This is a genomic window from Mesorhizobium sp. B2-3-15 (assembly GCF_006442875.1).
Classification (GTDB): domain Bacteria; phylum Pseudomonadota; class Alphaproteobacteria; order Rhizobiales; family Rhizobiaceae; genus Mesorhizobium; species Mesorhizobium australicum.
The window spans coordinates 165,789-250,278 of the sequence record NZ_VFVO01000012.1 but is presented as its reverse complement, the minus strand read 5'-3'; the positions used below and the strand labels follow the sequence as shown (position 1 = coordinate 250,278).

The window sequence follows — 84,490 nt, the reverse complement described above, 5'->3', positions numbered from 1 at the left end:
CCCGCAAAGTCCCCACAAACCAGCCCCGTCAAATCTCCGGCAACCAGTCCGGGATCGACCATCGGCTTGGCCATGTTTCTCTCCTGCTCCAAATCGTCGACGATGATGCGGTCGAAGCGGGGCATGGTCTCTCGCAGCCAGGGCAGGGCCTGGTCGGTCATCACGGTGAAGCTTCCCGGCTTCAGCCAGTTGGCGTCGAGGAAGGGCGCGGGTTTGGGCACCAGGGTCACCGTCGTCACCACCATGTCGGCGCCTTCGATCGCGGCCCTTGCCGTGTCGCAGGGGATTGCTTGCAGTCCGCGCGATTGCGCCATTTGGCACAGCGCGTCGCGGTTGGCGGTGCCGCGGCCGAAGGCGCGGATTTCGCGCAAGGGGAAGAGGTCGGCGAAGGCTTCGAGGTGGCCGCGCGCTTGCACCCCGCAGCCGATGAAGGCCAGGGATGACGCATCGCCGCGCGCCATGCGCCTGGCGGCGACGGCGCTCAAGGCGGCCGTGCGTTTTTCCGTCACCCAATTGCCGTCGACCAGGGCAAGCGGCAGGCCGGTCTCGGCGTCGAGCAGCGTGATCAGCGAGTTGAGCGTCGGCAGTCCGCGCCCGGCGTTGCGCGGATTGACGACCAGCGATTTCGTCGCCAGCACCGGCGGCGTGGAGGCGACGCCCAGCGTCGCCATGATGTAGCGGTCGTCGCCCGGCAGCACGACCGCCTTCGGCGCGCACCAGACCTCGCCGCGCCGCTGGCCGACGATCTGGCGTTCGATCTCGTCGACCATGTCGGCGGTGGAGATCGCCAGGCGGTCGAGCAGCTGGGATGACAGATAGGGCAGGGTTTCGGCGGTGTTCATCTTGTCATTTTCCAAGGGGACGACCAGACTACACGATGTGCGCGGGGCCGAAAGCCTCGCGGCGCCGGCGGCGTGCCGGCATGCCTGGTAGGCGGGAACCGCGTCCAGCCGGTGCCGGTCGTCCCGGCGGGTGGAGCGGCAGTCGGTGACCTTGCTTAAGACCGCGCTCTCGGGCTGAATGGCGGGAGGAGGAGGGCATCGAGATGAGCCAAGACAGTCCACGGCCACTTGCCGAGATCGCCAGCTATCACGCGCATGTCTATTTCGACGGGCCGGCCGAGCGGCAGCATGCCGAATGGCTGCGGCAGCACATCGCGGAACGTTTCCGCGTGCGCCTGGGCAATTGGCACGACAGACAGGTCGGGCCGCATGACAAGGCCATGTACCAGGTCTCCTTCGCGACCGGGATCTTCGGCGCGCTGGTTCCATGGCTGATGCTGAACCATGGCGGGCTGAGCATCCTCGTCCACCCGAACACGAGCAATCCCAAGCGCGACCATCTGGTCGATCCCATCTGGATCGGCCGGCCGCTGGCGGTGCATGGCGACGTGCTTCCGGACGACCATGAGGCGGAAGAGGCGCTGGAACCCAACACCGAGCCGTCCCTGCCGGCGTAGACCGGCGTCGGTTCCACGCCGCGCGGGCATTGCGTGATGGCGTCCGGTGCGCTTCTATCCCTGCCGCGCCATGGGGAGTCATCATTTGTCTGGCAGAAACCAAACGTCCACCGGTCACGAAGCGAGCGAGGCCGGCTGGCTCGATCTTCATTTCGAATCGTCGCGGCCCGAATACGAGGCGGCCTTGCTCGACGCCGGCATCCGCCCGGGCTGGCGCGTGCTCGATGCCGGTTGCGGCAGCGGCGGCTTCCTGCCGCTCATCGCGAGCGCCGTCGGCTCCTCCGGCTTCATCGCCGCGCTCGACCTCGCGCCCGAAAACATCGGCCGGGTGGAGGCGCTCGCGGGCACGCTGCCCGAGCCGCCTGAAATTGCCACGCGTGTCGGCAGCATCCTGTCGCTGCCCTTCGCCGACGCATCGTTCGATTGCGTCTGGTCCGGCAATGTCATGCAGTATCTGACGCCGGCCGAGTTCGAGCTTGCCGTCGGCGAGGCCAGGCGCGTGCTGAAGCCGGGCGGCATCCTGGCGGTCAAGGATTTCGATTCGACCATCCTGCAGATCCTGCCCATGGACCGGGCCCTGCTGGCGCGCTTCATGGCCGCCAGGCTGCAGGGGTTTCGCGACCGGGGCGTGCTCGGCACCGATTGCGGTTCGACGCTTCCGGCGCGCCTGCGGCAGGCGGGCCTGGAGGTCGTCAGCCGCAAGGGCTGGCTGGTCGAGCGCTGGGCGCCGGCGCCTCGCTTCACGCGCGACTATGTTCGCGACCTGCTGGCCTATTTTGCCAGCGTCGCGCCGGGCTACGCCCTGCCTGACGCCGACCAGGCCTATTGGCGTGAGCTGAAGCAGCGGCCGGATCGCCTGCTCGACGATCCCGATTTCTGCTACCGCGAGTTCTTCGTCATGGCGGTCTGCCGGACCTAGCGCTCGGCCGCGACGACCGATGCCCCCGGCGGCTGCGCGAGGCCGGGGCATACCCGCTTCCGAGATCCAGGCCAAGCCAAGCCGCATTCGCCAGTCATCCAGTCGAATGGCCGGCTTTCGATCGAATTTCTTTGCAACCCGTTAATGCGGCCATGCGTCAATAAGCATCTGCTAATTATCCGGTGGCGTGGGGTACGCAATGACCAAGAATCTTGGCAATGGACGCTATGTGCCGCCCAAGGACACAAGCGTCTCCTTGTTCGGCAAGGTCGCGCCGGCGCTGTTTCCGCTCGTCGCGGCGGCGCTGGGCTACGTGATCGGGCGGCAATTCCTCGGCCTGTAGGCGCAATTCCAGGAATAGCGCGTAGCGCCCCCTCGGGGGAATCGCGTCCTCCGGCAAGGCCGACAGGCATCAAGCCCCGGTCTCGGCTGCCGCCTCCTCGGCGGTAGCTTCTGTTCGGCGGACGCGGTCGCTGGCCAGAAGCACGACCGGGCAGGCGGCGGCGGCCAGCACCGCGCTCGCCGTGTCGCCGAAGAACAGCTCGTCGCCTGGCCGCTGCGTGACGCCCATCACCACCATGGCGGCGCCCTTGGCTGCTTCCCTGGCGATCGCCCTGTCGGGCGTGGCGCGCGTCCTGATCGCTGTGTCGACGGCGACGCCATAACGGTCGGCGAGATCGGCGACGTCCTTGAGCACGGCCTCCTCGCGGCGGTGCGAAACCGAGCTCGGCCGGCTGCCCTTGCGCGCCTGCGAGACATAAAGGACTTTCACGCGCGCCCGGTGCGGCCGCGCCAAGGCGAGCGCGAAATCGGCCGCGCGCCGCGCCACCTCGGTGCCGTTGACGGGAACCAGGATGGTCGCGCCGGCGCGCAGCATCGGCATCTTGCCATCTGCCTTGGCGCCATTCAGCACCAGGCAGAGCGGGCCGTCGAAGCCGCTGGTGATGGCGTTCAGCGTGCCGCTGAAGGTGCCTTCGGCCAGCGCGTTGTCCAGCCCGACCAGCAGCAGGCCGTAGCCCTTGCGGGCTTCCGCGGCGATCGTCTCGGTGGTGGCTTCAAGCTCGGTGCGGGCCGTCAGGTGGACCTTGTCGACGGGCGTATCCTCGGCCTTCCTGACAGCCTTGGCGCTTCTGGCCGCACCCCTCTTGACCTGCTTGGAGGCCCGCTCGGGACCTTTGTCGCGGGCAGGGCCGGGCAGTTTGCCATCCTCGAGGTGGAGCAGCGTGGTCGGCATGCCGCTGCCGCCGCCGACGAGACCGGCGAGGTAGGCGGTGAACTTGCCGACCGGGCTGTCGTCGACGAGCAGCAGCAGCCGCTCCAGCTTGGAGACGAAGCCGCGCTCGTCGAGCAGTTCGCGGTCGACGCGCTGCTTTTCGGTGTCGCCGACCGGCAGCCGGCCGAGCGCCCAGCGCAGCATTGGCGGCATGGCCAGCGTGGTGATGACGGCCATGGTGACGATCATGGTGAACAGATTGTGGGAGAGGATGTTCATCGACAGGCCGATCGAAGCGACGATGACCTCGGTCGAGCCGCGCGCGTTCATGGCGCTGCCGACGGCGGTGGACTCCTTCAGCGACATGCCGGCCAGCCGGCCGCCGAGGAAAGCGCCCGAGAACTTGCCGATGCTGGCGATCGCCACCAGCGCCAGCGTCAGCAGCGCCAGCGTCGGATCGGCAAGCACGGTAAGGTCCGCCGACAGGCCGGCCATGCCGAAGAACACCGGCATGAACAGCGCCGTGATGACGCCGCGCAACTGGCCCTCGATGTGGTCCGACAGGATCGGCGATTCCCCGACCAGTATGCCCGCGACGAAGGCGCCGAGCACGGTGTGGACGCCGATCAGGTTGGTGATCAGCGCCATCACGCCCATGATGATGAGGATAACGGTGATGACGGCGTATTCGCTGCGGAAGGAATCGTTGCTCCAGCGGATCAGGGTGAATACCAGGCGGCGGCCGATGGTGAAGGAGAACACCATGAACAGCGCCACTTCGGCGACCGTCAGGACCAGTGGCAGCACCTGCAGGCTGCCATTGGTGGCGATGCCGAACGTGACGGCGATGATCAGCCAGCCGATCGTGTCCTCGATGATTGCCGAGGAGACGATGACCTGGCCGAGATTGCGGCGCATGAAGTTCATTTCGCGCACCACCATGGCGACGATCTTGACCGAGGAGATCGACAGCGCCGTGCCGAGGAACAGCCCGGCGACGATGCGCTCGCTCGGCTCGGGCAGAAGCGAATCCGGCAGGACCTGCGCCAGCGCGAAACCGCAGGCAAAGGGCAGGACGACGCCGGTGATCGAGATCGAAAAACAGGCCGCACCCACCCGCCGCACCAGCCGCAAATCCGTCTCCATGCCGGTGAGCAGCAGGAGCAGCAGGATGCCGAGCTGCGAGACGGCATCGATCATGCTTTTCTGCGCCGGATCGGTGGAGAAGATCAGATGCTGGGCGCCGGGCCAGAGCCAGCCGAACAGCGACGGCCCGAGCAGGATGCCGCCGATCAGCTGGCCCATGATCGCCGGCTGGCCATAGCGCTGGAAGATCTCACCCAAGCCACGCCCGACCAGAAGCAGAAGCACGATCTCGGCGACGAACAGCCCTTCGGCCGAGCCGCCCATGCCCGAGGCGTGGCCGGCCGGCTGCGCGGCCAGCGCCTGGCTTGCCGGGGCGAGGGCGACGATGGCCAGCGAAAGGGCGGCCGCGGTGCCGTGCGACCTTGTTGCCAGTGGGTGGATCATGGGTCCCTTCAAGACGCCGCCGCGGACTGACCATCACAACGCGCGGCCGGGGTTTGCGTTGCAGCCATCCATCACGAGGTATCGAACTCAGACGTGGACGTCGCCGAAGGAGAGTTCGCCGTCGTCGCCCGGTGTCAGGAAGGCGGCTGCCAGCAGGACGGCATAGAGGAGGGCAACCACGGCGACGATGACTACGCCCGGAATGGGACCGAGCGCCGCGGCGCCGACAGCTTCGCGCATCGTGCCGACAAAGCCGACCGGCACGGCTTGGTCAATCAGGCTCGGGGTCGACAGTTTGAGGATCCAGGCGAGCAGCAGGATCAGCATCATGTGCAGGTAGTTGCGGCGCAAGCGGCGCGCCAGCGCCACGCGCTGCGAGACCAGGAATTTTGGCGTGCGCAGGCTCTCGCCGAGGATCAGCAGCCAGTCGGAGGCAAAGTCGGGCTGCGGCGAGAAGATCTGCGCGAAATAATGGCGCTCGAACTGGCGCACGCGGGCGCGATAGACATCGAAGAAGCGGTAGCGGCGCGCCTCGATCCACAACAAGAGCAGCACCAGCAGCATGGCGAACAGCAGCACGCCGTGATGGGCACTGGCCGTCGACAGCGACACCGACAGCATCGCCGCGACAACGGTGATCGCCCAATTGCTGGTGCGGTCGAGGCGGTCGCGCCAGCCCGCCATGCGGGCGATCTCGGCGCGATGGAAATGGGACATCACGGTGACCAGCTCGCCAGGCGAAAGCGGCCTGCCGACGGGCGTTGCCGGCGCATCGTTCATGACTTCCTCCCCGCCGACAACGCTTATGAGGCAATGTCGTTCCGGCCAGCGGTCATTCGGGCCCGCCGGTCCAGTCGGCCAGCAGGGCAGCGAGACCAAAGGCGGCGCCGATGGCGCAGAGACAGGGCCAGCCGCCCAGGGTCCAGCCGATGCCGGCCAGCAAGGAGCCGATGGCGCCGCCGATGAAGAAGATGCCGACGAACAGGCCGTTGAGGCGGCCGCGCGCCTCGGGACGCAGCAGGTTGATGGCGCGGCGGCCGAGCGTCTGGTCGCCGGTGACGCCGATGTCGAGCAGCACGGCGCTGACGCCCATCAGCGCGAGCGGTGTCCATGACGCGCCGGACTGAAAGGAGCCGGCCCAGGCCGCGAGCACCAGCGCGCCGATCAGCACGAGATGGCAGAAGATCGTCGCCGCCCGCGTCCAGCCACGGTCGCCGGCGCGACCGAACAGCGGCGTAACCACGGCACCGCCGGCGCCGACGAGCGCGAAAAGCGCGATGCCGCGCTGCCCGAGGCCGAAAGGCGGCTGCGCCAGGCGCAGGGCCACCGCCGTCCAGAACAGACTGAACGCCGCCATCACCAACGCCGCGGTCAAGGCGCGGCGCCGCAGCACCGGCTCTTGGCGCAGCAGATGGAACAGTGAAGCAATCAGCGCGCCATAGGACGATTTCACCTCCGGCCGCCGTCTCGGCAGGGTGAAGGCGAGCACGATGGCGAGCAGCGTCAGGGCGGCGGCGCTGAGGCCATAGAAGGCGCGCCAGCCCCAGGCATCGGCGACGAGGCTGGCCAGCGGCCGCGCGAGCAGGATGCCGATCATCAGTCCGCTCATCACATCGCCGATGACGCGGCCGGCCTCGCCCGGCGGCGCCATCGAGGCGGCGATTGGCACCAGTATCTGGATCGCCGAACAGGCGGCGCCGAGCACGAACAGGACGATCAGCAGCGAGGCGATGGTGGGCGCCAGCGCGGCGATGCCGGCCGCAAGAGCCGCCGCGCCCAGCATGCGCAGGATCAGGGTGCGGTTTTCGCCGAGATCGGCCATCGGCACCAAGAAGAACAGGCCGGCGGCATAGCCGAGCAGCGTCGCCATGGCGACCAGACCGACGCTCGCTGTGCCGGCGCCGAGCGACGGGCCGATCAGGCCGACCAGTATCTGCGGCGCGAACAGATTGGTGACGATAATGCCGGTAGAGGCTGCAAAAAGCAGCGTCTGCGGGCCGGTGATGGTTCGAGCCGGCAGCCGTCCGGCCGATTGACCATCATTGGTATCGAGCATGAAATCCTCAATGAAGTTGCATATCTCGTGAGGACTTTATGCCGAAGTTTTATCATGCTACAATTCAATCAAATCGATAATGATTATGCGAGATGCGCATGAATATCCATGATCTCGAAGCTTTCGTCGCCGTGGTGGAAACTGGCTCGATCGTCGGCGCCTCGGCCAGGCTCAATCTCACCCAGCCGGGCGTCACGCGCCGCATCCAGAACCTCGAGGTTGGGCTGGCGACAGCATTGCTCGACCGCCAGTCGAAGCCGCTGAAGCCGACCGCCTCGGGACGGGAAGCTTATGAGCATGGCCGGCGCGTGCTGCGTTCGCTGGAGGACCTGAAGGCAGGCGTGTCGCCGCAAGGCGAGGTCAGGGGCGAATTCCGCCTGGGCATCATGCCCTATCTCTCGGATGCGGCGCTGGCACTGCCGCTCGATGGCCTGCGCGCCGCCTTCCCGCAATTGACGCTGCGCATCACCTCGGGCTGGTCGCCAAGGCTGGTCGAGCAGGTGGCGCGCAGCGAGGTCGACGCGGTGGCGGTGTGCCTCGCCGAAGGCCTGGCGCCGCCGGACGAACTGGTCTGCGACGATCTCGGCGTACAATCGGTGCTGCTGGTCGCGTCTCCCGGCCTTGGCGTGCCGAAGCAGGCGAAGCTTGCCGATCTATCGCGCTTTGCCTGGGTGATGAACGAAAACGGCTGCGGTTTTCGCGCCTTCATCCGTCAGAGCTTCGAGGCCGCGAGGCTGCCGTTCCAGGTCGGCGTCGAAGCGCTCAGCGTCGATCTCAGAATGTCGCTGGTGGCGCGCGGCCATGGCATCGGCATCGTCACGCCGGGCGCCTTCGCCGACAGTCGCTGGCGCGATGCCGTCGAGGTGATCGACTGCCCCGACTTCAAGCCGCAAGTGCGCGTCTGGCTGCTGCACCGCCCGCCTGCCGGGCGGCTGGGGCGCCCGATCGCGCTGTTCCGCGATGCGCTGATCAACGGGCTCAAGCTGCCGATGCCGCTGGTGTCATAGGCGTCAGGGACGCCGAACGCCGCCCGAATTTATCGAATCCGATCAAGCTGCTGCACGGGATGGCTCAGGTGCGGATTCCAGGTTTCGAACGGTTCTGGCTCTTGAGAATCCCCGAACCTTCAGCAACATGGCCGCCATGGCCGAGGCACGACAATGAGCAAGCCGATTTCCGCCGCACCGCGCAAATCACCGCCACGCAAGGCGCCGATGGCGCTGACCGAGGCGCTGGTGGCGCGCACCTTGCGCGCGGTTGAGGATGCCGGGCCGGTGCCGGGCATGATCCCGATGACCGATGACGACTATGCGCGGTTTCGCGACGAGATCCTGGCCTCGGCACCAACCGGACCGCTGAAACTGTTCGCCTATGGCTCATTGTTGTGGAAGCCGGCGGGCGAGGTGAGGGGCGGCGAGCGGGCGGTGGCGCGGGGCTGGCACCGGTCGTTCTGCTTCACGGTGCAGCGCTTTCGCGGCACGCTCGAGCAGCCCGGCCTGATGATGGCGCTCGACCGTGGCGGCCAGTGCCAGGGCATGGTGTTCGAGATCGCCGAACCGGTTGCCGCCAATCTGGAAGCGCTGCTGCGCCGCGAAATGACCATCCTGCCCGCCGTCAACGTGCCGCGCTGGCTGCGGGTCAGCACCGAAAGCGGGCCTTGCCTGGCGCTCGGCTTCGTCGTCGATCCCGCCAACCCGCGCTATGCCGGCAAACTGGACAAGCCCGCGGTCGCCGCGACGCTGGCCAACGCCGTCGGCCATTGGGGCTCGGGCGCGCAATATCTGTTCGAGACCATCCGCCATCTCGACGCCTGCGGCATACGCGACCGCAATCTGTGGCAATTGCAGGAACTGGTGGCGCGCGAGATCGGTCGCAGCCACGTCGCCGTCTAGCACCACCGTATTCAGGACGCTGCAATCTTTCGCTTGACGAACATATATCCGTGTGGTTATACGTTAACCAATAGCCAACGGGTTATCGATTAGAGATGCCAGACGCTCATGACACGCTCTTCAGGACGCTCGCCGACCCGACACGGCGGGCGATCTTCGAGCGGCTGTGCCGCCAGGGAGAGCAGACGGTCGGGGCGCTGACCAGCCAGTCCGGCGTCTCGCAGCCGGCGGTGTCGAAGCATCTCGGCGTGCTGAAGCAGGCCGGGCTGGTGCGCGACCGCCATCAAGGCCGCCAGACGCATTACAGCGCCCAGCTTGCCGCGCTGGCGCCGCTGATGGACTGGACACGCCATATGGCGGGGTTCTGGGAAAGCCGGTTCGACGACCTCGAGGATTTGCTCAAAAGGATGGACCAGTGAACGATAGTGCACAGCAAACCCGCACTGTCGTCGTCGAGCGGGAGATCTCCCATCCGCCCGAAAAACTCTGGCGCGCGCTGACGCAACCGCATCTCATCGAGGAGTGGCTGATGAAGAACGATTTCAAACCCGCCGTCGGCCATCGCTTCAACATCAGCGCCGACTGGGGCGGCGTGCTGGACTGCGAGGTGCTTGCCGTGGAGCCGCACAAGAGGTTGTCCTACAGCTGGAACCTCGCGCATCAGGACCCAGCGTTCGGTCTCAGGAGCGTGGTGACTTTCACGCTCACCCCGACGCCAACGGGAACCCATTTGCGCATGGAGCAGGCCGGTTTCCGGCCCGACCAGAAGCGGGCCTATGGCGGCGCCAAGGTGGGTTGGCCGCAATTCCTGGAAAAGCTGGAAGAGCTTCTGGCGCGGACGGACTGAGGCCTCGAACTGAAAGCCACACAGAAATATCAGAGGGCGGGTTCTCCGCCGGCAAAACCATGGAGAAAAAGCGATGAAGATCAAACTGACCAGCATCTATGTCGACGATCAGGAAAAGGCGCTTGCCTTCTACACCGGCGTGCTGGGCTTCACCAAAAAAGCCGATTTCAGCAATGGGCCGTTCCGTTGGCTGACGGTCGTCTCGGCCGAAGAGCCCGACGGCACCGAATTGCAGCTGGCGCTGAACGACAACCCGGCGGCAAAGGCCTACCAGCAGGCGATCTTCAAGCAGGGCCAGCCGGCGCTGATGCTCTTCACCGACGACATCAAGGGCGACCATGAGCGCATCAAGGCGAAGGGCGGTGCCTTTGCCATGGCGCCTACCGACGTGACCGGCTCGACCATCGCCAAGTTGGAGGATGGCTGCGGCAATCTCATCCAGATCACCGAACTGGCGCGCTGGTAGGGCGCCGGGTTTCAACGCATAGCACAAGAGGAGGCAGAATTGGACTGGAGCAAATGGATGCGGCAAGCGCATCGCTGGCTGTCGATCATTTTCACGATCACCGTCATCGCCAACTTCGTCACCATGGCGTTTGGGCAGCCGCCCGCCTGGGTGGTCTATTCGCCACTGCCGCCGCTCTTCCTTATGCTGTTCAGCGGCCTCTATATGTTCGTGCTGCCCTATGTCGCGAAAGGACGCAGCGCACAGCGGGCCAATGGATAGGAGGAAAGCGCATGGCCAAGGCGACCCCGGCCAAGGCTGAGCCGAAGCTGCTTTCCGGCGGCAACCCGCAGATCGCCAAGGGTTATGGCGACGCTCCGGTGCAGGCCTATATCGCGGCAATGCCGGGCTGGAAGCGCGAGATGGGCGGGCGGCTCGACGCGCTCATCGAGCGCGCCGTGCCCGGCGTAAACAAGGCGGTGAAATGGAACTCGCCTTTCTACGGCGTCGAGGGCGAGGGCTGGTTCCTCAGCTTCCATTGCTTCACCAGATACATCAAGGTGGCCTTCTTTCGCGGCATGTCGCTGGATCCGGTGCCGCCGGGCGAATCCAAAAGTCGGGACACGCGCTACCTCGACATTCATGAGGACGACGCGTTCGACGAAGCGCAGTTCAGCGCTTGGGTGAACCAGGCGAGCCTCTTGCCTGGCGAGCGCATGTAAGCGCTCTATTTTCAATTCGAAGGAGAACCACAATGACGACCACCCAGGACAGCAGATCTCCCTCCGAGCTGATCGACGGCAGGATCAAGGAATTGGGCGACTGGCGCGGCGAGATGCTGGGGCGGCTGCGCGCGCTGATCCATCAAGCCGATCCCGACGTGGTCGAGACGTGGAAATGGCGCGGCGTGCCGGTGTGGGAGGATGCCGGCATGATCTGCACCGGCGAGACCTACAAGGCCGTCGTCAAGCTGACCTTCGCCAAGGGTGCCGCGCTGCCCGATCCCTCGCGCCTGTTCAATTCCAGCCTCGAAGGCAACACACGGCGCGCCATCGATTTCCAGAAAGGCGAGGAGGTCGACGAGGAGGCCTTCAAGGCGCTGGTACGCGCGGCGGTGGCTTTGAACAAATCCAAGTCCCGAAAGTAATCGTTCATTGCGCATAGAGGTCACGGTCGGCGCTGCCCCTCACTGTCCTGCCGGACATCTCTCCCCGTAAACGGGGCGAGAGGGCTACCGCGAGGCCGACGCTCTTTCCGCAACGCCGGCGATTGGCGAAATCGGCGAGAACGGCGTCCCTCGCCCCGTTTACGGGGATGATGCCGGCAGGCAGGCGAGGGGCAGCGCCGACGGCAGATGATTGCCAACGGCTTCAACACGGCGGCCCGCGGACGCTGCCAGCTTCACCGCAAGACAGCCGCGTTTACGATCTGGAAGCTTGATGGTGCTAGACATCGCGGGATGATGGCTGGCCAGCCGGGCCGGCCGGTTTGGATTCGCCGCCATGAACAGCAGCCCGATGCGCATGCCGTGGGTGGACACGGCCAAAGGTCTCTCGATCATCCTCGTGGTCATGATGTACTCGGCCTACAACACCGGCGAGTATACGGGCGGCGTCGGCTTTCTCCACTATGTCATCGGCTTCGCGACGCCGTTCCGGATGCCCGAATTCTTCCTGATCTCGGGGCTGTTCCTGTCGCAGGTGATCGACCGGCCGTGGCTGCGCTATATCGACCGGCGCGTCGTCCATTACCTCTATTTCTACGTGCTGTGGGCGATCATCTCGATCGGGCTGAAGATCGGCATCTTCAGCCGGGATCCCGCCGGCATGCTGCACGACCTGGCAATGGCCGTCGTCCAGCCCTATGGCGTCCTGTGGTTCATCTACATGCTGGCGGTGTTCGGTCTTGCCGCGAAACTGCTGCGGCAGCTTGCCGTGCCCGCCTGGATCGTCATCCCGATCGCCGCCGGCCTGCAGATGTGGGCGCCGCATCCCGACAGCTACGCGGTCGAACAATTCGCCGCCTATTTCGTCTTTTTCTACGTTGGCTTCGTCATGGCGCCGCTGGTGTTCCGGCTCGTCGAATGGACGCAAGCCCGCCCGGCGCTGACCGTCTCCGGGCTCGTCCTGTGGGCTGTCGTCAATGGCCTGCTGGTCTATTCGCCGGGTTATGCCATGCAGCCGGTCGGCATGCAGATGGGCTTGGCGGCATGGCCGCCGCTGCATCTCGTCCTGGCCGTCGCCGGTGCCGTGGCGCTTTGCGTGCTTGGCGGTTTCCTGTCGAAATTTCCCGCCATGGAATGGCTGCGCTGGCTGGGCGAACATTCCCTGGTCGTCTATGTCGCCTTCACCATTCCGATGTCGCTGTTCCGCGGCGCCGCACTGGCAAGCGGCCTGCTGACCGACACGGGCTTGCTCAGCCTGGCGGTGCTGCTGGTCTCGATCATCAGTCCCATCGTGCTCTACTTCATCGTGCAGCGCATCGGCTTCGGCATGTTCCTGTTCGAGCGGCCGGCCTGGGCGCATATTGACGGCAGCGCCGCGAAAGCAGCGCCGAAAAAGCCGCTGACCGCCGCCGCCCAGTCAAGCCGGACATAACCGGCCGCCCCACGGCGTTGCCGCCGGTATCAACCATCCCGCAGCCAGACCAGCATCTCGCCGGGCTCGCGGTTGTCCCAGGCGAAATAGGGGATGGCGGTCAGGCGCGTCTCGACCCTGGCCGGCGGATCGGCGCGATAAAGGCCGTCCTGCCAGCCATCCCCGGCATCGGCTTGTGCCGTGGCTGAAAGCGTCACCACACCGCCGAGCAGATCCGGTTCGTCATGCGCCTCGATGCCGGCCGTGCGCGGCAGGGTCAGGCGATGCAGGCGATTGTCATTGTCGGTCGCCTCGACGCAGTAGATCAGCGGCCCGCGCGACAGTGCGACGCGGCCGGCATCCTGCCTCACCTCGGGATTGGCATAGAGCCGCTCGATCGGCATTTCGAGATCGAGCCGGACACGGTCGCCCTTCTGCCACCTGCGCCGGATCGCGGCGTAGCCGTCACTGGTCAAATCCTCGAGGTCGACCGTCTCGCCATTGACGGCCAGGCCGGCGTTGCCGCTCCAGGCCGGCACACGCAGGTGCAGCGTGAACTCTACCGGCGCCTGCGGCTCAACGGTAATCTCGACGGCACCATCCCAGGGATAGCGGCTCGCCTGCGTCAGTGTGACCGGTGTGTCTGCAATGTCGAAGCGGGCGGTGGAGTCGCCATAGAGATGAACCGCCAGCGCGTCGTCCGCCAGGCTGTAGAAATAGCTGCCGATCGAGGCGACCATGCGCCCGATATTGGGCGGGCAGCAAGGGCAGCGGTGCCATTTCCAGCGGTTATGCTTGCCCCGGCTTTCCAGCGGATTCTCGTAGAAGAACAGCGAGCCGTCGAGCGACAGGCCGGAAATGGAACCATTGTAGAGCGCGCGCTCCATCATGTCGGCGTAGCGCGCGTTCGGCCCCATGCCGAGCATGCGGCTCGCCCAGAACACCAGCCCGACCGATGCACAGGTCTCGGCATAGGCGGTTTCGTTGGGCAGGTCGTAGTCGCTGGTGAAGCCCTCATTGTGCGCCGACGGGCCGAGCCCGCCGGTGATGTAGAGGTTCTTGGTGGTGAGGTCGTCCCACAGCCGGTCGAGCGCCACCCGCAACGTGTCGTCGCCATATTCGGTCGCGATGTCGGCCATCCCCGAATAAAGGTACATGGCCCGCACCGCGTGGCCGACGACCTTGTCCTGCTCGCGCACCGGTATGTGCGACTGGCTGTATTCGTAGGTCTTGAAATGATAGGCCTTCGGGTCGGCGCCACGGGCGCGCGCCTCCTCGTCGAAATAGTGCGGCTGCTGCCCGCGCTGGTCGATGAAGTATTTGGCCAATTCCATGTACTTTTGTTCGCCCGTCACCCGCGCCAGCTTGACCAGCGCCAGCTCGATCTCCTCATGGCCGCAATAGCCCTTTTTCTTGCCGGGCTCGGGCCCCAGCACCGAAGCGATGTGGTCGGCATAGCGGCACATGATCTCGAGCAGCTTGCGCTTGCCCGTCGCCTGGTAGTAGGCGACCGCGCCCTCGATGAGGTGGCCGGCGCAATAAAGCTCATGGCAGTCGCGCAGATTGGTCCAGCGCTTGCCCGGCTGGATGCGCTGGTACCAGCTGGAGAGATAGCCGTCCTCCTGCTGCAGCCTGCCATACATGTCGATGACGGCGTCGATCTTCTTCTCCAGTTCGGGATTCTTACGCCGGTAGAGCGAATAGGCCGCGGTCTCGATCGTCTTGCCGAGATCGGAATCCCAGAACATCTGCGTGGTCACCGTCGAGCCGGTGAAGCCGGCGGAGGCCGCCTCGTCGGGCGAGGGCGAGTGGAACGGAATGACGACGCCTGGCGAGGGCTGGTCCGGATCGATCTGCTCCAGCATGCGCGCCGCCACGCAGCGGTCGTAAAGGATGTCGGCGGTGCGCGTGGCAACCGCCTCGGCGCGGTCGCCCCAGAAGCCGCGCACGTCGACCTGCGGCACCGGCAGCGGGCGGAAGGCGAGCTTCGGCTTGCCCGTCTCCTGCGATTTATTTGGGGTGGCGTGCCGGGGGGATGGCGATGCGGTCATGAACTCACTCCATTCGATCTGACGTCTATCTCTTTGTTGGAGCATGATCTTTCCGAAAACCGGTTCCCACTTTTCGGGATCATGCTCTATTTGACGGCCCCGGCCATCAGGCCGCGGATGTAGAAGCGCTGCAAAGCCAGGAACAGGATCAGGCACGGCACCATCATCACGGTGACGCCCGCCTGCACCGCGCCCCAGTCGATGGCGCCGAAGCGGCCGGACTGAAGTGCGGTCATCATCACCGGCAGCGTGAACTTGGACTGGTCGGTCATCAGCACCAGGGCAGCAAGGAATTCGTTCCAGGCGCCGAGGAAGGCAAACAGCGCGATGGTGACGACACCAGGCCAGACCAGCGGCAGCATGACCTTTATGAGCATGGTGGCGTTGCCGGCGCCGTCCATGCGCGCGGCCTCCTCGATCTCGCGCGGCACCGCGTCGAAGGCGTTGCGCATCATGAAGATCGAGAACGGCAGCTGCAGCGTCACATAGACGCCGACCAGGCCGGTCAACGTGTTGTGCAGGCCAAGCTTGGTCAGCACCAGGAAGATCGGCGTCAGGATCGACTGGAACGGGATCATGATCGTCGACAGTATGAGGACGAAGAACAAGTCCTTGAACGGGAACCGAAACCGCGAAAAACCGTAGCCGGCGAGCACGCTGACGATGACCGACAGCATGACCGTCATCACCGAGACATAGATGCTGTTCTGCGCCGAGGCCCACAGGCCGTCGCCGAAACTGTTCAGCGTTTGATAGTTCTCCAGCGAGAAGCCCGTCGTCGGCCAGGGCGGCAGCGGCGGCAGGCGCGCCTCCTGCGCCGGCTTGAAGGCCGACAGCACCGTCCACACGATCGGCGCCACGAACAGCACCGAGGCGACGATGCCGGTGGAATGCCTGGCCAAGCGCGCGGCAAGCTTGCCTGTGCCCGATATCGCCTGCGCCATCAGTCGAGCCCCTCGGGTTTGCGCAGCAACCAGAGCTGGACGAGGCTGAGCGCCACCAGGATGACCAGCAGCACCATCGAGAGTGCCGCGCCATAGCCGAGCTTGAACGAGACGAAGGACTGGTTGAAGATCCAGTACACCGCCGTCAGCGTCTGGTTGCGCGGGCCGCCGCGCAGGATGATGTAGAACTGGTCGAAGGCAAGGATGGAGCCCGCGACCGATAGGATCAGCACCAGCGCCAGGGTGCGGCGCATCAGCGGCAAGGTGATCGCCCGGAACCTGGCGAACGGCCCGGCGCCGTCGATGACGGCGGCCTCCTGCAGATCCTGCGGGATCGACTGCAGGCCGGTCATCAGGATGATCATGGTGAAGCCAGCGACCTTCCACACCACCATGGCGATGATCGACCAGAAGGCCGGTTGGAAGGTGGCGAGCAGGTTGAACTTCTTGTCGATCAGGCCGAGATCGTAGGCGGCGGGGCTGAACAGGCCGGAATCGACGTTGAGCAGCCACGACCACAAAAGGCTCGCCGAGGCAAAGCCGACCACCGCCGGCATGAAGAACATGGTGCGGTAGAGGTTGGTGAACGGGCGCGGCCGCTCGATGAAGATCGCCAGCGGAAAGGCGACGGCGAAGATCGCGATGGTGACGATCAGCGTGTAGTAACCGGTGAATCTCAGCGCGTTCCAGAACCTGGTGTCGCGCAGGATTGCCCAGTAATTGCCGAGGCCGATGAAGGAGTGCTCGCCCATCAAGGGCCAGTTGTGCAGCGACATCCAGGCCGTCATGCCGAGCGGAATGACGAAGAACAGCATGACCAGCGCCACGGCCGGCGCGACATAGAGCAGGCCAATCCATTGCCGGCGCCCGGCGCCGACGCGTTTGCGGACGCGGGGTGGGGCGGTGGTTGCGGTGATGGTGGTCATGGCTGTTTCCCTGGCGCTGCGTCCCCTCCTCCTCAAGGGGAGGGTCCGGCCGAAGGCCGGGGGTGGGGTCCTCCGCCAAGCGCGCCGACATCAAGGAACGTCGAGCACTGCCGAGACGACCCCACCCGGACCTGCGGTCCGACCTCCCCTCAAGGGGGAGGTGGAGGCGGCGCTACTTCTGCGGCGCCTGGTCGATGATCGACTGCATGGTCTCCTGGGCGTTTGCTATGGCGCCATCGACGTCGTCGCCGAAGAACACCTCGTTGATCATCTGCGTCCATGGGCCGTTGGCGGAGTTGATCAGGTCGTTGAACACCACCGAATACGGCGTCTTGCCCTTGGCCATCGCCTCGGCGGCAATCTGGTAGCGCGGGTCGAGCTCCTTCAGCGCGTCCTTGGCGATGTCGCCGCGCACCGGCAGGCTGCCGTATTTGGCCAGGATCGTCTGGCCTTCGAGCGAATAGGCGAAGTCCAGGAACTCCTTCACCACGGCGAGTTTCTTGGTGCCCTTGGTGACGACGAAATTGTCGCCGCCGGCAAAGGACGACCAGTTGCCATCCTTGCCCGGCAGGAAGGTGATGCCGTAGTCGACATCAGGATATTGCGTGTTGAGCGCGCCGATGGCGAAGGCGCCGGAGGGCGAGATGCCGATATTGCCGGCGGCGAAGGCGGCAAAGAAATTGGCGCCGGTGTCGGTCTGCGCGCCCGCCGGCACCAAATCCTTCTTGACCATCGAGCGGTAGAGATCGATGGCGCCGCGCAATTGCGGGCTGTCCAGCGTCGCCTTGGAGCCGTCCTCCGACAGGATGTCGCCGCCCGAGGCCCAGATCAGCGGCGTGAAGGTGAATATGTTGCAGCCACCGCAATTGCCGGAGAAGTAGAAGCCCTTGATGTTGCCGCCAAGCGCGTTGACCTTCTCGGCGTCGGCTTCGATCTCGGCCCAGTTGGCCGGGCCCTTTTCAGGGTCGAGGCCTGCCTGCTTGAACAGCTTCTTGTTCCAGATCAGCACCGAGGCGTCGGCCGAGAAGGGCAGGCCGTAAATGCGGTCCTTGTAGGTGCCGGTCTTCACATGCGCGGGCGACAGGCTGGCGAAATAGGGAAGCGATTTCGCCCAGTCGGTGATGTCCTCCAACTGGCCGGCGGCTGCGAAGGAGGGCGTGTAGATCAGGTCGAGCGACAGCGCGTCGGGCGCCGTGCCGCCGGCCGCGGCCGCGCCATATTTCGGGATGATCTCGGCATTGGGGATAATGTCGAGCTTGACCTGGTCCTTGTTCGCCTTGTTGAAGGCGTCGACGATCCTCGGCATGAAGTTCGAGCCGTCGGCGCGTACCCAGATGTTGGCGGTTTCGGCGGCGGCAAATTGCAGGCCGCAACCCAGAACGGCAGCCGTCAACGTCAATTTGGTCAGGGCCAATTTGGTCGGGGCCAGTTTGGCAATCAAAGTCCTCATGTTCTCCTCCTCCTCATTTAGCCGCGATGCGCGGCTTGCCGCCGATCGCGGCGCTTCGTTTCTCAGCCGTCTTTTCAGCCGTCGGGCAGGCGGCCGCAGGACTGCCGCACCACCAGCCGGCACGGCAGTTTTCTGATGCCCGGCGCGGCGGGCTTGCCGCCGACCAGGGAAAGCAGGGTCAGCCCGGCCTCGCGGCCGAGCGCTGTCAGGTTCATGTCGACCGAGGTCAGCGGCGGGCGGGTCGCCTCGGCCACGATCTCCCAATTGTCGAAGCCGATGACGCCGACATCGCCGGGAACGCTCAAGCCACGCTCGCGCAGAGCATCGATGACGCCGCGCGCGATCTGATCGTTGCCGCAGAAGACGGCGTCCGGCTTTTCTCCCCCGCCATCGAAAAGGATCGTCACCGCCTCATGCCCCCAGGCTTCCGACCAGGCGCCGAGCAGGGGTTCGATGACGGACAGGCCGTTCTCGATCAGCGCGGCGCGATAGGCCTGCGCCCGTTCATGCACCACGGCAAAACTGGCCGGGCCGGTGACATGGGCGATGCGCTTGCGGCCGAGCCGGCAGAAATGGTCGACGGCCAGCCGCGCCCCGCCGGCATCGTCGGAAACGAAGGCGACGGCGTCGGGATCGGGCTGAGTGAAGGCGTAGATCACGGGGATGCGCAAATTGGCGAGATCGATCGGCAGATGGCGGTCGATGCGCTTGCCGGTGGCGATGATGCCGTCGACGCGCTTGTCGAGCATGGCCTCGACATGGAGCTGGCCGAGACGGGGGTCCTCCTCGACATTGCACAGGAATACCGAGACGCCGGCATCGACCAGCGCATCCGAAATGCCCGACATCAGCGGCAGCGAGAAACGGCCATAGGTGTCGTTGGTGAGCAGGCCGACAGTAAAGGAGCGGCGCCTCAGCAGGCTCTGCGCCAGGCTGTTGGGCCGGAAGCCCAGGTTGCGCGCCGTCTCGCGAATGCGCTCGCGGGTCTCGGCGGTCATGCGCCCCTGATCGTTGAGCGCCTTGGATGCAGTGGCAACGCTGACGCCGGCCTGCGCGGCCACGTCGCGCAAGGTGACGGGTTTGGGAAAGACCGGAACTGGCTGGTCGTCCGATGCCATCGCGGCAGAAATCCTTGGTTGGAAAAAGGTTTTCCCTTACCGGCCGGAATTAAGCCCGGCTAACGGCCGAACCCCATCGGGACTGTCTGGAAAAACCTTTTCTCAACTTGAAGGCTAGGCCAGATCGGGGGACCGATCAAGAGGAAAATGGCCAGATCAGGGTTCCTCGGTACCATCCGCTATTTCGCGCGCGGCCGCGACGTTTCGCATCTTCGAGGCCGAAAGGCAGGTGAAAGGGAACGCGCCGCGGTGTGGAGCTGGACGCTCTTGCCCTTGGTCGGCAGGACCATTGCATGGCTGGAACGTCAGACGTGGCTTGAGCCGCCGCATTCCTTGACTTGGTGCAAGCCCAGCGGGAGACCGCTCACGTCCTTGGAGTGACTCTATGCCTTCTTGGCCACACGCTTCTTTTTCGGCGCCGGGTTCAGCGCTTCCGCCACGCGATCGGCTTCTTCCTTGGCCAGGCGCAATTCCCTCAGCCTTGCCGTCTTGATCTCCCTGGCCCTCGCCTCGGACATGTATTCGGCGGTTGCCTTGTTGCGCTCCGCGGTTTTCTTCTGCTTGTCGACAAAGCGGGCTTCAGCTTTTTGCATGATCGTCTGATTGCCGTCGGCCATTGAAGAAATCTCCTTCGCGCGTGAAATCGTGAAAATGAACTTCTCGATAAATAGGCGCCCGGAAGGAAAAATTCAATCTTTCGAATAATTTGGCCTCCTTGTCGGCGTCAGGAGACCGCGCTTCGAATACTTTTGAAATTTTTCTCCCGCCGGAATCAAATCTTGCGCCGGGAATGGAGATAGCGCCAAGGCGCCAACGGACAGAATTTCGAACGGAAAACCGTTTCGCATTTTCCTGGAATTGCCTAGGATGGTCCGGTGGTCGTTTGGTGCAGGGTTTGCGGAAACGGAACCGCGATTCCCAGTTTGGAGACAAATCATGTTCGCGGCCCAGGCCATCGATATCTCAGACAAGGCCGCGTTCTACCGCGACCTTGCCAAGCAATTGAAGGCGCTGCTCGAGGGCGAGCACGATTCGATCGCCAACGCCGCCAACACCGCGGCGCTGATCTTCCAGATGGTGCCCGACCTCAACTGGGCCGGCTTCTATTTCCTGGCGTCGGACGAAGAGTTGGTGCTGGGACCCTTCCAGGGCAAGCCGGCCTGCGTGCGCATTGCCGTCGGCCAAGGCGTATGCGGAACGGCGGTCGAGCTCGGCACCTCGATGCTGATCAAGGACGTGCATGATTTCCCCGGCCACATCGCCTGCGACGCCGCCTCGCGCTCCGAGCTGGTCGTGCTGCTTGAGGACGAGGAGGGCGTTTTCGGCGTGCTCGATCTCGACAGCCCGCTGCCCGGCCGCTTCGACAGTGCCGACCAGGCCGGCATCGAGGCGCTGGCGGCGATCTATGTCGCGGCGAGTTCGTTCCAGGATTAGTTACCCTGAGACCTTCACCAGCATCAGGCTGAAGCCGCCGATGAACAGGAAGGCGCAGAAGGCGAGCGCCAGCGGGCGCAGGCCGCGCGAGCGCAGTTGCGAAATGTCCGCCTGCAGGCCCATGGCGGCCAGCCCCATGGTGAGCATGATGGTGGTGGCCAGCACTACCGCCTGCTTCACTTCGGCTGGTATCGTAACCAGGCTGTTCAATGCCACGACGGCGACAAAGGCGGCGACGAACCACGGCATGGGCGGGCGTGCAGCCGACTGATCGTCACTTTTGCGGCGCGCCATCAGGCCGAGCGCGATGACCATCGGCGCAAGCATGGCGACGCGGGTCAGCTTGGCGACGGTGGCGATCTCGCCGGATTGGGTGCCGTTCTGGAAACCGGCGCCGATGACTTGCGCCACCTCATGGATGGAGGCGCCGGCCCACAGTCCGAAGGCGTGCTGGTCGAGGCCGAGCAGCGGCGCCAGCAGCGGGAAGCCGAGCATGGCGATGGTGCCGAACAAGGTGATCGAGGCGACGGCATAGGTGACGTCCTCGTCGCGCGCATCGGTGACGATGTTGGTGGCGACGATCGCCGAGGCACCGCAGATTGAGGTGCCGGCGGCGATCAACTGGGTGAGCTTGGCGTCGACGCCGATCAGCCGGCCGAGCGTGATGGTGAAGACGAAGGTGGCGCCAAGGGTCAGCGCGACGACACCGACGCCGCCGGTGCCGATCGAGACGACCTGGCCAAGCGTCAGCTGGAAGCCGAGCAGCACGATGGCGAAGCGCAGCAGGCGCTTTTGCGAAAAGGCGATGCCCGCCTTGGCGTGCACCGGTGTGCCGAGCACGTTGGAATAGACCATGCCGGCGACGACGGCCAGGATCATCGGGCTGAACAGGGCAAAACCGGAGACATTGCGGGCCGAGAAGGCGACGGCCGTGATCATCGCCACCAGCACGATGCCGGGAATGATGCCGTTCCCCACGAAATCGAGGCGCTTGCGACCTTGGGCCAGATCGGCGGAAATCAGGCCTTTCGGAATACCGTTTGCGATGGGAGTCAGGGACGACAATACAATTCTCCGTGCGAGTACGCCGGAGAAATGTCATTCCAAGACTAATCTTTCCAACGAATTATTTTCGTTAGAATGATCGATTTTTACGAACGGTCTTGCCCCTCGAAAGCTGAGAAAGGGGCCGGCCTACAGCTGCGCTTCGATCGCCGCCTTGTCGATCACCGACCAGACGTGCCTGATCCTGCCGTCGAGAAACTCGTAGAAGACGTTCTCGCTGAAGGACACTTTCCTGCCGTTGACCGGCAGGCCGAGAAAAGTTTCCTTCGGCGTGCAGTTGAATTGAAGGCGGCTCGCTATGAAAGGCGTATCGGCGATCAGCAGCTGGATGTCGAAATAGAGATCGGGAATTTCGCGAAAATCCCGCTCCAGCATGTCGCGGTAACCCGACAGGCCGACCCGGTCGCCATTGTAGTGCACCTCCTGGTGTACGAAGCGGTCTAGGCTCCGCCAGTCCTGGGCGTTGAGGCAGGCGATGTAACCACGATAGCTATTGGCAAGATCTTCATCGGTCATAGCATGCTCCGGTGCTTTGCCAACCGCATGTCTTCCACGACTGTTCCGGACGGCGAGAAATGCTTGTTCGGGGAAGACATAGAGCGGCGATGCCGGAATGCGAGTGCGGCATCAGGGAAGGACTTCGAATTCCGGTCCACCGATCACCTCGTCGATCGCCTGTGGGTCGACGTGCTCGCTGTCGACCGAGGCTTCGAGCTGTGACAAGGGGGCTTCAAGGGTCCAGGTAACGCCGTGGCTGTCATATTCGAGAACGCCGGTGCCACTTACAGCTGCTGGAGCGACGCGCTGGAGCACGACGGTGCCGAAACCGCCATGGCCGATGTTCTGCACCTGAGGACCATCGCGCTCTTTCCAGATCAGCTGGAACCGTTTCAGGTCGCCTGCCTGGCTCACCTTCCATTGCACCGATATCGTTCCCTCGGCGGCCGAAAGCACGCCATATTTGGCGGAATTGGTCGCCAGTTCATGAAAGGCGATGCCGAGATACTGGACGGCATTGGGGTTCAGCGTCAGGGAAGGGCCAGCCATGGAAATCCGTTCCTCGTTGCCGAACGGTTTGGCTTGTGCCAGGAGCAGCTCGAAAATCGTCGCGCCTCGCCAGTCGCCGGACACCAGCAGGTCGTGCGAGAGCGACAGCGCCATGATGCGCTCGCGCACCTGGCGTTCGAACTCCGCCGGTGTCGAGGACCTCTTGCTGGTCTCGCGGATCATAGAGATGATGACGGAATACTGGTTCTTGACCCGATGGTTGACCTCGCGCATCAGCATGCGGATGCGATATTCGCTCTCCTTGGCTATCGAGATGTCGCGGGCGATCTTGGAGGCGCCGATGATCCGGCCGACGGCATTGCGTACGGGCGAGATCGTCAGGGATACGGGCACTAGGCTGCCGTCCTTGCGGCGGCGGATGGTCTCGTAGGTCTCGACCCGCTCGCCTTTGCGGATGCGCTCCAATATGCGCGGCTCCTCGTCCAGATGGTCATCGGGTATCAGCATCGTCACGGACCTGCCGACCGCTTCGTCGGCGGTGTAACCGAACAGGCGCTGGGCGCCTGAGTTCCAGCTCTTGATGACGCCGTTCAAATCCTTGCTGACGATTGCATCGAAGGAGGATTCCACGATGGCCGACAGATGATGCCTGGCCTCGTCGGCAAGATGCCGGTCGGTGAGGTCGAACAGCATGTTGACGGCCCCGACCAGCCTGCCTTGGTCGTCATGGAGCGGCGTGGGATAGGGAAGGAAGGGCACGCGCGTGCCGTCGGGACGCTGCGAGATGGCCGACTGGTTTCTGACCGGCCGGTTCTCCCGCAACGCAATGGCCATCGGGCATTGGTCGTGCGGCAACACCTGGCCGTCGGTCGTGAACAGCTTGTGCGTTACGCACCACTGGTCTTTTCCGAGCTCGGGCTCGCGCCCGGCAAAATCGGCCGCGGCCCGGTTGAAATAGGTGATCCTGCCTTCGCTATCGGTCGTGTAGATGGCGACAGGAAGATTATCGAGGATTTGATGGGATAGATCGAGTGTCGAACTGTTCGACAGGTCCGTCATGCGCAAGGTTCCATTTAACCACCGTGAACGCTGTCCGGCTGAATTGGTTCCTGGACCCGTAGGCTAGCCGCGATAACGCAGCGCATCGACCAGCAGCGTAAAGGCGGGCGTCGCCTGGCGGCGGCTGGGATAGTAGAGGTGGTAGCCGGGAAACGGCGGGCACCAGTCGGCCATGAGCCGCAACAAACGGCCATCGGCGAGATGCGCCGTCACTTGATCCTCCGGGAGATAGGCGAGGCCGACGCCGGCCAACACGGCATTCATGCGCAGCCCCGCCGTGTTGAAGATCAACTGGCCGTCGACGCGCACCTTCAGCTCGCGTCCGGCCTTCTCGAATTCCCAGGCATAGAGCCCGCCATGGGTCGGCAGGCGCAGGTTGATGCAATTGTGATCGGTCAGGTCCTGCGGCGTGCGCGGCTTCGGCCGGCTTGCGAAATAGGCCGGAGATCCGACCACCGCCATGCGCATGTCCGGCCCGATGCGCACCGCGATCATGTCGCGCGCCACCTGTTCGCCCAGCCGCACGCCGGCGTCATAACGCCCGGCGACGATGTCGGTCAGGCCGTAGTCGACGACGATCTCGACCCGGATGTCGGGATATTGCGGCAACAGCCGGACAATGGCCGGCCACAGGACCGTGTTGGCCGAATGTTCGCCGGCGGTGATGCGGATGGTTCCGGCGGGCTTTTCTCGCAATGCGCTCAAGGCGGCGAGCTCACTTTCGATCTCGTCGAGCCTCGGTCCGACGGTGCGGGCCAGGCGTTCGCCGGCTTCGGTCGGCGAGACACTGCGCGTGGTGCGGGTCAAAAGCCGCACGCCCAGCCGCTCTTCCAACGTGCGCAAGGCATGGCTGAGCGCCGATTGGGATACGCCAAGCTTGGCCGCCGCCCTGGTGAAGCTCTTCTCGCGCGCGACGGCGAGGAAGGCGGTCAACTCATTCAGATTGTCGCGTGGCATTGATGAATTTCTCTCATAAGTACATGCCGGATATAGCAGCTACTCATGACCATCGCAGCCCCTAAATAGAACGCAATCGGCCGAACAAGCCGGCGCTCCTGGCCTGGCGGCAATGTCCTCCCGGCATCACGAAAGGACGGAAAACGTGGAGATCACACGAAGCGGCTCGCAGCCCTCGGCGAAGGGGCCCGCCGAATATTTCACCGGGGCGGTGCGCATCGATGCATCCTTCAAGGGCAGCGGCCCCGCGCGCGTCGGCGGGGCCACCGTGACCTTCGAGCCCGGCGCGCGCACGGCCTGGCACACGCACCCGCTCGGCCAGACGCTTATCGTTCTGTCGGGCGCCGGTCTGGTGCAATGCGAAGGTGGGCCGATCCAACAGATCCGTCCCGGCGACATCATCTGGTTCGCGCCGGGCGAAAAGCATTGGCATGGGGCGTCGCCGACAACGGCGATGAGCCATATCGCCATTGCCGAAGCGCTCGACGGCAAGGTCGTCGACTGGATGGAGCATGTCACCGACGAACAATACGGGATTTGACCGACCAGACCTCGCCCACCGACGACACAAGAAGGAGATCCTCATGACCCATGCCCCAGCGCCTCCCAAAAGCCCGTTTTCCGACATCGCTCCAGCACTCGGCACCTATACCGACGAGGTGCTTTTCGGCGACGTCTGGAAACGCCCCGGCCTCTCGCCGCGCGACCGCAGCCTCGTCACCGTCGCCAGCCTGGTCTCGGGATACCGGATCAACGAGATGCCGTTCCACATGAAGCGGGCGCTCGAGAATGGCGTGACCCGTGACGAGCTCATCGAGGCCATCACGCATCTTGCCTTCTATGCTGGATGGCCGCCGGCAAGCACCGCGATCGGCATCGCCCGCAAGGTCTTCGAACAGGCCGACGCCGAGAAGAAGGGACACTGACGATGCAAAAGCGCACACTTGGAAACAGCGGCCTCGAAGTCTCGGCCATCGGCCTTGGCTGCATGGGCATGAGCCAGTCATATGGGCAGCCGATGGAGACGCCGGATGCGGTCCGTCTGATCCGGGCGGCATTCGAGCGCGGTGTCACCTTCTTCGACACGGCGGAGGTCTACGGACCGTTCAGGAACGAAGAGGTCGTCGGCGAGGCGTTGCAGCCAATCCGCGACCAGGTGGTGATCGCCACCAAATTCGGCATCGACATCGCCGGTGCGGCCGGACACCAGGGCATGGACAGCCGGCCGCAGCATATTCGCGACGTCGTCGAGGCCTCTCTCAAGCGGCTGAGGACGGACTACATCGATCTTCTCTACCAGCATCGTGTCGATCCGGTCGTGCCGATCGAAGAGGTGGCTGGCGTGGTGAAGGACTTGATCAGCCAAGGCAAGGTGAAGCATTTCGGCCTCTCGGAAGCGGGCGTGCGCACCATCCGCCGCGCTCATGCGGTGCAGCCGGTCGCCGCGCTTCAGAGCGAATATTCACTCTGGTGGCGTGAGCCCGAGGAGGCGATCCTGCCGGTCCTCGAGGAACTGGGAATCGGCTTCGTGCCTTTCAGTCCGCTGGGCAAGGGTTTCCTCACCGGCGCCATCAACGCCGGGACGACGTTCGATGCCGACGATTTCCGCAACAGCGTTCCGCGGTTCACGGAGGAAGCCCGCCAGGCAAACCAGGCACTGGTCGACGCCATCGTCGCGATCGCGGCTGACAAGAACGCGACATCGGCACAGGTCGCGCTTGCCTGGCTGCTGGCGCGCAAGCCCTGGATCGTTCCGATCCCAGGTACGACCAAGCTAAACCGCCTTGAGGAAAACATCGGATCTCTCGCCGTTGCCCTGACCGCGGCCGATCTTCGCGATATCGAGAACGCGGTCTCGGCGATTGCCGTCCAGGGAGAACGATACTCCCCGCAACAGGCGGCGAGGATCGATCGCTGAGGGTCCCAGCCGTATCAGGCCAAGGCGTTGCCGACGGTTTGGCCCAATGACAGGCCGAGGCGGTGTCTTGACGCGGGACCGTTGCTGCTCCAGCTTGCCGCCATGTTCGTTCCCGCGCCCGTCATCGCCAAGCGACGCCGCTTCCGCCCAGCGCGGAGCGGCACGCTGATTGCGCGACGACAAAGGCCGGCAGGATAAATCCGCTTCGCTCGTTTCCAGCCCCGCCCGCGACAACAGCCGGCGGGGTTTTTCATGCTTGGAGCACTGTCATGATCATCGAGTCTGCCATCCGGTTTCGGCCGGCCGAACCCGCCGATGCCGCTGCCATCCGCGACATTGTGCGTGCCGCCTATGCCAAATGGGTGCCGGTGATCGGCCGCGAGCCGCTGCCGATGCGCGCCGACTACGAAAAGGCCGTCGCCGAGCATCCGTTCGACCTCGCCGTCGAGGACGGCCGCATCGTCGGCATGATCGAGACCACGCTGGCCGACGATCACCTGTGGATCGAGAACGTCTGCGTCGCGCCGGGAGCGCAGGGCAGGGGTATCGGCCGGCTCCTGCTGGAGCGTGCGGAAATCAAGGCGCGCGAGGCGGGCCGCAACGAGCTTCGCCTGTTGACCAACGGCGCCTTCGAAGCCAACGTGTCGCTCTACAAGCGGCACGGCTATACGGTCGACCGGGAAGAGCCGTTCATGAATGGCGTGACGGTCTATATGAGCAAGAGGTTGGCATGACGATCGGAGCGCGACGATGGCTGCGAGGATAACGCTGAAGCAACTGTCCGGGCTCTACGCGATTTCGCGGCTTCAGGCCGCTGACGGCATCCCTGGCTGGGCGGACGGACCAGGTTTCGTCACCATCACCAGGACCGACGACGAGCTCTCGATCACCTGCCTTCAGGATCGCGTGCCCGATGCCGTCAAGCATGACCGCGACTGGGTCGCCTTCAAATTGCAGGGGCCGTTCGCGTTCGACGAAACCGGCATCGTGCTGTCCGTCATCAGGCCGCTGTCGGAAAACGGTTTGGGCATCTTCCTGGTATCGACTTTCGATGGCGATCACCTGCTGGTGAAAGCGGCTGACGAGCCTGCGGCAAGAGGTTTGCTGGGCGAAGCCGGGCATACGCTGCTATAGTCCGCTCATCGCTGGTCTGGCTCAACCACTGGCGCGTTGGCTCAACCAGTTCGGGGGTTGCGTTTGACAGCGCCGTTTGCGCATCGTTATTTCTAGCCAGATATCACGGCCTGACCGGCCATGCGCACCCCAAGGAGAGACCATGTCACACGATCTGCAGTTCTACATCGATGGCGCGTGGGTCGATCCTGTCGTGCCCAACACGCTCGACGTCATCGATCCATCGAACGAGGACGCTTTCGCGCAGATTTCGCTCGGCTCCAGGGCCGATGTCGACAAGGCGGTGGCCGCCGCCAAGCGCGCCTTCAACACATATGGCTTCACCTCGGTCGAGGAGCGCCTCGACATCCTCAACCGCGTCATCGAGGTCTACAAGAAGCGCAGCAAGGACCTGGCGGTCGCCGTGTCGCGCGAGATGGGCGCGCCGCGCCAGATGGCGCTCGACAGCCAGGTCGGCATCGGCCTGGCGCATCTGGCCAAAATGGCCGAGACGCTGAAGAATTTCCAGTTCCGCCACGTCAAGGGCAACCATCTCGTGGTCAAGGAGCCGATCGGCGTCGTCGGCCTGATCACGCCCTGGAACTGGCCGCTGAACCAGATCACCTGCAAGGTCGGTCCGGCACTCGCCGCCGGCTGCACCATGGTGCTGAAGCCGTCGGAAATCGCGCCGCTCGATGCCATCATCTTCGCCGAGATCATCGACGAGGCCGGCGTACCGAAGGGCGTGTTCAACCTCGTCAATGGCGACGGCCTTGGCGTCGGCCAGGCGCTGTCCAGCCATCCCGACATCGACATGATGTCGTTCACCGGTTCGACGCGAGCCGGCATATTGGTGGCCAAGGCCGCCGCCGACACCGTCAAGCGCGTGCATCAGGAGCTTGGCGGCAAGTCGGCCAACATCCTGTTCCCGGATGTCGACCTCGCCACCGCCGTCAGCAAGGGCCTCGCCGGCTGCTTCAGCAACAGCGGCCAGTCCTGCAACGCGCCGACGCGCATGTTCGTGCCGCGCGACCGCCACGACGAGGCCGCGGGATATGCCAGGACGGCGGCGGAAAAGTTCACGGTCGGTCCAGCCGACGGCGCCAACACCAAGCTCGGCCCCGTCGTCAGCCAGGTCCAGTTCGACAAGATCCAGGACCTGATCCAGAGCGGCATCGACGAGGGTGCCACGCTGGTCGCCGGCGGCCCCGGCCGCCCTGCCGAACTCAATCGCGGCTACTATGTCAGGCCGACCGTGTTCGCCGACGTCACCCACGACATGCGCATCGCGCGCGAGGAGGTTTTCGGGCCGGTGTTGGCGATCCTGCCCTACGACACGGTCGAGCAGGCTGTCGAGCAGGCCAACGACACCGTCTACGGCCTTGCCTCCTACATCCAGGCCAAGGACCTACAGAAGGCGCGCGAGGTCGCGGCCCGCATGCGCTCGGGCAATGTCTACATCAACTATCCCCAATGGGACGCCGGCCTGCCCTTCGGCGGCTACAAGCAGTCGGGCAACGGCCGCGAATACGCCGAATACGGGCTCGAGGATTTCCTCGAGATCAAGGGCATCGCGGGGTACGAGGCGGCGGAGTAGTGCAGGACTTTCGGGCCGGCGCAACGCCGGCCCGGTCAGAAGGGACAGGTCCCGTCAGAAGGCTTTATTTCAGCGGCAGAAACAATTCGCAGACCACATCAGGCACCGGCACATTCGGGAACATCGAAAAGTGCCGTTGGCAATAGATCGGGAAGTCACGCGCTTCCTCGCCGCTGGCAGGAAGCCAGTCGCGATAAAGGTAGAGCGCGGCTGGCTCCAGGTTGTTGGTATTGTGGACGACGCGCAACACCGCGCAACGTCCGCCGGGGATCACGCCAGCCATCATCTGCCCGTCATCAGCGTCGATCGGCAGGTCAGTCCCGACACACAGGTCCATGCTGTAATCGGCTGGGTTGGCGGGGATCCTCTCGGAACGGAAGACGTTGAAGGTCGGGCTCGTCTCCGGCGACAGGCCGGCGGCCTTGCGCCAGGCGATGAACCGCTGAATGGTGTCGCCGAGTGTCGCCCGGTCGCCTCGATGTTCCATGATCGCCACCGGCGTCGGGGGCACATCGCGGATCGTCACGTCGTCGTGGTCATAGGTAATGTGCATGAGCTTGCTCCTCGCATTGTCCATAGGCCCGAAGGCTGCAAGCCACGGTGCCCAGTCGGGCGACTTCCGGAACGATGAAGGAGACTGCCCGAACCGTTGCCGAAAGGCGCGGGCGAAGGCGTCCGGTGCATCGTAACCGGCATCCATTGCTATGTCAGTGACGCTTTCGGCATCCCTGAAGGCCAGCCGGTATGAAGCGCGCTTCATGCGGGCAAGCTGGACATAGCGATGCACGGACAGCCCGAAGGTCGCCGTGAACTGCCGGTGGAAATGGTATTTGGAAAATGCCGCGATGCCGCTCAAAGCATCCAGGTCCAGATTGCCGTTCAAATGCTGGTCGATATGATCCAACACTCTCTGCATCCGGGCATGGTAGTTTTGAAGCGCCGCCTTCATCATTCCGTTCTCCGTGGCAGCACCAGCTAAAGCGTATGCGGACATGACGCGCTCGACCGATCTTGCGGTTTGTCACGGGTCGCGGAACCGCGCCAAGGACCGTTTAGGGGCACGCGCGACCTTAGTTGGAAATCCAACTACCGGGAAATTCGACCGTAATTGTTGATGCAATATTGTTCGGACCATCTAATCGCCATCAGTGCGGTCTTCACTGGCAATGGCTCCCCGCCTTGCCAATTGGCATATACGTGCTATATATCTGCCAATTAGCGAGGTCTAAACATGCAGCTTCAAGCCATCACCGCCACACCGGCCACGGTCGGCTCAGCCATTTCGGATGAAGAGGCAGGCGCTTTGGCGCGCACCACGGTCAACCTGTTCAAGGCCTGGAACCTCACCGACTTCGAGGCCTGCGTCCTGCTTGGCGGCATTTCGGCGCGCACCTGGGCGCGCTGGAAGGAGGGCGGCATCGGCCGGATCGACCGCGACCTGCGCACCCGCATGGCGCATCTGATGGGCATCCACAAGGGGCTGCGTTACCTCTTCACCGAGCCGGCGCGCGGCTATGCCTGGATACGCAAGCCCAATGCCACCTTTGGCGGGCAGTCGGCGCTCGACGTGATGCTGCGCGGCGACATTTCCGATCTCGCGGCGATGCGCGAATGGCTCGACGCGGAGCGTGGTGCATGGTGAGTGGGCTCGCGGTCCGGCGCCGCGTCCACTGGCCCCAGACCTATCGCATCATCCGCTCCATTCATCCGCCGATCGATCTCTTCGAGGACATCGCCGATCCGCGCGACTGGGAGGCGCTCGCCGCCGTCGAGGAGAAGACCAACCCGCGCATCCGGCTGGAGCTTGGCGATCTCGGCAAGGTGCCGGCCGCAAGGCGGGTTTCCGGTCCCGGGGCCAGTTTCGTCATGGCGCCTTTCGTGCATTGTTCCGTCCTTCGGCCCGGCCGGTTTTCGGACGGCAGCTACGGCATCTACTATGCCGGCGACAGCGAGGACGTGGCGCTGGCCGAAACCATCCACCATCACCAGAAATTCATGCGCGCCACCAACGAGGCGCCCGGCTGGACGGCCGATTTCCGCGTGCTGATCGGCAGCGTCGATCGCGACCTCGACGACGTCAACGCCGTGCCCGGCGTGCTCGATCCCGACGACTACACGGCGTCGCAGGCGGAAGGGCGGGCGCTGCGGGCCGCCGGCAGCGACGGGCTGGTGTGGAACAGCGTGCGCATGCCCGATGGGGAGTGCATCGGCATCTTCTGGCCCGACGCCATCGGTGTCCCGGTTCAGGGCCGCCACTACAGCTACCACTGGGACGGCGGCCGCGTCGATTTCGTGCGCCAGCACGACACGGGCAAGGTGCTGGAAGTGGTTTGAGCGAAGGCCGCCGCGGCAACCAGTCCCAGGCCTTTACGTGGGCTTGCGTGCCTGCGTGACGGCCAGCCATACGGCCGAGACGAGGAAATAGAAGGCGCCGAACGCGGCATAGGGCGCGATGTCGGTGATGCCAGGCGTCGCGGTGCCGATTGCCTGTTTGATGAAGAAGCCACCGGCCAGCGCCGACTGCGCACCGCTCAGCACCATCGCCCATTGCGCGCCTGCCCGCCAACGGCGCACGCCGGTCGCAAGCTGGAACAGGCCGGCGAGAACCGCCCACGCACCGAACACCGCCAGAACCGCGTGCGGGCCCTGCTCAAGTGCGATGACGACGGCAATGGCCGTGATCGTGCTGACCACCGCGTTGAGCGCCTGGCTGGGATTGGCTTTCAGGCCGCCGCTGCGCTGCGCGTCCAGAATATTGGCGATAGCGTCCCACAAGGGATAGGCGACCAGGAGTAGCGCCGCGACCGGCGGCACGCTTTTGCCAAGGGTGAAGGCCGCCGCCACCCAGGCGACCGAAAAGCCGGCCCGGAGGAAATAATAGGATTTCAGCCACTGCGATGCGGCGCCGGGCGCCTGGATGGTTTGAGTGCTCATTGGAATTTCCTGTCTTGTTGTTGGACGGTGATTGATCCGCTTGATCGATTTGGAATCACGCCCGCCGGGTTGGATGATTGGAACAGCCCGTTCTCGCAGCCTTGGCTGCGGGAATGGTTTTGATCCAAGCAAAAAACGGCGCATAATCAGCATGAAAATGCGCTATCCTCGTGAGGAATGTAGGGGAGCCGGCCGGCCGCATCCATGATGGAATCGCCTGAAAATTTGACCATTCTTCCGGATGGAGGGCCGCGTGCCGGTGTCTCCGGGGACCTTCTCTCGCATGTGCTGGCGCAGATCAGGCTTACCGGCGACGAGGTTTTCTCACGCACGCTGGCACAGGCGGAGCAACTCGATCTCGACGAGGGCCAAGCCCATATCGTCGTGGTGACCGTCGGCGCGCTGCGCATGGAGAGTGGGGATCAGGCCCCTGTCGTCATAGAGGCCGGCGACCTCGTGCTCCTGCCTCGCGGTCCCGGCACGTTGCGGCTGGTGGCGTCGCATCCGCAGGTGGCGATCGTCGCCTGCCGCTTCTGGTTCGATCCTGACAGCCTGCGGGGAATGATCTTCGCCTTGCCGCGATGCATCCATATCGAGCGTGCCCAGGGGGCAGGGTGGGTCGATGGAATGCTGCCTTTCCTGATGGTCGAAACCAGCGACGCCCAGCCCGGGGCGGCTTTGATGATTTCCCGCATCATCGATCTCATGGTCATCCGCACCTTGCGCAGTTGGGTGCATGAAGGACGCGCCACGGGCTGGCTCGGCGGGCTTTCGGATGCACGCATCGCCCGTTCCCTGAAAGCCATTCACGAAAGGCCGCTGCAGCGGTGGAGCATCAATGAACTGGCCGACAAGGCCGGCATGTCCCGTTCCAGTTTCTGCGAGCGTTTCGCCGCGCTCGTCGGGCGCTCGCCGCTGCGCTACCAGAATGAATGGCGGCTGGGCCTGGCCCGCGATCTGCTGGCCAGGCGAGACGCACGCGTGGGTGAGATCGGCTTGCGCATCGGCTACGAGTCCGAAGCCGCCTTCAGCCGCGCCTACAAACAGCTCTTCGGGCATCCGCCACGGGTTGAATATGCCCTGGCGAATGAAGCCGCACCGGTGAAACCGCGCTGACCGATGGCGCCAGCTTGAAAATATCGGGTTGTGGCCGCTACCGCACCACCAGCACCGGGATCTCGGTGTAGGACAGCACTTCCGCCGTCTGGCTGCCCAGAAGCAGCCTGCCGAGGCCCCGGCGGCCGTGCGAGGCCATGACGATCAGGTCGCAGCCTTGCGCCCGCGACAGTTCCAGGATCGCTTCGGCCGGCCTTTTGTCCTCGACATGGACCAGCGTGGCGGACACGCCGGCGGCATCGGCGGATGCCTTGCATTTGTCGAGCACTTCCTTGCCATAGCGGCGCGCTTCCTCCTGATAGGTGACCAGTTCGTCGCCGGCGGCATAGCCGGCCATGGCGCCGCCCCAGGCGAAGATCGGGAATTGTTCCGAGACGGTAACGAAGGTGACGGCGGCGCCGATGCCCTTGGCCAGTGTGAGGCCCTGGGCGACACCCTTGTCGGCCAGGTCAGAACCGTCGGTGGCGATGAGCAGATGTTTGTACATGATGGTGTTGCCTGTCGTGCCTGATGACTATCCAGCAGAGATAGTTATGCCGCACGCTCAATCATTGTGCCAATGCGGCGGGAATCAGGGCCAGGCGAGGTTTCGCCAGTACCCCGGATTCCCCTTTGCCGCATCGTCCTCTAAGGTGCCGCCGACATCGAAAGGTACCCCATGAGCAGTGCGTTCCCCCAAATCCATCTGGTCCGGCATGGCGAGACGGCATGGAGCCTTTCGGGGCAGCATACCGGGCGCACCGACATGCCGCTGACGCCGGCCGGCGAGGCGGCCGCGCGGGGTGTTGCGGAGCGGTTGAAAGGCCTATCGTTCTCAGCCGTCTGGTCGAGCCCCTCGCTGCGCGCCTACAACACCAGCGTGCTTGCCGGCTTTGGCGCGGCAAGCGTCAAGATGGACGATCTGCAGGAGTGGGACTACGGCGCCTATGAAGGGCGCACGACGAAAGAGATCCTGGCCGAGCGGCCGGGCTGGAACGTGTTTCGCGACGGCTGTCCGCAAGGCGAGCTGGCGGCCGATGTCGGCACCCGCGCCGACAGGATCATCGAGCGCCTGCGCAAGGCCAATGCCGACATACTGATCTTTTCCAGCGCGCATTTCCTGCGCGTGCTGGCCGCCCGCTGGCTGGGTCTGCCGCCGGAAGGCGGGGCGCTGTTCGTGCTCGACACGGCCAGCATCAGCGTGCTCGGCTACGAACATGATGTCGGTGAGCCGGTCGTACGCAAGTGGAACGGGAAGTAGTGCGGGCACCGGGTCGGCGCGGAAGCGCCGTCGTTTCGTCATCCCAGGGTCTCCGCCACGCCGCTTTCGCGGCTGCTCCGCCCTGGGATGACGAACGCGGGGAGGCTTCGGCAATTCCCAAACCCTAGCCAATCCCGACCGTCTCTATCTGTCAAACTTCCGGATCGCCTCGGCGGTGACGGGCTGGAAGAAATTCACCAGATTGCCGTCGGGGTCGCGAAACAGCAGCGAGCGGTTCCCCCAGGGCATGGTGGTCGGCTGCTGCACGGTCGTGCTCTTGATGAGGTCCGACAGCCGGGCGAATTCGGCATCGACGTCGCCGACGCGGAATTCGAGGATTGCCGTGTGGTTGTCGGCGGGGCGGGCGATGTCGCCGCCGAACAGCATCAAGGTGCGCGTGCTGCCGATCGCCAGCGTGCAGGCTGGCGTCGACAGTTCGGCGAAGTCTTCGGTATATACCGTCACCGGCATGCCGGTGACCTCACCGTAGAAGCGCACGAGGCGCTGGACATCCGATGTGATGATGTGGACTGAGACGAAATTCATCGCTTAGGTTCCTTGGTCACTGAAGCCCGGGCCGGGCTTTCGATCAATCTATAAAGCAGGCCTCCTGACAGCTTTCTGTCAGGAGACGGGTTCGGACCAGATGTTCGGTTCGGACCAGAGCGGCGGCAAGCATGGTCGCGCCCTCGCGCAGCGCGGCTTCCACGATCGAGCGGCCGACGCCCCGGCTGCCTCCGACCACGACGACATTTTGATCTTGCAACGATCCCATGGATCACCTCGCTCTTCCGGCGGCGGACCATTCCGGCGCCTGTAGATCAGGACAAAGCGGGTGGGGGAAAATCATCGGTGGTGGCTTTTTTCTCGAGGCATTTGTCCGCGAAAGCCAGACGCAAGATAACGCTGCCTTGGGGCTTCGCTCAGCCCGCCAGCAGCGCCAGTTCCTCCGGCGTGAGGTGCCGCGCGGCGCCCTTGGCGAGGTCGCCGAGCGTCAGGCTGCCGATGGCGACGCGGATCAGGCGCTTGACCTCGATGCCATGAGCGGCGAGCAGGCGGCGGATGTGGCGGTTCTTGCCTTCGTCGAGCACGATCTCCAGCCAGGCCGTGCGACCGCCGCTGCGCAGGAATTCGATCGAATTGGCCGCCAAGGCCTCGCCGTCGATGGTGGCGCCCGCGCGGAGTTTGTCCAGCATCGTTTCATCCGGCACCGTGGCGACCTGCACGTGATAGGTCTTGGGCAGGTGCGAGGCCGGGTCCATCAGCCGGTTGGCGAAGCGTGTGTCGTTGGTCATCAGAAGCAGGCCTTCGCTGGCCTTGTCCAGCCGGCCGACCGGCGAAACGAAGGGCAGGTCGAGCCCTTCGAGACAGGCATAGACGGTGTCGCGCTCGAGCGGGTCGTCGCGCGTGGTGACCAGCCCGCGCGGCTTGTTCACCATGAGATAGACCTCGCGCTCGGCAACCACCTCGACGCCATCGACGACGATCCTGTCGCGGTTCATGTCGACGCGCAGCGCGGCATCGCGCACCACCTTGCCGCCGACGCGCACGCGGCCTTGCGCGATCAGCGCCTCGCCCTGCGTGCGCGAGCACAGGCCGAGTTTTGAGAGCGCTCGGTTCAGGCTGACGCCAGGAGGGCCGGCGCTGCGTGGCTTGCCGGGTGGCGGCCTGCCGGGCGGTGGTGGTCGTGAAGCCATGCTGCTTGGGTCGATCCGTGGTATTGGACAGATGCCATGGGCAGCGTCAGCTTAGCAAGCTGCCGCCGAGGCCGCATCGAGGCCCCGGCGGCAAGCCGGCCAAACGGGGCCTTTCGACGCGTCACGCGGCCTGCTCGGTCTCGCCTGCTATGCCGTTCAAGACCTGGACGGCATCCGCCGGCAGCTTAAGCTCTGCGGCCGCCAGGTTCTCCCTGAGATGCCCGACTGACGAGGTGCCGGGGATAAGCAGGATGTTGGGCGAGCGCTGCAACAGCCAGGCGAGCGCCACCTGCATGGGGGTGGCGCCGAGTTTTTGCGCGACGTCGGCAAGCGTGCTCGACTGCAGCGGCGTGAAGCCGCCGAGCGGGAAGAACGGCACATAGGCGATGCCGTCGGCGGCAAGCTCGTCGATCAGCGCGTCGTCCTGGCGATGCGCGATGTTGTATTGGTTCTGCACGCAGACGATGTCGGCCATGCCGCGTCCTTGCGCGATCTGCTTGCGGGTGACATTGCTCAAACCGATATGGCGCACCAGCCCCTGGCGCTGCAACTCGGCAAGCGTGTGGAGTTGCGGCTCGAGCGAGCCTTCGGCGGGCCCGTGGATGCCATGCATGGAGCGCAGGTTCACGACCTCGATCACGTCCAGCCCGAGATTGCGCAGATTGTCGTGCACGGCCTGCGTCAGTTCCGGCGGCGACATCGCCGGGATCCACGAGGCATCCGCGCCGCGCCGCGCACTGATCTTGGTGACGATTGTGAGGTCCGCGGGGTAGGGGTGCAGCGCCTCGCGGATGATCTGGTTGGTGACGTGGGGACCATAGAAATCCGATGTGTCGATATGGTCGACGCCGCTGGCAATGGCCTCGCGCAGCACGGCGATCGCCGCGTCGCGGTCCTTCGGCGGGCCGAAGACGCCGGGTCCGGCCAGTTGCATGGCGCCATAGCCCAGGCGCTTCACTGTGCGGTCGCCGAGCTTGAAAGTTCCGGCCTTGCTGATGTCTGTCATGGGTCTCGATCTCCTTTGGATCGGCCCGATATAGACAGCCCCCGCCCGCGCGATAATATGGCGCAGTCGGCACAGGCTGTGCGGAAAGGCGAACAATGGCAACGGATCTGGGTGACCTCCAGGCATTCATGGCGGTGGCGCGCGCGGGCGGGTTTCGGCAGGCGGCGCGGACGACCGGCTTCAGCGCCTCCAGCCTGAGCGAGACGGTGCGACGGCTGGAGAGCGGGCTCGGCGTGCGGCTCCTCAACCGTACCACGCGCAGCGTCGCCCCCACTGAAGCCGGCGCGCGTCTGCTGGAGCGGCTAGGTCCCGCGCTCGGCGAGGTCGAGGCGGCGCTCGATGTGGTCAACGGTTTTCGCGGCCGTCCGGCGGGCACGCTACGGCTCAACGTGCCGGTGGTGGCGGCGAAACTGGTGCTGCCTCGCCTTCTGCCGCCCTTCCTCGCGGCCTATCCCGATATCAGGGTCGAAGTAACCGCCGAGGACAGTTTCGTCGACATACTGGCGAGCGGTTGCGATGCCGGCATCCGCTATGACGAACGGCTGGAGCAGGACATGATCGCGGTGCCGATCGGCCCGCGGCGGCAGCGCTTCGCCACCGCCGCCGCACCGGCCTATCTCGATCGGCGCGGCCGGCCCGGCCATCCACGCGACCTGCTCGATCACGCCTGCCTGCGCGGCCGCTTCGCCAGCGGCTCCATGCCGCCCTGGGACTTCGAACGCAACGGCGAGACGGTGAGCGTCGACCCGACCGGCCCGCTGCTGGTCAGCACCGGCACGGCGATGGACCTCGCTGTCAGCGTGGCGGTCGACGGCGGCGGTATCGTCTCATTGTTCGAGGACTGGCTGCGCCCCTATTTCGACGATGGCAGGCTCGAGCCCGTGCTGGAGCCTTGGTGGCAGGAATTCTCGGGTCCGTTCCTTTACTACCCCGGCCGCCGCCTGACGCCAGCGCCGCTGCGGGCATTCATCGATTTTGTCGACGGGATGCGGTGGTGAGGGGGGGCGCGACGGCCTGGCTCCTTCGACCAAAGGCAATCCCTGATGTAACACTTTGTTGTCATTGAGGGTCTATCGAGGAGGCGGTACGGCGAAAGCCCGGTAAGGGAAAGGCGCGCAATGGGTTCGCCCTGGTCCGAATTGCTGGCCAATCTCGCGGTCGTGGCGTTGTTCGTTTCGGTCTGGATCCACACCCATGTGTGGCTGGACTGTTGGCCGCCCGCCGCGAAGGCCGCCGCTTTCGGCTTGCTGATGGGCGCCGGCGCCATCATACTGATGCTCACACCCATGCAGTTGCAGCCTGGCGTTCTCGCCGATCTCAGGGCGACGATGATTGCCGTTGCCGGCTTCTTCGGCGGTCCCGTCGCCGGCGTCGTCGCCGGGGTTATGGCCGGTGCGTTCCGGACTTTCGAGGGTGGCATCGGCGCCTTCGCCGGCGCGGTGGGGATCGCGGCCGCCATGCTGGTCGGTGTTGTCGGAAACCTTGCCCTTAGGGGCCGCCGTCCCACCATGGTCGACATCATGACCCTCGGCGCGGCGGCAGCGGCGGCGTCGCTGCTTGGCCTCAGCGTCCTGCCGCGGGATGTGCTGCAAACAGTCCTGCCGAAGGTTGCGCTGCCTTCCTCCCTGCTCATCTTCGTCTCGGTGGTGCTGTCGGGGCTTACGCTTTACCAGGAGCGGCGGCGCCTCGAGGCGCTGCAGTCGCGGCGCATCTACAAGGCCGTGGTGGAGACGCTGCCGGATTGCCTGAACGTCAAGGACCTCGACGGGCGGTTCATCGCGGCCAATCCGGCAACGGCCGAACTGATGCAGGCGCCAGACGCCAAGGCGCTGATCGGCAAGACGGACTTCGACTTCTATCCGCGCGAGACGGCGAAAGGTTTCCGCGAGGACGAGCTTGCCGTGCTGGCGTCGGGCGTCTCGTCCACCATCGAACAGCACCTTCACCACGAGGATGGAACCGAAGGCTGGCTGGCGACCTTGAAGGCGCCCTTTCGCGACAGGAGCGGGGCCGTCGTCGGCCTGATCACGCACAATCGCGACATCACGGCGCGCAAGCAGCTCGAGACCGAGCTGGCGGAAAGTCGGGTCCGGCTCGGAGACGCCTTGACACACATGGCCGACGGTCTGGTGATGTTCGACCCGGACGGCAGGCTGGTGCTGTGCAACGACCAGTATCGCGCCATGTTTCCTAAGACGGCTGAGATGAGGGTGCCCGGGGCCGACTATCGCGACATCCTGCGCGCCTCGGCGGCGCGCGGCGAGGGGACCACACCGCCAGACGCGGTCGAGGGCTGGATCGACGGCATCATGGCCTCGCAGAAGCTTGTCAGCCACCGCCAGGTCCGGCTCGCCGACGGCCGCTGGCTCGACGTACGCACCCGGCCGACAGGCGACGGCGGCAGCCTCAGCGTGTTTTCCGACATCACCGAGGCCAAGCAGGTCGAGGCCGAACTGCTGGCCGTCAACGAGAAGCTGAACCTTCTGGCGCACCGCGACGGGCTGACCGAACTGTGGACGCGCCGCGCCTTCGATGAAGCGCTGGCGCGCGAATTCTCGCGCGCCAGGCGCAATGCGGCGCCGCTCAGCCTGGTGATCATCGATGTCGACTGGTTTAAGCGGTTCAACGACCATTACGGCCATCCGGCGGGCGATGATTGCCTGCGCGCCGTGAGCCGCTGCATCCAGGCGACTGCCCGCCGTCCGGCCGACGCGGCGGCCCGCTACGGCGGCGAGGAGTTCGCGCTCATCCTGCCGGAGACCGACGCCCGGGGCGCCTTCGTCATCGCCGAGACCCTCAGGAGCAAGGTGCGCGACCTTGCCATGGCGCATGCCGGCAGCGAAAAGGGTATCGTCACGGTCAGCATTGGGGTGAGCACCCTCGATGCGGACGGCGCCGCGATGGAGATTGCCGATCTTCTGAGACGCGCCGACGAGGCGCTTTACGGCGCCAAGGCCGCCGGGCGGGACCGGGTGCATGGCTGGCGCCCGCATCTCAGCGACCAACGCTCGACCGGTTCCCGGCGCAAGATATGAGACTTGCAAGGCCACTGCCGGTGGATTTGGATCAAGGCTGAGCTTGCGATTGCCTGAACGAGGGTCCGGGCGGGAAGCTCTCTCGGTGGCGCGTAAGCTCAGCCGGAGTGAGCTGAATCCGTGCTGGCGCGATCGAGCTTCACAAGACGAGCCTTCGCTTCACCGACGCGTTGTTGCGCGGATCTTATCCTGTCACAAAGCCGCAGATTGATACCGACGCCACAGTCTTCGTCCAGCATCGCGTTTGCGCGTTCAAGGGCGAGTTCCGCCCGGTTAAGTCGCTGCCTCGCCCTGGCAAGTTCCAAGGTCAAAAGTTCCATTGCTGCTTCCGTGGTTTGCGGTCCCTTCCATTGGGAAACCGCTGCCGGGTGGTTTGGTTCCGGGCCGTTCGTGAAGCTGTATTCGCTGCCGGGGTCAGGCGTCTGCCTGGAGATGCGGCGGCCGCCACGCTTCCAGGATTGGGCTGGTGATTGGCAGTCATGTCTTTGTTTATTGACCCCGCCAATGGCTGGCGTAACTTGTCAAAGGCCGTCCGCGACGCGAAGACACGTGGGCGCTTGGGAGCGATCATCCTGCTTCCACCCAAATCCAGGAGGAAGCTGTGCGCAGGCTATTACAGACGCGCCCTGGCGAATATCTCGATCACCGATTGGAGTGCCCCTTTTGCGGCACCATCCGCCTGCAAATTCCGGCCGATGCGACACCATCGACGCGGATCAGTTGCGCCGAGTGCGGCAGATATCTTGGTATCTGGGATGAGCTGCAGACCGACTTCGAGCAACAAGGCGGCAACGATGGCGTGTTCCGTCTCGACAAAGGGCGCATCCAGAAGCTCGATTAGGCTTGCCGCGAGCAGCGCTCGATAGCGCCGGCTAGGGTCGGCTCACCATCGCCGATGCCCATCAGGACGGCCTTGGATGGGCAAGGCCGGTGTCGAAGGTGCCTGGCAGCGCGGGTGGGCCACGGCGGCTGGTCGAGGCTGTCGCCATCGCGTCAACCGGCACGATGATGATCATGCGGGCATGCTGCTCCGGCCACAATGGCTTTCCGAAAAGGAAGAATGTGCTGGCGAGAAAACAGACCAGCAAGAGGATGGCCAAGGTGTTGGCGATGATCTCACCAAGCTGCATTGCTCTTCTCCAATTCACGCGTCCCTCTCGGCAACGAGCGCCAGCAAACTATGTTCAATGTTTGGGACCAATGCGCCTGGTTCGCAGGACTTCAGTCCGAGTTGCGGGTCGAGCGATAAACGCACAACCTGCCTTTGCACCGGCCCGAGCCTCCGCCAAGTGTGGCAGCCGGAGCATAGCCCGGCCTGCTCGCAACGTGCCGAGCCCTCCGCCAAAGCAGGCCGGGCTCCTTTCTGAAAGGGTCACAAACGGACCGCGATTTCCACGGGCAGCGGTAAGCGCTGGTTGTGCAGCGAGGGCAAGGCCCGATCAGCGGGGTGGCGGAAAGCGCGCCGGTACCGTCCGCCTTGCTCCACGGCGACAAAGGCGCGATTCTCCTCCCTTTGGCGGCTAGCCAGCATGGTCAGATCGGGCCAGCATGGTCAGGTTGGGATTGCATGGACGGATCTGTTGTCCCACAGCCTCAACTCGACCCCACGATTGGCGATAAAGGCAGCAAGGGCTGCTACCAGTTCAAAGTAAGGCTGACGAGCAGGACGGCGATCAAGGCCGACAACGGGACCGCCATCACCAGCGCCGCCTCCATAAGGCGGGTTTCCTTGTCGCTGAACATTAAACCTCCTCACTTATCGGCTGACGCCGAGGTTTAGGGTTCGCTCACCGCCTGAAGCAGTGAGCGAACCCTATTGGCGCAGGAAGGGACGTAGCTGCGCCAATTCGCAAAAAACACACCCGCAGTACTGCCCGACATCCGTCAGGTATCCGCGATGAACTTGCAGCGAACAACGAGCGCGAAAGACGGCCGTTCCCGGCGGCGGCGCCGGCAGGACTATTGCGTTTTTCGATGGGACCTAAGTCCGGTGCTGGCCGGACCGAAGCCCAAGCCCGGAACATTCAATCATGCCTGAAGTTCGATCCGGCAGCGCGGTGACAATGTTGTGCTGTGCAGGTTTCAGATGGAGGTACTCATGAAAAAAGATCTTGCCGCCGTAGCCGCCGTTCTCTTGCTCGCAGGTGTCGGCGCAGCCGCTGCCGAGGACGTCGTCATCCAGCCCGAGCAGGAAACAGTGATCAAGGAGTATGTGCATAAGCAGCCGCTGGCTTCGGTCAAGGTTCCCGGCGTGGAACTCAACGTCGGCACGGCCTTGCCCGATACCGTCGAGCTTCACGAAGTCCCCAACGTCAAGTATCGCTACACCGTCGTCGACGACCGGACCGTGATCGTCGATCCAAGCACCCGCAAGATCGTCAAGATCATCCAGTAGCGGCGCCTGGCCCGCTGCCGGCTGGCGGCGGGCCACCGTGCAAATGCGTTGCCTGACAATCAGATTTGCGTGGGTGGATGCCGACCTTGCGCAAGCTGAACGGGTGTGCGAACGCCGCCTTGAATCGGATCCAGAGTCAACGCGACAGGTCCGCCTCTCGCTCATTATGCCGCCGGGCGAGATCGCGGATCCGGTCGGCGACCTTGCTGTCCACCGGGTTGTAGACGGTCAGGCTCAGATCCGGCCGCCCATCCACCGCGAAGGCTGAATATTCCAGCTCGATGTCGCCGAGTTCGGGATGCTTCAGGCGCTTTGTCCCGTCGCCATGGCTGAGCACGTCGTTTTCCCGCCACAGCGCGTCGAATTCCGGGCTGGCGCTGCAAAGCTCCTCCACCAGTTGGGCGACCTCTGACACCGCGCCGGCGCGCGCCGCATCGGCCCGGAACGCGCCGACCACGAAACGGGCGAGGTTCTCCCAATCGTGCTGCTTGGCGCGGATGGTGGGGCTCAGGAACATAAACCGCAGGATGTTGCGCTGGCCAGCGGGCAAGGTGCTGTAATCGGTCATCACGACTTGCGCGGCGCGGTTCCAGGCGACGACATCCCAGGTCGCCGTCTTGATCAGGGCCGGGCTTGCCTCGAGCGTGTCGATAAGGCGCTGCAGCCTGGGGCTGACGCCGTCGGCGCCGATGTAGCGGACCTCGGGCGGGCGCCCGAGCCCCAGCATGAAAAGATGTTCGCGCTCGGCCTCGGTCAGCAGCAGGCCCTTGGCGATCCGGTTCAGCACGTCGGCCGAAGGCGCGCCGCCGCGTCCCTGTTCCAGCCATGTGTACCAGGTCGGGCTGATGTTGGCGCGTTGCGCGACCTCTTCCCGGCGCAGTCCCGGCGTGCGCCTGCGCCCGGAAAAGCCGAACGAAGATGGGTCGAGCCGGGTGCGTCTGTCTTTCAGGAATGCCGCGAGCGAACCGGCGGAAGTGTTGGGCATCCTGTTAGCCATTATACCATGATAAGATCACTACTTTAATGGAATAATAGAGCAGCGATAGTACGCGGGCAACTGTGCAGGAGATTTTGCATGCGTATCTTTTTAACCGGCGCGACCGGTTTCATCGGTTCGGCCATCGTTCCCGAACTTCTTCAGGCCGGCCATCAGGTCGTCGGCGTCACCCGCTCCGATGCCGGTGCCGAGGCGTTGGCCGCCGCCGGCGCCGAGGTGTACCGCGGAACCCTTGAGAATCCCCAAGGCCTGCGCGACGGCGCGGCGGAGGCGGAAGCCGTGATCCACACCGCGTTCGACCATGATTTTTCGCGGTTCGCCGAGAATTGCGAAAAGGACAGCCGTGTCATCGCCGCGCTCGGCCAGGCACTCGCCGGCTCCGACCGGCCGCTGGTGATCACCTCGGGCGTCGGCATGGGCAGTCCCGGCCATGGCCAACTGGCCGTCGAGGATGTCTTCAACCCCGATCACCCCAATCCGCGCATCGCCTCGGAACTCGCCGGGAATGCGTTGCTGGAGGCGGGCATCAACCTGTCGGTGATGCGCCTGCCGCAGGTCCACAACACCCTTAAGCAGGGGCTGATTTCGCCGCTCATCGAGATCGCGCGCCAGAAGGGCACCTCGGCCTATGTCGGCGAGGGCCGCAACCGCTATTCGGCCGGCCATGTCGCGGACGCCGCGCGTCTCTACCGGCTCGCGGTGGAAAAGCGACAGCCCGGCGCGCGCTATCACGCCGTCGGCGAGGAAGGCGTCGAGGTGCGCGCGATCGCCGAGGCGCTTGGCCGGGGACTGAACCTGCCGGTGGTTTCGATCGCGCCGGAAAAGGCGGCGGAGCATTTCGGCTGGATGGCGATGTTCGCCCCCATGGACCTGCCGGCGTCCAGCGCCCTGACCCAGGCACGGCTCGGCTGGCGTCCGACCGGCCCGACGCTGATCGCCGATCTGGACGCGATGCGATACTGAGGCGCGTAAGAGGCGGCCTTAGCCCGGGGTGACGGCGTAGCGCAAATGGACGAGCCCGTGCGCGAGGGCTTTGCAATCCTTGAGCGACAACCGCACCTTGTCGGCAAGGCCGCTTTCACCGAACTCGACAAAGCCCTGGTTTGCCGCCCGCGCATCGAGCGCGGGAGCAATGAGAAGGCTGAGTTCATCGACCAGCCCCGCCGCCAGGAAGGAGCCGTTGATGCCGGCGCCGCCTTCGAGCAGCAGGCGGCGGATGCCGAACTCACGCCCGAGCACGTCCAGCATGGCGGCGAGATCGATGCCGGGCGTTTGCGACACGATATAGGATACCCCGTCGGTGGCGAGCTCGGCCAGATGGCTGTCGGCCACATCATACCCGAGCAGCACCACGACATGGTCGCCGCCGATATCGGGTTTGGCGAAGTGCAGCTTGCCCGAGGCATCGAGCGCCACGGCAAAGCTGCCCGCGTCGCGCCGCGCGAAATGATGCGGCCGATCGACCTTGCCCACATGCTCGGGCGGATGCGCGGCGGCCTTGCTCATCTCGGCCATGGTGACGCGGCCGACGATCCAGGCGTCACCTTCGAGGTCGTTGTGGATCTTTTCATAGAGGCCCGACCACTCCGCCCGGCTGCCGTCGGGGCTTTCAGTATAGCGGCTTGGATGAAGGCTGCCGTCGAGCGAGGCAAGCATGTGGCAGATGATGCGCGGCTTCATATGGTGTCTCCATTTCGTCGGCCTGGCCGTCCCAAAGGTAGTGGCGCACCGGGAAAATGGAAGCCGATGCGGTGTGCCTTGAGGCTGCACGCCCCGGCAGGTAAAAAATGACTGGATCTGCGCGACCTAGGGGCCGGTGCATGACGGACATCATCCTGTTTCACTCGGTTCTTGGCCTTCGCCCGATCGAGCGTCATCTTGCGGAATGCCTTCGCGCCTGCGGCCATGCGGTCGCACTGCCAGATCTTTATCAGGGTGCGGCGACGGATGATCTGGATGAAGGTTTCGCGATCAAGGCGCGGATCGGCTGGGGTGCCATCTGCCTGAAGGCGCGAGAGGCTCTGGCCTCGACGCCGGGGGATGCGGTGCTGGCGGGTATCTCGATGGGAGCCGGCGTGGTGGCGGAATTCTGGGCGTCGCGGCCGCTGGCAACGGGTGTTCTGCTGTTGCATGGTTTGGCGACCGTGCCTGCCAACACACGACCCGGCTTGCCCATCCAACTGCATGTCGCGGACACCGATCCACTGTTCCCCGAGCCCGACGTCACTGCCTGGCAGGAAAGCGCGGAGGCAGCGAGAGCGGATGTGCAGGTTTTCCGCTATCCAAACGCGGGACATTATTTTTCCGACCCGGCACTGTCCGATTACAATGCAACGGCGGCCGCGCAGCTCTGGAGCCGCTCCTTGGCGTTCCTGACGTAGAAGGCCTTCGGACCGAAGAGTCCAAAATTCAGACAATTCCGACAAGTTGCTGTCCAGGCTGTTATATCGATGTTGCACAAATGGTTGACCCTGGGTTAGCATCCTCTTGTTGACGCCGATCGGAGGAGTTTAGGCGGCGGTCAGCTGGAGCGGCATGCGTTCTTGGCGCAAGGAGGATGCTCCAACACTTTAACCGGCGCATGATCCTTCCTGAAACCGGTCCCGGTTTTTAGGGGCCGTGCGCTTCTGTGGAGGAGGAAACCCATGAACAGACGCGAATTCCTGATGACGTCCGTGGCCGCGGGCGCCATGATGCTCGCCGCACGCTCGGCTTTCGCCGAGGACAAACTCACCATACTGGGCTCGGTGCCCAGTCTCGGCTTTCCGTTCTTCGTGCACATGCTGAATGAGATCAAGGCCGAAGCGCAGGCGCAAGGCGTCAACCTGACCGAGAGCGACGGCCAGAACTCGGCCACCAAGCAGACCGCCGACATCGAGGCGGCGCTGGTGCAGAAGGTCAACGCCATCGTCATCTCGCCGCTCGACGTCAACGCGCTGGCGCCAGCCATCGAGGAAGCGGTGAAGGCCGGCGTTCCCGTGGTGACGATCGACCGCCGCGTCGACGGTGTCCAGGGCATTCTGGCCCATGTCGGCGCCGACAATGTCAAGGGCGGCGAGGCGGAAGCCCAGGCCGTGGTGGCGGCGTTCCCCAATGGCGCCAAGCTGTTCCACCTGCAGGGCCAGCCGGGCGCGGGTCCCGCGATCGACCGCAACAAGGGCGTGCACAATGTGCTCGATCCGCTGAAGGACAAGTACCAGATCGTCTACGAGCAGACCGCCAACTTCGCCCGCGCCGAGGCGCTGACGGTGACGGAAGCCGGCCTTGCCGCCAACGGCAAGCCGGACGCCATCATCTGCGCCAATGACGACATGGCGCTGGGCGCGCTCGAAGCGTGTGCCGCGCGCAATTTCAGCGACGTCAAGATCTACGGCTTCGACGCGCTGCCGGAAGCGCTGGTGGCCGTGCGTGACGGCAAGCTCGCCGGCACGGTCGAACAGTTCCCAGGCAAGCAGTCGCGCACCGCCGTGCAGATCGCGGTCGCCTACGCCAAGGACAAGACGGAGCCGAAGGAGAAGCTGGTGCTGCTCACGCCCATCGTCATCGGCAAGGACAATCTCGACAAGGCGGAGAGGCTGAACGAGACGAAGTAGGGGCGGGTGGACATCGGCCGATTGGCGAGGCGGGCAGGACAGCACCCCCCTCTGTCCTGCCGGACATCTCCCCCGCAAGGGGGGAGATTGACTGTTCGTCTCCTTTCGCCAACCTCAAACGTTGCAGGAAAAGCGCGGTCAGAGACACTGGTGATCTCCCCCCTTGCGGGGGAGATGGCCGGCAGGCCAGAGGGGGGTGTTCAAGCGCAGCCTGAACCGCATCAAGGAGCCACCCTTGTCTCCGTCTGAAGCCGCATCGCCGATCCTGCTTGCCGTCGAGGGCGTCACCAAGCATTTCGCCGGGGTGACCGCGCTGAGCGATGTCTCGCTCGATGTCCGCGCCGGCGAAATCCTCGGCCTGCTTGGCGAAAACGGCGCGGGGAAATCGACGCTTCTGAAAATCCTGTCGGGGGTCATGCCACCGTCCGGCGGCCGCATCACCTTCGACGGCGCCGAGTACCAGCCGGCGAGCCCGCAGGAGGCCAAGCGGCTGGGCATCGTCACCATCTACCAGGAACTCAGCCTGATCCCGACGCTGACAGTGGCGGAGAACATTTTCATCGGCCGCGCGCCGATCGGCCGGCTTGGGCTGGTGAGTTGGCGCAAGATGGAACAGGATTCCCGCGCCATCATTGCCCGTGTAGGCCTTACCATCGATCCGATGACGCCGGTTTCGGCGCTGTCGGTGGCCGAGCAGCAGCTGGTCGAGATCGCCCGTGCGTTGTCCTTGAAAAGCCGGCTGATCATCATGGACGAGCCGACCTCGGCGCTGACCGAGACGGAGGTGCAGAGGCTGCTGTCGATCATGGACCGGCTGCGCAAGGACCATGTCGCGATCATGTTCGTCACCCACCGGCTGGAAGAGGCATCCGCCATCTGCGACCGCATGACGGTGCTGCGCGACGGCAGGCTGGCGGGACATCTCGAGCGTCAGGGTGGGCCGGTCAAATTGCCCGCCATCATCGAAAAGATGGTCGGCCGCGCCGCTTCCGAACTTTACGCCCGTCCGGCGCAACGCGCGGCGGCCGGCGATGTGGTGCTGTCGGTTCGGGGCTTGCGCACCGTGCGCGATCCCGAAGCGCCGCACGCCATCGTGCTCGACGGTGTCGATATCGACCTCAAGGCGGGAGAGATCCTCGGCGTTGCCGGCCTCGTCGGCTCTGGCCGCACGGAGCTGGCGCGCGCCATTTTCGGCGCCGACCGCATCGCGGCGGGAACGATCACGCTCGACGGCAAGCAGATCGCGCCCGCATCGCCGGCCGACGCCATCGCGCTCGGCATTGGGCTGGTGCCGGAAGACCGCAAGCACCAGGCGATCTTCGCGGCACTTGGTATCCTGCCGAATTTCTCCGTCGCGTCCCTCGGGCGCTTCAGCAACGGCTTCGGCTTCATGGCCGAGCGGCGCGAGCGCGACGCGCTGTCGGGGTTCAGGAAGATGCTGTCGATCCGCATGGCTTCGGCCGAGCAGGCGATCGAGGGCCTGTCGGGCGGCAACCAGCAGAAGGTGATCCTGGCGCGCTGGCTGGCGCGCGACCCGAAAGTGCTGATCGTCGACGAGCCGACGCGCGGCGTCGATGTCGGCGCCAAGGCGGAGGTGCACCAGATCCTTGTGCAACTGGCGGCGCGCGGCATCGCGGTGATGATGATCTCGTCCGAATTGCCCGAGGTGCTGGCGGTGTCGGACCGCATCGTCACCATGCGCAAGGGGCGCATCACCGGCGAAATGCCGGGCGTCGAGGCAAACGAGGAAAGATTGATGGAACTGATGGCGCTCGACAGGCAGGATACGCCGGCACAGGATGCGGAGGGGCAGGCACGATGAGCATCGCCGAGGAACAGAGCCAGCGCGGCGGCGTGACGATCGCGCGGCTTTTGATGAGCTTTGGGCCGCTGCTGTTCCTGGCGGCGCTGGTCGTCGTCTTCACCGTGCTGAAGCCGAGCTTCATCGACCCGATCAACCTGTTCAACATCACCAGGCAGATCTCGATCACCGGGCTGATCGCGCTCGGCATGACCTTCGTCATCCTCACTGCCGGCATCGATCTTTCCGTCGGCTCGCTGCTCGCCTTCTGTGGCATGGTGGCGGCCGTGGTCGCCAAGGGCGGCACCGCCAACACGCTGTCGCTGTCCACGTCAGGCACGCAAGGTTTTGGCTGGTTCGCGGCGTTGCTCGCTGCTGTCGTGGTCGGTGCGCTCGCCGGCGGCGTGCAGGGGTTCGCCATCACAAGGCTGAAAGTGCCGCCCTTCGTCGTCACGCTGGGTGGGCTGACGGTGTTCCGCGGGCTGACGCTGACCATTTCCAATGGTGGCCCGATCTCCGGCTTCGACGCCTCGATGCGCTGGTTCGGCACCGGGCTGATCGGTCCGGTGCCGGTGCCGGCGATCATCTTCGCCATCGCCGCCATCCTGTGCCATATCGTGCTGCGCTACACCCGCTATGGCCGCGCCGTCTATGCCGTCGGCGGCAATGCCGAGGCGGCACGGCTGTCGGGCCTGCGCGTCGACCGTATCCTGGTCTCGGTCTATGTCATCGTCGGCTTCTTCGCCGGGCTCGCCGCCTTCGTGCTGTCGGCCAGGCTGAATTCTTCCGAAGCGGTGGCCGGCATCGGCTACGAATTGACTGTGATCTCCGCCGTCGTCATCGGCGGCACCTCGCTGTTCGGCGGCATCGGCTCGGTCGGCGGCACGGTGGTGGGTGCTGCCCTGATCGGCGTGCTGCAGAACGGCCTGCAGTTCAACAACGTCTCGTCCTACACGCAAAGCATCGTCATTGGGCTGATCCTGATCCTGGCGGTGGCGTTCGACCGCTGGCTGAAGTCGCGGGTGAGGCGATAGGAGCGAGAGGTTGTGCGCTCACCCCAGCCATTTGCCAGGAAGCTGCCCCATTTCTTGCAAAACATCCGCGCCTTGCTAGAAAGGCTTCGCGCGGGGCAGCGTGAAAGAATCTCATGGTTGCCGACATCATCGGGCCGATCAGCTTGAGTTTTTCGCTGCTGCGGCGCTTCTGGCCGCAGCTCGTGGCGCTGGTGCTGGCCGGGGTGCTGGCCGGCGATCTCCTGCTGCAGCTGGCTGCCAGGGTGGCGCTCGCCAACCATTTCGCCGGGCTTGCCATGCTGACGCTGGTGGCGCTGGCGCAGCTGGTGGTGACGGTTGCGATGTTCCATGTGCTACGGCCAGGCCTGCCCAATGTGCTGGCCGCGCAGCGCGGCGCGGACAAGGCCGCGGCCTCCGAGAGCGAAGTCGCTGGCAAGGAGGCGAGAGGTACTGACCGGCGCGGCTCGCGGCTGGTGCGCATGATCACCATCGCGCTGCTGCCGTTCTTTGCCTATTACGCCGCCTGGGGGTTCCTCGGCGATATCGTGCGCCAATATTCGCGCGCCTCGCTCGAACAGGCCGATTTCGGCCAGAGCGGCAATGTGCTCGACGTGCTCGATTCGCGCTGGCTGCTGATTTCCGTCGCCGTGTCATGGCTGATCCGCCGGTTGGCCAAGTTCATGCAGACGAAGACGACGGCAACGTCGTTCTGGCAGATCGTGGTCGTGATCTGCGAGACCAACTGGATCTTCGTCGGTCTCTACGTCATCAGCCGCTGGAAGGACAGCGCGCTGCAATGGCTGATGAGCCGCAATCTCTGGTCCGTGCTGCAGGCGTCCATCGACGGGCTGGCGAGCCCGGTGACGGCGACGAGCGCCGCATCTGTGGTGCCGGTCGAGATCACCTCGATCGCGCCCTCGACGGTGGCGGTCAATCTGTTTTTCTACATGCTTTTGCCGCTGATCTGGCTGGTGATGGCGGCGCTGATCTATGGCTATGATGTGCGCGACGACGCGGCGTTGATGCGGGTCGACAGCCGCGTCGAGCGGTTCGGCCGGCGCTATGCCGGACTGCCGAAATTCCTGCGCGATTTCGTCGAGCATTTCATCGCCGGCTACCGTTCGCGCTACCTGCCGATCGCCAATGGCGTGCGGCTGACGGTGAGTTCCAGCCTGGTGCTTTTGTGCACGCTGATCGTCGGCTACCGCCTGCTCGACTGGGGCGCGGCCTGGCTGTGGCTTGGCGCGACGCGGCTGATTGGCCCGCACGAGCTCGATGTCTGGCAGATTTTCTCCCATGGACTGACGCTGCTGTTCGGCAGCCCGTTCCAGGATTCCTCCACCGGCATTTTGATCGAGCCGATCAGGATATGTTTTCTCGCCGCCGTGCTGGAGACGGCGTTCTCGCTGCCCAAGCGGGTGACCGGGACTGTCGAAGCGCGGAAGTAGAGGATTTGTTGGCGCCGGCCTTGCAGAGCCGAGCCTGGGGCGTTGTCACTTCGGCGGCCGCTGGAAACGCAGATACCACGGCCGTTCGCTGCCCAGCCCGACGGCGGGGCGAATGGTTTTCACCGCGTCCTCGGGCACGATGAAGGTGTCGCCGACGGTGATGACATCGCCTTTTTTGGCGCCGGAGAAGATGGCCGAAGCGCAATTCATCACGCCGTCGGGCAGGCTGACGCCGCTGATGAAATCGGGCAGCCATCGGCGCCCGGCGGCATCGGTCAGCATAAGTTTGCAGCCCAGCCATTGTTTCTGCAGGTCTGGGTCGCCAATGGTCACGGTGAAGGTAGCGATGACGGCGTAGGCGTGGTTGGGCAGGCGGCCAGCCTTGCCGCCGCGCAAATCGGCCAGTTTCCAGCCGCTGCCGCCGAACGGCACGGATTGGCCGAACTCGACATCCCTGGCGATAAGGTCCTCGCCATGCAGCCATTCGCGGACGCTGTCATGGCTGGTCTCGGCCAGTGTCAGCGGCAGCAGGATGGCGAGCGCCATCAAGCCGCGCCGGCGCCATCGTCGCTCGGATTGCCGGTCCACGGTCGGGGTGTCTGTCGAAACGGCGCTCATGTCTTGCCCTGCGGTGTCTTGTCCTGCGGTGTCAGGCCCGGCGCCGCGTCGAGGTCGAATTCCGGCAGGATGTCGGCCGGCTGGCCGTCAGCGCCGGTCGGCAGCGCGTCGAGGCTGATGCGGGCCTGCGCGTCGAGCGGGCCGAACTGGCGCGCTGATATCAGCAGCCTGGCGCCGCGGATCTGGTCCGGTGGTACCTCGAAGACGAACAGGCTATGGTTGTCCAGGCCCGGATCGACGCCGTGCGGCGGCATGTCGGGGCGGTAGCCCAGCCGCTCCGTCTGGTGATAACGCAGCCCGGTCGGGCCTTGCCAGAAGCCGTCGGCGACCGCGGTGGAGGTGCTGGTCGCGGTGAGGTTTGTTGTTACCACCGCCCATAGGCCGCTGGTCGTCAAAAGCTTCTCCTGGCCGAACTGATTGGTCTTGAGCTGGCGCGCGAAGATCACCTTGTCCAAGCTGACAACGAAGCTGCGCGCGCGCACCGTGTCATGCATCGAACCATCGATGGGGATAGGTGCGGTAAGGTCGGCATAATGCGGCTTCGTCATCTGCATGCCGTAGCTCAGCACCACGGTGGCGCAAAGGATCGCGAGATTGCTAAGCACGCGTATCCTCATGGGCCGCTTTCCGGCTGCCCACTCTGAGACTGCCCACTCTGCGACTGCCCGGCCGTCGGCAGGTCGGCGACCGGCAAGGTGACGGTGCCGAGCCGGTAGGGGTTGTACCAGCCTGGTGTGCCATAGAGATTGTCGCGCGGCTTGAAGATCTCGGCGGTGACGCCGAAGGCGAGGCTTGCCGGCACGGCGGCGTCCCCGGCAAGCGGCCAGACATAGGCCATGCGCTCGGTCATGCCGGGATGCAGTTCCGGCGTCATCGTGGAATCGCGTGTCAACACGATCATCGGCACGGGATCGGACAGGATCACGCCGTCCGGCGCGAAGACGTTGAAATAGCCCTTGTCGGATTGCGCGGTGCGGTTGGTCATGTCGACTTCCAGCACCAGTGCCTTCTGGCCCGGCTTCAGCGGCACGCCGTGGACCCCGGCATGGCCGACATAGGCGCGCACCGGCTGCAGGCGCCAGCGGCCGGCCTCGATGACGGCGTCTGGCGGCAATTGTGGTGGATCATGGGCGGGCAGGGCGCCGAATGCCCCCATCAGGCCGGCGACGAACAAGGCGGCAATGGTCCCCGCGCCGGCCGTTATCCAGGTCTGAACTTTTGAGCGGGCAGTCTTGAACATTCCAAATTATGTGCGTCGAACGAACAGGCACCCCAGGCGCAATCTAGAAAGAAAAATCAGGGATTGAAACCGCAAATGGCTCGGTCCAGCCGTGCTCGGGCCTCAGGCTGCTTCAAGTGCCCAAAGACGATGGCCGAAACGGCGGAAGAAGCGCGCCACGAGCCGCTGCTGCTTCGCCCTGGCAAGATCGGCCAGGCGCCGTTCCTGGCGCCAGCGCGGCATGTTGCGCCAGCCGGCGATGAAACGGGCTGCATCCTCGACGGCTTCGTGCGCCGACAGCGCCGGGTCGATCGCGGCCAGGAACAGCGGCTCGGCGCGCTTCAACTCGTCGATGACGGCCTTGCGCCTGAAATGATCCAGGCGGGCCTGCGCGATGCCGGTGCGGCGGATCGCCTCGAAGGCTTCGAGCAAGGCGGGACTGTCGCCGGTGTAGCCGCAGGCGCGGGCGAAATCGGCGGCATCCATTCTTGCTCCCGGATCTGGCGCGAGGTGATCCCGCGCCGACTCACATTTGCAAGTGTGATATAAGCATAACTCAAACATACATAGAAGGGAGACTTTTGGATGAGTTTGGAAACTGCGACTCGACTCCTGCTTCGAAACACGGGAAGATAGGAACAAAGCACGAACAAAAGGACGGAGAAGTGATGGCGTTGCCAGGCAGGGAAGCAGTGATCGCGCAGGTCGCCTCGCTGTCGGTCGAGTGCGCCGATTGCGGCCGCAACAGGTGGTGGCGGCCCGATCAGTTGAAGCGCTTCGGTGTGAATGGGAGCACGCCGCTGGCCGCGCTGTCGGGCCGCATTGTCTGCTCGGCCTGCCGGGCCGACGGGCTGCCTGGCACGGCGATCTCGATCCAGGCCGCTTTCATCGACGAGCGCCAGCGCGTGCGCTCGGAAGCGCGCATGCTGAGCGGCCGCGACGTGCCGCTGGAGGGGTCGAGGCGGGCTTGAGGGCGCCGGCTGGCCAAGTCGTCAGCAGACGTCGTCTTCGTCGAAGAGGGCAACGTCTCGCCCTGCGTGAAAGGCTTGCAAGATCGTCACGGTGTTGTCCTTGACGCTGAATGCTATCGTGGCTCGCGGGCGATAGCCCGCGGTACGCAGGCCCGGCCTAGTATCCCAGCAGTTCCTTCAGCGGAATCACCCGCCAGACGTGCTTGATGGCGTAGCGATTGAAGGTCAGCGTCTTGGGCGGATTGTACTGCTCGACCACCAGCTCACCCGCCGTGCGCCGGACCAGTTTCTTGATGAAGGCCTTGCCGTTCTTCTCGTTCTCGTCGGGAAAGGTCTCGATCACCACATGGTCGCCCGGCACCGCGTCGCGGCCGCCGCAATAGATCATGTCGCCGGGTTCGTAGCGCGGCACCATGGAATCCGAGAGGACATGGAGCGCGAATACTCTCGGCAGGTTGCGGACCCCTGGCGGACGCTGCACGTATCCTGCCGGCTCGCCGTTGAAGGTGAAGTCGCCGTCGTCGCCGCCGACGGCGGCGCCCAGCACCGGAATGTCCATCGCTCCGGCCGGCAGCGGGCCGGCGTCGGTGACGATCTCGGCGTCCGCCACCGGGCCGGCATCGTCGAGGAAGACGACCTGCCCTTGGCCCAGCGCCACGGGGTCGACGCGCAGGAAGGCGGCGGTCTTCAGCAAGTTTTCGGTCTTGGGCAGGTTGCGCCCGGTTTCCCAGTTGCCGACGGCGGCGACATCGGTGTCGTTGTGCTCGGCGATGTGGCGCATGACCAGGCCACGCTGCTTGCGTGCCTGGCGGATCGCGGCCCCGACCCTGATCGACAGTTGCGTTTTCACCATGGCCTCATGTGAGCGGCAAGTCCTGCTTTCGTCCATGAAAGAATGGCTTGCATCAATTTTTGAGTTATGCTTATATCAACTCATGCAAAAGCTCAACCCTCTCAGAGTCGACAGCACCTCCAGACCGGCCTTGCCGGCCTGCCCTTTCCCTTCCGCCCCGGCCGCCTCCTCCCCGGCCGGGGCGAAGCGCGAAGCCGATTGCCTTGGTGCATCGGCCTTGCGTCCGGTCCGCCCGTTCCCGGCGGCCGGAACGGCCGGAGCCGCCGCTCCCCGCGGCTCCGGCCCCCCATTCGACCCGGCCGCGGGTGTTGCCTGTCGCACGCAGAACGGCACCGTAGATCCTGTACGAGCCGATGACGGGCAGGGCTGGTTCGGCCCCCCGATAGAGACCTGGCGCGGGCGCGGCTTGCGCGCCTCGCCGCAGGTCGCCCGGCGAGGCTGAGAGCCGGCTCGTCCACAGCAATCCCAGCGGCCGACAGGCCGACCAGGCCCGACAGCGCCCATGACGGCCGCGGGCAAACCGACGCTTGCCTGACGGCGCCGTCCACGGCGGCCGCTGGCCGCGCAATGGAGACGGACATGGCAAGCTACAGTGACAGCGAATTGCAGGCGATTGCCGCCTGGCTCGGGGATGGGCTTTCGGCCTCCAGGATCGCGGCGGCGTTCAGCGCACAGCGCGGCAGCCCAGTATCGCGCAACGCCATTATCGGCATCGTCCATCGCAATGCCATGCTGGGCGCGATCGGCTTCGCCAATGGCAAGGGCCCGTCGGCAGCCGGCACGGCGATGGCCAAGGCGGCGAGCCGAGCCGCCAAGGCGGAACCTCCAACGAGCCGTGCCGGCGCCATCCCGCAGCCGGGGAGCACACCGGCCGTGCGGCCGAAGCAGGCCCCTTCGCCCGTCCGGCCACGGCTTTTCCAACGCGAGGCGGGCGTGCTGATCGCTGATGGGCAAACCTACCGCTTCAAGGTGCCGGCGTCGCCGCGCGGTCCTATCGGCCGGCAGCCGCATGGCGTGGCCATGCGCTTCATCGATTGCCTGTTCACCCGCTGCCGCGCACCGCTCGACCTGGCGCTGGAGGAAGATGCTAAAAATGGTCAGCCCCGCGGACGGCCCGGCCAGGACATGCTGTGCTGCGGCATGCGCACCACGGCGTTGAAAAGCTACTGCAGCTATCATCAGGCGCGCTTTCACCGCCCTGTTTGCGAAGCCGGGTGAAGCTCGGTCCCTTCTCCCCGTTGAATGGAGGAAAAGGCGCTTCTCACGCCGCCGTCACCAGTTTCGATCGCCGCCAATACCGGGAGAATTACCGTGAACGCCTATCGCGCCGCACCGCTATTTCGGCATCTGGCGCCCTTGTTTGGGCGGCTGCACCGCCCGTCGCTCCAGCATCGTCGCCGGGCCGCCGCCGGCAACCAGAATGCCGGCAACCCGGGCAAAGCCGGTGAACACTTTCATTGCATCGGATTGCGAGATCTGCGCCGCGATGGCGGCGCTGCAGGCGTTGAGGGCGCTGCGATAGACGTGGCCCCGCCGCTCGATCGGCCAGCGCTGCAGGAAATCGGCGGCCTCGCTGACAGTCTCGATCTCCTCGACATGGCCGTCCAGGGAGACTTTGAGCGGCACTCCGGTCTTCATCGTACCCACGGCATTCACCTTCGGTCCGGGCGCGGCTTTCGAGCCGACGCTCATAAACGCACAAGGCCTGCCGCCGGTTGCATCGCGGCCGTCTCAGGGGCTCGCCGCCGCGTCGAGCCACTCATGCGCGCGGCTTCTTGGCTTGGCCACCAATATGCCTTGTTGCCTGGCCGCCTCGCGGAAGGCCTCGAAGGCGGGGCGCGGACAGCAAGTACCCTCGACCGCGAGCCGGACGAGCCGTGCCGCCTCGAGATAGCCCGGCGCGGTTTTGTCGGGCCATTGGTGACGAAGCGCCATCGCCGCATCGGCCACCGAGCCGACCAGCATGGTCTTGTTGTCGCAGAAACGCAGGGTCACCGGCATGAAAGCCGTCATGGGCAATCCTCCCCTTGGGCATGGACGCGTCACAACGTCCGGACCGGCGGCGGGTTCCATTAGCGCGGCTGTAAGAACGAGGTGGTGCGCGGCATGAGCGAACGGCCCTTCATGCAGCTCTACGTCTCCGATTTCGTCGGCGACACGCTGCAACTCTCGACCGAGCAGATCGGCGCCTACATGCTGCTGCTGATGGCGATGTGGAACGCCGGGGGAAGCCTGCCCGAGGATGACGCGAGGCTGGCGCGCGTGGCGCGCCTGCCGTTGAAGCGATGGCGCGCGATCAGTGCCGAGCTGCTCGCCTTCTTCGAGCGCGAGGGCGACGAGATCGGACACAAGAGACTGACGAAGGAGCTGCGCAAGGCGCGGCTCAAGAGCGAGGCGAGAGCGGCCGCCGGCGCGCGCGGCGGAGCCGCCACCGCCTTGAAAACAAAGGCGCATACCCAAGCAAATGCCGATGTTTTGACGCGGCATTCTCCAGAGTCCAGAAACCAGATGGAAAAAGCTTCGGCTTTTTCAGCGCGCGAAGGGCGCGAAAGACCGGGCCGGCTCAAAAAGCCGCCGGGCTGGACCAGGCCGAAAACCCACGGGGACGCCGCCAACGCCATCATCGAGGAGATCCGCGGATATGACCACGGTCGAACTGCAGCAGGCAACGAAGGCGCTGGCGGCAATGTTCTCCTGCTTCCCGCAATCCGCCCTGACTGACGTCGAGATGCAACTGCGCGGCTACCTCGGCGCGATCAGGGATGCCGAGCTGGGCGACCTGCAGGCCGCCATCCAGCGCTTCGTGCGCGGCGAGGTGAGGAGCGGCAACGCGCAGTTCTGCCCTTCGAGCGCGCAGCTCTGCATCGAAGTGCGCGAGCGGCGGGTGATGCGGGAGTTGCTGGCGCGGAGGGGCGCCGGCCTGGTTTCCTCGCCTGTGCGAAGCGGCGGGCAGGTGGCCCGGCGAAGCCCGGACGGAGAGGGGGACGCCCTCGGCCATGCCAGAGCCGACTGAGAATTGGCCACCACTCGAACACAACCAAGGAGCCACCCATGCCCAAAAAAACCTGCCAGGCCGCAAGCGCCGAAACTGCCGAGAGGCGAGGCCGAGCAGGTGCGCATCCGTCGCGAGGTCGGCCATGATTTCGCGCTGAAGGACGATGCCTTCGGCCGCAAGCGGCTGACACCGGGCACGGCCGAGGCGCGGCGCGTCTACGAGGTGTCGAATGACGGCCACACTTCCACCGGCGGCATCGTGCGGGTGCGCAATGTCGACCCGCTGCTGGGCATCACCTCGCTGACCCGCCAACAGCGCGAGGCCGGCATGCGCTACCGCGAGCACTTCCGGTGCAGCCAGCAGGCCGATATCAAGCCGATGCGCTGGACGGAGCGCGTCGACGGCGGCCGCATCGGCGGCGGCATCGCCGACAGCGTGCTCAACGCCGGCCGCGCGCACGCCGCCGCAACACGGGCCCTCGGGCATTGGGATGTGGCGGCAATCGTGCATAAGGTCGTGTGCCTGGAACAGCCGGTGAAGACCGTGGCCGAACAGGATGGCGAAGGCCGCGACGTGGTGACGAAGCTGTTGAAGGTAGGGCTCGACCTGCTGGCCGTGCACTATGGGATGATGATGGGGCGTTAGGGTTGTTCAACCCCGACGATGCGGGCGCGCCGGCAGATGCTGGTGTTTTACGCAAGCCGGACGGCAATATTGATCCGGCCGGCTAACGCCGGCCGGGCCAAATCCCAAGGTCAGTAGCCGCAGACCCGCACTCTCTCGATTACACGGTGGTGGTGGCGCCAATGCTTCACCAGCTCGGTGTGGCAGCGGCGATGGTACATGCCGTAATAGCGCGGCCGGTAGCCGTCGTCGTACACGCCATAACGATAGTGGTGACGGCGGTAATAGGCACCATCGTCGGAGTAGCCACCGAAATAGTCGCTATCGTCGGAGTAGTGACGGTAATAGTCGCGATGTCTGGGAACGTAGTAGTCGTCATCATAGCCGTTCCCGATGCCGAGCGTGATACTGGCGGCATTTGCCGGAGCGATCACCGCCACCGCCGAAGCGACCGCGATCACGGATGCAAGCAAGAGCTTTTTCATGACAACCTCCTTCTTAAGGTGCGCCTAATAAACGCTGCAGCCGCGGCCCTGTTCCCATAAATCGGTGGATCGATCGTTCGAGCTGTTTGCCGGGGCGCGAAAGGACCTGTCCGGCGATGCCGCCCTGGCCGTACCTGTCAGCATGCTGGGGGGCGTTTTGAACCTTGGCCGCCGCCGTCCATTTCCCCTGGATGCAACGGGGGCCGAGTAAGCGGGCGCGCTTCCTTTTCCCACAAGGGGAAAGGAACCCTCTAAAACAGCGCCTTTTCCAGCGGTCCTGCCAATGTCTCGGCAAAGGCCGTCGCCAGATGATGCCTGTCGCGGAAGGCGAGCTTGCCGTCGATGAAGACGTGGCATTCGGTCGGGCCGCAGAAGCGGTCGGTGAGGTCGACATAGAGCGTGTCGGGGATGCTTTTCACCACCGCGCGCTCGGCGGCGGCCACGTCGTCATTGGCGGCCTCGGCCCTCGGCGTGTCGCACAGCGACGGCGCCTCGCGCCACCACAGCGCGCGGGCGACGCAGGCGTTCGCGAAGCTGTCGCCGATCGGCGTGTCGCGGATGACGGCGGCCTCGACGCCTGCCTGGCTGAAGGCCTCCAAGGTGGAGCGCAGGCCAGCCTGCCAGCGAGCTATCTCGGCCTTGCGGCTGGCGGCGGACATGTCGCGTGTCAGATTGCCGATCGAGAATTCCGAGATCACCACCAGGCGCGGCTTGCTGCGGATAATGTCTGAAATCGCCTGTTCGCGCCAGGCGTCGCATTCGGTGTAGTCGCGCTTGAGCACGGCGTTGAAGGTCGACAGGCGTGAAGCGCGGCACGAGGATTTGAGGTAGGTGATCACTTTGGTGTCGTTGCGTTTTGCTGCCTCGACCAGCGGCGTCGACCAGTGGTCGGCATGCGAATCGCCGAACAGCACGATGGTGTGGGCGGCGTCGGCCGGCCCGAAGGTGCAAGGTTTCGGCTCCACCGTGTGAAAATCGAGCAGGCAGTCCTTGTCGACGGCGCGCGCGATGGACGGCTGTTCGGCGGCCTCTTCAATGCCGCGCTGGGTGGGGTCGATGTTGCGCGTGGCCAGATGCGCGTTGGCGTAGGCCGCAGCCACGCCGGCGGCGGTCAGCACGAGGGCCGGGGCGAGGGCAAGCCCGGGGAAAAGCCGAAGCGGTCCTGCGGCCGGGCTGGCGACGAAGCGAAAGGCTCTGGCTGTCGCCGCCAGCCAGTCGCCGCGCCGCGCGGGGTTTTCGATCAGCCGGTAGGTGGCCGCCGACAGCGCCAGCGCCAGCACGGCGCAGCCGATGCGCTGCGCCACGCCGAGGTGGGGCTGCAGCATGGTGGCATAGACGATGACGGGCCAATGCCAGAGATAGAGCGAATAGGAGAGCGTGCCGACCCACTGCAAGGGCGGCAGCGAGAGCATGGCGGCGGGCGCCGAGGCTCGCCAGCGAGTCCTGGCCGGGGCATCGCCCTGCTCGCCGGCGCCGTTCAACAGCACCAGCACGGAGCCGGCAACCGGCAGCAGCGCGTACCAGCCGGGGAAGGGCAGGTCTTCGCTCAAACAGAGATAGGCGACGGCGATCAGCGCCAAGCCCAGCCATCCCTGTGCCGCCCGCAGCCAGGACTGATGCCGCCACAAGATTGGCGCGGCAAAGGTCGCCAGGCCGCCGGCGGCGAATTCCCAGGCCCGCAGCGGCGAGAAATAGAAAGCCCAGGCCGGCGAGAGACTGGTGAGCCAGAGACAAGCCGCGAAGGAGGCGAGGCCGACGGTACCGATCACGAGCACCGTCATGCGCCGGCCCCGATGCAGCCAGGCGGCGAAGACAAGCAGTGCCGGCCAGACGAGATAGAACTGCTCCTCCACCGACAGCGACCAGAAGTGGATGAAGGGGTTGCTCAAGGCATCGGCGGCGAAATAGTCGAACGACCAGCGCAGCAGCCACAGATTGATGGTGTAGGCCGCGGCATACATGGCGCCGCGCGAATAGAGCGCCTGTTCCTGCGGCGCCATGATGAAGGTGCCGACGGCGAGCGTGACCAGGATGACGAAGATGGCGGCCGGCAGAAGGCGCCGTGCGCGCCTGGCATAGAAGCGCCAGAGGTCGAGCCGGCCGGTCTCGGTGATCTCCTGCATCAAATGCGTGGTGATCAGCCAGCCGGAAATGACAAAGAAGATGTCGACCCCGGCAAAGCCGCCAGGCAGCGCCGTGAGGCCGAAATGGTAGGCGACGACGCCGCCAACCGCCAGCGCGCGCAAGCCCTGTATGTCAGGCCGAAACGATGCCGCCACCACAGCTCCTTCGTTTGCGCCCAGCCGTCACCTGTCCGGCCGGGTAGCCGATATTGCAATGCAGCATATATTTCGCAGTGCAACATGGCCAGAGCAAGGACGCTGTTTTTTCCTCTTCTTGAAAAAAGCGGGAAATGTGTTGATCGAGGCAAAAACTCGTGGGGTCAGGCACTTGGAGTGGGGGCCGAATGAGTAGCGGCAGGGCAAAGCACGGCGGTCACGAAAACAGCCCCGCGAACGGGGCTGTTTTCACGGCTGCGGCGCGTTATCAACTGCCGCCGTTCAATTTCACGCTGCTGCAGAACTCCGGATGCGTGTTGGTCGGGTTGGCGTTCTTGGCCTCGTCGGCGCAGGCGGTCTTCATGGCGGTCTGGTCCTCGGGCGTGAGGGCCTTCCAGGCTTTGACGAAGTCATCATTGCCGACCATCTTCTTCATGCCTGAGTCCGTGTAGAACGGCTTCATCTTGGCAGGATCGTCGAGAGCGGATGTTCCCGTGCTGCCTCCCGCGAGAGCCGAACCGGTGGCCATCGAAAGCGCCATCGCGCCAAGACAGATCATCTTGATGTTCATGACTGGATCCTTCCCTGTTGCTTTGTGATCGTCGAAGCAACGATCAAGGTTAGAAATATTTGCGGTATTTGGAACGCGAGCCACGGCTCCAGGCGACTGCTTGGTTTTGAGCAATCTTCCCCGCTGCTGCTCATCGCCGCTGACGCTGGACGACCAGGCTTCAGGTCGTCTGGACAACTTCGCGGCTCGCGGATGGTTCCGGGTTCCGGCAGGACGGCCTTGTCGCCGCACAAAAAAGGCCTCGCGGGCGCAGCCAGCGAGGCATTGATTGGAGGGACTTGTCATCGCCTCAGGAAGCGATTGCGCAGCAACGAGGCCGGCTTGCGGAAAGTTTCAGCGCCCAGCGACCGTCAAGCGCCTCTGCTACGAAAGCCAAGATCAGCTTGCCGGCACCTTGCAGACTTCGTCTGAGCCTACAACTTCGCTCGAACCTAGGAGGAAGCCTCGCTATCCCGCTGGATCAGCGTGCGCGCCGCGTCTGCCCCTGCCGCCAGGATGCGTTCCGAGAGTTCCGTTCCGTCCACGGCGCGGGCCATCTGAAGGGCGCCGATAAGGGTCGCAAAGATGCCCAGCGCAACGCTTTCCCGATTCCGGGTCCGCGGCGGCAGTTCCGCCGCCACCTGGCGCACCTGGGTCAGCAAGCGCTCGGTATAGAGTTGACGTGTTTCGGAAGGCTCGCGTGCGATCTCCGGCAGCAATGCGGCGGACGCGCAGCCCTGTCCCGGATTGTCCCGGTGTGCCGTCGACAGATAAGCGTCGATGGCCATATCCAGGCCGCCGGCAGCCAAAGCTTCGCGGATCTGGTCCGACTGATCCTCCAAGGCCGCTGCCACGGTTTCACGGACAAGCGCCGCCTTGGATTGAAAGTGCGGATAGAAGGCCCCGTTGGTCAGGCCGGCGTCTTTCATGATGGTTGCGAGCCCGGACGCAGCGATACCGTCACCGCGAAAACGGTTGGCGGCAACCTCCATGATCCGGCTGCGCGAGGCGTCCTTCCGGCCTTTTTCATAGCGCATGGCTGCGATTCCTTTCTTCTATTGCATTATGAGTGTAATATGATATTACGAGCGTAATTCTAACGAGGCGAAAAAGCTAGCCCTCATGATTTTGGAGCACCAAATGAACAGGAATTCGGGAAAGACCGCGCTCGTCACGGGAGCCTCCTCGGGCATCGGCCGCGCCAGCGCGGAAGCGCTGGCGCGAGCGGGATTTACCGTGTTCGGCACAAGCCGCCGCAAGCTCGGCGACAGCCCGAACGGAGTAACCATGCTGGTTTGCGATGTGACCGACGACAAGGCCATCGATGCACTCGTTTCAACCATACACGCGCAGACCGGCCGCATCGATCTGCTGGTCAACAATGCCGGCGTCGGCATGTTTGGAGGAGCCGAAGAATCCTCGATCTCGCAGGTGCAGGCGCTGTTCGACGTCAATCTGTTCGGCGTCATGCGCGTGACCAATGCGGTGTTGCCGTCGATGCGGCGGCAGGGCGTAGGACGCATCATAAATATCGGCTCGATCCTGGGATTGGTACCCGCGCCATATTCGGCGCATTACTCCGCGGTCAAGCACGCGCTCGAAGGTTATTCGGAATCGCTCGATCATGAGATTCGTGCCTTCAATATTCGCGTCTCGGTCATCGAGCCGGCATTCGTGCGCACCGTCTTCGACCAGAATGGAATAGAACCGGATTCCGTGCTGAAGGAATACGATCGGGCGCGAGCCGGCTTCAAGGCGTTGCTTGCCGATGTGATGCCCAAAGCCGATCGGCCGGAAGTGGTGGCGGATGTGGTCGTCAAAGCGGCGACCGCCAGCCAGCCGCGCCGGCGCTACACCGCGGGCAAGGCGGCCCGGCAGGTCAGCCTGCTGCGTCGCTTCGCGCCCGCCGGGATGTTCGACAAGACCTTGCGCAAGCAGTTCCGCTTGCCTGCCTGAGCAAACGATTTTCAGAAAGTGACCATGATGAAAGCCTTTGTCGTCGACAAATATCAGAAGAAGGGCGCCCTGCGGCTGGCCGAAATGCCAGAGCCGGATCCGCGGGACGATGATGTCCTGGTCGAGATCCATGCCGCCGCCGTGAACCTCCTGGATGCCAAAGTCCGGGACGGAGAGTTCAAACCCATCCTGCCCTATCGCCCGCCCTTCATTCTGGGCCACGACGTGGCAGGGATCGTCGTGCGGGTCGGATCGAAAGTCCGCGGCTTCAAGCCAGGCGACGAAGTCTATGCCCGGCCGCGCGATGGCCGGATCGGGACATTCGCGCAATCCATAGCCATGAACGAAGCCGACGTGGCCCTGAAGCCAAAAAACCTCAGCATGGAAGAGGCCGCCTCGATCCCGCTCGTCGGCCTGACTGCCTGGCAGGTGCTGGTCGAGAAAGCCAAACTGAGGAAGGGCCAGAAAGTCTTCATCCAGGCCGGTTCCGGCGGTGTGGGGACCTTCGCCATCCAGCTGGCGAAGCATCTTGGCGCGACGGTCGCGACAACAGCGAGCGCGGCGAGCACCGATCTGGTCAAAAGTCTCGGCGCCGATATCGTCGTCGATTACAAGAAGGACGATTTCGAAAACGTCCTGCAGGGCTACGACGTTGTCCTGAACAGCCAGGACGCCAAGACGCTCGAAAAATCGCTGCGCGTTCTGAAGCCGGGCGGCAAGCTGATCTCCATCTCCGGTCCCCCGGATTCCGACTTTGCCAGGAAACAAGGCCTCAACATCGTCCTGAGGCTGATCGTGGGCCTGCTCAGCCGTGGCATACGCCGCAAGGCAAAACGCGCCGGTGTCGACTATTCGTTCCTGTTCATGTGGGCGCAGGGCGACCAGCTGGGCAAGATCACGTCGCTCATCGAATCCGGCGCCGTACGCCCCGTCGTCGATCGGGTCTTCCCATTCGAACAGACCAACGAAGCATTGACCTATGTCGGGACCGGACGGGCAAAAGGCAAGGTCGTCATCAAGGTCAGATAGAATGGCGCGGCAGCGCGTCACCTGTCCCCGGCGCTGCCCGTCATCATCCTTGGCCGGCGTCGCGGCCCACCGGTCCCATCTCGACCTCCCTGAGATAAAACGCCTTGCTCGGCTGCAGGTGGTCGACGCAGAGCTGCGCCAGCACCCAATTGTCGCTGCGCTTCAGTGCCTCGATCATCATCAGATGATGCTGGCGCGAGATTTCGAGCTTGTCCCGGTCGGCCAGCGAATTCGCCCGTACCGGCAGGCTGAGGCGCATATAGTGCTCGATCGAGGAGACGAGATAGGCGTTGCCGCAGGCCGAGAACATGGTGAGGTGGAAGCGGTCGTTGGCCTCATGGATGCCTCTGAGGTAGCCGGCGTCGACATGGGCGCTGTAGACGCGGTGGATCTCGATCAGCTCGGCGATCAGCGCCTCGCTCGCCGGCAGCCGGATCATCAGCGCGGCCTGGCGCTGCAGCATCTCGCGCACCTCGTATATCTGGCGGACTTCCTCGGGGGCGAGCCGGCGCACCGTGGCGCCCTTATTGCGCTCGCGCGTGGCGACGCCAAGCCTTTCCAGCTGGTAGAGGGCCTGGCGGATGGTGTGGCGCGAGACCGGGAAGCGGGCCAGCAGCACGTCCTCGACCAGCCGCGTGCCGGGCGCCAGCCGGCCAAAGATGATGTCTTCCTCCAGCGCATGGACGATATCGGCTTCCTTGCCGCCATAGTCGACCGTGTTGAGCATCGCGATCCTCTTGCTGGCCCGGCCAAATCGTCATTGGCCCCGACCACTCTAGCGTTCGCGCGCGAGGCTGGCCACAAGCTGGTCGAGGCGCGTGTCATCGAGGCTGACGACGCCGCACATCCGCATCGCGTGGCGCAGGCTGATCCTGCCGACTTGCTGGCGCATGATGACCGGCAGGCAGCCCGGCCCCGCTCCGGTCAGCACGAAGGCCTGGCCGACCAGGACCGGTTCGGAGAAGGGCGCCCACTGCACGGCCACGAATGGGGCCTTCGGCCAATATCGCTGCTGGACATGGAAAGGCCCGCCACCGACGCGACTCGTGACGGGCCTTCCGAGTACGCCGGGCTTCCCACCGCCCGGCCATTTGCAAAACCAGCCGGCGGCGCGATCGTTCCATCAGGAAGCGCGGGCATCTCTGGGAGACGGGCTCACGGACCTTTGCGGGTCACTATTTGTGGATGAGCCATTCTATCAAGCCGGTCTCGACCAGCTCGCAGCCGGTAAACTCGTGAACCAGGCTTTTGGCCAGATCGCGCCATTGACACTCGGGCACGTTCGCTTCGGAGACCAGATCTCGAAACACAGCGCGCAGAATGTCGGCATCGAACGCTGAGACGGCAAAGGGAACCGGGTCTGTAGCTTCCCAGGCTCGACTGTTGCCATCGCGCTGGCGTTGGCGAAGGCGTTTCAGAAGCTCGCGCGCTTGCGCGATCGCGCGCCTGGAATGGTCCATTTCGCGGCGAAAGGCGATGTTTCCAGCAATGGAACGATGTCGTAGCAGGAAGCTGGCTTCGATAGCTGCCCGCGCCACGTCTATATGGCTTCCAACCATCGCTACCTCCCTGAGGTTGTTTTTTACGCCTCCGAAGGTGCATCTCAAAGGGGATTCAGCGTACGGTTTGGTACAAAACCCGCCTATGCGGTTGAGCACACCCGCGCGGTTGCTCAATTCCTGTCGGACGGCTTCGAGCGCATCCTCGACACCGTCTCGCGCTCGGCGCGTTTGGAGCGCAGCGGCGGCAGGCCACGGTCGATCAGGTCCATGTCCTCCAGCACCATGTCGCCCATGCGTTTGAAGGCGATGTCGAGGGCGCCGGCGCGATGGGCGGAGCGCAGGAAGCCGGGCAGCGCGCGCACGGGATGGTCGACTGCCAGCGGCTCCTCGGGAAAGACATCGCTGGCGGCAAGGATGTGGCCGCTCTTCACAGCCGCCATCAAGGCGGGGAAATCGACCACGCCGGCACGGCTGAGCAGGATGAAGGCGGCTCCCTTGCGCATCCTGCCAAAAGCATCGGCGCCCAGAAACCCCTGGTTCTCGGAGGTTACTGAGGCGACGACGAAGACGAAGTCGCTTGATGACAGCACCTCGTCCAGCGAGGCCGGCTCGACGCCGTTTTCCCTCAGGATCGACGGCGGCAGCCAGGGGTCGAACACCTTCGTGTGGGTGCGGAAGCCCGACAGCAGGCGGTTGAGGGCGCGGCCGAGATCGCCAAAGCCGATGATGCCGACATCGGCTCCTGAAAGCAGCCGCGCCGTCTGGTTGCCGTCGCCGCCCCACAGTTCTTCGCCTTTGCGGAAAGCAAGATCGGCATCGACGATGCCGCGGGCAAGGTTGAGCGCCATGGCCAGGCCGAGCTCGGCTACCGGCTCGGCGAAGACCAGGCCCGTCGTGACGACATGGATACCCCGTGCGAACAGTGTTTCGTAGGGCATGTTGTCGAGGAGGTTGCTCTCGACATTGAAGACGCAGCGCAGCGCCTTCATCGCCTCAAGCGTCCGCGGGGAGATCGGCGGCTGGCCGACGATGTAGCGGGCCTCGGCCAGCACCTCGGCCGGCAGCCGCGCCACGCCGTCGGGCGTCGTCTCGACGATGCGATAATGCGCCTTGAGGCGCGCCAGCTGCGGCGGCGTGAAGATCAGTTCGAGCGTGCGCGGCTCGGGCGCGCTGATCACCAGCGGCAAGGCGGTGTCTGACATTGGCAAGGTCCTCCCACGCGGCTTGTGGCGCTTTCTCGGTCCTAAATCTATCCCGTACCGGCGGATTTGAAAGTACGGTGGACCGATTCGCCCGGCGCGGGGCGTTTCGAACAATCACCACGGTCGTCATGGTACAATTGACATTGGCGGCGAAGCCGGTGTTCTCTGCGGTATCCAACAAGGGGAGATAGCTGGTGAAGAAATACGAGAAGCCAACCTGGCAGAAGCGCGAACGGCTTTCGGCCGTCACTGCTCTAAGCGGATCTTCAGGGTTACCGACCACGCTCTGAATGGGCTACTGCATTCGCCGGTCGAACAAAGGCGCGATCGACCGATCGCGCCTTTTGCCTTTGCGAACGAGCAGGCCGTCACCCACGCCGCTTCGGCGGTGCGGGCTTCTGTCGCTCGCCGCTTGGCTCGGCGGACAGTCGCTGCTTGCGAAGGCGCTCGGTCTTTGCGTCGCGGGCCTGCCGTTCGGCGTCGAGGATGAGCCGCGACTCGCGATCGGCTCTCTCAAGCTTATGCTTGTCGACCAATCGGGCCACTTTGTCCTCCGGCAGCGTGTCGCATTCCATGAAACCAACGCCGTTCGGCAAGGTTCCGTTGGGTCCGAGCTTTGAGATCGCGTCAGGATTCTGCGTGGTCCGATCGCTCGGCGCGATGACCGGTCTGCCAACTGGTGAGTTGGCGCTCGGCCTCCGATATGGTCACGCTCATCAAGCCGTCAAATTCGGCCATGGCTTCCATATGCCCATGATCAATGATGGATTTGCGAAGAATGCGCATTGCCAGAATAGCATCCTGCAACGCGCGGTCGATATTCTTGACCATGACAGGATCTCCTGCGGGAATAACCTGTCGGCAAGCCGCTTGTTCCCACCGAACGGCACTGGATCTGCTTTTTGAGCGCGATGTCGCTGTCCCGGTGAAGCGCTCCAGCGGTTTCCTTCTCCGGGAGGGGTGGAGGCAGGTTAGAGGTACGGCCCTCAGGACAGAACCACGATGACGATAGAGGGTGGAAAGCCCCCTCACGCCATGCCCGGCTCCCGCCGCATTCCCAAATGGCGCACCTTGCGGCCGATGATCATCAGCCTGCGTGCCGTGTTGTTGCGCAGGCGCCGCGCGCGCCATTCCAGCCCGGTTTCGGTGGTGATCCGCCTGGCATAGACACTCACACGCATGCCGGCCTCATCGGAGGCCAGCTTGACCGGATCGTCATAGAAAGCGGCGATCTTGTCCGCCGCCATGCCTGGCGTTTCCAGCCAGCGTGGAATGTGAACGGAATGGAGCTGATCGACGTCGATCATGACCCGCCCTATGCCGACGCCCGGCGTCGGGCATGTCGTCCAGAACGCGTCACCGATGAAGACGACCCCGTCGCGGCGATGGCCTTGCGTCGTGGTCAGGTTGATCTGCCGGACCTCGACGGGACTTGAGACAGCGAAGTTGCCGCATTGCGCCGATATTTCAGGCATCAATTCGCAAAGCATTTTCTGCGGATTGGCCCGAAAGTCCCTCGTCCATTGTTCGGCCACGGTGCGATAGACGAACATGTTGGCCCGCATCTTGTCGCCGAGAGGAAAGACGGTGATGTAGGCGACGCGGTCGCTGGCCCGCCTGCCGTAGCAGGTGACGGCCTGGTAGCCGCATTCGCGCGGCGGAATGGCGAGGTCGAAACCCATCGACAGCGAATGAGCTTTCGATTGCTCGACCCGCTCGACGCCGATGGCGCGCCGCACCGCTTCGCTGTGACCGGTGGCGACCACCAGCAGGCGAGCCGTGATGACCCTGCCGTCGTTCAGCACAAGGCGCTGCCGGTCCGGTCCGGTCGAGACCTCGGCGACCTTGCCGACCGTTATCGGCACTTGCGGGGGAAGGGCATCGCGCAGCCCGTTGATCAACGCTCCATAGGAAAATGCGTATTCGGGCCTGCGCTCACGCGCGAACAACTGGCCAAGGCGGAAGACATGAATGTCGTCAAACGGCGTGACGAGCCGCATGATCGTTTTGTCGAGGCCGAGCTTCTCGAACAGCCGTATCTGATCGGTACCGATTTTTTCGGCCCGGAACTCGTCGTGATGAACGCGGTGCGGATCGATCAGTGCCACCTTGCGGCCGGCTTTTGCCAACACGGTTGCCAGCGTGGTGCCGGCCATTCCGGCGCCAACGATCGCCACGTCGACTTCGATGGGGTCAGCGTCGGCGGGGGTGATTTCGCTGCCCTTCATGCTGGTCATCTTCTGTCTCCACAATCCGTGGTGGAAAATATCTTCCGGACCATAATCAACCTCAAGCAACCAGCGCGGGTGGCCGGTAGTAACAAACGTTTAGGTTAACCACCGCCACCTCTTTTCCAGCGCGGCGCGATCGCCGAGCCGTCGATGAACTCCAGGCCGCCCGCCTCGTTGAGCGTGTGCAGCTTACGCCCACTCCATAGCGCGCCGGGGGTTAAGATCGTCTCGACACGCTGCTCCATGCCGTTCAAATCAAGGTGAGTGACGCGTGCGATGCCAAGGGCGCCGCCGTAGCTCCTGCGGCAGTCCTGTACCGGACGCAGCAACTGGCCGTCACGTTCGACCATGCGTCCGGCCGGCCGCGCCGAGGCGATGTCGATCAGCACCGGATTCCTGGGATGCGGCGTCCAGGGGCCGCGAAAGTCAGGCGCCGACCACAGATGCAGCGCGTCCGAGAAGGCGCCGCCGCCGTCCCGGGCGCTGCCTTCACCGTCCCGGACGGTGGCGAACAGCCACCACGAGCCGCCATGCTCGACCAAGGTGGCGTCGCTGGCGACGATGTCGGACAGCAGCGTCGCTTCCTTGACCCATCCGCCCGGGAAGGCCGTGGCGCGGTAGAGATCCACCGTCCGGTTGGCGCAGCTTTCCGGCACCATCCAAACCTCGCCATCACGCTCGAAGACGAAGGGGTAGGAGAGATGGTAGGGCAGATCGAGCACCGGCTCCGGACGGCCGATCGGCCCCGACGGACCAAACGGCACGGCGGAAATGATGGCTCGGCCCAGGCGGTGGATATAGTCCTCGACGAACAGGGTTACCTGTCCCTGATGAAGGATCGGGAACGGATCGGCGTAGAAGCGGCTGCCGTCGTCGGGCAATTCTCGCCAGCCAGAGGCCGGATGCGCGCGCAGGTCGAACAGATCCCGCCCGCCGGTCTGGCGCCAGCCGACCTTCCAGTGCGGGGCGTTGTAGCAGAGATGGTAGATCTTCTGGACGACGCGGCGCGCCAATGCCTTGCCCGCCCTGACGCCGAGCTTGCCGGCCGAGGGCAGCGATGGCGGCCCCCTGCCGTCCTCCGGCTCGGGCAGGGCGGGCAGGGCGCCCCGCGCCGCGCCCGTCACCGCCGCCAGGATCAGGCTTGCCGTGCGCGCCACCATGTCTTGGAACGAGGCGAGCGCAATGCCGCCATATTCGGTGCCCAGGCGTCCTTCGGCGACGACGGCGCCGTTCTCCTCGATGCAGGCCCGCGGGGTCCGGCCATCGAGGATCGACGCCAGCAGGGCCGCTTCGCCGCCGGCGCCGTCATAGGTCACATGCCAGACGCGTGTTCCTTCCATTCGCACATCGCCGCAGAGGTCGAGCACGAGGTCGGGCGCGGCGGCGGGCTGCGTGCGGTAGGGTGCCAGCGCCGACAACGGCAGGCGCTTGGCCAGTCCGTCCGCGGGCAAGCCATGGATGACCGTTTCAAGCTGGAACAGTGCCGCGACGCTGCCTGGAATGCCGCTCCCGGCTGGGCGTGCGTCGACGCTGACCGCGACCTCGGCGAGCGCGGCCAGGCGCTGCAGCAGCAGCAGGTGAAAGGCACGGAGGCAGTCGCTGTCCAGGCGCAGGCTCACCTGCATGTCGCACCCCTAGAATTCTGATGTTCGGTATTGGCCGGTGTTCGATTTTTAGGCACGATCGGTGGGCGACGGTCGGACTGGAGGAAGATGTTGCTCCATTTCCATTCGTTTCCCACTCGCTTGCGCCCTGTCAACACGGCCCATGCCTCTGCTACGCAAACTCCGTGCCAAAAATCAGAGGAGCTCCCAACATAATTAACAGTGTTTTAACAGTTGGAGTAATAGCTAAGCTTAAGCCGCAATTTAAGCTTTTGGGGCACATGGAGTGTTGTCGGAGCGACCTTTGCAATCATCCCTGCTCTCGTTGCCGCAACAACACGCTCCAGAGGTGATGCAATATGCGCCGGAGCCACCGCCGGCCGCGTCCTATCCGTCCTCGACCGTCGAGCTGGGTGACCTGAAGCGCATTCTGGTGCGCCGCCGTTTCCTGATCCTTGCCACCGCCGCGCTGCTGACCCTCGGGGCGCTGCTCTATGGACTGTTCACGCCGGCGCTTTACAGCTCGGTGGCGGAGATCATCGTCGATCCGCAGGACCTGCAGGTGGTCACCAACGACGTCAATCCGAGCCGCGTTCCGCCCGATGGCGGCATCACCATGGTGGAAAGCCAGGTTGCCGTCGTCCAGTCGAGCGGCGTGCTGCTCAGGGCAATCGCGGCGACCAACCTGACCGAGGACCCGGAATTCAACGGGCAGGGCGGGTTGTTGAGCCGCTTGCTCGGCGGCGTGCTGGGCTCGGGCTCGGCCGAAACCGACAAGACGGGCAAGACGCTCGATGCGCTGCGCCGGCGGCTTGCGGTCAAGCGGGCCGACAAGGTGCTGGTCCTCGACGTGATCGTCACCGCCAAGAGCGCCGACAAGGCGGCGAAGCTCGCCAATGCCATCGCGCAGGCTTACCTGGCGGATCAGGCGAGCGCGCGCGCGAAGATGGCCACGGATGCTTCCGACTCGATCACGGCGCGGCTGGACGAGCAGCGCAAGCGCGTCCAGCGGGCCGAGAATGCGGTCGAGGCCTACAGGTCGGCCAACAACATGGTCATGGCCGCCGGCAATCTGGTCAGCGACCAGGAACTGACCGAGATCAACACGCAGCTCGCCGCCGCGCAGAGCCGCACCGCGACGCTGAAGGCGCAGGTCGACCAGTTGCGCCGGTCCGGCGGCGCGCCGGACGCGACCTCGGAAGCGATGCGCTCGGCGGTGATTTCGAGCCTGCGGGCGCAGGAGGCGACACTTGTCGACCAGGTTTCGCAGCTCGGCACGGAGCTCGGGCCGCGCCATCCTTCGATGATGGCGGCCCAGCAGCAATTGCGCGACACGCGCGCGCTCATCGCGCGCGAACTCGGTCGTATCGCCGCCGCCGCCGAAACCGACTACGAGCGCGCGCTGGCCAACCAGCAGGCGCTGGAAGCGAAGGTCGCGGGCATGAAGAGCAAGTCGCTCGACACCGACCAGGCCTCGGTCAAGCTGCGCGAACTGCAACGCGATCTCGAGGCGGTGCGCTCCGTCTATGCCACTTATCTGCAACGGGCGCAGGAAACGCGCGAGCAGGTCAATGTCGACAGCACCAATGCGCGCATCATCTCCGACGCCATGCCGGCCCTGAAGAAGAGCTGGCCGCCGCTGTTGCTGCTGGTGTTCGGCGCGTTCTTCGGCGGGCTGGGGCTCGGCACCGGCATGGCGCTGATCGCGGAATATTCATCGCCGACGGTGCTTTCCAGCGCGCAGATGCAATCGGCCATCGACGCGCCCGTGGTGGGCGTGCTGCCGGCAAAATCAGCGCGCCGCCGCTGGTGGCCTTTCGGCGGCGCCGCCGCGCCGGCCGGACAGAAGATGGACGCCGTCGCCGGCCTGGCGTTGAGACGCCTGTTCTCCTCCAGCCGGCGTCCGCCGAACTGGCCACTGGTACCGTCGATCCTGGTGACGTCGGCGCCAGAGGACGCCGCGCAGCGGGGCCGGGTGGCGCGCCTGCTGGCCAACGCGGCGGCTGCCAGGGGCAGCCGTGTCCTGTTCATCGACACTAACAATGCCGGCGGCAGCCAGAAGGAGCCGCAGCCAGGTCTCCTCGACGTGCTGCGCGGCGAATACGCCTTCGAAGCGCTCAGCCAGTACGCGCCCGGCAGCAACGTCGCGCTTCTGGGCAAGGGTCGGCCGAAGGCTGCTTTTTCCGAGGCGCAGGGCGTCTATTTCACACAGCATATGCTGGCCCAGGCGAGCCGCAATTTCGAACTCGTCGTCGTCGATGGCGGCGCGCTGGCCGACAATCTCAACGCCTCACCGCTGGTCGCCATGGTCGACGAGATCGTGCTCGTCGCCACGCTGAACGCGACGCCGATGCGCGACGTCACGGCGGCCTCGCAAGCCATTTCGGTCATGGGGCGGTTGCCGACCGGCGCCTTGCTGGTCGACGAGGCGGCCTGACATGGCTGCCATCCGGGGCGCCGCCCGGTCCGCCACCCCGGCGGCCGGCTGGGCTGGCCAGGGTCAAGCCCCGACCGCGCCCCGCACCGGCAATTCCGTCGACTGGGTGACCGGCTACGGCCTGGTCGCGGTGGTGGCGCTGCTGTTCAGCATTTCGGGCGGCATGCTGTGGCTGGTGGGCTACAATTACGACGGCCTGACGGGCAATCCGGCGACCAAGATCCATCCTTCCACCTATCTGCTCGTGCTGATGTTTGCCTGGCGCGCCTGCACGTTCGGCAACCCGGTCGGCTATACGCTGGCCATCGCCGACAGGCGGCCTGCCAGCGCGCTGCTGGCCGTCATGTCGATCATGCTGCTGGTCGTCGTCATCGTCAGGCAGCGCCCCGGCATGGCCGGCATGATCGACACGTTCGTGGCGGCGGCGCTGCTGGTGATGATGCTGGCCGAGGCCGACGAAAAGACGTTCGCCCGCATGCAAACCGTGGTGCACGCGGTGATGACGGTCAACGCGCTGCTGGCGCTGTTCGAGTTCGCCACCAAGACGCTGGTCTTCCCCTACCGGCTCGACGGCGAGGTGTTCATGAACGACCTGCGCTCGACGGCGCTCCAGGGCCATCCTCTGTCCAACGCCACGATCACCTCGATCTATGTGCTGGCGCTGCTCTCCGGTTCGAAATCCCTGTCCATGCCGCTGCGGCTCGGGCTGATCGGCCTGCAATGCGCGGCGCTGGTGGTATTTGGCGGGCGCTCGGCGATGGTGACGACGATCGCGCTCGGCGGCATCTATCTGCTTTTCAGTGGCGTGGCTTATCTGCGGCGAGGACGCATCAGCCTGCCGGGTGCCGCCCTTGCCGTCATGCTCGCCTCGCTGCTGCCGGTCGTGGTGGTCATGCTGTTCTCCTACGGCTTCTTCGACGCGCTGCTGGAGCGCTTCGTGTCCGACAGCGGCAGCGCCAACGCCCGCGTCGAAATGTTCGAGCTGTTCAAGCATTTCGAACTGCGCGACCTGATCGTGGGGCCCGACATCGATCTCATCGAAAGCCTGCGCCGCATCAACGGCCTCGAACAGGGCATCGAGAACCCGATCATCCGCCTGCTCCTCTATCAGGGCGCCTTCTTCACCCTGCTGTTGTTTTTCGGCTTCGCGCTGTTCATGCACGAAGTGGCACGCCGCTGCCATCCCGGCATCTGGCTGCCGATGCTGGGCTGGCTGATCCTGCTCAACACCTCCGAAAGCCTGGCGTCCAAGACGACGCTGATGACCAAGTTCGTGGTGATCGCGCTGGCGCTTTACAGGCCGGTGCGGCCAGCGCGGACGGCGGGGCGTCCGGGCGCACAAGGGGTGCCGAGGTAGCGCTGCTCTACGGCGACAAGGAACTCGGCCGCATTTGGAAGGCGGTTATTCCGGCATCCTCAACCCGAGTGCATCCACCATCGCCGGGTCGAGCGAGCGGGTTTTGTCGTCCATCATGCCCATGCCGTCGAACAGGTCCCAGAAGGCCCAGGGGAAGCCGGATGCCTCGGCGCTCTGCCTGACATCGGCGATGTAGCGGGCGCGGTCGGGATTGGGGGCGGCGACGTAGCGGGCGTCGGTGCGCAGCGCGCCGAATTCGCCCATGATGACGCGCGTCGGGGCGATGCCGTGGCTGTCGGCCCAATCGCGCGCCTGGCCGATATATTTGTCGACGAACCAGCGATCTGGCCTGGCGTCGAAATAGACCTTCAGCACGCGTTCGGTTTCGGCATAAGCGGCCTGCTTGTCCGCTTCCGAGGTTTCGGTGTCCCCGGCCATGCGGGCCCTGACCGAGGCCAGCGTCCGTTCGAGCGAACCGGCGGAGGCTGGCCATGGCACGTTGTTGAGCGCGCGGTAGACCGGCTCGCGCATCCAGGGTGCGCCCTGATGGCTGAACAGATAGGGTTCGTAGAAATGGAAGGTGAACAGGATCGGCTCGAAGGCCGCCAGCGGTTCCGGATCGAGCGCGGCAAGCCCGCTCACCATCGAGCCGCAGCCGCCGGTGACGACCAATGGCAACGTCTGGGATGACGCCCTGGCCGCCGCCAGGAGGGCCGCCTGGACGTTCGACCAGACGTTGGAGGAGCAGGATTGCGGCGGTTCGTTGACCGGCTCCAGCGCCACCATGCCCGACGGGAACCGCTGCAGCCTGCCGGCAAGCGTGCCGACCAGCGCGCGATAGGCTTCGAATTCGGGCGCGGCGGTGCTGGAGACCATGCGGTCGGGATTCCAGTAATGGGTGGCGCCGTTGGCCTGCACGTTAACGATGATGCCGAGATCCGCATCGATGACTGCCGCGACGGCATCGTCCAGCATCGCCAGCAATTTTGCGCGCGTGGCGGCATCGGCGGCCAGGAACGGGCCGGGATCGACCGGCAGGCGGACGAAGTCGAGCCCGGTCCGGCGCAGCCGGCGAAGGTCGTCCGGTGTCGGCACCGGCCGCTGCGACTGGAAGGGCGGCCAGTCATAGTCGGTGCGCGGCGCGGGAAACTCACGCGTCAGCGCGAACCAGGGCCAGGCGTTGACGCCGCGGCCAAAACGCCATTCGCCGGTGGCGGCCAGCGCGGGCGATGCGGACGAGAGTGCTGCCGTTGCGGGCACCAGCGCCGTCGACAGCGCGGTCCTCAGCAGCCGCCGTCGCGACCAGCCCGTCATACGGCGCCGGCCGAGGGACGGTCGACGGGCTGGGCTGCGGCGGCGCTCACGCCCAGAAGCCGGTAAGCTTCGGTTTCATAGGCAAGCAGGACATCGTCCCAGCGGAAAGCTTCGTTGGCGCGGGCTCTCGCGGCCGCGCCGCAGGTCCTGACCAACGCGTCATCCTCCATCGCCTGCCGCATCCGCTCGGCGCAACTCTGCCGGTCGGTGAAATAGATGGCGGCCGCGCCGGCGGTCCATCTGTTATAGGGGTTGTCGTGAGCGATCACCATGTTGCCGGCGGCCAGGGCCTCGACCAGCGACGGGTTGGTGCCGCCGACGGTGTGGCCATGCAGATAGGCGCGCGCGTGAAAACGCAGCGCCTTCACCGCCGCCTGGTCGTAGATGGCGCCGGGCAGCACCACCGAGGCGTTCGCCGCCTTGCGGACGGCGACATGGTAAGGGATATCGGGGGAAAGCGTGCCCAGCACCACCAGCTTCATGTCGCGCTTCTGGCTGCAGAAGGCCTCGACCATGGGCAGAATGTTGTTGTCGGGCTCGATACGCGCGATCGAGATCAGGTAGTTGCCAGGCTCAAGGCCGAGCGCGCGCACCGGCGCCTCCGGTGCCGATGTCACCGGGTCGGCGCCATAGGTGATGGTGGCGATGGCGCTGCGCGGCCGGCGCGTCGCCAGGTGGTCCGCGATCACCGGATGGTCGGCGACCAGGCGGTGCGAGGCCCAGGCGCCGATCCATTCGTTTAGCCAGAACCATGTGCGCGCAGCCATACCCCATTTTGGCCGGCGCCACTCGATGCCGTCCATGTTGGTGATGATCTTGCGCCGCATCAGCCTCAGCCAGGTCAGGAAGACCGCGCCATTATAGCCGAGCACCAGGCAGATGCCGGGCCGCCGGGCGGCGTCGAGCACGCATTGCCAGTCGAATTCCAGCGTCGCGCGGGGACCTTTCGAGGCGACCTGGACGTGGATGAGATCGATACCGTTCCAGGTGTCGACACGCACCCTTTGGTCGACCCGCTCGACCTCCTCCTGGCAATAGACGCCGACCTTCCAGCCGCGCCCGGCAAGAAACAGCGCCAGCTTCTCGGCGAAGGTTTCAAAGCCACCATGGGCCGCTGGAATGCCGCGCGTCCCGAGGATCAGGATGGTGGGCATTTCAGGTTTCATGGCTGCTGGCGCTTTCAAGTCCGCTCGATTCCGCAATGCGCGGCCGTCCCTCTGGAAACCACAGCCCAGCGAATATCCGTGCCAGACTCAGTTCCAGCCATCATCGCACCGGGGTGTAAAATATTTCTTCCAGCGGCCGGAGTTGTTTCACTATCGGTCAACTATCCCAGCGTATGTGTATCGAAACAAGGCAATGCCGCGACCGGGCGACCTGCAGACGGAGAAATCAGGGCCGGCATGATCCTTGCTCATGGACTTCTGTGCGCCACACCGGCGGAGGACGTGCAGCATTTGGTATGGTGATCCGGGTTCTACATCCGCTCGTCACCATGCCGGCAACAAGTGAAGTCCAAAGGGGTGTTGGGCTTGAAGTCTCCAGTCGCCTGTTCTGTCAGGCGGCGGGATCGTCAAACTACCCCTGGCAGAAAGATGCATGGGAATATGTGGATTGCATGCGTCCATCAGGGCTATGAACTCTATGGTTCCGATCGCAGCTTCGCGGAGAGCGTCGCCGCGTTGCGCGCCGCGTTTCCTTCAGCCGATATCGAGGTCGTCCTGCCGCGCAGCGGACCGATCGTGCGGATCCTCGAACCGCATGCGACCCGGATCGTCTTCGAGCCGCTCTGGGTGCTGAGGCGCCAGGCGATTGCGCGCCTTGCCACCATCGAGATGGCGCGGCTGCCGGTCGCGGTGCTGAGGGCCTGGCGGCGGCTCCGGGATTGCGATCTCACCTATGTCAACACCTCGATCGTGGCCGACTATGCGCTGGCCGCGCGCCTGCTGCCGCACAAGGCCGTGCTGCACATCCACGAAATTCCCGAAGGCGCCATGCGCAGGATCCTTGTTGGCCTGATGCACTGGAGCCATGCCGATCTCATCTTCAACTCGCGCGCCACGCGCGCCGCGTTCGGCGAGCCTAGATCCGCGCGCTCCCATGTGGTCTATAACGGCGTTGCCGGCCCGGCCGCGGCCGAAGCGACGACCTATGACGGCAAGCGGCCGCTCAAGGTGCTGCTGCTTGGCCGCATCAACAGGATCAAGGGCCAGGAAGTGCTCTTGGAGGCGATCGCCTCGTTGCCGGCGGAACTCAAGTCGAGGATCGAGGTGCGGCTGGTCGGCGGCGCCTTCGAAAGTACCGAGCGCGAACGTGCGCTCGCCGAACTGGTTGGCAGCATGGGATTCGGCGGACGCGTCAGCGTGCTGCCCTTCATCCCCGATCCCTCCGAGCATTATCGCTGGGCCGATATCGTCACCGTCCCCTCGCGGCGTCCCGAGTCGCTCGGCCGCGTCGCCATCGAGGCGATGGCCTATGGCCGGCCGCCGCTGGTGTCGGCGATCGGCGGGCTGGTCGAGGTGGTGAGCGACGGTGAGACCGGCTGGCATGTTCCGCCCGGCGATGCCGCCGCCCTTGCAGCCAAACTCGAGGAGATCATCCTGCGGCCCGAGGCCTGGCGCTCCTTTGTCGCTGCCGGGCGGGCGCGCTACGAGGCGGTCTTCAGCGAACCGGTCGCGGCGGCGGCGATCGCGGCGATAGCCGCCGACAAGCTGAAGACACCCATCGCGAGGCCGGGGCGGGCGGCAACCGCCCGCCAGGCGGAGACACGGCCGTGAAACTTCCTGGCCATCTGGTGCGGCGTCTCGTGCTGATGATCGGCGGCGAGGCGATGCAGAGCGGCTTCCACTTCGCCCTCAACATCGCGCTGCTGCACATGCTTTCGGCGCAAGGCTACGGCCTCTTTGCCATCGGCATGGTGATGGGCGGCGTCGGCCTGTCCTACATCAGGTCGCTCACCGCCGTTCCGGCCTCGATATGGATGGGCAAGAGCACCAACAGCGCCGGCGTCGATGCCTATGACGTTGCCTTCGGGACGGCGGCGCTGGTTGTTGCCTTGCTGATGGCCGTCGGCACGGCGATCGTGATGCGTCTCTTGGGCGACCCCAGCGGAATTGCCGCGGGCTGTTTCGTCGGCGCATGGTCGCTGCGCAGCCACATGCGCACGGCCTTCTTCGCGCGCCGCCAGCAGGTGATCGTTTCCGTCAGCGATGCCGCCTTCACGATCGCCGGCACGGTCATGGCCGGCCTGGCGATCTGGCTGGCCAAGGACGCGCTGCAGACCGTGTTCTATGCGCTTGCGGCGGCCAATGTGTTTGGCATCTTCGTCCTGGTCAGGCTGGCGCGCCGCACGATGCGCATCAGCTTCCGCATGCCGACACGGCGGCGCTATGCTAGGCTGTGGTCCCAGCTCTGCTGGTCGGCATTCAGCGCCACCACCACCAACATCCAGGGGCAATGCTTGGCGCTGCTGGTCGCGGGCATTGCCGGGCCGGCCGCCTATGCGCCGCTGGCGGCGGTGCTGGTGCTGTTCGCGCCGCTGCGCATCAGCAGTCTTGCCTTCGTGAACATGACGCAGCCCGAACTCGCCAAGCTGATGCGCAACAACGAAACGCGCCGTGTCTGGGCGCAGGCAAAGCTGTGGGCCGTTGTCATGGGCGTTGGCGCGGTTGTCTATGGATGCGCCATCCTGTTCGTCCTGCCGATGATAAAGTCCCAGGCTCTCCAGGACGCGTCGGTGGGATTCATCGGGTTTTTCGTGATCGCGAATTTCGTTCCGATCATGCTCTACATCATGCCCCGCATCGTGCTCGAGATAATGGGTGACTTCCGCATCGTCGCCTTCATCACCCTGGGCGGCGCCATCGTCGGGCTGGCGTTGATCGCCATCCTGCTGTCGATCGCCTCCCCGCCATGGGCGCTGCTGGGTTCGGCGGTGTCCGAGATCTTCGTGCTCGTGGCATCATGGTATTTCGTGCATCACCGCATGTGGAACATCGAACACCCGGACCAGCAGCGCGACAGCCGCCTGGGCTCCTGGCGACGGGCGGTTTCGTTCGCCGCGGTCAAGCGATAGGAGAAGGATGTGACAGGCCACGCAGTGCAAATTGCCGCGATGACCGACTTGCCTGGCGGGCAGGTCTCGCATCCCACCTCCGTCGCGGCGAACGACGCCTATACGGCAAAACTGCACACCAGCCTCGAGGCGGTCAGGCCACTCTGGCTGCGCCTCCAGGAAAGCGGTGTGTGCACCGGCCACCAGAATTACGCCTGGGCGGAAGGGATCGCCACGCGGCTGCTGCCGGAAGGCGCCGAACTCCTCATCGTCGAGGTGGGCGACGCCACGACTGGCGAACCCAGGATGCTGGTGCCGCTGATGCGGCGCAGGGCCTTCCATCATTGGGTGGTCGAATGGTTGAGCTGTGGCGTCTGCGACTATTCGGCACCGCTGCTGGCCGATGCCAGCCCGTGGGCGCGACAATCCGCGCAGGCTGCGTGGGCGGCGGTGCGCTCGGCGCTGCCGCCGGCGGACCGCGTCCACATCGTGGGGATTCCCCGACAGATTCAGGGCGTCGCCAATCCGCTGGCCTTGCTGTCGGCCACACGCGATTCCATCCAGACCACTTTCGGCCTCGCCATCGACGGCGATCCCGAAACAGTGCTCAAGCGTCTCTGCAGGCCATCCTTCGTCAAGGAATTCGGCAAGGACTGGCGCCGCCTCGAACGGCTTGGCAGCGTGGAACTGGTCGAGGCCGGGGCGCCGGCCGAGGTTGACCGTATCTTCGGCGAACTGGTGCGGATGCGGCTCGACCGCTTTCGCGAGCTTGGTCGCTTCGATCTGCTGACCCAGGAGAACATCGTCGAATTTTACCGGAACGCGGCTGTTCAGGGCCTGTTGGACGGTTCGGTGCGGCTTTTCGGGCTGCTCGTCGGCGAGGCTCTGATCGCGGTTCAATATCTGCTCGTGCATCAAGGGACTGTTCATGCTCTGCTGATAGCAATGGACCAGGGCGTCGTGCCCAATGTCTCGCCGGGGCTTGCAATCATGGGCAGGTTGATCGGCTGGGCGCGCGAACGAGGCTTTGGATATTTCGACCTGTCGGTCGGCAACCAGAGCTACAAGGAACATATGGGCGCCAAGGGTTCGGTATTGGTCGAACTCTGCCATGGGTTCACGATGCGGGGCAGTGTGGCGACCACCGCCATCGAGTTCCGCAGGCGGATCGAGGCTTTCGTACGCTCCAGCCCAAGGCTGCTCAACGCGGTCCAGGGAACAATGCGGGGTTTTCGGCGCTTGCGTGGATAATGCCCATGCGCCCCAGAACGAATGGGAGAGGCATGTGGCAAGCCAGGCAGTGCGGTTGGTCGCGACAGCGGATGCACCGGTTCAACCGATTTCGCCGGTTAGAGCAGGCATGGGCGCCACCGCGCGCTATACGGCGCGGCTGCACACCAGCTTCGACACCGTAAGGCAGCTCTGGCAGCGTCTTGAGGAGACCGGTTTGTGCACCGGCCACCAGGGCCTTGCCTGGGTGGAAGGGATCGCCGGGCGGCTGATGCCCAAAAGCGCCGAGCTGCTCGTCGTCGAGGTCAATGATGCCGCCACGGGCGCGCATGTCATGCTGCTGCCGCTGATGCGGCGCCGGGCGCTCGGCCACTCCGTGATCGAATGGCTGAGCTGCGGGGTGTGCGATTATTCGGCGCCGCTGCTGGCCGATGCCAGGCCTTGGACCAGGCAAAACGCCGACGCCGCCTGGGCCGCGGTCCGCGCCGTGCTGCCGCCGGCCGACCGCATCCATATTGCGGGGATTCCGCGGGAAATCCACGGCGTGGCCAATCCGCTGGCGCTGCTTTCGGCGGCGCGCGACTCCATTCAGATCGCCTCGGGTCTGGTCATGGATGGCGAGCCGGAGACGCTGGTCAAGCGTATCTGCAAATCCTCGTTCACCAAGAATTTCAACAAGCACTGCCGCCGCTTCGAACAACTCGGAGGCCTCGCACTGGTCGAAGCCGAGACGCCTGAGATGATCGAGGAGCAGTTCGGCAGGCTGCTCGACCTCAGGCTCAACCGCTTTCGCGAACTCGGGCGCTTCGACCTTTTGACGCAGGCGCCGATCGTGGAGTTCTACCGCAACGCCGCGCTGCAGGGGCTTTCCGACGGCTCGGTGCGGCTGTTCGGGCTGCGCGTCGGCCAGGCCTATCTCGCTGTCATGTACGTGCTGGTCATGAAGGGCACCTTGCACGCCCTGCTGCTCGGGATCGACCAGGACGCGGTGGCCAACGTCGCGCCGGGCCTGACGATGATCGGCAAGCTGATGGTGTGGGCACGGGCGCAAGGGCTCGGCTATTTCGACCTCTCGGTCGGCGGACAGGGATACAAGCAGCATATCGGCGCCTCGAACTCGGTGCTGGCCGAACTGTGCGAGGCGATGACGCTGAAGGGCAGGGGCTCGACCGCCTATATCAGGCTGCGCTGCAAGGCCGAGCTGTTTGTGCGCTCCAAGCCGCGGCTTTACAAGGCCGTGCAGGGCGTGATGCGCCGTTTCCGGCGGTTGAAGACCTGAAGGACGCCGCCCGCGAAATTGACAGGCGCGCGTGTCTCCGCCATCCTTGGGGCCAGTCGCCGGGCCGCCAAAAGCGGCCGAGTTCCGTGTCAGGCGACCGAGGGCGAAGCGCATGTCCACTGCCGTGAACGGCCAGAACTCCAAGCGCGCCGCGGTGCGCAAGGCACTTGACCGCCACAAGGTCTACGTCACCGCGCAGCGTTTCTCAGGCGGCACCTACAGTGCGCGCGTGCTGGTCGACGGCGAGGCCTACTGGGTGGATGAGTTCCGGCTGAGCCAGTTGCAGCAGGGTTTGTCGCCGGCCGAGCTGGAGCTGACGCCGGCGACGGACGACTGAGACCACGTGATAAATCGCGAGCGGTGCCAGGGTAGCGCCCCACGGCGCGAAGGAACAAGGCGGTTGTTGGTTTCCGCCAGGCTCGGCTTTTGACATGCCGCCCGCCAAGCTCGGATCCTATCGCGCCAAGCGCGAATTCTCGAAGACGCCGGAGCCGGCCGGCGGGCTGATGACTGGGGGCGGCAACCGCTTCGTCATCCATAAGCATCACGCCACGGCGGACCACTACGATCTGCGCCTGCAGGTTGGCGATGTCTTGAAAAGCTGGGCGGTGCCGCGCGGGCCATCGCTCAACCCAGCCGACAAAAGGCTGGCGGTGGAGACCGAGGACCATCCGCTCGAATACATCGATTTCGAGGGCGTCATTCCCGAAGGCGAATATGGCGGCGGGCCGATGATCGTCTGGGACACCGGCAGCTGGGCGCCGATGGACGACGTCGACAAAAGCCTGCGCACCGGCGCCTTCAAATTCCGGCTGGCCGGCGAAAAGCTCAATGGCGGCTGGATGTTGA

Annotated in this window: 93 protein-coding genes (1 of these 93 running past the window's edge); 48 read left to right on the top strand and 45 right to left on the bottom strand. The window is 64.9% G+C overall.

Annotation, left to right across the window (positions count from 1 at the left end):
* On the bottom strand, nucleotides 1–842 hold an 842-nt coding region (locus FJ954_RS24055; protein WP_140663600.1), incomplete at its 3' end, for an ornithine cyclodeaminase family protein.
* 203 nt (nucleotides 843–1,045) lie between these two features.
* Between FJ954_RS24055 and FJ954_RS24050 the strand changes: the two genes are divergently transcribed.
* The 3 genes from FJ954_RS24050 to FJ954_RS31690 all read left to right on the top strand — a co-directional run bounded on the left by FJ954_RS24050 (nucleotide 1,046) and on the right by FJ954_RS31690 (nucleotide 2,721).
* Nucleotides 1,046–1,459, top strand: a complete 414-nt coding sequence (locus FJ954_RS24050) for a DOPA 4,5-dioxygenase family protein (RefSeq protein ID WP_140663598.1) — start codon at nucleotides 1,046–1,048, stop codon at nucleotides 1,457–1,459.
* A gap of 85 nt (nucleotides 1,460–1,544) precedes the next feature.
* Nucleotides 1,545–2,378 carry a methyltransferase domain-containing protein gene (locus FJ954_RS24045; RefSeq protein WP_246681134.1) on the top strand — a complete coding sequence of 278 codons (834 nt, stop codon included), beginning with the start codon at nucleotides 1,545–1,547 and terminating at the stop codon, nucleotides 2,376–2,378.
* A 199-nt stretch (nucleotides 2,379–2,577) separates the two neighbouring features.
* The gene (locus FJ954_RS31690) at nucleotides 2,578–2,721 is read left to right on the top strand and encodes a hypothetical protein (RefSeq protein WP_181177909.1); all 144 of its coding nucleotides are present in this window, start codon (nucleotides 2,578–2,580) and stop codon (nucleotides 2,719–2,721) included.
* A gap of 69 nt (nucleotides 2,722–2,790) precedes the next feature.
* Here FJ954_RS31690 and FJ954_RS24040 read toward each other — a convergent pair whose 3' ends face one another.
* From FJ954_RS24040 to FJ954_RS24030, 3 genes are all read right to left on the bottom strand, one after another.
* The gene (locus tag FJ954_RS24040; protein ID WP_246681133.1) at nucleotides 2,791–5,121 is read right to left on the bottom strand and encodes a cation:proton antiporter; all 2,331 of its coding nucleotides are present in this window, start codon (nucleotides 5,119–5,121) and stop codon (nucleotides 2,791–2,793) included.
* Nucleotides 5,122–5,208: 87 nt separating this feature from the next.
* Entirely contained in the window at nucleotides 5,209–5,901 is a 693-nt protein-coding gene (locus FJ954_RS24035) for a DUF2270 domain-containing protein (protein WP_140663596.1), read from the bottom strand.
* A 52-nt stretch (nucleotides 5,902–5,953) separates the two neighbouring features.
* Complete coding sequence (locus tag FJ954_RS24030; RefSeq protein WP_140663594.1) at nucleotides 5,954–7,177, bottom strand: MFS transporter; 1,224 nt, start codon at nucleotides 7,175–7,177, stop codon at nucleotides 5,954–5,956.
* Nucleotides 7,178–7,275: 98 nt separating this feature from the next.
* On the opposite strand from FJ954_RS24030, the gene FJ954_RS24025 reads away from it, so the two are divergent.
* From FJ954_RS24025 to FJ954_RS23980, 9 genes are all read left to right on the top strand, one after another.
* Nucleotides 7,276–8,184 carry a LysR family transcriptional regulator gene (locus tag FJ954_RS24025; protein ID WP_140663593.1) on the top strand — a complete coding sequence of 303 codons (909 nt, stop codon included), beginning with the start codon at nucleotides 7,276–7,278 and terminating at the stop codon, nucleotides 8,182–8,184.
* 153 nt (nucleotides 8,185–8,337) lie between these two features.
* On the top strand, nucleotides 8,338–9,069 hold the full coding sequence (locus FJ954_RS24020; protein ID WP_140663591.1) for a gamma-glutamylcyclotransferase: 732 nt from the start codon (nucleotides 8,338–8,340) through the stop codon (nucleotides 9,067–9,069).
* A gap of 95 nt (nucleotides 9,070–9,164) precedes the next feature.
* A complete protein-coding gene (locus FJ954_RS24015) occupies nucleotides 9,165–9,488 on the top strand; it encodes a metalloregulator ArsR/SmtB family transcription factor (protein ID WP_140617871.1) in 324 nt (107 codons plus the stop codon).
* Nucleotides 9,485–9,916, top strand: a complete 432-nt coding sequence (locus FJ954_RS24010) for an SRPBCC domain-containing protein (RefSeq protein WP_140663589.1) — start codon at nucleotides 9,485–9,487, stop codon at nucleotides 9,914–9,916. Before FJ954_RS24015 ends, FJ954_RS24010 begins: the two co-directional genes overlap by 4 nt.
* 73 nt (nucleotides 9,917–9,989) lie before the next feature.
* A complete protein-coding gene (locus FJ954_RS24005) occupies nucleotides 9,990–10,382 on the top strand; it encodes a VOC family protein (protein ID WP_140663587.1) in 393 nt (130 codons plus the stop codon).
* 39 nt (nucleotides 10,383–10,421) lie between these two features.
* Nucleotides 10,422–10,643, top strand: coding sequence for a hypothetical protein (locus FJ954_RS24000; protein WP_140663585.1), 222 nt, complete (start codon nucleotides 10,422–10,424; stop codon nucleotides 10,641–10,643).
* An 11-nt stretch (nucleotides 10,644–10,654) separates the two neighbouring features.
* The gene (locus FJ954_RS23995; RefSeq protein WP_140663583.1) at nucleotides 10,655–11,083 is read left to right on the top strand and encodes a DUF1801 domain-containing protein; all 429 of its coding nucleotides are present in this window, start codon (nucleotides 10,655–10,657) and stop codon (nucleotides 11,081–11,083) included.
* 32 nt (nucleotides 11,084–11,115) lie between these two features.
* The gene (locus FJ954_RS23990) at nucleotides 11,116–11,508 is read left to right on the top strand and encodes a DUF1801 domain-containing protein (protein ID WP_140663581.1); all 393 of its coding nucleotides are present in this window, start codon (nucleotides 11,116–11,118) and stop codon (nucleotides 11,506–11,508) included.
* Between the two features lie 355 nt (nucleotides 11,509–11,863).
* Entirely contained in the window at nucleotides 11,864–12,958 is a 1,095-nt protein-coding gene (locus FJ954_RS23980) for an acyltransferase family protein (RefSeq protein ID WP_140663579.1), read from the top strand.
* Nucleotides 12,959–12,987: 29 nt separating this feature from the next.
* Here FJ954_RS23980 and FJ954_RS23975 read toward each other — a convergent pair whose 3' ends face one another.
* The 6 genes from FJ954_RS23975 to FJ954_RS23950 form a co-directional block, all read right to left on the bottom strand.
* Nucleotides 12,988–14,988, bottom strand: coding sequence for a glycoside hydrolase family 127 protein (locus tag FJ954_RS23975; RefSeq protein ID WP_140663577.1), 2,001 nt, complete (start codon nucleotides 14,986–14,988; stop codon nucleotides 12,988–12,990).
* 86 nt (nucleotides 14,989–15,074) lie between these two features.
* Nucleotides 15,075–15,932, bottom strand: a complete 858-nt coding sequence (locus FJ954_RS23970; protein WP_140617877.1) for a carbohydrate ABC transporter permease — start codon at nucleotides 15,930–15,932, stop codon at nucleotides 15,075–15,077.
* Nucleotides 15,932–16,858, bottom strand: a complete 927-nt coding sequence (locus FJ954_RS23965) for a sugar ABC transporter permease (protein WP_140663575.1) — start codon at nucleotides 16,856–16,858, stop codon at nucleotides 15,932–15,934. Before FJ954_RS23965 ends, FJ954_RS23970 begins: the two co-directional genes overlap by 1 nt.
* A 172-nt stretch (nucleotides 16,859–17,030) precedes the next feature.
* Nucleotides 17,031–18,308: a sugar ABC transporter substrate-binding protein gene (locus FJ954_RS23960; protein WP_140663573.1), complete on the bottom strand. Its 1,278-nt coding sequence runs from the start codon at nucleotides 18,306–18,308 to the stop codon at nucleotides 17,031–17,033.
* A gap of 74 nt (nucleotides 18,309–18,382) precedes the next feature.
* Complete coding sequence (locus tag FJ954_RS23955) at nucleotides 18,383–19,426, bottom strand: LacI family DNA-binding transcriptional regulator (RefSeq protein ID WP_140663571.1); 1,044 nt, start codon at nucleotides 19,424–19,426, stop codon at nucleotides 18,383–18,385.
* A 383-nt stretch (nucleotides 19,427–19,809) separates the two neighbouring features.
* Nucleotides 19,810–20,043 carry a hypothetical protein gene (locus FJ954_RS23950; RefSeq protein WP_015316770.1) on the bottom strand — a complete coding sequence of 78 codons (234 nt, stop codon included), beginning with the start codon at nucleotides 20,041–20,043 and terminating at the stop codon, nucleotides 19,810–19,812.
* A gap of 319 nt (nucleotides 20,044–20,362) precedes the next feature.
* Here FJ954_RS23950 and FJ954_RS23945 point away from each other — a divergent pair, with 319 nt between their 5' ends.
* On the top strand, nucleotides 20,363–20,860 hold the full coding sequence (locus tag FJ954_RS23945) for a GAF domain-containing protein (RefSeq protein ID WP_015316771.1): 498 nt from the start codon (nucleotides 20,363–20,365) through the stop codon (nucleotides 20,858–20,860).
* Here the strand turns inward: FJ954_RS23945 and FJ954_RS23940 are convergent, their stop codons facing one another.
* The 4 genes from FJ954_RS23940 to FJ954_RS23925 form a co-directional block, all read right to left on the bottom strand.
* On the bottom strand, nucleotides 20,861–21,925 hold the full coding sequence (locus FJ954_RS23940; RefSeq protein WP_140663569.1) for a YeiH family protein: 1,065 nt from the start codon (nucleotides 21,923–21,925) through the stop codon (nucleotides 20,861–20,863).
* Nucleotides 21,926–22,054: 129 nt separating this feature from the next.
* Complete coding sequence (locus tag FJ954_RS23935) at nucleotides 22,055–22,441, bottom strand: ester cyclase (protein WP_015316775.1); 387 nt, start codon at nucleotides 22,439–22,441, stop codon at nucleotides 22,055–22,057.
* 111 nt (nucleotides 22,442–22,552) lie between these two features.
* Nucleotides 22,553–23,992, bottom strand: coding sequence for a PAS domain S-box protein (locus FJ954_RS23930; RefSeq protein WP_015316776.1), 1,440 nt, complete (start codon nucleotides 23,990–23,992; stop codon nucleotides 22,553–22,555).
* A 63-nt stretch (nucleotides 23,993–24,055) separates the two neighbouring features.
* Nucleotides 24,056–24,949, bottom strand: a complete 894-nt coding sequence (locus FJ954_RS23925) for a LysR family transcriptional regulator (RefSeq protein WP_140617882.1) — start codon at nucleotides 24,947–24,949, stop codon at nucleotides 24,056–24,058.
* Between the two features lie 145 nt (nucleotides 24,950–25,094).
* Here FJ954_RS23925 and FJ954_RS23920 point away from each other — a divergent pair, with 145 nt between their 5' ends.
* The 6 genes from FJ954_RS23920 to FJ954_RS23895 all read left to right on the top strand — a co-directional run bounded on the left by FJ954_RS23920 (nucleotide 25,095) and on the right by FJ954_RS23895 (nucleotide 29,577).
* Entirely contained in the window at nucleotides 25,095–25,490 is a 396-nt protein-coding gene (locus FJ954_RS23920; protein ID WP_140663567.1) for a cupin domain-containing protein, read from the top strand.
* A gap of 43 nt (nucleotides 25,491–25,533) precedes the next feature.
* Nucleotides 25,534–25,875, top strand: coding sequence for a carboxymuconolactone decarboxylase family protein (locus FJ954_RS23915; RefSeq protein WP_140663565.1), 342 nt, complete (start codon nucleotides 25,534–25,536; stop codon nucleotides 25,873–25,875).
* 2 nt (nucleotides 25,876–25,877) lie between these two features.
* Nucleotides 25,878–26,867 (top strand): aldo/keto reductase, encoded by a 990-nt coding sequence (locus FJ954_RS23910; RefSeq protein WP_140663563.1) that lies wholly within the window; start codon nucleotides 25,878–25,880, stop codon nucleotides 26,865–26,867.
* Nucleotides 26,868–27,136: 269 nt separating this feature from the next.
* Nucleotides 27,137–27,601 (top strand): GNAT family N-acetyltransferase, encoded by a 465-nt coding sequence (locus FJ954_RS23905; protein ID WP_140663561.1) that lies wholly within the window; start codon nucleotides 27,137–27,139, stop codon nucleotides 27,599–27,601.
* A gap of 16 nt (nucleotides 27,602–27,617) precedes the next feature.
* On the top strand, nucleotides 27,618–28,001 hold the full coding sequence (locus tag FJ954_RS23900) for an ACT domain-containing protein (RefSeq protein WP_140663559.1): 384 nt from the start codon (nucleotides 27,618–27,620) through the stop codon (nucleotides 27,999–28,001).
* 142 nt (nucleotides 28,002–28,143) lie between these two features.
* Nucleotides 28,144–29,577 (top strand): aldehyde dehydrogenase family protein, encoded by a 1,434-nt coding sequence (locus tag FJ954_RS23895; RefSeq protein ID WP_140663557.1) that lies wholly within the window; start codon nucleotides 28,144–28,146, stop codon nucleotides 29,575–29,577.
* A 64-nt stretch (nucleotides 29,578–29,641) separates the two neighbouring features.
* Here FJ954_RS23895 and FJ954_RS23890 read toward each other — a convergent pair whose 3' ends face one another.
* Nucleotides 29,642–30,526 carry an AraC family transcriptional regulator gene (locus FJ954_RS23890; RefSeq protein WP_140618069.1) on the bottom strand — a complete coding sequence of 295 codons (885 nt, stop codon included), beginning with the start codon at nucleotides 30,524–30,526 and terminating at the stop codon, nucleotides 29,642–29,644.
* Between the two features lie 282 nt (nucleotides 30,527–30,808).
* On the opposite strand from FJ954_RS23890, the gene FJ954_RS23885 reads away from it, so the two are divergent.
* Complete coding sequence (locus FJ954_RS23885; protein ID WP_015316785.1) at nucleotides 30,809–31,219, top strand: MbcA/ParS/Xre antitoxin family protein; 411 nt, start codon at nucleotides 30,809–30,811, stop codon at nucleotides 31,217–31,219.
* Entirely contained in the window at nucleotides 31,213–31,911 is a 699-nt protein-coding gene (locus tag FJ954_RS23880) for an RES family NAD+ phosphorylase (protein ID WP_140663555.1), read from the top strand. Before FJ954_RS23885 ends, FJ954_RS23880 begins: the two co-directional genes overlap by 7 nt.
* Before the next feature lie 33 nt (nucleotides 31,912–31,944).
* Here FJ954_RS23880 and FJ954_RS23875 read toward each other — a convergent pair whose 3' ends face one another.
* Nucleotides 31,945–32,511, bottom strand: a complete 567-nt coding sequence (locus FJ954_RS23875; protein ID WP_140663553.1) for a DUF308 domain-containing protein — start codon at nucleotides 32,509–32,511, stop codon at nucleotides 31,945–31,947.
* Nucleotides 32,512–32,715: 204 nt separating this feature from the next.
* Between FJ954_RS23875 and FJ954_RS23870 the strand changes: the two genes are divergently transcribed.
* Entirely contained in the window at nucleotides 32,716–33,627 is a 912-nt protein-coding gene (locus FJ954_RS23870; RefSeq protein WP_140663551.1) for an AraC family transcriptional regulator, read from the top strand.
* A 37-nt stretch (nucleotides 33,628–33,664) separates the two neighbouring features.
* On the opposite strand, the gene FJ954_RS23865 is transcribed toward FJ954_RS23870, so the two are convergent.
* A complete protein-coding gene (locus FJ954_RS23865; protein ID WP_140663549.1) occupies nucleotides 33,665–34,114 on the bottom strand; it encodes a universal stress protein in 450 nt (149 codons plus the stop codon).
* Between the two features lie 171 nt (nucleotides 34,115–34,285).
* On the opposite strand from FJ954_RS23865, the gene FJ954_RS23860 reads away from it, so the two are divergent.
* Entirely contained in the window at nucleotides 34,286–34,867 is a 582-nt protein-coding gene (locus FJ954_RS23860) for a histidine phosphatase family protein (RefSeq protein ID WP_140663547.1), read from the top strand.
* 144 nt (nucleotides 34,868–35,011) lie between these two features.
* On the opposite strand, the gene FJ954_RS23855 is transcribed toward FJ954_RS23860, so the two are convergent.
* From FJ954_RS23855 to FJ954_RS23840, 3 genes are all read right to left on the bottom strand, one after another.
* Nucleotides 35,012–35,413, bottom strand: a complete 402-nt coding sequence (locus FJ954_RS23855) for a VOC family protein (protein WP_140663545.1) — start codon at nucleotides 35,411–35,413, stop codon at nucleotides 35,012–35,014.
* Nucleotides 35,414–35,790: 377 nt separating this feature from the next.
* Entirely contained in the window at nucleotides 35,791–36,564 is a 774-nt protein-coding gene (locus FJ954_RS23845; RefSeq protein WP_181177908.1) for a pseudouridine synthase, read from the bottom strand.
* Between the two features lie 121 nt (nucleotides 36,565–36,685).
* A complete protein-coding gene (locus tag FJ954_RS23840) occupies nucleotides 36,686–37,570 on the bottom strand; it encodes an aldo/keto reductase family oxidoreductase (RefSeq protein WP_140663543.1) in 885 nt (294 codons plus the stop codon).
* 95 nt (nucleotides 37,571–37,665) lie between these two features.
* On the opposite strand from FJ954_RS23840, the gene FJ954_RS23835 reads away from it, so the two are divergent.
* Nucleotides 37,666–38,568 (top strand): LysR family transcriptional regulator, encoded by a 903-nt coding sequence (locus FJ954_RS23835; RefSeq protein ID WP_140663541.1) that lies wholly within the window; start codon nucleotides 37,666–37,668, stop codon nucleotides 38,566–38,568.
* Between the two features lie 120 nt (nucleotides 38,569–38,688).
* Nucleotides 38,689–40,605 carry a diguanylate cyclase gene (locus FJ954_RS23830; protein WP_140663539.1) on the top strand — a complete coding sequence of 639 codons (1,917 nt, stop codon included), beginning with the start codon at nucleotides 38,689–38,691 and terminating at the stop codon, nucleotides 40,603–40,605.
* A gap of 98 nt (nucleotides 40,606–40,703) precedes the next feature.
* Here the strand turns inward: FJ954_RS23830 and FJ954_RS23825 are convergent, their stop codons facing one another.
* Nucleotides 40,704–40,925 (bottom strand): hypothetical protein, encoded by a 222-nt coding sequence (locus FJ954_RS23825; RefSeq protein ID WP_140617896.1) that lies wholly within the window; start codon nucleotides 40,923–40,925, stop codon nucleotides 40,704–40,706.
* A 281-nt stretch (nucleotides 40,926–41,206) separates the two neighbouring features.
* Between FJ954_RS23825 and FJ954_RS23820 the strand changes: the two genes are divergently transcribed.
* A complete protein-coding gene (locus tag FJ954_RS23820) occupies nucleotides 41,207–41,446 on the top strand; it encodes a hypothetical protein (RefSeq protein WP_015316799.1) in 240 nt (79 codons plus the stop codon).
* A gap of 61 nt (nucleotides 41,447–41,507) precedes the next feature.
* Here the strand turns inward: FJ954_RS23820 and FJ954_RS23815 are convergent, their stop codons facing one another.
* Nucleotides 41,508–41,735, bottom strand: a complete 228-nt coding sequence (locus FJ954_RS23815) for a polymerase (RefSeq protein WP_140663537.1) — start codon at nucleotides 41,733–41,735, stop codon at nucleotides 41,508–41,510.
* Nucleotides 41,736–42,703: 968 nt separating this feature from the next.
* Here FJ954_RS23815 and FJ954_RS23810 point away from each other — a divergent pair.
* A complete protein-coding gene (locus FJ954_RS23810) occupies nucleotides 42,704–43,000 on the top strand; it encodes a DUF1236 domain-containing protein (RefSeq protein ID WP_015316803.1) in 297 nt (98 codons plus the stop codon).
* 136 nt (nucleotides 43,001–43,136) lie between these two features.
* Here the strand turns inward: FJ954_RS23810 and FJ954_RS23805 are convergent, their stop codons facing one another.
* Nucleotides 43,137–43,985, bottom strand: a complete 849-nt coding sequence (locus FJ954_RS23805) for a helix-turn-helix transcriptional regulator (RefSeq protein ID WP_246681132.1) — start codon at nucleotides 43,983–43,985, stop codon at nucleotides 43,137–43,139.
* A 90-nt stretch (nucleotides 43,986–44,075) separates the two neighbouring features.
* Between FJ954_RS23805 and FJ954_RS23800 the strand changes: the two genes are divergently transcribed.
* A complete protein-coding gene (locus FJ954_RS23800; protein ID WP_140663534.1) occupies nucleotides 44,076–44,960 on the top strand; it encodes an SDR family oxidoreductase in 885 nt (294 codons plus the stop codon).
* An 18-nt stretch (nucleotides 44,961–44,978) separates the two neighbouring features.
* Here the strand turns inward: FJ954_RS23800 and FJ954_RS23795 are convergent, their stop codons facing one another.
* Entirely contained in the window at nucleotides 44,979–45,677 is a 699-nt protein-coding gene (locus FJ954_RS23795; protein ID WP_140663532.1) for a RibD family protein, read from the bottom strand.
* Nucleotides 45,678–45,817: 140 nt separating this feature from the next.
* On the opposite strand from FJ954_RS23795, the gene FJ954_RS23790 reads away from it, so the two are divergent.
* From FJ954_RS23790 to FJ954_RS23765, 5 genes are all read left to right on the top strand, one after another.
* Nucleotides 45,818–46,378 (top strand): dienelactone hydrolase family protein, encoded by a 561-nt coding sequence (locus FJ954_RS23790; RefSeq protein WP_140663530.1) that lies wholly within the window; start codon nucleotides 45,818–45,820, stop codon nucleotides 46,376–46,378.
* A 264-nt stretch (nucleotides 46,379–46,642) separates the two neighbouring features.
* Complete coding sequence (locus FJ954_RS23785) at nucleotides 46,643–47,590, top strand: substrate-binding domain-containing protein (protein WP_140663528.1); 948 nt, start codon at nucleotides 46,643–46,645, stop codon at nucleotides 47,588–47,590.
* Between the two features lie 235 nt (nucleotides 47,591–47,825).
* Nucleotides 47,826–49,412: a sugar ABC transporter ATP-binding protein gene (locus tag FJ954_RS23775; protein WP_140663527.1), complete on the top strand. Its 1,587-nt coding sequence runs from the start codon at nucleotides 47,826–47,828 to the stop codon at nucleotides 49,410–49,412.
* On the top strand, nucleotides 49,409–50,425 hold the full coding sequence (locus tag FJ954_RS23770) for an ABC transporter permease (RefSeq protein ID WP_023774610.1): 1,017 nt from the start codon (nucleotides 49,409–49,411) through the stop codon (nucleotides 50,423–50,425). The genes FJ954_RS23775 and FJ954_RS23770 overlap by 4 nt, the downstream gene beginning before the upstream one ends.
* Nucleotides 50,426–50,538: 113 nt before the next feature.
* Nucleotides 50,539–51,852, top strand: coding sequence for a hypothetical protein (locus FJ954_RS23765; protein ID WP_140663525.1), 1,314 nt, complete (start codon nucleotides 50,539–50,541; stop codon nucleotides 51,850–51,852).
* Nucleotides 51,853–51,897: 45 nt separating this feature from the next.
* Here FJ954_RS23765 and FJ954_RS23760 read toward each other — a convergent pair whose 3' ends face one another.
* The 4 genes from FJ954_RS23760 to FJ954_RS23745 form a co-directional block, all read right to left on the bottom strand.
* Nucleotides 51,898–52,470: a hypothetical protein gene (locus FJ954_RS23760; protein ID WP_140663523.1), complete on the bottom strand. Its 573-nt coding sequence runs from the start codon at nucleotides 52,468–52,470 to the stop codon at nucleotides 51,898–51,900.
* Nucleotides 52,467–53,087 carry a hypothetical protein gene (locus FJ954_RS23755; protein ID WP_140663521.1) on the bottom strand — a complete coding sequence of 207 codons (621 nt, stop codon included), beginning with the start codon at nucleotides 53,085–53,087 and terminating at the stop codon, nucleotides 52,467–52,469. The genes FJ954_RS23760 and FJ954_RS23755 overlap by 4 nt, the downstream gene beginning before the upstream one ends.
* Nucleotides 53,084–53,710 carry a hypothetical protein gene (locus FJ954_RS23750; protein ID WP_140663519.1) on the bottom strand — a complete coding sequence of 209 codons (627 nt, stop codon included), beginning with the start codon at nucleotides 53,708–53,710 and terminating at the stop codon, nucleotides 53,084–53,086. Before FJ954_RS23750 ends, FJ954_RS23755 begins: the two co-directional genes overlap by 4 nt.
* A 102-nt stretch (nucleotides 53,711–53,812) precedes the next feature.
* The gene (locus FJ954_RS23745) at nucleotides 53,813–54,175 is read right to left on the bottom strand and encodes a hypothetical protein (protein WP_140663517.1); all 363 of its coding nucleotides are present in this window, start codon (nucleotides 54,173–54,175) and stop codon (nucleotides 53,813–53,815) included.
* A 182-nt stretch (nucleotides 54,176–54,357) separates the two neighbouring features.
* Here FJ954_RS23745 and FJ954_RS23740 point away from each other — a divergent pair, with 182 nt between their 5' ends.
* Nucleotides 54,358–54,660: a hypothetical protein gene (locus FJ954_RS23740; protein WP_015316815.1), complete on the top strand. Its 303-nt coding sequence runs from the start codon at nucleotides 54,358–54,360 to the stop codon at nucleotides 54,658–54,660.
* Between the two features lie 157 nt (nucleotides 54,661–54,817).
* Here FJ954_RS23740 and FJ954_RS23735 read toward each other — a convergent pair whose 3' ends face one another.
* The gene (locus FJ954_RS23735) at nucleotides 54,818–55,513 is read right to left on the bottom strand and encodes a helix-turn-helix transcriptional regulator (RefSeq protein WP_181166485.1); all 696 of its coding nucleotides are present in this window, start codon (nucleotides 55,511–55,513) and stop codon (nucleotides 54,818–54,820) included.
* 579 nt (nucleotides 55,514–56,092) lie between these two features.
* On the opposite strand from FJ954_RS23735, the gene FJ954_RS23725 reads away from it, so the two are divergent.
* Nucleotides 56,093–56,731, top strand: coding sequence for a GcrA family cell cycle regulator (locus FJ954_RS23725; protein ID WP_140663620.1), 639 nt, complete (start codon nucleotides 56,093–56,095; stop codon nucleotides 56,729–56,731).
* Between the two features lie 117 nt (nucleotides 56,732–56,848).
* Here the strand turns inward: FJ954_RS23725 and FJ954_RS23720 are convergent, their stop codons facing one another.
* Together FJ954_RS23720 and FJ954_RS23715 are read right to left on the bottom strand one after the other, a co-directional pair.
* Nucleotides 56,849–57,205: a DUF982 domain-containing protein gene (locus tag FJ954_RS23720; protein ID WP_140663513.1), complete on the bottom strand. Its 357-nt coding sequence runs from the start codon at nucleotides 57,203–57,205 to the stop codon at nucleotides 56,849–56,851.
* Between the two features lie 39 nt (nucleotides 57,206–57,244).
* Nucleotides 57,245–57,526 (bottom strand): DUF982 domain-containing protein, encoded by a 282-nt coding sequence (locus tag FJ954_RS23715; RefSeq protein WP_015316819.1) that lies wholly within the window; start codon nucleotides 57,524–57,526, stop codon nucleotides 57,245–57,247.
* Nucleotides 57,527–57,619: 93 nt separating this feature from the next.
* On the opposite strand from FJ954_RS23715, the gene FJ954_RS23710 reads away from it, so the two are divergent.
* The 3 genes from FJ954_RS23710 to FJ954_RS23700 all read left to right on the top strand — a co-directional run bounded on the left by FJ954_RS23710 (nucleotide 57,620) and on the right by FJ954_RS23700 (nucleotide 59,153).
* Nucleotides 57,620–58,234, top strand: coding sequence for a DUF1376 domain-containing protein (locus tag FJ954_RS23710; protein WP_015316820.1), 615 nt, complete (start codon nucleotides 57,620–57,622; stop codon nucleotides 58,232–58,234).
* Nucleotides 58,155–58,526, top strand: coding sequence for a hypothetical protein (locus FJ954_RS23705; protein ID WP_140663511.1), 372 nt, complete (start codon nucleotides 58,155–58,157; stop codon nucleotides 58,524–58,526). The genes FJ954_RS23710 and FJ954_RS23705 overlap by 80 nt, the downstream gene beginning before the upstream one ends.
* Before the next feature lie 99 nt (nucleotides 58,527–58,625).
* A complete protein-coding gene (locus FJ954_RS23700) occupies nucleotides 58,626–59,153 on the top strand; it encodes a DUF6456 domain-containing protein (RefSeq protein ID WP_348641142.1) in 528 nt (175 codons plus the stop codon).
* Nucleotides 59,154–59,263: 110 nt separating this feature from the next.
* Here the strand turns inward: FJ954_RS23700 and FJ954_RS23695 are convergent, their stop codons facing one another.
* The 4 genes from FJ954_RS23695 to FJ954_RS23680 all read right to left on the bottom strand — a co-directional run bounded on the left by FJ954_RS23695 (nucleotide 59,264) and on the right by FJ954_RS23680 (nucleotide 63,483).
* Nucleotides 59,264–59,617: a hypothetical protein gene (locus FJ954_RS23695; RefSeq protein ID WP_140663507.1), complete on the bottom strand. Its 354-nt coding sequence runs from the start codon at nucleotides 59,615–59,617 to the stop codon at nucleotides 59,264–59,266.
* Between the two features lie 251 nt (nucleotides 59,618–59,868).
* Complete coding sequence (locus FJ954_RS23690) at nucleotides 59,869–61,896, bottom strand: acyltransferase family protein (RefSeq protein WP_140617914.1); 2,028 nt, start codon at nucleotides 61,894–61,896, stop codon at nucleotides 59,869–59,871.
* Nucleotides 61,897–62,164: 268 nt separating this feature from the next.
* Nucleotides 62,165–62,467, bottom strand: a complete 303-nt coding sequence (locus FJ954_RS23685) for a hypothetical protein (RefSeq protein WP_015316825.1) — start codon at nucleotides 62,465–62,467, stop codon at nucleotides 62,165–62,167.
* A gap of 431 nt (nucleotides 62,468–62,898) precedes the next feature.
* On the bottom strand, nucleotides 62,899–63,483 hold the full coding sequence (locus tag FJ954_RS23680) for a TetR/AcrR family transcriptional regulator (protein WP_140663505.1): 585 nt from the start codon (nucleotides 63,481–63,483) through the stop codon (nucleotides 62,899–62,901).
* Between the two features lie 103 nt (nucleotides 63,484–63,586).
* On the opposite strand from FJ954_RS23680, the gene FJ954_RS23675 reads away from it, so the two are divergent.
* The gene (locus FJ954_RS23675; RefSeq protein WP_015316827.1) at nucleotides 63,587–64,402 is read left to right on the top strand and encodes an oxidoreductase; all 816 of its coding nucleotides are present in this window, start codon (nucleotides 63,587–63,589) and stop codon (nucleotides 64,400–64,402) included.
* 27 nt (nucleotides 64,403–64,429) lie between these two features.
* Nucleotides 64,430–65,431, top strand: coding sequence for an NADP-dependent oxidoreductase (locus FJ954_RS23670; RefSeq protein WP_140663618.1), 1,002 nt, complete (start codon nucleotides 64,430–64,432; stop codon nucleotides 65,429–65,431).
* A gap of 43 nt (nucleotides 65,432–65,474) precedes the next feature.
* On the opposite strand, the gene FJ954_RS23665 is transcribed toward FJ954_RS23670, so the two are convergent.
* The 8 genes from FJ954_RS23665 to FJ954_RS23630 all read right to left on the bottom strand — a co-directional run bounded on the left by FJ954_RS23665 (nucleotide 65,475) and on the right by FJ954_RS23630 (nucleotide 71,991).
* A complete protein-coding gene (locus FJ954_RS23665) occupies nucleotides 65,475–66,158 on the bottom strand; it encodes a GntR family transcriptional regulator (RefSeq protein WP_140663503.1) in 684 nt (227 codons plus the stop codon).
* Nucleotides 66,159–66,206: 48 nt separating this feature from the next.
* Nucleotides 66,207–66,416, bottom strand: coding sequence for a hypothetical protein (locus FJ954_RS23660; RefSeq protein ID WP_224622569.1), 210 nt, complete (start codon nucleotides 66,414–66,416; stop codon nucleotides 66,207–66,209).
* A 190-nt stretch (nucleotides 66,417–66,606) separates the two neighbouring features.
* Entirely contained in the window at nucleotides 66,607–66,990 is a 384-nt protein-coding gene (locus FJ954_RS23655; protein ID WP_140663501.1) for a DUF2379 family protein, read from the bottom strand.
* Between the two features lie 113 nt (nucleotides 66,991–67,103).
* A complete protein-coding gene (locus FJ954_RS23650) occupies nucleotides 67,104–68,135 on the bottom strand; it encodes a hydroxyacid dehydrogenase (RefSeq protein ID WP_015316831.1) in 1,032 nt (343 codons plus the stop codon).
* A gap of 368 nt (nucleotides 68,136–68,503) precedes the next feature.
* On the bottom strand, nucleotides 68,504–68,731 hold the full coding sequence (locus FJ954_RS23645) for a hypothetical protein (RefSeq protein WP_015316832.1): 228 nt from the start codon (nucleotides 68,729–68,731) through the stop codon (nucleotides 68,504–68,506).
* Nucleotides 68,732–68,762: 31 nt separating this feature from the next.
* Entirely contained in the window at nucleotides 68,763–68,966 is a 204-nt protein-coding gene (locus FJ954_RS23640) for a hypothetical protein (protein WP_140617918.1), read from the bottom strand.
* A gap of 197 nt (nucleotides 68,967–69,163) precedes the next feature.
* Entirely contained in the window at nucleotides 69,164–70,372 is a 1,209-nt protein-coding gene (locus FJ954_RS23635; RefSeq protein ID WP_181166486.1) for an NAD(P)/FAD-dependent oxidoreductase, read from the bottom strand.
* A 95-nt stretch (nucleotides 70,373–70,467) separates the two neighbouring features.
* Nucleotides 70,468–71,991 carry a formyl transferase gene (locus FJ954_RS23630; RefSeq protein WP_140663499.1) on the bottom strand — a complete coding sequence of 508 codons (1,524 nt, stop codon included), beginning with the start codon at nucleotides 71,989–71,991 and terminating at the stop codon, nucleotides 70,468–70,470.
* A 283-nt stretch (nucleotides 71,992–72,274) separates the two neighbouring features.
* Here FJ954_RS23630 and FJ954_RS23625 point away from each other — a divergent pair, with 283 nt between their 5' ends.
* Nucleotides 72,275–74,407, top strand: coding sequence for a Wzz/FepE/Etk N-terminal domain-containing protein (locus tag FJ954_RS23625; RefSeq protein ID WP_140663497.1), 2,133 nt, complete (start codon nucleotides 72,275–72,277; stop codon nucleotides 74,405–74,407).
* A gap of 1 nt (nucleotide 74,408) precedes the next feature.
* Nucleotides 74,409–75,764: a VpsF family polysaccharide biosynthesis protein gene (locus FJ954_RS23620; protein ID WP_181171322.1), complete on the top strand. Its 1,356-nt coding sequence runs from the start codon at nucleotides 74,409–74,411 to the stop codon at nucleotides 75,762–75,764.
* 45 nt (nucleotides 75,765–75,809) lie between these two features.
* Here the strand turns inward: FJ954_RS23620 and FJ954_RS23615 are convergent, their stop codons facing one another.
* The gene (locus tag FJ954_RS23615; RefSeq protein WP_140663495.1) at nucleotides 75,810–77,078 is read right to left on the bottom strand and encodes a cellulase family glycosylhydrolase; all 1,269 of its coding nucleotides are present in this window, start codon (nucleotides 77,076–77,078) and stop codon (nucleotides 75,810–75,812) included.
* On the bottom strand, nucleotides 77,075–78,244 hold the full coding sequence (locus FJ954_RS23610; protein ID WP_140663493.1) for a DUF1972 domain-containing protein: 1,170 nt from the start codon (nucleotides 78,242–78,244) through the stop codon (nucleotides 77,075–77,077). Before FJ954_RS23610 ends, FJ954_RS23615 begins: the two co-directional genes overlap by 4 nt.
* Before the next feature lie 441 nt (nucleotides 78,245–78,685).
* Here FJ954_RS23610 and FJ954_RS23605 point away from each other — a divergent pair, with 441 nt between their 5' ends.
* From FJ954_RS23605 to ligD, 6 genes are all read left to right on the top strand, one after another.
* Nucleotides 78,686–79,855: a glycosyltransferase gene (locus FJ954_RS23605; RefSeq protein WP_140663491.1), complete on the top strand. Its 1,170-nt coding sequence runs from the start codon at nucleotides 78,686–78,688 to the stop codon at nucleotides 79,853–79,855.
* Nucleotides 79,852–81,153, top strand: a complete 1,302-nt coding sequence (locus FJ954_RS23600) for a hypothetical protein (protein ID WP_181177906.1) — start codon at nucleotides 79,852–79,854, stop codon at nucleotides 81,151–81,153. The genes FJ954_RS23605 and FJ954_RS23600 overlap by 4 nt, the downstream gene beginning before the upstream one ends.
* Nucleotides 81,154–81,162: 9 nt before the next feature.
* Entirely contained in the window at nucleotides 81,163–82,383 is a 1,221-nt protein-coding gene (locus tag FJ954_RS23595) for a GNAT family N-acetyltransferase (RefSeq protein ID WP_140663489.1), read from the top strand.
* 109 nt (nucleotides 82,384–82,492) lie between these two features.
* A complete protein-coding gene (locus FJ954_RS23590; RefSeq protein WP_246681131.1) occupies nucleotides 82,493–83,641 on the top strand; it encodes a GNAT family N-acetyltransferase in 1,149 nt (382 codons plus the stop codon).
* A 112-nt stretch (nucleotides 83,642–83,753) separates the two neighbouring features.
* Nucleotides 83,754–83,978: a hypothetical protein gene (locus tag FJ954_RS23585; RefSeq protein ID WP_015316844.1), complete on the top strand. Its 225-nt coding sequence runs from the start codon at nucleotides 83,754–83,756 to the stop codon at nucleotides 83,976–83,978.
* 94 nt (nucleotides 83,979–84,072) lie between these two features.
* Nucleotides 84,073–84,490, top strand: partial view of a DNA ligase D gene (gene ligD, locus FJ954_RS23580; RefSeq protein ID WP_140663485.1) — the start only. Its footprint extends 2,090 nt past the window's final position; only the first 418 of its 2,508 coding nucleotides appear in the window; its start codon is at nucleotides 84,073–84,075; its stop codon lies off the right edge, out of view.

Coding starts and splice junctions, on each gene's coding strand:
- FJ954_RS24050 (WP_140663598.1), top strand. CDS start 1,046: ATGAGCCAAGACAGTCCACGGCCACTTGCCGAGATCGCCAGCTATCAC.
- FJ954_RS31690 (WP_181177909.1), top strand. CDS start 2,578: ATGACCAAGAATCTTGGCAATGGACGCTATGTGCCGCCCAAGGACACA.
- FJ954_RS24040 (WP_246681133.1), bottom strand. CDS start 5,121: ATGATCCACCCACTGGCAACAAGGTCGCACGGCACCGCGGCCGCCCTT.
- FJ954_RS24035 (WP_140663596.1), bottom strand. CDS start 5,901: ATGAACGATGCGCCGGCAACGCCCGTCGGCAGGCCGCTTTCGCCTGGC.
- FJ954_RS24030 (WP_140663594.1), bottom strand. CDS start 7,177: ATGCTCGATACCAATGATGGTCAATCGGCCGGACGGCTGCCGGCTCGA.
- FJ954_RS24025 (WP_140663593.1), top strand. CDS start 7,276: ATGAATATCCATGATCTCGAAGCTTTCGTCGCCGTGGTGGAAACTGGC.
- FJ954_RS24020 (WP_140663591.1), top strand. CDS start 8,338: ATGAGCAAGCCGATTTCCGCCGCACCGCGCAAATCACCGCCACGCAAG.
- FJ954_RS24015 (WP_140617871.1), top strand. CDS start 9,165: ATGCCAGACGCTCATGACACGCTCTTCAGGACGCTCGCCGACCCGACA.
- FJ954_RS24005 (WP_140663587.1), top strand. CDS start 9,990: ATGAAGATCAAACTGACCAGCATCTATGTCGACGATCAGGAAAAGGCG.
- FJ954_RS23995 (WP_140663583.1), top strand. CDS start 10,655: ATGGCCAAGGCGACCCCGGCCAAGGCTGAGCCGAAGCTGCTTTCCGGC.
- FJ954_RS23990 (WP_140663581.1), top strand. CDS start 11,116: ATGACGACCACCCAGGACAGCAGATCTCCCTCCGAGCTGATCGACGGC.
- FJ954_RS23980 (WP_140663579.1), top strand. CDS start 11,864: ATGAACAGCAGCCCGATGCGCATGCCGTGGGTGGACACGGCCAAAGGT.
- FJ954_RS23975 (WP_140663577.1), bottom strand. CDS start 14,988: ATGACCGCATCGCCATCCCCCCGGCACGCCACCCCAAATAAATCGCAG.
- FJ954_RS23970 (WP_140617877.1), bottom strand. CDS start 15,932: ATGGCGCAGGCGATATCGGGCACAGGCAAGCTTGCCGCGCGCTTGGCC.
- FJ954_RS23965 (WP_140663575.1), bottom strand. CDS start 16,858: ATGACCACCATCACCGCAACCACCGCCCCACCCCGCGTCCGCAAACGC.
- FJ954_RS23960 (WP_140663573.1), bottom strand. CDS start 18,308: ATGAGGACTTTGATTGCCAAACTGGCCCCGACCAAATTGGCCCTGACC.
- FJ954_RS23955 (WP_140663571.1), bottom strand. CDS start 19,426: ATGGCATCGGACGACCAGCCAGTTCCGGTCTTTCCCAAACCCGTCACC.
- FJ954_RS23950 (WP_015316770.1), bottom strand. CDS start 20,043: ATGGCCGACGGCAATCAGACGATCATGCAAAAAGCTGAAGCCCGCTTT.
- FJ954_RS23945 (WP_015316771.1), top strand. CDS start 20,363: ATGTTCGCGGCCCAGGCCATCGATATCTCAGACAAGGCCGCGTTCTAC.
- FJ954_RS23935 (WP_015316775.1), bottom strand. CDS start 22,441: ATGACCGATGAAGATCTTGCCAATAGCTATCGTGGTTACATCGCCTGC.
- FJ954_RS23930 (WP_015316776.1), bottom strand. CDS start 23,992: ATGACGGACCTGTCGAACAGTTCGACACTCGATCTATCCCATCAAATC.
- FJ954_RS23925 (WP_140617882.1), bottom strand. CDS start 24,949: ATGCCACGCGACAATCTGAATGAGTTGACCGCCTTCCTCGCCGTCGCG.
- FJ954_RS23915 (WP_140663565.1), top strand. CDS start 25,534: ATGACCCATGCCCCAGCGCCTCCCAAAAGCCCGTTTTCCGACATCGCT.
- FJ954_RS23910 (WP_140663563.1), top strand. CDS start 25,878: ATGCAAAAGCGCACACTTGGAAACAGCGGCCTCGAAGTCTCGGCCATC.
- FJ954_RS23905 (WP_140663561.1), top strand. CDS start 27,137: ATGATCATCGAGTCTGCCATCCGGTTTCGGCCGGCCGAACCCGCCGAT.
- FJ954_RS23900 (WP_140663559.1), top strand. CDS start 27,618: ATGGCTGCGAGGATAACGCTGAAGCAACTGTCCGGGCTCTACGCGATT.
- FJ954_RS23895 (WP_140663557.1), top strand. CDS start 28,144: ATGTCACACGATCTGCAGTTCTACATCGATGGCGCGTGGGTCGATCCT.
- FJ954_RS23890 (WP_140618069.1), bottom strand. CDS start 30,526: ATGAAGGCGGCGCTTCAAAACTACCATGCCCGGATGCAGAGAGTGTTG.
- FJ954_RS23885 (WP_015316785.1), top strand. CDS start 30,809: ATGCAGCTTCAAGCCATCACCGCCACACCGGCCACGGTCGGCTCAGCC.
- FJ954_RS23880 (WP_140663555.1), top strand. CDS start 31,213: ATGGTGAGTGGGCTCGCGGTCCGGCGCCGCGTCCACTGGCCCCAGACC.
- FJ954_RS23875 (WP_140663553.1), bottom strand. CDS start 32,511: ATGAGCACTCAAACCATCCAGGCGCCCGGCGCCGCATCGCAGTGGCTG.
- FJ954_RS23870 (WP_140663551.1), top strand. CDS start 32,716: ATGATGGAATCGCCTGAAAATTTGACCATTCTTCCGGATGGAGGGCCG.
- FJ954_RS23865 (WP_140663549.1), bottom strand. CDS start 34,114: ATGTACAAACATCTGCTCATCGCCACCGACGGTTCTGACCTGGCCGAC.
- FJ954_RS23860 (WP_140663547.1), top strand. CDS start 34,286: ATGAGCAGTGCGTTCCCCCAAATCCATCTGGTCCGGCATGGCGAGACG.
- FJ954_RS23855 (WP_140663545.1), bottom strand. CDS start 35,413: ATGAATTTCGTCTCAGTCCACATCATCACATCGGATGTCCAGCGCCTC.
- FJ954_RS23845 (WP_181177908.1), bottom strand. CDS start 36,564: ATGGCTTCACGACCACCACCGCCCGGCAGGCCGCCACCCGGCAAGCCA.
- FJ954_RS23840 (WP_140663543.1), bottom strand. CDS start 37,570: ATGACAGACATCAGCAAGGCCGGAACTTTCAAGCTCGGCGACCGCACA.
- FJ954_RS23835 (WP_140663541.1), top strand. CDS start 37,666: ATGGCAACGGATCTGGGTGACCTCCAGGCATTCATGGCGGTGGCGCGC.
- FJ954_RS23830 (WP_140663539.1), top strand. CDS start 38,689: ATGGGTTCGCCCTGGTCCGAATTGCTGGCCAATCTCGCGGTCGTGGCG.
- FJ954_RS23825 (WP_140617896.1), bottom strand. CDS start 40,925: ATGGAACTTTTGACCTTGGAACTTGCCAGGGCGAGGCAGCGACTTAAC.
- FJ954_RS23815 (WP_140663537.1), bottom strand. CDS start 41,735: ATGCAGCTTGGTGAGATCATCGCCAACACCTTGGCCATCCTCTTGCTG.
- FJ954_RS23810 (WP_015316803.1), top strand. CDS start 42,704: ATGAAAAAAGATCTTGCCGCCGTAGCCGCCGTTCTCTTGCTCGCAGGT.
- FJ954_RS23805 (WP_246681132.1), bottom strand. CDS start 43,985: ATGCCCAACACTTCCGCCGGTTCGCTCGCGGCATTCCTGAAAGACAGA.
- FJ954_RS23800 (WP_140663534.1), top strand. CDS start 44,076: ATGCGTATCTTTTTAACCGGCGCGACCGGTTTCATCGGTTCGGCCATC.
- FJ954_RS23795 (WP_140663532.1), bottom strand. CDS start 45,677: ATGAAGCCGCGCATCATCTGCCACATGCTTGCCTCGCTCGACGGCAGC.
- FJ954_RS23790 (WP_140663530.1), top strand. CDS start 45,818: ATGACGGACATCATCCTGTTTCACTCGGTTCTTGGCCTTCGCCCGATC.
- FJ954_RS23785 (WP_140663528.1), top strand. CDS start 46,643: ATGAACAGACGCGAATTCCTGATGACGTCCGTGGCCGCGGGCGCCATG.
- FJ954_RS23770 (WP_023774610.1), top strand. CDS start 49,409: ATGAGCATCGCCGAGGAACAGAGCCAGCGCGGCGGCGTGACGATCGCG.
- FJ954_RS23765 (WP_140663525.1), top strand. CDS start 50,539: ATGGTTGCCGACATCATCGGGCCGATCAGCTTGAGTTTTTCGCTGCTG.
- FJ954_RS23760 (WP_140663523.1), bottom strand. CDS start 52,470: ATGAGCGCCGTTTCGACAGACACCCCGACCGTGGACCGGCAATCCGAG.
- FJ954_RS23755 (WP_140663521.1), bottom strand. CDS start 53,087: ATGAGGATACGCGTGCTTAGCAATCTCGCGATCCTTTGCGCCACCGTG.
- FJ954_RS23750 (WP_140663519.1), bottom strand. CDS start 53,710: ATGTTCAAGACTGCCCGCTCAAAAGTTCAGACCTGGATAACGGCCGGC.
- FJ954_RS23745 (WP_140663517.1), bottom strand. CDS start 54,175: ATGGATGCCGCCGATTTCGCCCGCGCCTGCGGCTACACCGGCGACAGT.
- FJ954_RS23740 (WP_015316815.1), top strand. CDS start 54,358: ATGGCGTTGCCAGGCAGGGAAGCAGTGATCGCGCAGGTCGCCTCGCTG.
- FJ954_RS23735 (WP_181166485.1), bottom strand. CDS start 55,513: ATGGTGAAAACGCAACTGTCGATCAGGGTCGGGGCCGCGATCCGCCAG.
- FJ954_RS23725 (WP_140663620.1), top strand. CDS start 56,093: ATGGCAAGCTACAGTGACAGCGAATTGCAGGCGATTGCCGCCTGGCTC.
- FJ954_RS23720 (WP_140663513.1), bottom strand. CDS start 57,205: ATGAGCGTCGGCTCGAAAGCCGCGCCCGGACCGAAGGTGAATGCCGTG.
- FJ954_RS23715 (WP_015316819.1), bottom strand. CDS start 57,526: ATGACGGCTTTCATGCCGGTGACCCTGCGTTTCTGCGACAACAAGACC.
- FJ954_RS23710 (WP_015316820.1), top strand. CDS start 57,620: ATGAGCGAACGGCCCTTCATGCAGCTCTACGTCTCCGATTTCGTCGGC.
- FJ954_RS23705 (WP_140663511.1), top strand. CDS start 58,155: ATGACCACGGTCGAACTGCAGCAGGCAACGAAGGCGCTGGCGGCAATG.
- FJ954_RS23695 (WP_140663507.1), bottom strand. CDS start 59,617: ATGAAAAAGCTCTTGCTTGCATCCGTGATCGCGGTCGCTTCGGCGGTG.
- FJ954_RS23685 (WP_015316825.1), bottom strand. CDS start 62,467: ATGAACATCAAGATGATCTGTCTTGGCGCGATGGCGCTTTCGATGGCC.
- FJ954_RS23680 (WP_140663505.1), bottom strand. CDS start 63,483: ATGCGCTATGAAAAAGGCCGGAAGGACGCCTCGCGCAGCCGGATCATG.
- FJ954_RS23675 (WP_015316827.1), top strand. CDS start 63,587: ATGAACAGGAATTCGGGAAAGACCGCGCTCGTCACGGGAGCCTCCTCG.
- FJ954_RS23670 (WP_140663618.1), top strand. CDS start 64,430: ATGAAAGCCTTTGTCGTCGACAAATATCAGAAGAAGGGCGCCCTGCGG.
- FJ954_RS23665 (WP_140663503.1), bottom strand. CDS start 66,158: ATGCTCAACACGGTCGACTATGGCGGCAAGGAAGCCGATATCGTCCAT.
- FJ954_RS23655 (WP_140663501.1), bottom strand. CDS start 66,990: ATGGTTGGAAGCCATATAGACGTGGCGCGGGCAGCTATCGAAGCCAGC.
- FJ954_RS23650 (WP_015316831.1), bottom strand. CDS start 68,135: ATGTCAGACACCGCCTTGCCGCTGGTGATCAGCGCGCCCGAGCCGCGC.
- FJ954_RS23640 (WP_140617918.1), bottom strand. CDS start 68,966: ATGGTCAAGAATATCGACCGCGCGTTGCAGGATGCTATTCTGGCAATG.
- FJ954_RS23635 (WP_181166486.1), bottom strand. CDS start 70,372: ATGACCAGCATGAAGGGCAGCGAAATCACCCCCGCCGACGCTGACCCC.
- FJ954_RS23630 (WP_140663499.1), bottom strand. CDS start 71,991: ATGCAGGTGAGCCTGCGCCTGGACAGCGACTGCCTCCGTGCCTTTCAC.
- FJ954_RS23620 (WP_181171322.1), top strand. CDS start 74,409: ATGGCTGCCATCCGGGGCGCCGCCCGGTCCGCCACCCCGGCGGCCGGC.
- FJ954_RS23615 (WP_140663495.1), bottom strand. CDS start 77,078: ATGACGGGCTGGTCGCGACGGCGGCTGCTGAGGACCGCGCTGTCGACG.
- FJ954_RS23610 (WP_140663493.1), bottom strand. CDS start 78,244: ATGAAACCTGAAATGCCCACCATCCTGATCCTCGGGACGCGCGGCATT.
- FJ954_RS23605 (WP_140663491.1), top strand. CDS start 78,686: ATGTGGATTGCATGCGTCCATCAGGGCTATGAACTCTATGGTTCCGAT.
- FJ954_RS23590 (WP_246681131.1), top strand. CDS start 82,493: ATGGGCGCCACCGCGCGCTATACGGCGCGGCTGCACACCAGCTTCGAC.
- FJ954_RS23585 (WP_015316844.1), top strand. CDS start 83,754: ATGTCCACTGCCGTGAACGGCCAGAACTCCAAGCGCGCCGCGGTGCGC.